The organism is Flavobacterium procerum (genome assembly GCF_042431625.1).
GTDB lineage: Bacteria > Bacteroidota > Bacteroidia > Flavobacteriales > Flavobacteriaceae > Flavobacterium > Flavobacterium procerum.
The window spans coordinates 223,588-338,008 of the sequence record NZ_JBHLYW010000009.1; the positions used below are offsets into that span (position 1 = coordinate 223,588).

Below are 114,421 nucleotides of genomic sequence, written 5' to 3' on the forward strand. Positions count from 1 at the left end.
AGTTCCACAAAAACATACACTATTCCGTCTCTTGACTGGGAATAGGTTTTTGACTTTTTTACTTCCTTATAAGTAAAAAGAAAGTTTTGAAGGGGTTTGGCAAGCTGCTGTTCAACCTCAGCTGATGTTGCTCCGGGATAAACCCCAACCACAACTCCCTGACGTATTGTAAATACAGGAAACTCCTGCTTAGGCATTTTATACAAGGCGAACATCCCAAATAAAACCAGGGTGACGATAAGCAGCAATACAATTTTATTGTATTTGATTGCCGCTGCTATAATTCCATTATTTTTATCCATTTGAACTTTTAATTAATTAGCCGCTTTTACGATGGTTCCCTCACTAATATTCTGATATCCGGCTGTAATTAAATTATCTCCATCTTGAAGACCATCTATTATCTCAACACCATTTTGGGAAAGACTTCCCAGCTTTACTTCCTTGTACACGGCCTTATTCTCTTTGCTCATAAGCCACACAAATCTTTTTCCTGAATAATCTACCTGCACGGCAGTGATAGGTACAATAATGCTGCTAGTTGAAGCGGTGCTCCCCAGATAGGTGCGGCACACCATTCCCGGAACAATTCTCCCTGAAGGATTCTTTACAAGAAGTTTTATATCATAGGTATGGGAAACCGGATTGGCCGTAACGCCTTTCTCAATCAGCATTCCTTCAAAAACTGCGTCTCCCAGAGCAGAAATAATCACTTTGGCTTTATTTCCTTCACGCATATCTGAAATTTCGCCCTCAGGTATCGCGGCCTTTATTTTGACATTTTCAATATTCATAATAGTGTAAACAGGACTGCCCGGCATCACATTGGCACCCGTTTCTAAATATTTTTTCCCAACAACACCACTCTGAGGAGCATAAATTGTGCATTGCTGCAGATTTTTTCTTGCGATTTCTTCACTCGCCCTCGCTTGTTCTAATTTGGTCTTCACATCTACAAATTGAATTTCGGGAAGGCTTTTATCCTCGTGCATAGAAGAAAGCCGTTTGTAAGCATCCTGGGCCTGCTTCAGTGCCGCTACCAATAAATCATGAGCATTTTTTTGACTCGTAATATTAAGCCTGGCCAGCAGCTGCCCCTTTTTCACTTTCTGTCCCTCAGCAGCATACATTTGTTCAATGGTTCCCGGCAGAATAAAACTGACATCTACTGTTTTTTCACTTTCGACAGTACCAATATATTCCCGGGGATATGAATCAGTGTCCGAACTGATGCTCTGAATCCTCACGGGGATGGCATCGGAGAGTTTCTGGCTGTCTTTAGAAGTACAGGAAAACAGGATCAAGAGCATTGACAATACTCCTATAAATGGGAATGGTATAAATTTTAACTTGTTCATTTTCTCTTTTATTAGGTTTAAGTATGCCGCAAAGATCTTGGATCAGCAAGCATTACCAGAAATCAAATTGTCCTCAATACTGTTCAAAATGTCGCTTTTTACTATCTTTACACCATAAAAAGATCAATACCTCATGGATAGAGAGCAGTATAGTAAAATCTCCATTGACCATTTTGCAAAGCAGCTTCATGTAGATGTGCTGACCGAAACTGAAGGGTTCATTATTGCAAGAAACTCAACCAAGGTCGAAGAACATGCCATTGATTTCAATCATCCTCATATAGTGGAAGGGATAGCTTTGGTTTTTTGTAAAAAAGGGAGCGGTAAAATTCGTATAAACCTCATTGAATATGATGTAGCTGAAAATACGCTGCTGCTGATAATGCCCCAGAGTATTGTCCAGATAAATGAACAAAGCAAAAACCTGAGGATAGAGTTTCTCTTATTCACATTCGACTTTATTTCAACTATTAGACTTCCCATGCCAGTGGGACATATTGTGAAAATAATACAAGAAAAAGCGTGCTGGCAGTTAGCACCCAGCCAGTTTAAAGAATTTCTTTTAGTCCACGAGCTGATCGTTAATCAGTATCAAAAACAAGTTTTGTACAGAGAACATATTATTAGAAGTTTTTTGTCTGCACTTCTCTATCAGATATTACAGCTGTACTCTTCGGAAAACAGCAATACAGTTTTAGAATATAAAAACCGTAAAGAAGAAATTCAGATGAATTTCGCCAGGCTTCTTTACGAGTATTACAAAACGGAAAGAAGCGTCCAGTTTTATGCCGAAAAACTGCACTTGACACCTAAATATTTTTCTAAAATAATAATGGAAGTAAATGGAAAATCAGCACTGGAACTGATCGACGAAATGGTAATCATGGCTGCAAAAGCACTTTTAAAAAGTTCTAACTTAACTGTATCTCAAATTGCCGATGAATTAAATTTTGCCAATCCGTCTTTTTTTGGAACTTACTTTAAAAAAAGAGCGGGATTTACTCCTTTACAGTATAGAGAGCATTAAGATGTAAATCTCATGAAAACGCCAAAACATCAGACTTTTAAAGCTATCAATACAGAATTGACAGAAATGTGCTGTAAGATATAGAAATACAATTCATTAAAAGATTTGAAGCTGAACATCATATCAGGCTTCTTTCAAATGAAATCTGTGGCGTTAGGACCATAGCAGTCAACGCTGCAAAATCTTCTAATGATTCAAAACTGCTGACAGCAACAAATAGTCCCGCAGTCCTGCCCTATATGCTGAACTTAAATCAAAGCAGAAGATTTTTTTCTTGAATTACCAAACAGAGCTGAATTTTTCAGGTAATTAAGAGATATAAATCGATTGCAGCATCATAATTCGTTTTTATGATATACCTATACTTTTGCAAAAAACCTCATTATAACCACATTAATATTGACTGCAAATTACTTTAGCCGCAGACTTGGCTAATTGAATTGGCAACGAACTTTCAGTCCCTTTGCTTCGCAGAATTGCGCCTTCAAACAACATGATAATCTGAATAGAGAGCACTTTACTTTCTTTAATTTCTGCCTCTAAAAAATACTTTTCAATTAGCTCTATTAATGAATTAGTATGGACATCGCAGGCTGATTCTATTTCTGCTGCCTTACGGGCATATTCCGTTTTTGCATTCATTGCAAAGCAGCCATGAAGATTGCCGGCATCCACCAGTCCTGCAAGAAAGTCAAAAATCATTAAAGCCTTATCAACTGGTTTGTCTACTGCAGATTTTTCTATATAATCAGCTATTGCTCCATACATGATTTGGTGGTAATAATTAACAGCTGCAATAATCAGACCTTCTTTTGATGTGAAGTGTTTGTAAAGTGTCCGCTTGGATATTCCAGTACTGTCAACAATGGCATCTACGCCAGTGGCATGAAATCCGTTTTTGTAAAAAATATCATAAGCACTTTTAATCATCTCGTCCCTTTTTTGGGATTTTGAAACTTGATTTATTTTTTTTTCCATGAATAAAAAAATTTATTGCAAATGTAAACTAAACGGTTTACATTTGCAACATGTAAACAGAACTGTTTACATTCGATAAACATAAATCCAGAAAACGTACAATAATTTAATAATTTTCAAAATGAAAGAAAAAAGTAAAATGGGCACTGCAGTGGTAACTGGTGCATCTTCAGGTTTAGGTGAGGTATTTGCCGAAAGATTGGCAGAACGCGGTTATGATCTAAAATTGGTAGCACGCCGCAAGCATAAATTGGATGTACTTTCAGAAAAACTGGAAAGCAAATACGGCATTAAGGCAACCAGCTTAGCGGCGGATTTAGGCTTGGATGCAGATTTAGAAAAAGTGGCAGAAGAGCTAAGAAATGACAAGAGCATAACACTGCTTATCAACAATGCAGGTACTTCGACACTTGCCTCAGTTACTAAGACTAGTGTTCAGAAACAAAAAGACATGGTCAATGTAAATATCACTGCACTAATGTTATTATCTAATGCTGTTCTTCCTCAGTTTTTAGAGAAAAACGAAGGAACTTTAATTAATATAGCTTCTGTTCTTGGATTTTATTCATTGCCTATAAGTGCCATCTACAGCGGTACAAAAGGTTTTGTTGTTCAGTATACCAAAGGGCTTCAGGAAGAAGTAAAAGGAACAAATATCCATATTCAGTTGGTAAATCCTGCAACTACTGCAACCGAAATATGGGAAGTTGGCGGCGTTCCGCTATCTGCATTGGAACAGTCGACAATTATGAAAACTGAAGATTGTGTTGATGCCATTCTTTCCGGACTAGATAAAGGCGAATTACTGACGCATCCTTCTGTAAACGACCAGAATCTAATTGATGCTTATGAAGATGCCCGTATAAAATTATTGCAGGGCTCACAAACCGGCCAGCCTGCAGAGCGATATAACATAAATTAGAAATTCAGCCCCTTACTTATGGGATTCTAGAAAAAATATTCTTAAACAAAAAAATAAATGAAAACAATAATTTTAAACGAACCGGGCAGTGTTGATAATCTGTTATATACAGAAAGCGCAAAACCAAGTATTACTGCCAATGAAGTTTTGGTAAAAACAATTTCATTAAGCGTAAACGTAATTGATTATAAAGTAAGAGCAAATGAAGGCGCATTGAATTGGATTCTCGGTGCGGATAGACCTGCGATTATTGGCTGGGATTTGTCAGGAACCGTAGTTGAAGTTGGTAATAACGTAACCGATTTCAAAATAGGCGATGAAGTTTTCGGAATGGCGAATTTCCCCGGAAAAGGAAATGCTTACGCTGAATTTGCAGCAGTCCCATCTGCCCATTTAACCTTAAAACCTGCAGCTGTTTCCCATCAGGAAGCTGCATCGGCTGCACTTGCCGCCCTTACGGCATGGCAGGCTTTGGCAGAAAAAGGGAATGTAAAGGAAGGAGACAAAGTCTTAATTCATGCAGCCTCTGGCGGTGTAGGCCATTACGCTACACAAATTGCTAAACATTTTGGGGCTAATGTAATAGGAACATCATCGGCAAAAAACAAAGATTTTGTTTTACAAAATGGAGCGGACCAGCATATCGATTATACAGCAGAAAATCTTCAAGAGATACTTTCGGATGTTGATTTTGTGCTGGATACCCTAGGAGGCGATACTATTTTAAAATCCTTGGATGTTGTAAAACAAGGCGCAATAATTATTTCAATTGCATCCAGCAGTTTTTCTGCCGAAGAACTTGAAAAAGCAAAAGCAAAAGAGGTCAATTTATCATTTTTGCTTGTACAGTCATCCGGTGAAAATATGCTGCAGCTTGCTCAGCTGTTGGAAAAAGGAATCATTAAATCGCACGTTTCTAAAATATTTGCTTTTGAGCAGATGAGAGAGGCACATTTATATTTAGAAAAAGGCCGAACCGTTGGCAAAATTGTGGTCAATCTTTAAGAGAAGATAAAAATAAATAATCATTATACTTTTTCGCATATATCTTTACAATGGCTTTAAAACAAATAAATAGAAGCCAAAATCCGGATATATGCGAAATTTTTAAAATTAAAAAATGAAACAGCTGATCAATATTTTAGTCGTACTGGCAATTCTCCCTTTATTGGTTTTAGGTGCAGTAAATGTATTTGCTCCCTTAAACACTTTTGAATTGTATGGCATTAAGCCATTAGGCATAATGACTTACAGCACCTTTAGAGGAGCCATTGGCGGTATGCTCATCGGAGGCGGGTTGATGATGCTTATGGGCCTAATTACCAAAAATAAAACCTGGTATCAAGCATCTTTATTGCTAATAAGTGTAATATTGATCTGCAGAATTATCAGCGTACTATTTGACGGTTACACAAATGATTTACTGCCGGCAGGCATAACCGAGCTTTACATTATCATAGTAATGTACTTTGCATCAAAACAATCAGGTCATTCTAAAAATTAGGTTCAATTAAATTGATCTCTTACAGTAAAAGCTGCCAAAAACAGGTATTTGCATAAAACTTAGGCGCTATTACCAAAATTAATAGCATAATTAATAAGAAATATAGAAGTATACAAAAACGCAGAGATAATAACTTGGAATGCTGTGCAAAGAAAAAGAGCATGCAAAATAGTGCACGCTCTTTCATTTCATATTTTACTCTGCCAAAATCCAGTTTAAAAACAATATTTACCTGCGGTATGCAGCAAACTAAATAGTAAAGTTTACTGCATTTTACCCGCTTATCAAACTACTTTACCTTAACAACAACTTTTCCTTTTGCCCTTCCGGTTTCAACGTAAGACAATGCTTCATTGGTCTGCTCAAATGGAAACACTTTATCAATAACAGGCTTAATAATTCCTGCTTCAATGAGCTTTGTGATTTCTCCTAATTGATTGCCTTCCGCCCTCATAAATAAGAATTTAAAAGACACATTTAATTTCTTGGCTTTTTTCTTAGCGCTGGAACTTAACAATTTTGTCACTAATCTTAAATACCAGGGCAAACCGATTTCTTCTGCAAATTCTGGTGTTGGCGGTCCTACTAAAGAAATTAACCGGCCTCCTTTTTTTAAGACTCCTAACGATTTTTCTAATACTATCTTTTCTCGGTTACTGTGCAATACAAGATCATAGTCCTTGAGCAGATTAGAAAACTCTTGCGCTTTATAATCAATCACCAAATCTGCTCCAAGACTTTTTACCAGATCAATATTTTTTGTACTTGTCGTTGTTGCCACATAAGCCTCCAAATGTTTTGCCAATTGAATTGCAAATGCTCCGACACCTCCCGAACCAGCTTGTATAAAAACCTTCTGCCCTTTTTTCACATTCGCGATTTCAACTAATGCCTGCCAGGCCGTTAAACCTACTAATGGAATAGAACCAGCCTCTTCCATTGATAGATTTTTTGGTTTCAAAGCTAAATCGTTTACATTAACAGCGATGTACTGCGCAAAAGTGCCTATTCTGTAATCGCCTACTCTTGAATAAACTTCATCACCAATTTTAAATTTCGTTACTCCCGGGCCTACCTTAACGACAGTTCCAGCCATATCGTGTCCATTTATGATTGGGGTTTTATAAGGGAGAAACAGCTTGAATTCACCCCATTTTATCATTGAATCCAAGAGATTGACCCCTGCTGCATGAATTTGGACCAGAACTTCATTTTCTTTTGCAATTGGTTCTGCTGCTTCGGTAAATTTCAGTTTTTCTTTTTTACTATATTTTTCTACTATAAATGCTTTCATTATTATTTGATTTTTATTTAGTCAAAAATGGTATTGCTTTTTTAAGAAATTCTTCGTGGTATTGAAAAATACCTCCATGCCCTGAATTTGGATAAATTATTACTTCTTCGGCATTAGGAAAACCCTTTGCCAAATCATAGGAATTAACCGTTGGCACCATTCTGTCATTATCACCGTTTACTACTAATACAGGCTGTTTAAAAACACTCAGATCAGCAGGCTTGTCATGCCCCCATGTCTCGATAGCTTTAAGCTGATTTTTCAATACACTTAATTTTACCTTATCATCACGGTTTTCTCTTCTTTCTTTAAGACGTTTTAGAAAATCACGGGCTGCTTGTTTACCTTCTTTGTTTTGATTGAAAAACAGATAAAATTTAGGGTCTCTGAATGTGACCAGCGCTTTGAAAATATCCTTGTAAGTCAAGCCAACCACATCACTGACTCCCTGCCCGCCTCTTGGCCCTGTGCCTGCAAGAATAATTTTACGGACCAGTGCCGGCTCTTGCAAGAGTAATTCCTGGGTAATAAAACCACCCATAGAAAATGCCACAATATCCACTTGTTGGTATCCCAGGGCATGAATAAAACCAACAGCGTCTTTTGCCATATCAGCAATACTTGTTCCCTGCTCGCCTGTGGTTGAACCAACTCCGCGATAATCAAAAGAAATGATATGACGATGCTGGGCAATAGAATCCATAATTCTTGGGTCGCAATTATCAAGGTTTGCTGTTAGGTGATTGAAATATACAACCGGTATGTCTCCCCGTTTTCCATAAGAGCGGTAAGCAAATTTTATTCCGTCAGCTTCAACAAACTGAGTGGGAACAGTAGCATGTGTGTAATTTACGCTTGGTGAATCTGATGCAGCCATGATTATATAATTACCTGATTGTAAAACATTTGACTGTGAAAATAAATTACTAATATAACCTATTAACAGCAAAATCGCAATGAAATACTTTTTCATTTTACTAATTAATAGTATTGTTAATGAAAGCAGTAATGTAAGCTGCAGCCAATTCAGGATATTGATAATGAGGCGCATGACCTGCAGCGTTAAAAATGATGTGCTGTAAAGTCGGCGCTTTTTTCAGTAATGCAAACCAGTTTTCTACCGCAAATGAAATGTCATTATCCCCTGAAATTGCCAGTACAGGAGTCTGCAATGTTTTGTAGGCTTCTCTAAAATTATCTTTGTCTTCTGTCAATTGCGGTGTAGCTGCAAAATAGCGCTGGAGTATTTCAGGCTTAACGGGCACCTTTGATTCATCATATCTTTGAGCAATACGCTCTAAAGATGCCATACCGGCTGCACTGCTTTTCTCTGACGCCGGCTCGAAAAACAATGTAATAATATCTTCCGGAGTATAGGCGGGCTGTAATGCTTTTTCTAAAAATAATGGAGAAAGAGGAGCATCATTTTTACCCAGTGGATTGCTGCCAATTACAATGGTGCCTAACACTCTTGCTGGATAAAGGAAAGTAGCGTATTGGGCTATCAAACCGCCATAAGACCAGCCTGCGACAAAATATTTATCGAATTTCAGGTAGTCTGCTATTTTTGTTACCTGAAATGCAACTTCGTGCAAATCAATTGGCAGCTCCCCTTCCGAATACCCGATGCCTGAATAATCAAAAGTAACCACTGTGTTATTTTTTGCTAGTAAATCAAGAAAAAGAGGATCCCAGGTATCTAAAGTCCCTCTAAAACGATTTGCAAGAATCAGCGGTGTTCCGGCACCAATTTTACGGTAAGCAATCTGTTTGCTGTCAATATCTGCATATTGCGTTTCTGTTGTTAATGCATTATTTTCCATTTTTTTATTATTTAAATCTTAACTTTTGATTTATTTGTTTAATTGCTTAAGAACACTTTTTTCCAGAACCCCATAAGCGAAATGCTGCAGGTTAATTAAGACAGAAGTGCCTTTGCCTACAATATTCCTAAATTTTGGCTTCGCTGTCTGAACTACTTTGAGCACTTTCTCTGCAACCATAGCAGGGTCTTCGGCTTTATCTACCAAATCATTTGTAAATTTTTCAATTTTATTTCTCAATGAATTGTAGTCATCAATTTTGTTGGCTGGTGATGAAGAATTATCCAGAATACTGGTTTTGAAAGCAGCTGGCTCAACCATTGCAACTTTAATATTAAAGCCATCTAATTCATATCGTAAAGCCTTAAAATATCCTTCAAGTGCATGTTTAGAAGCGGCATAATAAGCTGCATTTGGGAATGCTACCAAACCAATAATTGACCCCACAGTAATTATTTTACCCAATTTCTGTTTTCTAAAATAAGGCAGTACTGCATTGGTAACTTTGATTGTACCCCAAAAATTAGTCTCTAACTGCTGCCTTCCAAGCTCAATCGGTGTTTCTTCTGCAATACCAGACACTAAAAAACCAGCATTATTGATAAGAATATCCAACTGGCCTATTTCATTGAAAATTCTTTCCGGAAGAGTGTTTATTGATTGATCTGAATCAAGGTCTAGTGCTATTATTTTGAATGGTACCGACGACTGCATTTTTTCCGGATTTCGGCTTGTTCCAATTACATTGTAACCGTTTCTGTGAAGCTCGCTTGCGATAAGTAAACCAAAGCCCGAAGAAGCTCCTGTTATTAAAATATTCTTTCTCATTTTATTTGTTTTAAAATTTATGTTGTAATTTTGCTTGCAAATTGCAAGTGCAAATATACAAACAACTTTCAAAATGCAAGTTGATTTTTGAAATATTTTTATTTTTTATCATGGAAGCAAACAAAAAAAGGTCTGAATGCCCACTAAGCTGCTCATTGGATGTCTTTGGCGACAAATGGTCTTTACTGATTATAAGAGATTTATTATTTTATAAGAAAGGCACCTACAATGACTTTTTAAAATCAGAAGAAGGCATTGCCACCAACATTTTAGCATCAAGGTTAAAGGCATTGGAGGAAAATGGCATTATTGAGAAATCGGCACACCCGGAGAGCAAGGCAAAAAACTTATATAAACTGAGTAAAAAAGGAATAGATTTACTGCCTATAATCATGGAAATTTACATTTGGTCTGACAAATATTTCACAATGCCGCTAGAAATAAAGGAGATAATTAAAGAAGCAAAAAAAGACAAAGATAAATTTGTAAAACAAATCGTAAAAGAACTGAAAGATGAATGAGGGGAAAAAAGCAGCAGCGGATACACTGGACTTCAAATTAATTTGTGGCAAAAAAAATTAAAGACTTCAAGTTTTTATTAAATCAATTGTAATTATTTTTAAAATTTGCAGCAGAATCATGGCAAATAGATTTTGGAGTACATGCCTTTTTTGCAGCTAAACCATAAGGCTGTTATTTCGAAATATTTCACGGTAATGCCCATCACAATACAGGCTCTTGCAGGAACGGCAATATCTGCAATACATTTTTGCATCTTTTTTAAATCTTCAATAAATTAATAGAAATTTGCCCAATCTAGGCCGCAACGCCAAAATGGCGCCAATTGTCTTCAATCGGCGCCATTTTTTTCATATGCCTGCTAAATAAGTGAGTATTGGCTTGTTTCTGCATTATTTTCCTTTTTGCAATCATACTAAACTAAACCACTCCTGATTTCTAATCCAGCAAAGAGGTTCCAATACACAACTCCCTTAGCCCCGATGGCAGTGAAAATCCTTTTGCGCCGGGGTTCGGCGCAAAAGATTGCAGCAAACAGCGGGAAAAAGCTCCAAAAAGATATCTAACCTAAAAATACTATTATATCCAATTAATTCTTACCATCACAAAAACAAACAAAAATAAACTAATACTCCTTATGAGTCCCCGCGGGATATATTCTTCTCAGAAACAAAAAATAATTTTCTGACCGGCCCCAATAATCCCTTGGCCCAGTGCAGAAGGAATACTTTCTTTAGAATGAGCACAAAGCCCGAAAAAGAACTGGGTTTCTGCACATAAAGGTCCGCCCCTTTCTCAAAGGCATCTTCAACAGCCGAAGGATGGTCCCATGTGGAGAGCATAACGGCCGGGATGTCCCGAAGCCCTTCATCGGCCTTTATTTCTTCCAGCGCCTGAACGCCTCCTTTAACGGGCATGTTAAAATCAATAAAAATCATATCCGGATCAGGCTGGGTTTCATCCCTGAGATTATCCAGAAGCTCCTGCCCGTTCTCAACAATTGTTACCTCAGAGGGCACATCGGTTTGCTCCAGGGCATCGACAAATAATTCCTGGTCCTCGGCATCATCTTCGGCCAGTATAATTCTCAAGGGCTCCTTGTCATTTAACTCTTCAGGAGCCGGTGGGTTATTCTCAGAACTTATCATCGTAAAGGGGTTTTAAACTTACCAAATGTACAGCATAAATCCACACAAAGATTTCAATAACCCCATAATATTAAAAGCAGCAGCAAATCAAGCCTGTAAGCAGACGCCGCGAATAATAAACAGGCTGTAATTTTTCCATTTTTACCACAGATGGCATCAGATGCCTCAAAAAAACAAAAAAAAGCTTCCCAGAGATCGGATGCTCTGCCGTTCTGCTGGAAGGAAAACGGGTTTTAGCACCTTAGATGCCAAAAAAAGCCCGCCTGGGCACAGCAGGCAGGCATAGATAAAAAATCCTGATCAAATTAAGCCGGTTAATCTATTGTTATGGTCTCAGACAGGTTCTCACTGCTGATAAAGTCCGCTATATACTGCTGCACTTCATTTCTTTTATCGGGCAGGGTCTCAAAAGTATTGAGATGATACTGCTCGTCCTGGTCCATGATGTGGATAATCTCGGTATAGCCTTTTGAGATAAGGCTTCCTTTTAATTTAATTACCCTGAGCTGCTGGCGGGGCTCCAAATCTTTTCTCACCCTGAATCGTACTTGTTTGTGCATTGTAAAAAAACTTATGGCAATAAACTGCTGTGATTGTAAATCAAATATAATTATTTAAAAGACAGCCCCGTCATGTCTGAATGTTAAAAAACAGCCGGCACGTCCTAAAGTGTGCTGCTCTGCTGCTTTAAGGGCAGCCGGACCGTAAAGACAGCCCCCTTGTCCTTTTCCCCTGATGCGGTTATGGTTCCCCCGTGGCGCTCCACTATTTTTCTGCACAGCGACAGCCCAAGCCCGCTGCCTTCGTACTGGTCCTTGGAATGAAGGCGCTCAAAGGCCGTGAAGATCCGCTCGCTGTACGCCTTGTCAATTCCGATTCCGTTGTCCTGAATGCAGACCTGCAAAAGATCCCCATCACTGCCCTGAACCAGACTGCTGATGATAATGACCTTGGGGGGCGCTTCTGTTCTGGAAAACTTAAGGGCATTGTGCAACAGGTTGTAGAAAAGCTGCTGGATCAGGATCCTCGCCCCTTGAATCTCAGGGAGCTCGGAGCTGATAAAAACTGCATTTTTCTCCTGTATGACCAGTTCAAGGTCGGTCTTGATCCCTTCAATTACCCTGTTCAGGTCGATGCGCTCCACGGGCTGTTTTTTCTTATCTGCTGCGGAGTACGACAGTATTCCTTCAATCACATTCTGCATCCTGTGCGCGGAATGTTCGATCTTTCCCAAATACCATTCCAGCCTCTCGCTGAACTCTGACTGCATTTCATTGCGCATCCGGCTGATAAAGTTGACCTTGCGCACCGGCTCCCTGAGGTCATGGCTCACCAGATTGGCAAAATGCTGCAGATCGTCATTGGAACGCTGCAGCTCCTGGGTAGTTTCGAGGGCCTCTTTTCGGAGCTGCTGCTCCAGGGCTTTCCGGCGGTCTATATCCTCGATAATGCCCGTAATTTTAACCGGATGCCCGTTCTCATCCCTGATTATTTTACCGGTGATATTGGTCCAGCGCAGCGATTTGTCCTGATTTATGATCCTAGCCTGATAGAAAATCACACCGCTCTTCTGGGCATCAAGGTAGGCTTTCTCACGCACTGCTATATCATCGGGATGAAGCCTTGAGAGGATTTTTTCATTTGTAACGGCATCCTTTGCGTCCCAGATGGAACTGAAATTGCCCGAAGTCACTATGGACTGGCTGAGAAGGTCTATTTCGTAGGTGCCCATCCCCGATGCCTCAACGGCCATGCGAAGCTGCTCTTCGGAACTCTGCACTTTTTCCTTTGCCAGATGAAGGTCCGTGATATCTATTCCCGTATTCATTACCCCATAAACAATTCCCTGCGCATCAAAAAGGGGCATAAAGCAGTAGTTGAAATAAAAATTCTTCTGATGCCCGTCAATTACAATATCAACCTTTTTGTCTTTGGCATGAAATGCACTGCCAGTTTTATAGACCTCAAGGGCCTGTTCAAAAATACGCTGTTTCTCAAGCTCGGGAAGCACCTCAATACAGCTTCTGCCCAGCACCTTATCTCCTTTGCCCCAGGTTTTGATCATGGCCGCATTGGCCAGTTCTATCTTTAAATCACTGCCAGTATACACCCCGATGGGCAACGGGGCATTATCCACTATGTGTCTTAAAAGCTCTAAGGTTATTTCCATGGCCTGGGATCTGTTTTAAAAAACGAATCTATCCATTTTTAATGATCCGGACGTTACACGCAGATTTAAGATTGTTCTACAATTTCCACAGTACAGATCTGCCTGGCTCTATGATGCAGCTTTTTCCAGACAGAATAAAACAGATAAAAAAACAGCGGCAAAAAAAAGCCCCGCATCAAAATACAGCGGGGCTCCATAAAAAGATAAGGGCAGGGTGCTTTAAATCATCCCCGCAGGTCAAATGGGAACACGTCAGTTCAAAAGGAAATCACTGCCCGCGCGGGGATCCTCCCGTCCGATTTCCATTACCCTGCGTATCAGGAATTTTAAATCCCCGTATGAAACAGGCTTGAGGGCATAAAAATCTGCCCCCATACTAAAGACATGCTCCATAGTGCGGGGATTTCCCGAGGCGGAAAAAATGATGACCTTAATGTTTTTCATATCATCTCTGCCGCTGCGTATTTCTTTAAGGCATTCAAAACCGTCTTTTAAAGGCATCTGCAGATCTAGCAGGATAAGGTCGGGAAGCGGGTCGGACGGCACAGAGAGGGCTTCCATGAGCGCTTTGCCGCTTTCAAAAAGCCTGAGTCGCGCCAAAGGGAACATCTCATAAAAAAGCTCGGCAAAAATTTCCCTGTCATCGGGATCATCATCGGCAAAATAGATATTTTTCATAGCTTTACGGCACAATGCGCTCTATTTAATCGATAGGGCAGCTTAAGGAATCTTAAAATTAAAAAGTCATATCTAAATCTATATCGACTTAAAACTTTAAAATATACTATTATACAAAAGATTATTAATAACTAAATATAGGCAATTTTCCGGACCCTGAAGAAAAAACAGCACTATTGCTGCAGGTAGCGCTTTCTGTCATCGTTTTTTTTAGCCCTTCAGCCCAAGCCCAAGAGGGAACTTCTTGCCTGCTGCTGCCAGCCAAAGCAAAACCGTATTAAAGGCAGCCGAATTTATTTTTATAACGGTTGAGTTCCCTGTCGGTTTTCTCCAGGAGTTTCTCCAGAAGGGAAATCTTGTCATTGTAGAGCCTGCTTAAAGCACTGCCCTGCCCTGCGGCTTCACTGCTCTTAAAACCAGATTTCAGGTAATCGCTGATATCAAAGCTTATGATATTTCTCACATCCATTTCAAAGACTGCGGCAATTTCTTCCAGCTTTTCAAAACTCACCCTGCTTGAGCCTTTTTCAATCCTGCTGTAGACCGCCTGGGTCATATCAAGCCTTAAGGCCATATACTCCTGGGTGTAATTTTTTAGTTCTCTTATCGTTTTTATATTCTCATTTATTCTGCTGTGCATAATTTTGGATTTTACTGCGTTAGATTCACCTGCCGGATCCAGGATGCTGAATATGGAAGCAATGCAAATAAATAATCCGCAAGCTCTTGTGCAATAACAAATGTTAACGGTTTGGACTATTTTTTCTCCAGGGCATACTTCAATCGGCTCAGATGCACGGGACTGATATTGAGATAGGAAGCGATATAATACTGCGGCACACGCTGTATAAGCCCTGGAAACTGGAGATTCATTTTTTTATAGCTCTCCATGGGGGAATGCATGTAAAAAGCCTTTATCTTTTCGTTAAGCATGAAAAAATAATCTTCGGTAATGAGCCTTCCCAGTTTCTCCCCATGCCTCAAGGTTCGGTATAGACTCTGCAGCATTTCAAGGGTTATCACTATCACTACGCTGTCCTCAAGTGCCTGTATGGAAAAATTGGAAGGCATATTTTTTAAAAAACTCTCATAATCAGCAGCAAAGGTATGCTCCATGCAGAAATGGAAGGTCTTCTCTTCCCCACTCTCATCAGAGAAATAAATCCGCAGCAATCCCCCGGCAGTAAAGAAAATTTTATTGCACAGCTCATTGTGATCCAAAAGCACGGCCTTTTTAGGATAATAGGCGCTGCTGAACCTGCTCAGGCAGTACTTCCACTCATCATCACTGATCTCGACATAACTGGAAATCAAACGGTGCAGTGCATCTATCCCGTCATTTTTAAGTTTTTCTATTTCTTTGGCGCGCATCTTTTTTATTTTTTGGCTTATACAAATTAAAGCTGCAAAAGACCGTAAAAATTTCCTGAAAAACATCATTTCCCTTCAGGGTTCCCAAAAACATCATTTCCCAGACCGGACGAACCTAAAAACCTTCTTTATGCCGGCAGCTTTTTCCAAAAGCAGGCACTCTAATTCAATAAGGATTATCTGTTAAATACGCCGCCTTTTTTCCAGACAGCTACAATAGGTCAAGTGTTGATAACCTTTTGAAGTGCGGCAAATAAAAACATAAAAGCATGCAGTCCAGCAGTTAAGCCTGTAAAGTTCTTTCTAAAAGTTAATAAAAACACAATTTGCTCCTTATTTTCCCTTTAGTTAATTCCAATACACTATTTTTGAAGAAATTAAACAATTAAGATGCAGCAAGGTACAGTAAAATTCTTCAATGAAGAAAAAGGTTTCGGATTTATAACACCAAATGACGGAGGGAACGAAATTTTTGTCCATGTTTCAGGCCTATCGGAAAATATCCGTGAAAACGACCAGGTAAGGTACGAGGTAAAAGAGGGACAAAAAGGGCCAAATGCAGTAAATGTAGTGAAAGCTTAATAGACCATAAAAACCACTTTGATAAAGCACCTGTCCAAGACAGGTGCTTTTTTATCATAAACCAATTCGAGAGATTTTTTCAAGCCTTATTGATTTAATTTTTTAAACATTCACCCAAAATATAAAACCCTGAAAAGGAAGTTAGAAATAACGGTACAGCCTGCCCATAATTTCATTTTTATGAGCCTTCCCCACCAAGCCCCAAAACTCCAAAAATCTTGTCGAAAAATACACTAACGATTTACCAATGCACATTTAATCCATAGTCTTTAATTTGTCGAGTTTTTCTTTCAGCAAAGCTGCAGAAAACGGTTTTAAGATACAATCATCCATATAATCGCATCCAGGCTGCTGGCCGCTGCTAAAATCAACTGATGCCGTTAAGGCTATAATTGGAATGGATGCCTTTGCTTTATCAGAAAGATTTCTTATGCTTTTCGCCGCTTCAAAACCATCCATCAAGGGCATGTTTATATCCATCAGCACAACATCATAATCATTGGAAATTACAGCATCCAATGCTTCTTTCCCGTTACGGGCTATAACCGGCTGAATATTCCACTTGTTTAGAAGCTTTTTAATTACAATAATATTTACTTCATTGTCCTCTGCCGCTAAAACCCTTAGAGAACTTATATCTTTTTCACTGGGAAGGCTTTTAAAAGCACTGCCGTCCCCACTCTTGATGATTTTAAAAACCAGCTCAAAGCTCAATTCCGCTCCACGCCCTTCACTGCTTGAAATTTTCAAAACGCCCCCTTTAAGGCTGATCAGCCTGCTGGCAATAGTGAGTCCTAGACCTGTGCCGTAGAACTGTCTTTTTGATTTGCTGCTTTTCTGCACATAGGGGTAAAGAATCTGATGCTGCTCTTCAGGCGAAATTCCTATGCCGGTATCCTTAACGATAAACAAAACGGCCAGCTTCTGCTGATCCCTTTGAGAAATTACTGCCTCCATTTCAACACTGCCCTGAGTGGCGAATTTAATGGCATTGCCCACTATATTGAACAAAATCTGTGAAAGCCTGTCTTTGTCACCCAATAAATTAATATTCTCAAGACCCGGATCGTATTTAAAATTAAATTCAAGCTTTTTTGCCTGAGTTTCAGCGGCAAATGATCGATAAATATTTCCCAGCAGGAGATCCAGCCGAAACGGATTATTTTTAAGCACTGCCTTATCGGCATCTATTTTATTAAAATCCAAAATATCATTAATGATAAACATAAGGTTTTGGACAGAGAAACGCAGCACTTCTAGGTTTTCTTTCTCTGCGGGTTTCAAATCCGACATTGACAATATTTCAGCCATACCTGCAACGGCATTTAAAGGGGTCCGCAGCTCATGGGACATAGTGGAAAGAAAGTTGGTTTTGGCCGATGCAAGATCCTGGGCGTCTTTCAGCGACTGCTTCAGGCTAAGGCTGAGCTGGTGCTCCCTCTGGTTTGTTTTTTTAAAAGCATTAAAAAAGAAATAATGGACAAACAGCAGGCTGAAGAAATTGTAGACAAATAAGAATTTAAAAGCTTTCATGTTTAAATTCAGATCAGCCTTCATTAGATCAATGCCTGTATAATCAGCCAGAAAAACCATTGCCGTTACAGGCACTATATTGGCAAGGGAATAAATAAGCCCCCAGCGGGTGCCTAAAATATAATAGGCAACCGAGATGATAATCAAAATATACTGCAGGGTGACTAAATTCACCCCCTGCCTTAATGTTACAATGGCCGACCATATCAAAATACTGACAATCCATATGTATGCATGGCCAAGAAGTCTCCATGAAACCCCGCAGAGCAGAAGAATAAGTGATGCTGTTAAGAAAAAAAGCAGCAAGGCGCTGCGCCAGATATAAAAATTCTCAGCCTGGCCAATGAGCAGAAAAAGTGAAATAATACGCTGAAGAATGAATAAAATCAATATCAGAGTCAATAGTTTCATTCTTGCCTTATTGAGTATTCCCTGCTCGCCGGCCAGAGCCGATCTGTAATTCGAAATCAAATATTGGTACATTTTCCAGAATTAATACATCAATGCATTCAACTTACAGACTGATAACCAACCAATAAGCATACATAAGATAATTATTAGATTATTATGGCAAAAAATAGCAAGACTGCCTAAGCGGCAAAAAAACAAAAAAATACCTTTGCAATCTTGCTTTTAATTTACAAAAAACCTCAGCAATGCCTGTCCGATAAGATAACGGCTGTTTAAAATCCGGCAGCATCATTATACAGCTGTAAAAAAAAACGGGTCAAGCAGACATTGCAATATCTTATTTTATATTCTTATAAATTTCTATTTTCCCGATAACATCAAAATCAAGATTATAGTCAATTGTCGATTCATAATTATCACCGGTAAGCACAATCTCCTGCACCTGGGGAATCAAATTCTTCAGACGCGGCTTTGGATTTTTCGATAAAATAAGATAATACGGCAGAGCTCTTTCAGATACGGGATCGGCCGCAGGCAGATTAAGCACTTCTTCACCAGCCTGCCCGACAAAACACGAACCGGGAAAATTAAGTTTGTTCCGGTCAGCAAATCTCTTGAAATTCTCCAGCTCTGATCGGTTAAAACAAACTCCCTGCAATCTCAAATCAGCTGCTTTTTCAAGTTTAAACCATTTGATATGCACCAGCAGTCTTTTAAAATTAAAACTGTATTTAAAATAATCCAGCTGCGTATTTATGGTATACATGTATTGACCTTCTGAAATAAATTTAAAAATTAATCTGATCTGACCAGACCCCGCAATATCCCTGTTTCTTCATATTCTTACGGCATTAAAAATAAAATCAGTTAAAAAAAGACTGCATCTTAACTGCTAACTTACTTTAATTTAATGCATAAAAACAACAGATCCTGAAATTTAGAATCATTCTAATGGTGCTCTTTTAATAATAAAAGGGATTTTCAAGTAATTTTATGTGTACAAAAAACAGGCATATGAATGATATTGATAAAGAGAGCCTCTCGAATGCTCTTAAAAGCATAGATCAAAAAATTCACCGGTTAAACAATCAAAAAATTAAAGCCTTTTTTGAATCTCTGGGACTCGAGCTAAGAGATGATGGTGCTAAAGATTAACTGAATTGGGAAAACATACTTGTTGTGGTTCCCAGCCGCAGTATTTTAAATGAAATAAAAAGATACAGGGACTCCATATTGCGGATTTCTTTTACTGTAAACCCAAATGCAGAACAGATTCATATTTACGATTTTAATGACTGGAAAAACAGCACCCAGAATAAGACGCAGTTTCAGATTAGGGAACTGCTGAAAACCAATTTTGGAGGCGGTCCAAAAAGCTCCGAAAATCGGGACTGGGTTAAAGTAATGCAAAAAAAAATCATGAAAACTGAAAATCATTACATCACCAGAAGCGGCTGGCTCAGAGCGGCAGTACTGGGCGCCAATGACGGAATTTTATCCACCACCAGCCTGGCCATCGGCGTGGCTGCCGCAAGTGTGAGCAGAGAACCTATTCTGCTGGCTGCAACAGCAGGTTTAACGGCAGGGGCATTGTCTATGGCTGCAGGCGAATACGTATCGGTCAGCTCTCAGGCCGATGTTGAAACGGCTGATCTTACCCGTGAGAGAGAGGAACTTAAAAACAGTCCCGAATCAGAGCTTGAAGAACTTGCGCATATTTATATGCAGCGGGGGCTGAACAAAGAACTGGCCAAACAGGTGGCGATCGAATTAACGGCTCATAATGCACTTCAGACACATGCCCGGGATGAACTGGGAATCAATGAAATTACTCAGGCCAATCCCCTTATGGCCGCTTTTGCATCAGCTTTATCCTTTATTATCGGAGGCCTTCTGCCGCTGCTGGTGGCTGTTTTCGCTCCCATAAAAGAAATGGTATTGTATCAGTACGGTTTTTCAATACTATTTTTGGCATTATCCGGCTTATTGGCCGCTAAAGCAGGCGGGTCCCATACAATCAAAGCTATGCTGCGAATCTGCATATGGGGTACTTTTGCCATGGCGGCCTCTGCACTTGTCGGGTATATTTTTGGGGTTCAGACTGCTTAAAAAAAATGACTGCTGAAGATTAAAAATTAATCAAATCTTAAGCAGCTAAAAAAAATAAGATCCGCAGCAATGCGTTATTTCGTATATATACCCAAAAAGACTATAAAATGAAACTAATTGCAATGTTCCTCTTACTGACGGTGCTTCCCATCAACTGGGAGCCTGACTTTAATAATGCAAAAAAAACGGCAAAGGAAAAACACGGACTGATTCTGCTGAATTTCTCAGGATCGGACTGGTGCGGCCCCTGCATCGTTTTGCGCAGAGATTATCTTGAAAGCAAGATCTTCACTGATATGGCAAATGAAAACCTGGTGCTTGTCAATGCGGATTTTCCAAGAAAAAAGAAAAATATCGGCACACCGGACCAGGTCAAACGCAATGAAGATCTGGCAGAAATTTACAACAGGGAAGGAAGTTTCCCTCTAACTCTGCTTTTGGATGCTGAGGGAAAAGTAATTAAAACCTGGCATGGAAAACCAGAAACTTCACCCGAGCAGTGGACAGCCGAAATAAAAGCGATCTGTGAGAGCCGAAAATAACATCCTGGAGAACAAAAAATACTCGCAATGCCTGAAACTCATGGGAAACAGCTTTACTATTACCGTTGTTGCCGGAAATGAGAAAACAGCAAATGGGAATATTGAGCTTGCCGCCCAGGAGATCAGAAGAATTGAAAAACTTCTGACCACTTATAAAGAGGACAGCCAGACCAATCAGATCAATGATAATGCAGGAATAGGACCTGTCAAAGTAGACCTGGAAGTTTTCAGCCTCATTGAAAGAGCCATCGGCATTTCGAGTATTACGCAAGGAGCATTTGATATCTCCTACGGCAGCATTGACAAAAGTCTCTGGAATTTTGACAAAACCATGACCAGCTTGCCGGATGCCCAGACGGCACTCAAAATGGTGCACCTTATTGATTATAGAAATATTATCCTTGACAGGGAAAATACAACGGTATTTTTAAAAGAAAAAGGAATGAGGATCGGTTTTGGAGGAATCGGAAAAGGCTATGCCGCCGAAATGGCAAAACAGGTTCTGATCAAAAACAATGTCAAGAGCGGCATTATCAATGCCAGCGGAGACCTTTCGGCATGGGGACTGCAGCCCAATGGCCAAAAATGGACTATTGGGGTGGCTGATCCTGATGCCCCAAATAAAGCATTTTCATATATGGAAATATCCAATAAAGCGGTGGCGACCTCCGGAAATTATGAAAAATTCGTAACTATTAACGGTAAAAAATATTCGCATACCATTGACCCAAAAACAGGCCTTCCGATAACGGGGATAAAAAGTGTGACCATTATCGCGTCAAATGCAGAATTTGCCGACGCAATGGCCACCCCGATTGCTGTAATGGGAATCAAAGCCGGTTTGTTTCTAATAGACCAGATACCGGATCTGCACTGCATAATAATTGATGACAGCAATAAAATCTACACATCCAAAAACATCCGCTTGAAATGAAAAAACCAAAGCAAAAAATTCCCGCTCCCTTATGCAGTACTGCTCTTGCCTTACTGCTGCTTTCCTCATGCAGTTCTGTGAAGGAATACCAGAAAGGAAAACTCAACGATTCTGAAATGGTGCTTTCCAACAGGAAAATCGAAAAAACCGAACTCAGTTTCCAATCCTACCGCGAGGGAGCTTCCGGTGCAAATTCAGGAAAAAGCGGCGGAGGCTGCGGCTGCAACTAATTTTGATACGGTCAAAAAATGAAAAGAATATTCATAACAGGATTTGCCCTTTTGGCATTATTCCAGACAAAGGCGCAGAACGTGCCTTCAGATTCTACCAGCTATAAAAGCAAAAAATTAAAATTGGAAGAAGTTAATCTGGTTTCCAGCTACTATAAGCAGGACGGAAACAATTCTGCCGTTACAGGAGGAATTGGTTCGGAGCACCTTACCGATATTGCCAATACCATTGATGTAAAACTGGTAAAATACGGCCAGACGGGAATCAAGCACACCTTTGATATTGAAGCGGGAATTGACCACTACACTTCTGCTTCATCGGATATGATTGATTTAAGCGCCAATTCATCTGCTTCGTCCTCTGATAACCGATTTTATCCTTCATTGACGTATTTAAGGGAAAATGAAGAAAAAGGAAGAGCCTACGCTTTCGGGGTTTCTTCATCAACCGAATTTGACTATCAGTCTTTTGGAGGGAATATCGCCTTCTCACAGAAAACAAAAGACAAAAACGGAGAATTTACGGCCAAATTTCAGACCTTCATTGACCAGCTGAAACTCATTGAGCCCATTGAACTCCGTGCATCTGGAAGCGAAGGGTACGCAAGTGCCAATAGAAACACTTTCGCCGGAACGCTGAGCTATTCCCAGATCATCAATAAAAACCTGCAGGTACTGCTCGTTGGGGATGTTATAAGCCAGAACGGTTATTTAAGTCTGCCTTTTCACAGGGTATATTTTGCAGACGGGTCTGTTCATCAGGAAAAGATGCCCGATACCAGACTCAAAATCCCGCTGGGAATAAGGGCCAGTTATTTTTTTGGGGACAATATAATTATTCGTGCCTATTACAGATATTACAGCGATGACTGGAGCCTGAAAGCGCATACCGCAGATCTTGAAATCCCGGTGAAGCTAACACAGGCCTTTTCAGTGAGTCCCTTCTATAGATATTATTCACAGACAGGAACCAAATATTTCAAACCGTACGCAGAGCATACTGCCGCTGATCAATATTATACCAGCAACTATGATCTGTCGAAGTTTGACAGCAGTTTTTTTGGAATGGGAATGAAATTCACGCCTCTTAATGGAATTTTTGGGCTCAAACACTGGAATACCTTAGAGATTCGTTATGGCCACTATCCGAACTACTAATATGACTTCGGATATTATCAGTATCAATATTAAGTACAAATAAAATTTAACTTAAATAAAAAAAATGGAAAGCCCAATTTAGAATTGGACTCACTCAGCCAAACGGCGCCAATTGAAGACAATTGTCGCCATTTTTTTTTTAAACACTTATTCCTGTTCAAAGATTGGTAAATATTTTTATTCCCTCTTTATTCTAAAGACCGTTTTTCTAAATAATGCAAGTCCATTAGTTAATCTATTCTTTTTAGTAACGATTGGAATGCTCAAAATGGTGAGAAGCGATATGCCTGCAGCTGTACCCAGAGCGCCGCCATAACCAGTGAAGAACCTGCTTGCATTGAGAAAGATGATGCAGAAAACTACCCCTCCTGCTCCTATGGTCCAGTAATTCGACACCAATCGGCTTGAAACCATGCCGATAAATGATGATCCGATAAATACCAAAGGGATATTCTGGGCTAAATACACTTTAATATTTAGGGCATTAAAATGAAAAATGAGTGCAACGGCAAGCGATAAAACCGCAGAGGAGCGAACGGGTCCCTGCTTCCTGCCTTCACTTACATAAAAGGTCATAACTGCGCCGGTGAAACCGATTATGATTAATACTAAAACATCAGACATACTATAAAATAAGATAATAAATAAATGAAGTTATTGCCACCCCTGTGAATGCCAGGGTGCCTAATCTGCCGCCGACTCCCGAAAAAAGGCTTTTGGAAACCAGGATCAGTACAGCTGTAAAAAAGCTTGCCGCCAGAATAAAAAAGATATCCGGCGCCACGCGCGTGCTGGACATTCCAATGAATGCACCGCAGTACATTACTGCGGGCGCCTGCTTTAGATAATTGGAGCGCCTACTGATTTCAGGCACAAAAGACCCAAGAGTTCCAATTGCCGCCGCCGCAATTACAGGACCCAATCCCAGATAATGATTAACATAAAAGGAAGACACTGCCCCTATAGGAATCCAGGATACAACCAGTATATGCTCGTACTGATGATCATGATGATGAATCTGTCCCTTCAAATAAGTTAAAATGATTAAAGGACACATGACTATGATGGAAATCAAAACCCACAATGACTGGAAATTTTCCCTGAAAATAGCAGACAAAAAAGCAATCTGGATAATTAAAAGTATTAAAATAATCGTCTTCCTGACAAACCTGCTTGTTTTGGCATGCTTATAATTTTTATTGATTTCCTCCATTTAATATAATTTAATGAGTGAAACTGAATTTTGACGCTGCTTACAATTGCATTTTCAATTGCCTGCTGAAACTTTGCCCTATTAACAATAGTAAGGTTCAGAAAACAAAATGCATTGCCGATACGCTTTTTATCTGCCTAATTGATTAAACGATCGACAATCACTTTTGATTTTTCTATCAGCTCGTTAGACTTGAACATCTGGCTTTCTATTATAGAGCTTTCAAAGAGCATATAAATATGGTCTGACAAACCCTCTTGAGATATGAAATCTGAAAAAAAATGCCGCAGGTCTTTTTTATGATCCTGAATTACATTGAGTATCTTTAAATTATCGGCTGGAATTTCAGATAAAATATTCAAGAAGCTGCAGCCTCTGAAGTTTTCCTTAGCGTTCATATAAATTAAATAGTCGAATGATGAAAGAATCTTTGATTTGATGTCTTTTTTACCGCTTATAAAATTATTAAGCCCATTGAACCAATAGACATGCCTTTCATTTAGGAACGCAACGCATAAGTCCTCTTTAGATTTAAAATGCTGGTAAAAACTGGCCTTGGCTACATTTGCTTCGGAAATTATCTGGTTAATGCCCGTTGAATTATAACCTTGGCCGGCGAATAGGACCATGGTTACGTCCATAATTCTTTCTTTTGGAGATATCATAAATTAAATTTTAGAAAACAAATATACAGCTAACTTTAAAAACATACAAACCTGTCTGTCTGCAAACTCATGTAGAGTGCTCATTTCAAAACTTCTAAAACCAAGACTTTACCATAAGGGCTCTTTTGGTGACATATCAAAAGTAGAATTAGCCCTCACAAGAACACGACCAGTTCTACTTTCCAATAAAGTTTAGGTTATTTAAACTTTCGATCGCTCTCTTTGATTGGCAGATCATTGATACTGGCATACCTTTTCGCCATTAGGCCATTTTCATCAAATTCCCAATTTTCATTTCCGTATGCCCTGAACCAATTCCCCTTCTGGTCCATATACTCATATTCGAACCTCACAGCAATACGGTTGTCTGTGTGCGCCCAATATTCCTTTTTAAGCTTATAATTCAGCTCCTTCTTCCATTTATCAGAAAGAAATTTGACAATCTCTTCCCTGCCGTTGACAAATTTATCCCTATTTCTCCATTCGCTGTCAATGGTGTAAGCTTTGGAAATTTTCACTGGATCTTTAGAATTCCAGGCATCCTCAGCATATTGCACTTTCTGTAATGCACTTTCCAATGTAAAGGGCGGCACGGGATATTTTTTCTCTATTTGTGCATTCGAAGAACCTTGCGCACTTGCAAAACCTGCGGTTAGAAATCCAGCAGCTAAAATGATGTGTTTAAGCATTTTCATAAATCTTTTTTTTATTTTTAAATTAAGAGGTAATTATTTTTAAAAGCTCACTAATAAAGCTTTGCTGTTTCGATGCTGGAAATAGACAAAAGCGGAATCAGCACATTCAATAACCGCTAATTGCCGATCCCGCTCTTATAAAGTTTCGGTTATTTAAACTTTCGGTCTTCTTCATTGATTGCCAAATCATTAATGCTGGCATATCTCCTAGCCATCAGGCCATTTTCATCAAATTCCCAATTTTCATTTCCATATGCCCTGAACCAATTGCCGTCAAGGTCCATGTACTCATATTCAAATCTAACTGCGATGCGGTTCTCCGTGTGGGCCCAGTACTCTTTTTTAAGCTTATAATGCAGTTCCTTGGTCCATTTGTCGGCAAGGAATTCGACAATTTCGTCTCTCCCGTTCACAAATTTATCCCTGTTTCTCCATTCGCTGTCGATGGTGTAGGCTTTAGAAATTTTTACAGGGTCTTGAGAGTTCCATGCATCTTCTGCAGATTGAATTTTCTGAAGTGCGGACTCCAATGTAAAAGGCGGCAGTGGATGTTTCTGTTCCATTTTTTTATAAATTAAATTGTTAATAATCAGTGTAATCCTTTTGATCGATACGTGAAGTACTATTTTATGGGACAAAGTTATGACAAAACAATTACATAGACAAACCTGTCTGTCTATTTTTTTATATTTTTTTTATCTTTCCTGATATTTTGAGTTTTTCACTGCCTATTTTTGCAGCAATAACAAACTAAAATACCAGCAATTACGCATAAAAAAAGTCCCATTTATTTTCATAAATAATATTTTAAAAAAAAGCAGCTTATCAGAATCCATAGATAATATAACAAGATTAATCTTTCATATTATTTAACGAGCCATACAAGTTTGCTTTTGATGTATTATAGCAGCCAGTTGTTTCAAAATTCCCGCCATCAAGTTTCCAATACTGTTTCATTGAATATTTCTCGGCAGTTTTATGCGGCCTAATCTTAAAAATTGTAATCTTGCATAATAATAATTATCAAATGAGCAGTTCCATTCCGATTTTTGAATCGCACCATAAGAAATTAGGACTTATTCCTTTCAATTCTAATACTCTGGATGTGGTAAATGGTGAAATATTCCGGCATTACATCAAAGTCATATTTATACCAGCCGGTTATTCTTTGACAGTTGATTTCAATTTATATCATACTTCCAGTCCCGCACTTTTTTTTGTCAATAACAATCAGCATCTGGATATCCACACAGCAAATAATGAAGATGCATTTCTGATTCACTACAACAGAGATTTTTATTGCATTCAGATCCATGATCAAGAAGTAGCCTGCGACGGGCTGTTATTCAACAATATTTTTGAAATACCCAAAGTTGATCTTTTGGAAGAAGAATTAAATGCGGTTTCCCAGCTATTCGGCAATATTAATGATGAGCTGATTTTTCAGGATCTTTCATCGGAGGAAATGATCAGAACTTATTTGAAGCAGATCATTATTCGTGCGACAAGACAATGGAAAAAGCAGAATCTTAAAAACCAGTATTCCAATCTCATAACTGCCGAGCAGGATTTTTTTCGCAATTTCAGCCGATTAGTGGACATTCACTATAAACAAAAACACAGTGTTGCAGATTATGCCGGCCTTTTAAATATTGCTCCAAAAACAATTTCCAATAAATTTCATAAGCTTAATCTGGAAAATCCTAATGAAATGATTAAAAACAGGATTATACTGGAAGCCAAGAGATTAATGCTATACAGCGATTTGAGCATAAAAGAAATTGCTTATGAGTTAGGTTATGAAGACCCAGCGTATTTCAATCGCATCTTTACACAGAAAGCAGGCAAAACACCAGCCGTTTTTAAAAAAGAAATTAAAAAACAAATATAATATCTTTCAAAAAAGGAAAAAAGTACAATTTTTATCGACTTTTTCATCTTTATTTAGACTGTATAGATGACATACCTTTGTCTCATCAAAGTATAACAATCTAAAAGAAAGATTATGAAACGCAATGCAACCGCCGTTTGGAACGGCTCTATAAAAGAAGGAAGCGGACATCTGACTACTCAAAGTTCCGTTCTAAACCAGACTCAATATTCATTCAGCAGCCGTTTTGCCGATGGGATCGGAACTAATCCGGAAGAACTTCTGGCTGCGGCCCACGCCGGATGTTTTACAATGAAATTGAGTTTGGACTTAACCGAGGCAGGATATTATCCAGAGCATCTGGAAACAAAATCCATCATCACACTTGACAATGGAAAAATCATTCAGTCTAAATTGGCACTGAATGCGAAAATTCAGGGAATCTCAGCTCAAGAATTTGAAAAAATCTCAAAACAGGCAGAAAAGACCTGTCCTGTAAGTTCAGCATTTAACTTCGAAATTATCTTAGATCTTAACCTTCAAAATTAATTATCATGAAAACTATTTCTTTAAAAATATTCGCTTTAGCATCATTATTAAGTTTTAACTCAACCGCAACAGCACAATCTCTTCCCGCGTCCCAAGACCCAAACATTGGAAAACAGACCAGAGAATTTTTGCAGGCATTGAACATCGCTGGCGGCAAACCGCTGGAAACTTTATCTCCCAGTGATGCCAGACTAGTGCTGGCAGGCGCTCAAAAATCTGTAAACTATGATTATTCTGATATTGAGGAATCTGAAAAAACCATTACAGAAGATGGACAGACAGTTAAAATTCATATTATAAAACCAAAGGGCGCAAAAGCCGGTCTGCCGGTATTCATGTTTTTTCACGGCGGCGGCTGGGTTTTGGGAGATTATCCTACCCATAAGAGATTAGTTCGCGACTTGGTTGTCAACAGCGGAGCAGCTGCAGTTTTCCCGGATTACACCCCCTCGCCTGAAGCAAGGTTCCCTATCGCTGTCAACCAGTCATATGCGGCAACCAAATGGGTATCTGAACATGGAAAAGAAATTGGTGCAGACGGCACAAGACTTGCTGTTGCAGGCAATAGTGTCGGTGGAAATATGGCAGCTGTTGTGGCGTTGATGGCAAAAGATAAAAAAGGTCCTAAGCTGGTTCAGCAGGTGCTTTTATGGCCGGTTACTGATTCAGATTTCACCAGAGCTTCATACATTAAATTTGCTCAGGAAAGATTTTTAACTACCCCTTTAATGAAATGGATGTGGGATAATTATCTGCCTGATCCTAAAGATCGAAACAATAAATACGCTTCTCCCCTAAAAGCCTCATTAGAAGAGCTTAAAGATCTTCCTGCCGCTTTGGTACAGGTTGCTGAAAATGATATTTTACACGATGAAGGTGTCGCTTACGGCAGAAAACTCGATGATGCAGGGGTTCCCACTACACTTATAGAATATAAAGGATTTATCCACGATTATGGAATGCTAAACCCTTTAGCTCATATTCCAGCAGTTCAGCAATCTGTTTTGGATGCGGCAGCTGCTCTAAGAAAAGCATTATTTGAAAAATAACAGCTTATAAATTAACCTGATTTTTTATAAAAAACTTCATCTATTCCTTTTTATTGATTTGGAATTAAGCTGGAGTTCACAAAAAGCCAAATGGCGCCAATTGAAGACAATTGACGCCATTTTTTTCATATATTACCAACAAATAAGTACAGGATTAAAGCTATTAAAAAATGTAAAATTCAAAAGAAAAAATATCCTTTGAGATTTTAAAACTTTTCAAATATTATTGCAGCTTTTAATCAGTTTAAAGAACTTTCTCTGAATTCTTTGGGAGTGAGACCGACTTCTTTTTTAAATAATCTTGAAAAATAAGGAGGGTTTTCAAAACCCAACCGATATGCAGTTTCAGCAATAGTATTATCAGTACTTAATAATAAGTTTTTTGCTTCCATAACTAAAGAAATATGAATATGCTCTAATGCTGTTTTTCCTGTCTCCTGCTTTAATAAATCACTTAAATATCGGGCTGATAAAGACAATTCAGATGCCATATATTTTACGCTGGGCAATCCGTCTTTTTGAAGTTTTCCGCTTTCAAAATAATCTTTTAAGATCTCATTGAATTTAGAAACGGTAGTTCCCGAAATAGGAGCCCTGTTTATAAATTGCCGTCTGTAATAGCGTTGGGAATATTTCAAAATTGAATCAATATGGGTAAGGATAATATCCCTGCTGTACTCATCCTGATTGTTATAATACTCGCCTCTTATTTTATGAAACAAATCCCAAAGCGTTTCTTCTTCATTAGGAGATAAATGCAGTGCTTCATTGGCTTCGTAGTCAAAGAAAGCATATTTTTGAATCGCTGAATGCAGAGAATGGCTGAACAAAAAATCTTCATGAATGTAAATCATAAAACCTTTTTCTGTCAGCTCTATATCATTCATTTGAATAATTTGATTTGGCTTTAAAAAAAACATGGAACCATTATCGTGGTCATATTTTGTTTTTCCATAATTAACCGTGCCTGATTTTACTTTTTTTAGCGCAATTTTATAGAAGCCCAGCGTAAATTCCGTCTCTGCAAAACTGCAGTCTCTAATGTCGTCAAAAGTTACGAGTCCCAGCAATGCATTTTCAGGGGCAGGAAAACCGTTAGCGGTGTAAAGTTCCGTTATTGTTTTGTAATGTTTCATTCTTTTTGTTTTTCAAATTCATTAAAAACCAGCATCATAAACACTAGATTTTCAACAAGTTGCCTGTTGCAAATTTATTTAAATTTCAGCAAGATAAGTTGCTTTAGGCAATGCTTTTAATTTACCATCAAGAAAGATAAAAAAGCTTTTTACATACTCTTGTTCAAGATGCCACTCGTATAATTCTTTTGATGTATAAACAGCAAAAATTACAAGCGTATTTGGATCTTCTTTTTTTCTTGTTAGTTTAAAAATCTCAGTGCCTTGTTCAAGTAAAATTAAATCTTTAGTTTGAATAGCATTGGAAAGTACTGCATCAATTAATTCAGGATTTACAGTAAGTTCCACATGGGTAATTATTTTCTCGTTTGTCATAATAATTAATTTTGTGTTTGTGCAGGTGTATCAATATTCCAAATATCACGATACATCTTCCATTGATCATTTTGCTGCTTCCAGATTATTATAAATTTTCCTTTATAAACAGATATACCCTTATCAATCAATAATTCTACAGCTCCGGATTCAATAACAAATTCAGGTCCTCCCATAACTTCGCTTGAAGTTAATTTTATATTTCTGATGCCCATTTTATAAGCCCCGTCAAAGAATGCGTTAATTGCCTCGGTGCCAAACATCTTAGGATAGTTTGCTGGAAAAATACACGCATCAGTCGTGTAATGTTTTGCAAATTGAGAAGCATCACCTTTGGTGAAATTTTCATCATATGCCTGATGGTCTGTTTCAATAATTTGTCTTATTGCATCTAAATTAAAATTTTCCATTTTTTATTAATTTTTAAAAACAACAGTACTTTTACAGTGTTGCTTCTCTGTATATAATTATTTTTTCTGCTGAACTTACTTGTTTGCTTCTCCAAGATAAAAGCCCATATTCTGCTCTACCTTTTCTACGCCAATTTTACCATACATGGCTCCAAAAACAGGCATTCTCAATTGTAATCCAGGCCAGGACAATGAACTCAGAAATTCTGTATATGATGCCAGACGTTCAGTCTCTGTAGGAGCTCCTGCAAGATTAAGCTGTTCTTTGAGGGTGACTAAAGCTGTTTTCTCAATGCTGCTAAGCGATTTGCCAAATTATCCACAAAAGCATCCAATTCAGCATTTGGCAATGTTCTGGTGACCCATCCGTATTTTTCTGCTGTAAGGGCATCATAATCATTTCCTGCGGCGAATACTTCCAGAGTCCTGTCTTTGCCTATTAATCTTGGTAATATATTATTCCCCCTCCGCCAGGAAAAAGACCAACACCAACCTAAGGGTGTTAAAAAACGGCTGATTCTTTACTGGCATATCTCAGGTCAAATGCCATTGCCAATTCATCGCCGCCACCTGTTCTTTGAGCGAAACTGTTTGTACTGATTGCCAGCGCTGTAAAAAAATGCCATTGCCAATTCATCGCCGCCACCTGTTCTTTGAGCGAAACTGTTTGTACTGATTGCCAGCGCTGTAAAAAGATCTTTATTAATTTTAAATTTTTCATTTCAATTTTTTTTAACTATTCTTTTATCTGATTCATCATCTCAAATGCCTCAGATGGAGAAGACAAATAGAATTTTCTGAATTCTGCTGTCTGCCCAACCTGAATTTCATAAATATTATTTTCAATAGCATTGATTAACTCTTCGGCAACTTGGTATGCAGGTATTCCGTTTTCGCCGCCAATGTCCTTAGAAAATTCTGTATTGACCATAGGCGGCAGCAATTCAAATACCTTTACACCTGTGTTATTGGCCAGGGTATGACGAAGTGAAAGAGTGTAAGAATGAACAGCTGCTTTACTGTCTGAATATGTAGGCACTAAATATTGCGGCGAATAAGCAACAATTGAAGATACGTTTACAATCGCCGCTTCCTGCTGAGATTTTAATAAGTGTAAAAAACCTTCTGTCAATCTTATGAGTGAAAAATAATTTGTTTCAAACTCTTCTGCAGCTTTCTCAAAAGCCAAAGCTTCTTCGCTGTGTGTGTATGTGAATGCACGACCCGCATTATTGATAAGCACACTTAATTCAGGATAATTGGCAGAAACTTTTTGAATTAAATTCTTAACATCATCCGCGTCGTTAATATCGCAGCGAATTGCAGCTGCATTTGGCAATACTTCTAAGGCAGCTTCTAATTTACTTTCGGTTCTGCCTGCAATGATGACTTTATTTCCTTTTGCAGATAATAATTTTGCGGCTTCAAAACCTATGCCTGAACCGCCTCCTGTGATAAGGATTGTTTTATTTGTAATATTCATTTTAGTATAATTAAATTATTTAAGGCTTTTAAGCATAGAACTTTCAAGCATTTTAGGTGCAAAATTTTGAAGAAAAACAATCATACCCGATTGTTTTCCAACTGGATTACTGAATTTTGGTTCTTTAGCTGCGATGATTTTTGAAATAATTTCAACTACAGGTTCCGGTGTCTGCGCTTCATCTAAACCTTTTTGAGTAAGCGCATCCACTTTTTTTCTGTAATTGTTATAGTCGCTGATGGCATTTCCTTTAGAAACCAAGGCATTACTTCCTAAATTCGTTTTGAACCATACAGGCTCAACGACACTTACCTTAATATTGAATTGGTTTAGTTCCAATCGCAGCGCTTTAAAATAGCCTTCAACTGCGTGTTTTGATGCGGAATAGTAGGATAAATTTGGAGGTCCGATCAAACCAACAATAGAACTTACGGTAATTATCTGTCCCTGTTTTTGTTTTCTAAGCTGCGGCAGCAAAGCGTTTGTTACTTTAACAGTTCCCCAAAAGTTAGTTTCAAATTGTTTTCTGGCAGCTTCCATTGGCGTTTCTTCGGCAATTCCTGTGACCATAAATCCAGCATTGTTTACCAGAACATCCAGTTGTTTGATTTCAGTAGAGACTTGTGCCGCAAATGAATTAATAGAAGCATCATCATCTATATCCAGACGAAATAGTTTAAATGCTGCTTTACCTTTATATTTTTCAGGCTCTCTGCTGGTGCCTATTACATTAAAACCTTTTTTGTGAAGATCATTAGCCAGCAGCAATCCAAATCCCGATGATGCGCCTGTAATTAAAATTGTTTTGCTCATTTTGTTTCTTTATATGATTAATTATGAGGCAAAGTTAATGGCGCAGAACACCTTACTAGTTATACAAAAGTGGGAATACGTGATACATATTTACGTATGGTTTTTGCTTTAATTGCAATTACTGATCTATAACTTAAAAAAAACTGCTGTACCCTAGAAGTACAGCAGTTTTGGCAAGCTGAATAAATTTAAAAATATATTGTTACTGATTATTTTTCAACCATTCTAAACGTCTTTGGTCTGGAAGATGCGTAATTTTAAATTCTTCAAAAACAGCTGTAAAACCTTTTCCATCAGGACTTGCAGCCATCATACCAACTTGTACGGTTTTAAATTCCGGAAAATAAACTGTATTGGTCATTGTATAATTAACACCATCAACAGAATAAAAAATTTCCAGTGCATCTAGTCGGCGTACGGCTTTCATCCAGACATTTTTGGGTTTTTCCTTTAATCCCAGAACACTCCAAGAGCTTTTATCAATAGTGTGAACAGTGCTTATGTTGTAAATTCCGTCTACATATTCCACACCAGTTTTAACATAATTGTTTTCATCTATTCGCAGCATTAAACATACTTGGTCAAATCTGGTTTTGTACACTCCGCTCATCTTTACTGTAACTTCAAACTCGCCGCTTCTCTGCGTATAAAGAAAAGGACCATCATAAACTGTAAATCCATAATGGCTTTTATTCCAGTAATCAGACTGGGCGGTAACCTGCATTGTTAGTTTATTTTCTTTTATTTCCCACTCTGCCGGTTCATTAAGCCAGCTCATGGCATTTAATTTTTGAGCATTTCCTTTTACAGCCATAATGCATATACATATTAAAACTAAGTGAATTCTCTTCATGATTTCTTAAATTTGAATTTTTACTAATAATTTACAAAGAATGTAATTTGATGTTTTTTTGGCAATAGTGATATATAACCATATTTACCGGATGACTTACCACTGTTTTGAGAACTAAATTGCAGCATTTAAAATTGAAAAACATAAAAGAATTACTCTTATGAATCCTATTTCAAACTTAGAAAATCAATTTTCATTTGAATCTAAAGACATCCCCGAAAAGCGGCAGAAAGCATTAAATTATGCGATCAATACTTTAGAATATTACGTAAAATTAGATCATTCAGTAGCTGTATTGTCTGACTTGGCAGATAACAAAAGTTATATTTTTGCCGATAGTTTTGGAAGTTTTTTTGAAATGAATATTTCGGGTTATACCACAATTGATTCAATATGGGAAGAGGATATTTACAAGCGGATTCATCCGGATGATCTTTTTCAAAGGCATCTTTTAGAATTAGAATTTTTTAATTTTTTAAAATCCGTGCCTCCTGATGAAAGATTGAATTACAGCACTAAATGCCACATTAGGGCTCTGAATAGTAAAAATGAATATCAGTATATTTTACATCGCAGTTTTTATATGCTGAAAAGTTCCCAAGGAGGTTTATGGCTTGCAGTTTGTCTCTATAATTATTTATTCGAAAAAACAGCAGCTGTAAATAGTATAGAAGGAAAAATTATTAATACTAAAACGGGAGAAAGTTTTTATGCAGATACGTATGAAAACTGCCGTGAGCTTTTGACAATTCGCGAAAAAGAAATTTTAGTTTTAATCGGTAAGGGAGTAATCAGTAAAGAAATAGCTGTAATGCTAAATATAAGTATTAATACGGTTAACAGACACAGGCAGAATATTTTGGAAAAACTTAATGCTGCAAATTCTATTGAGGCAGTACGAACAGCAGAGGCTTTAAATCTGTTGTGACACCGAACTTCTCATTGCTTGATTCACGCCGATTAAAAACAAGAAAGAAAAACTAGAAAATCTTTCTTGCCATGAAAATTCCCATCGCAATAAGCAGCTAAAGCCGATGATTTATTAATTCATCAGCTAACCTAAATACGAAGCTTTACAAAGGCTAAACGGGCACACGCCACAGTCCTAGCCCCGATAGCAGTGGAAATCCTTTTGTGCCGGATTTCGGCGCAAAAGATTGGAACGTATAGCGGGAAGAGCTGCCAAAAATAATTATGAGTAACACAGCCTCCGGTGTTGATCTCATTTCAGCAGCAGGAAATTTTGCAAGGTTCCAATTCTTGATTATTAATTGCTGCTCGACTGATAAAGAAAACTGATTTATTGCTTTTCATAATTATTTTGGATTTCCTGCTCTTATTTCTTTAAATGCAGCCGCCACTCGACCCAATTAAAAAATGGATTTGTTTCAGGCAGAAGCAAACACTCTTAAATTATATAAATCCAAGCCGGAATTCTATAAATAATCGACTCATGATTTGTGTAATTTTGAAATCAGAAATAAAAACATAGACATTATATAAGAAAATCTATCATGAATTCATACGCAGCCGACTCTGCCATTTCCAGCTCAGCAGAACAATATAATATCCGATCCAATTCTAATTTTAGAGATGCAGAATTTTGTTCTGAAAAATATCATATTGCTGCATTAGCCGGCTTGTATGCTAAAGATGAAGATGAGCCCGATTTTGACTGCGAGTTTTTATTGGGCATCCATGGCAGCTTTGATGAAAAAGATAATTCAAATTAATTTAACTAACATTATAATCTGGCAGGCAGTGCTTTAGATTATCAATGGACTGCGCATCTGATGGCGCACATGCAGAGTAAAATCATTAATACATTACCTCATTGCCAAATGGATATAAATTTTAAAATATAAATCAGATATAAGCAGTAAAAGATGCACGATAATCTGCCTTTGGCAACCGGATATTAAAATTGTATCTTTGAGATTAGTGCTGTAATTCAGAATATTTCTATGGATCAAAAATTATTTAAACACGTCCTGCTGGCAGATGACGATTTGGATGACTGCGAATTTTTTTCAGATGTTTTTAAAACAAATTTTCCAGATGTGAAACTAACTGTTTCAAATGACGGCAAAGTATTGATGAACCTGCTTGAAGGCCCGCCTGCCGCAGAAGCCGATATGATTTTTCTGGATCTTAACATGCCTGTTTTATCAGGTCCGCAGTGTCTTGAAAAGATTAGAACATCACTGGAGCTTAACAAACACATTGTGGTTATTTTCAGCACCAGCGACAGTCCTTCCGATATCGAGAAAATGTATTTACTGGGGGCCAATTATTTTATCACAAAGCCTGCCGCATACAATGATTTGTCCAAACTGATCAGCAAAGCAATGTCTTTGGTGTCCCAGACTGATATCAGGCAGCCTTCATTTGAAAACTTTTATATTAAAATTTAATTATTATTATATTTTGCAGTCATGATGGAACTTCCAGACTCAGTAAGAGAAAACGTTTTACGCAGTGTCATCTATACGGCGCCTTTTCCGATCGGAGTATACACAGGAGAAAAGATGAAAATTGTTCTGGCCAATAAGTGCATGATTCAAACCTATGGCAAGGGACCTGATGTGATAGGTACCAACTACACGGAAATTCTTCCCGAGCTTGAAAACCAGCAGATATTTGATCAGCTCCGCGAGGTGCTGCATACCGGAAAACCTTATGAAGCAAAAAATGCAAGAGTTGACATCGTTGTGGACGGCGAACTCAAACCCCATTACTTCAATTACAACTTCACCCCCATTTACGGTACGAAGGGAGAAGTATACGGGGTAATGAATACAGCTGCTGAAGTGACCGAACTTAACGTAGCCAGACAGCAGACCATAGAGATTGAAAAAAAATTAAGGCTGGCTGTTGAATCCTCACAGCTCGGCCTATTCGAAATTGACATCAATAAGGGTATGATAGCAGGGTCAAAACGTTTTACAAACTTTTTCGAATTGGAAAAACGTGAGTTTCACCTAAGCGCTCTAGCCGCTTTTATCCATGAAGATGATGCAGCCCTATGGCATGATTCAATTAAGGGAGTCTCACAATCAGGAGACTTCAATTGTGAAATAAGGGTGATTATCAATGAGAAGCTTCACTGGATGAGATTTTCCGGAACCCTCTCTGAAAGCGATAATAAAGAAAATACTATAGTTGGAATAGCCCAGGATATCACCGAGCAGAAAAAGAATGCCCAAGAGCTTATGCAGCTGGTGGAAAAGCGCACCCTTGAACTTAAACGTTCCAACGATGACCTGAAACAGTTTGGGCATGTCATCAGCCATGATTTGAAAGAACCGGTACGCAAAGTGCTGTTATTCTCCAATATTCTAAAGGAAGATATAAGCAATGGGACAACGCCAAAAATAAGCCAATATGCCGATAAAATAAATAAAAGCGCCGCACGCCTGACAGAAATGATTGACTCCATATTAAACTATTCCTCTGCCGGGAGTCCGGATTTGGAAGAGGCGGTGGATCTAAACTATATAATAGAAAGCATAAAAGAGGATCTTGAAATAAAAATTCTGGAAAAACATGCAGTAATCGAATATTTAAAACTCCCGCTGATTCGCGGTTCTAAAATTTTATTTCATCAGCTGTTCTACAACCTGATTGCCAACTCGCTGAAATTCTCCCGCGACAAGGTCGATTCCTGCATCAAAATAGACCACAGCATTGACGCTGAAAGCTTAAAAATTAAAGTTACCGACAACGGCATCGGGATTGCTGCTGAGAATTCCCAAAAAATCTTTAATGTTTTTGAGCGCCTGCATTCCAAAGATGCCTATGAAGGGACAGGATTAGGACTTGCACTATGTAAAAAAATCGTAGAGAGGCACGGGGGAAAAATGATGAATATTGAAGCTGAAAGTACAGGCGCTGTTTTTGAAATTACCCTGCCGGCGGCTATTTTGCAGTAATGCCTTTTTACAATTCTGCCATATATGGGCAAAGCAGTTCAAATTGCATATTTGTACTATTTATTTTTCATGTATGCATCTAAAAACCATGTGCATTAATTTTAGATAAAGAACCTGTGCTCGAATATTGAAATGTGCAAAATTTTTCTATTCAGGTTATCTAAAAACGTATTGCTTATATAAGACGAAATTTCTTTCTGTTGTCCAGAAGATTCCAATCCATCTTCATAACCTCACTTAGAAACAGCCTCATAACCTGAAATGAATTTGGTTTTACAGCATAGAACGAAGCCCCAAGTTCTTGAGCCGATTCAATATCTGACGGGTCGCTGCTGGTAGAGAGCATAATAACTTTTACATTTTTTAAATTGCCATCCTGCATTTTGATTTCTCTCAGACACTCCAGGCCGCTTTTTCCCGGCATATTGATATCAAGGAAAATAAGATCCGGCAGCTCTTCTTTATTTCCCTGAAGATTCTCCATTAGATACATGCCATCCTCCAATTGCTTTACTGCAGCATCAGGATTAACCGCCAAAAGCGCATCGGCTAAAAAGTCTCTGTCATCCTGATCATCATCCACTATAAATATGCTGCGGGAAGTATTATTTGGAACAGCCATAATTTACTATCAGCAGTTAAAAGATAAAACAGGAATTTAAAAATCTGCAGATGCTTTGATCTGAAATATAAATTTATGAAAAATCGACAAAAGACAGAATTGCATCCGGAAAAATGCATTATTCAGGGCAAAGATAGTTAATAAATTTAGAATCGAACCCATCAGGACTTTCATCGAAGCTCTGCAATATTTAATTTCTTGCAGACTGTTGAAATAGATTTAAATTAGTGAATCCTCAGGATCACAGGGAAAATAAATGGTTATGCTCGCCCCTTGCCCCGCTTTCCCTTCGGCAGTAATTGTTCCGCCTAATGTCTGCATGATTTTTTTGCATAGTGCCAGCCCAATTCCTGATCCGCTGTACTCTTGCTGGGTATGGAGCCTTGTAAAAACTTTAAATAAAGAATCTGCATGAATCTGGTCAAAACCGATTCCATTATCAGAAAACTTGACCCAGCTGCAGTATACATGAAAGAGGTTCTTTATCATTACAGGTTCCTGTGAAGCAGTTATCTTTATGACAGGCGGCCGGTCCGGCGAAGCATATTTCAATGAATTCTGGATAATATTTAAAAACAGCTGCTTCATTAAAAAGCCTATTGCGTTCACTTGCGGGAGTTTCCCGCACTCAATAACCGCATCAGTTTCAGAAACCGCCTCGCTTATTTCCTCTATCACAGATTCAAAAATTAGATTCAAATCTATTTTTTCAGCAGCCTCTCTGGTGTTTTTAATCCTAGTGTATTTCAAGATATCCTGCAGCAGTTCGCGCATTCTTGAAGCGGATTTTGAAACGCGCTGCAGAGAATCAAAATCAGGATCTTCGGGGGTGTCTGCTTTTTCCGCAAGCAGCTTGGAAGTGATCATCTGTATTTTTCTAAGAGGCTCCTGCAGATCATGCGTACTGATCCAGTTGATATTTTCCAGTTCAGAATTGGTCTCCCTTAAAATTTCACTTTGAAGCCTGTATTTTTCTTCTTCCTCACTAAGGAGAATCATCATTAAATTGTGATGGAGGGAATGTGCATATTTGGCAGCTGAATTCACCTCGTACTGCCTCCAAATGCTGCTCTGTCCTTTCACAACCTGTTTCCATGTATTAAAGGAGTTTCTTGGATGCAGCCCTTTTTCATCCTTGACTATGCTTTTCTCCGGATCGCCAGCCCAGTTGATTTCCGAGACGGTTTCTGGACGGTACCAGATGATATGACTGGAATTGCCTAGAGGATGATAAATTACTCCGGCACAATTGGAACAGCTTTCCAAGCAAGGAAAATCATCGCTTATTTTTCTTGTAACGTAAAATTCAGCGGATCGTTTATGCTCTGCCAGCTCCACAAAAGCTTTTATCTGATCATCCTCAGGGGTTAGACCGTTCTTGTAAATTTTATTTCGAAAAGATATTGAAACTCCTGCAGAATTGCACAGAGCCAGCAGCTCCGGCATTCTGATAATGGCATTCAAAGAATCCTCAGCAAGGGGAAGATCATGAGCCGCTAAATGCTCTAGTGCTTCAAGAGATTTCTTGGCATTGATATTCTCGTCATTTGATTCCCGTATATCAATCTGCGAGGTAATAAACTGGCCCTGCAGTTTAGCAGCCAGCCGCACTGCCGGGGAGATATTCTTCTGCGAATAATGATGGCAGGCAATCAGGCCCCACAAACGGTCATGATGAATAAGGGAAATGGTCAGCGTTGCACCGACACCCATATTTTTGAGATACTGCACGTGAATGGGTGAAGTGCTTCTTAAAATAGAAAGGCTTAAATCAAGATTTTTATAATCCTTGTCATCTATGGTAAAAATGGGAACAGGCTGGTAATTGATATCTACAATTAACCTAAGCTGGTTCTTTATGTACAATTCCCTTGCCTGCACCGGAATATCGGTATGGGGATAATGCAGGCCCAAAAACGGCTCCAGATCTTTTTTGCAGCTTTCAGCATAAACCTCGCCATTATACTGCTCGTCAAAACGATAGATCATCACACGGTCATATCCTGTTATTTCCCTTGTACCCTCTGCCACCAGCGCGCAAAGATCTTTCAGCGACTTTGTATTGTTCATCTGCGTTACAAACTCAATAGTCTGCGTGTAGACATCTCCCAGAATCTGTTTATCAAACTGAGGCTCAGCCTCCAGTACATAAATACCATCACTTTGATGGATATTGACCTGAAATTTTTTTCCAAGCAGTTCTATTTCCAGCGGAAATACATTCTGCACCGTATCTGAATTTATATAATTAAAAATCAGCTGATGTGCACTGCCTCCAAAAACAGTTTCAAATTTATTTCCTAATGCCTGAGTATGGCTTATATCAATAAAAGATGAAATATTACCCGTGCAGTAGTCTATAGTCCAATCAGAAGTAAGTCCGATTAAAAAACCATGCGGCTGGATCTGTCCAGGGATATGTATGGGCTCTTGGTCACAATTGGTTAATGTAACAAGATCGCGGTTAACTATATCTTTAATATTCATTAAAATGATTGAATTTAGAAAGTATCAACGTATGCTTTAGAGCAGAAAACGTCACTTTTAGTGTCAGCAGCACAGCTGTAACATTAATATCCTGCAGATCAAAATTGATCTTTTTTATGCATCTATCTAAATGGATAAATATTTTCCGGCAAATTGGAGTGCATACTCTCCAGTGTACTTTTCAAATCCGCTTGAACCCCAGTGCAGAGCTGCTGGACTATCGATCGCAATTCACCAAAATCGGAAGGCTTGACAATATAAGCTGCCGCCCCTAAAGAATGCGCCTGGTCTATGCCTTTCAAAGCATTGGAAGTTGCAATCATTATAACCGGTATACTGCCAAACTTCAAATCCTGCTTAATAATCCTTAGCAGTTCCCAGCCGTTCATTTTCGGCATTCCGGCATCCAGTAATATCAAATCAGGCAGTGACTCCAATTCGGAGAGCAAACGGAGCGCCGCCTCGCCGCTGTCCACAAATTCAATTGCAAATGCTTCTTCTGTTCCCTTCATTGCCCACTTGAAAAATTCCGCATCGTCAAAATCATCATCTACCAGTAAAATTATTTTTCTATCCATTATATAAATATAGTATCACAGCAATTTCATTAGCTGCAATGATGTAAGTAAATTTAAGCATCCGTTCCATGCAATGCAAGAGAAAAAAGCAGTTTATTCTTAAAGCAGTGACACTGTCAAGAATAAATTTCTTTTTTAACGGATGTTTTTTTATTTTTTTTTAATTATTAACAATCTCCAAACAGCTGTACTAATTCGATTCATAGACCTCTTACAGATTACCATTCTATAAAAAAGCAATCTCTTTCAAGAAGCAGCTTCACCTAATAGCATTACAGAAACTAAAAATACATCATAAAAACTTTAGTTGTCTGCTATTCTAAAACTAATTCATTAATCATCCCGTTAAATATAAAACCATGAAAAGGCAGAACGGAATACCAGTAAAGCCTGCCTAAAATTCCTTTTGGCCTAAAGGTTGCCGCCTGATATAAGGTGTTATTGAAAATTTTAAATTCCAGCCATGCCTCTCCGGGAAGTTTCATCTCGGCATACAAAATTAATTTACCTTCTTTTTTATCTGCATAAACCACACGCCAAAAATCCAGTGCATCGCCGGCATGAATTTCATGCTTGCTTGTTCTGCCGCGTCTGGCGCCTACCCCTCCAAAAATCTTATCAATCAAGCCGCGCAGGCTCCAGAGCCAGTCTGCGTAATACCAGCCTGTTTCTCCCCCAATAGACCAAATTTTGGCAATGGTGGAATCACGGCTTATGATTTCTCTTTTTCTTCTGTCTATAAAACAATCCTTTTTGGGAACCTTGAGATAATAAACAACACTTCCTTTAAACTGTCCGCTGATCTGTGCATCTTTCCAGCTTGAAGCTACGGCATCTTGATCAATCTTTACAAGCGCCTTTTGCAACCCCTGATAGTAGCTCATTGGCTTGACATTCAATAAATCATTAATTCTATTATCACTGCAGACCACTTCGACTTTCATGCTGCTAACTAATGCCGAAGCGAGTTTGAAAGAGGTAGAAGTAATAAAATACAGCCAGTAAGATGATAACTTTGGTGTCATTACCGGAAGCGTATAAATATATCTTTTGAGTTTTTTAGCCTCGGCGAACTTTAAGAGCATTTCCTTATAGGTAAGAATATCAGGACCGCCGATATCAAAACTGCAGTTGTAAGTTTTAGTATTCAGCAGTGATTTTATTAAAAATTCTAAAACATCTGCAATCGCAATGGGCTGGCATTTGGTATTGAGCCACTTTGGAGTAATCATTACTGGCAGTTTATGAACCAGATCCCGAATAATTTCAAAGGAAGCGCTGCCAGATCCTACAATAATTCCAGCTCTAAGTGTGGTGGTCGGAGTTTTCCCCGTTTTTAGAATTTCCTCTACTGCTTTTCTCGAGGATAGATGCTTAGACAGCGATTTATCATTAACAATACCGCTTAAATAAATAATCTGTCTGGCATTTGTTTTGTTTATTTTTTCTTTGAAATTTTGAGCAGAAATACCTTCGAGTTCATCATAATTATCAGCACCGGACATGGAATGTATAAGGTAATAAGCAGCATCAATATCATTGGGAATATTTTCTAGGCTTTGCGATTCTAAAAAGTCAACTTCAATAAGCTGCAAATTTGCTGAAGTTTTTTCAGGAAAATAAAATCGGTTCTTATCCCGCACACAACAGATTACTTCATACCCCTGTTCCAGCAGTAAAGGCAGCAGCCTCTTGCCTACATATCCTGTTGCGCCTGTTAATAGAATTTTCATGCTTCTGTTGTTTATATTTTTTCCAAACAGCTTAAATAATGCTGAATTAAAGTTTAAAGGTAACAATTGTTTAACTTTTATCAAATAACATTAAACAAAATAATTTTAATTAAGTATTTTAGCACTGCTATTATTGTCATTTGACAGCCCTAAATACTTACTTTTATGAATGCAAAACATACTGGCTTTTCTGCTATTGAACTTGATCGTATAATTGAAATGGCATGGGAAGACCGAACCACTTTTGATGCTATAAAATTTCAGTTTAATTTATCTGAAGCTGATGTAAAGGCTTTAATGAAAAAAGAACTCAAATTCAGCAGTTACAAATTATGGCGCAAACGAGTTGAAAGCTGCAGCACCAAACATGCGGCAAAACGCCCGGCTGAAATTGATCGTTTTAAATGCAGCAGACAGCGCGGGATTTCAAACAATAAAATTTCAAAGAGAAGATAAAAAACTTCCTTTTCAGAAAGGCATTTTTTGAATCAATACTATAAAAATTGAGCAAAAATGAAGGTAAATATCGAATTGCCGCCATGTGGCACATCAAGAAAAGAAGAAATTAAAGTTCAATAATTGAAACAGCTTTCATTTTGCGAAAATTAAAAAAAGAAAATCTGCCCAGCAAAATCTGTCCCGTCTGCAGTCGCCCTTTTTCATGGCGAAAGAAATGGGAAAAAGTATGGGATGACGTTAAATACTGCAGTGATAAATGCAGAAAAAATAAAATATAATTTATTAATCATTTAAAATATCTCCAACTATGCGCATAGAAGCTGCTTCACAAAAATCCAAGCCGGAATAATCGGGATTTAATCCTCCAATGTAAGGCACAGCCATAATATATACGTTTTTGTTGTATGCGCCGTATTGATCGATAATTTGAAAATTGTCATTAATGGCTATTCCGGAAACATTCAAAAAATAATCTCCGTTTTCATCTTTCTCAACTTTCTCAGAATCTGCGGTAAACGCAGTCTGCCCCGCTTCTGCCGATTTAAATCTTAAACGCGCCGGACTAATCGCTTTCTGGTCCAGCAGATTCTTGAAAGGAAAATCATGGTAAGATAAATGAGGCTGTCCCACACAGTCTACAAATGTTTTATAATATACGGATTGCTCATTATTTTTGTTATCTCTGAAATTATATAGAATCCCTCCTTCGTTTTGCGGTTCAACGCTGCTCTCATCCCCAACAGGAACTAAATCGAGCACGCCGGCCTGATGCAGAGCCAGCAATTCTTCACATGATTTTTGGGGAACAAATGCAATTACAATTGAAATAAGCGGCATCAGAACTTTTTGAAGACGCTTCATGTCTTCCGCCGAAAAATATTTAGCGGGATGATTCATCGCAAAACTGAGCACCGCCAGCATTTCTTTCCAGTAAATTGATTCCTGTCTTTTGATCGATTTCTCCGCCTGCACGTATTCAGCTCTTAAAAGCTGGAAAGGATCAAGCCGTTCGCGCAGTTCCATCATATCGGCTACGAAATCTTCTATTGAAAAATCTTTAATCCGCTGATAAAATTCTGGATCTTTTGCGCGGAATATTTCTTTAAAATCCTTTTCAAATATAAAGTCAAGAGACAAGAATCCTTCATTATTATTTCTGTGCTGGTCTATCTCTTCGGCAGTCAGTAAAGAGTCATTGGAAAGATGCGAATCTTCCAAATGAAAACGAACCGCGGGAAGCATACCGCTTCTGGAATGCATCATTATTCTAAAATCTGCACTTTCTGGATTTAATTTGAAATTAAGGTTCCCTTCGTAATCCTTTTCAAAGGCACCGTTGTTCCGTGCCATGGTTCTTATGGCATCAATAGCCGTTAAAGAAGAGCCTTTTACAGCAACTGGATGATTAAAATGTTGCACTAATTTTCGGGGAGGATATGGTGCGTCATAATAGCCGGGAACTTTCCCTTCATGACGTATTGGCCAGTTGTGGCCTGTGCAGATAACAGCATAACCAAACTCTTGATTACTGCCATTTAAAGTTTCAACCGTTACCGTTTCATTTTTTATATCGTAGTTAATATCAGTAACTGTGCTTTCAAAATGCACAGTTGTAGCAATTCCCGCTTTCTTCCCTTCTTCAAGCAAAATTTCGAACTGAGCAGTAAGATAACTTCCAAAAAGCAGCCTCGGCACTACCTTATATTCGTTAAATTGATCCGGTTTAATATTAAATCTTTCCAGCAATTCAGCAGGTGCAGTGCAAATCCACTCTGACATCTCAGATACAATATGCGGCACTTCATTATCTGATACATTGGTGATATGCTCCATATTGGATCCTTCGGTGCTGTAAGGCATTCCGGACCCAAGCTCAGCTTTTCTCTCAAAAATAGTAATCTCAAAATCATTTGAACCGGATTCGACCAATCTCTTATAAACAAAAAGACCGCTTGGACCTCCGCCTAAAATTGCAATGCGTTTTTTTGTGCTTTCAGTTTTCATTGATTTTTTGATTTTAATACTTAATTATAAAAATTCAGCAGCTGTAGGACTTTTATAATTATAAAACACAAATATCAAAAACCAAACAAGCAGGCAGTTACATCATTCAAGGATGAAATTATATAATTACTCTGCTCTTTAAAAAACAATACCTTACTATCAGCTAAAAGCATAGTTGATGAAAACAGCTGTAATAAGCTAAGGGGAAATTTTTGCATCGCATTGGTAATAAATGCACTTTGTTCTGATTCCAAAATGCCTTTAACAATTAAATCTCAAAATATCTATAATATCAATCAGAAGCTGCTTATTGAACCAAATGAAATATTTTTTATAATCAAGTACACTAAAAATACTGTAATAGCACTAAATTCAGCGGTAATTTCTCTTGGGTGTGAATTACATAAAAACTGGAAGCCCTTCCATCTTATGAAGATGCAAAGACTGGGTATCTAATTATTAAGAAAGATTGAAGCTATTGAAGATTTAGAAAGATTGAAACTATTAAAGATTTGAAAGCTTTGGTCATTATTATTTGTTATTACTAAGAGACACTGGACGAAAAAAATATTTTTTTTATATAATTCCCATGTATAACATGGGAATTATATAACTTTTATGATTTTATTTTATAACATTTCAATTAACGATACTTCAATTATGAAAGAAAAATATTTAATATTATACATTTTGCAAACTGATAAACCCTACACACAAAGCACTATACGGCTTTTTTGCTCCTCCACGGAACTTGATTTTTATAGAATATAATATTTTTAAACCCATCAAAATAAAACGTCATACCAAAAACCACACTATTTTGCAGTTTTTGCCAAAAGATATTAGAATATTATCTTTGATAAAAAGGCCTTGCTGCGCCATAATATTATGAAACAAAAAATATTTAAACACATCCTATTAGCGGATGATGATCTTGATGACTGCGATTTTTTTTCCGAAGTTTTTACCGAGAAATTTCCTGAGGTAAAACTTTCAGTCTCAAATAATGGCGAAGCATTGATAACCCTTCTTGAAGGTCCGCCGAAACCCGAAGCAGATTTGATTTTTTTGGATCTGAACATGCCAATACTGTCAGGAGCGGAATGTCTGAGAAAAATCAGATCTTCACCTGAACTCAAAAGCCACATAATTATCATATTTACCACGAGCAGCAACCCTTCTGACATTCAAAAGATGTATGCCATGGGAGCCAATTACTTTATCACCAAACCGGTCAGCTACCAGGATTTGATACAGCTCATTGATAAGGCAATGCATTTAGTCTCTGATAATAATGCGGAGCAGCCTTCTTTTGAAAATTTTTACATTAAGATTTGATTTCTTGTGCTGGCATGATCTTAATTCTAATTAAGCCGGCATCTGTATAACTTTAAAATTATCAGCTCTTTAATACTCGACTATATCTAAAAATAGAGAATATAACAATAGCAGTTCCAATCACGGACAAAGTTTTTTCTATTTCCTAATCAATGCAATACTGGTCTTAGCATATTGGTTAATTGCAATTTGCGGCTCACTATCCAGAAAGCCTTTCTCTTTATCATATAATCCAAAAAAAAACTTTATCTTTCCCTATAAATAGTATTCAATTTTTGTATCCGATTTTATGCAGTATTTTTTGTTTGTGCTTTCCATTTTTCTTGTCATTGTTACTTTTATTCCATTAATTAAAAATGAATATTGGATATTTCGCATCTGTGATTATCCAAGACTTCAAAAACTGGTCACAAACACTTTCTGCATTGCATTTCTTGTATTTTACAGCAGTAAAAAAGGATATGATTTCAATGATGTTCTACTTCTGGCAATGATTATCAATGCAGTGTATCTTTTAAGGCAGATACTTCCTTTTACCTTTTTTGGAAAGAAACAGGTCAAGAAAATTACATCTGAAATACCAGAGAACGGATTCAGCGTAATGATCAGTAATGTTTACCAGTTCAATACAAATTATAAAGGATGTCTGAAAGAAGTCCGCAAAGCTAATCCTGATGTATTGCTTTTACTGGAAACCAATTCTGTCTGGCAAAGAGAAACAAAGTCACTTGAAGAGCATTATCCTTTCTTTAAAAAAGTGCCTTTGGAGAATACCTATGGCATGTTGTTATATTCCAAATTAGAACTTCGAAATACCCAGGTAAAACATCTTGTTGAAAAAGATATCCCCTCAATTCATACCCAGATTGTACTTCAGGGCGGACAGCTTATCCAAATGTTTGCAGTGCACCCCGAACCGCCTGTTCCTATGGAAAATCCAACATCTAAAGAACGAGACAAAGAACTTTTACTTATAGCTGATCTAGCCAAGGATTCAGACCTGCCCGTTATTGTCATTGGCGATTTAAATGATGTCGCATGGAGCTATACCACCGAACTTTTTCTAAAAATGAGCGGACTTCTTGATCCAAGAAGAGGAAGAGGTTTCTACAATTCTTTTCACGCCCATTATCCTTTCCTGAGATTCCCTCTTGATCATGCTTTTATTTCCACCGAATTAAAAATCAAGGAAATGAAACGTCTTCATAATTTTGGTTCGGATCATTTTCCTATTTTTATCAGTCTTCAATATGAAGCAGCAGCCAAACTGGAACAGGAAGAAATGCATCCCGACAAGGGAGATATTGCCGTTGCAGAAGAGAAGAAAACAGCAGAATAGGTATTATATTTTATCATTTATAAAAGGTTTAGGTCTGCTTCTAAAACAACAGTCAATTAACCTATATTAGAATTAAGACAATCATTCAATTGGAACAATTACTGGCCTGGATTTCATGTTTTTTTTTTTAGAAATTCATAGAGCCAAAGAAAGACAACCTTTCCTTAACTTAAAACATTCTTTTCAAATCCTCGATAATATTTGTAAAATTGTATATTAGTTTATTGCCATAAACTTTTTTAGTTTTTATATTTTTTTACGTCAATCCCCAACAGGACATCCAAACCAAATTTAAAAAGCCAATGGAATACAGACCCTACATGTAGTAAGCCAATTTCTTCAAATCATCCAAAAATGATGTTGTAATCTGTCCTGTCCCTCTCACTCAGCCAGATGGCGCCAATTGTCTTCAATTGGCGCCATTTTTTTATTTATACTCCTAAAATACGCTGACTTTGAATGATTTTTGCTTTTATTTTTCTTTCTTTAAAATAATAGCTAAACTGCTTGATTGTATATATTTATATAAAAAATAGCACAGATAGTTAATTTGTCATTCGATAACTTAACAGGATTCGAACCCCGTGAATGAAGAGAAACCGGGACTCATAATTTCTTTTTTTTTCTCTAATGATTGCTCAAAGTCAGAATTAGAATTATTGCTTTCATTCTTTCAAATATAATTGTCGCTCGACTAAAGCAAAAAATTGGTTTATTCCCAAATGGATATTCCTACTCAAATGAAGTCGAAAACGACAGCTCTTTCCATTTTTCAAGATCTGTTCGTACTATGTCCATTTTTTTTAAGGTGGCATTATACGTATCTCTTCCTAAGAATAAGTGTAAAGGAGGATTGCTGCTTCGAGAGATTTCGATTATCGCTTCTGCAAACTTCTCTGGGCTTCCTTGTTGATTGCCACTTAATTCATTCTGGTAAAACTCCTGGGATGTCCTTGCTTCCTTGTACTGGCCGATCAAATCTGATGGCGTTTTAAGTGATGTCTTGCTCAGGAAATCGGTCCTGAAGGCACCCGGATAAACCACAGTAGATTTTATCCCCATTGCATTGGTTTCTGCGTGCAGCGCTTCTGTAAGACCTGCAACAGCAAATTTGCCGGCACAATAAGCGCCCCAGCCGGCATATCCTCCTACATAACCGCCTATGGAAGAGATATTGAAAAAATGACCGGCTTTGTTTTCCCTGAAAACCGGCATGACGTATTAGGAATATTTCAGGAATTACAAACCAAAATTCTTAGCTGTATGGGGCAATAAAGATCCTTATTTTTTACCTCAGGGTGCAGAGGCATTTAAACGTGATATATCTGATGCAACTATAAAATTCTATGATACAGGTCATTTTGCATTGGAAACGCATGCAGTAGAAATCGGAAACGAAATCTTAAAGTTTTTAAACACTCTACCTAATTAAAACATTGCTAAATCAAATATATAATAGCACAATGCGTATTCTATCATGCAAATTATTTAGAAATACGCATTGATTATAATATTCAGAGTGTGATTTTTTTATTTACCACCTCAAAAAAAGTATAAATAAAATAGTAAAAATCGATATGATAAAAAGTACAGAAAAATCGACAGAAATAGAAATTACAGTTGAATTTACATTGAAACCAGGCAAAATAAAAGAATTTGAAGACATCCTTTTACCGCATTTAGAAAGAGTTGCCAATGAGGAAACATGTACGTTGATGGCCGCAAGTTATGATCAAAATGATGAAACAAAATATTTTCTTTACGAACGTTGGAAAGACGAAAGAGATTTTTGGGATGTTCAGATGAAGAGATCCTACCGAATTCCATATAATGAAAATATCGCTGCTTTCGAAGCTGCTGAACGTAAAATCAGTATGTATAAACCGCGATACTTTAAAGTAAAAAAATAGATAACAGTTTCTTTTATTGAATATGCAAAAATTCTATTCTCAAGAGCGAAACTTTTTATTTCTTTGCAAAACAACTGCCAATCTCAATATCTAAATTAACTTTCGATTATGCCTACCTTACACTACCTATTCCAAAATAAAATAAAATTTGGCTCATTACTGTTTTTATTCGTTCTGCATTTAAACCTGTACGCGCAGGATATTCCTTTATTGCAGACTGTGGCAAAAGCCAATCAAAAGAAAACTCGAAACACTATAGGCACTCCTGGTGAAAAGTATTGGCAGAATAGCGGTGATTACAATATAGATGTTCATTTCAATCCATTGACAAGAAAGCTGAGTGGAAAAGTGCGTATCGCATATACAAATAATAGTCCGGACACCTTGAAACTGCTTATGGTTAAATTATTTCCTAACTTTTACAAAACCAATTCAATGAGAAACATGCCTGTTGCCTCTGAAGACTTGGGAACGGGAATTAATATTGATTTTATAACTATTGACGGCGTCGAGTATAAAGATTTTAAGCGAAAAATAAGAGGAACTAATATGTACTTAACAGGCGTAAAAATTTTGCCTGGGAAAAATGTTGTCATTGAAATGGAGTATGATTATATCCTTAATAAAGGTTCTTTTGTGAGGACTGGACAAGTTGACCCTGACAGCTTTTTTATTGCCTACTTTTTTCCAAGAATAGCCGTTTATGATGATATTGACGGATGGGATGATTATAACTATTTAGGTAAAGAAGAATTCTATAATGATTATGGTAATTTTAATGTTTCGATAACAGTTCCAGACAATTATCAGGTCTGGGCAACGGGTGATCTTAAAAATCCGGAAGCTGTTTACAGACCACATATTCTGGATAGAATTAAACTAACAGAAACGGGAGATAAAATAATTGATATTATTACGACTGCAGATATAAAGAATGAGAATATCACGCTAAAAAACAAAGTCAATACCTGGAAATTTGAAGGGTCAAATATAACCGATTTTGCTTTTGGAATAAGCAATCATTTTGTGTGGCAGGCGTCAAGTGTTTTGGTGGATTCCGCCGCTAATCGTCGTACAAGAATAGACGCCGTATTTAATCCCGAACATATTAATTATAACAAAGTAGTAGGTTACACGGCTAAAACGGTAGATTTGATTAGTAATTATTTTCCAAAAATTCCCTATCCCTATTCTCATCAAACCGTTTTTGAAGGTTTAGATGCTATGGAATATCCTATGATGGTGAATATGCTTCCTTTTGAAGATCACAATGAGCTGCTGGCATTAACAGTACACGAAGTTTTTCACAGCATATTTCCTTTTTATGTAGGAACAAATGAAACCAAATACTCATTTATGGATGAAGGCTGGGCAACTTTTACAGAATTTTATCTTTCTCCGCTCATCGATTCTTCAGTACCACTAAATTATGACATCAGTGCTGTAAATAATAGCTCCGGAACAGCAGAAGACATGCCGATTATTACGCCAACTCCGCAGTTATACGGCAAGGCCCGTTTCTCTAATAAGGACTTAAAACCAGCATTAGCCCATCTTTATCTTCAAGAATTGCTGGGAAAAGAATTGTTTGATAAATGTGTTCAAAATTACATCAGGAACTGGGAAGGTAAACATCCTACACCCTATGATTTTTTTAATAGTTTACAAAATGACAGCAAAGTAGATTTAAAGTGGTTTTGGAATAACTGGTATTTTGAAAAGAATGTTCCTGATTTGGCTATTACTAAAGTCAAAAAAAATAAAAAAAACTATGCTATTACAATTTCAAGTCCTGGTAAATTGATAATGCCCATTCATTTAATATTAACCTTTTCGGACGGCAGCAAAGAAACAATTTCTAAAAAAATGGACTGCTGGAAAAAAGACTACAGCGACGTTACTATCATTTTTCCAACTCAAAAAACAATTACACAAATAAATCTTGGAAATTCTTTTGACGCAGACATTAATCCTGCTGACAATGTTTGGAACTAGGACATTGGAAAGGATTACTTTTGTGACACAAAACATAAATCGAATGAAGTAATTCATAGAGCCAAAGAAAGACAATCTTACCTTCGCTTAAAACATTCTTTTTAAAATCCTCTATAAATCTTGTAAATTTATATATTAGTTTAATGCGATGAATCATTTGAGTTTTTATAATTTTTGCATCAATCCCCAACAGGACATCTAAACCAAATTCACAACGCCAATGGAAGACAGACCTTACATGTAGTAAGCCAATTTCTTCAAATCATCCAAAAATGATGTTGAAATTTGTCCTGTCCCTGTCACTCAGCCAGATGGCGCCAATTGAAGACAATTGTCGCCATTTTTTTATTTACAGTACTAAACACGCTACCTTTGAGTCATTTTTGATTTTATTTTCTTTCTTTAAAAAAATGACTAAATTGCTTCAGTGTATATATTTACATAAAAAACAATACAAATAGTTAATTTGTCATTCGATAACTTAACAGGACTCGAACCCTTGAATGAAAAGAAACTATGACTAATAATTTCTTTTTTTAATTATTGCTCAAAGTCAGAATTAGTATTATTGTTTCATTCTTTCAAATATAATTGTCGCTCGACTAAAACAAAAAATTGATTTATTCCCCTATTTTACATTCTAAAAATATGAACTGCTAAAAGATAAAAAATGTACTTTAGCACTGATTCTAAAAAACACCGATTTATGAAATGGATCACAAGGGAAAGACCAAAAATAGACCGCATCGCCTGTCCATGGCTTATCAGAAAATTTGTGGACAAGGATGCCGAATTTATATATGTTCCTTATAGTCAAGTTCTAATTAAAGCAACTGAATTAGATGCCATTCCATTTGACATTCCTGATGTTGAATACACCCATTATCAGGATCAGTGTACATTTGATTACATTATTAGAAAATACAAAATCGATGATCCGGCCGTTTCGATAATAGCATTAATAGTGCGTGGTGCTGATACCGACAGGCATGATCTTGCAGCAGAAGCCGCTGGATTATGGGCTATTTCAGCAGGCTTAGCCCATAATATTACTGATGACCATAAACTCCTTGAAACAGGAATGGTGCTTTATGATGCTCTTTACAGCTGGGCTACTCATTTATATAAGCAGAAACACCTGCAGAACAGTCCTTTTGAAAACCTGCTACATGAGGTTTACAGCAAATTTCTGAAAGATAAAAAGACTGCAGGAAAAACACCTGCCTGGGTAAAAGATTTAAAAAACCTGATTCAGGATCAGATTGATGCTCAGTTCACCTTTGACCTGAAGAAAATATCAGGAGAGCTCGACTTGAACCCATCCTACCTCTCAAGGGAATTTTCTAAATATTTCGAGGACTTGAATTTTGGGGATTACGTACGGAAGCAACGAATTGAAAAAGCCATAAATCTTATCGAAAGCACCTCTTATACCCTGACTGAAATTGCGTATATGACAGGTTTTTCGGACCAGAGCCATTTCAACAGGATATTCAAAGCACAGACTGGGAAAAATCCGTCTTCTTACCGCAAAAAAATCCAAAAAAAGTAATCAATATACAAAATGTAAAAACCGTTCTATTTTTGAAAATATTGCCATGGTAACTTTGTTTCTATAACTAAAAGCAAAACCATGTCAATTAAATGCGTATTACTTTTTACGGCACTTCTAAGCTGTATAACAGTCTCATCTCAGACTACATATCCGAAAATTACCGGCTACTTTGGGATTATGCACCCTATAGTTACCTTTAATAGTGATGAAACTGCTGTAAACTTCAGAGACTATTATGCGGTAGGCTTTCCAACCGGCATTAACATCTGGAAAAGTGAAAAAATTGGTTTTTCCTTCGAGGTTGTCCCAAATATCAAAGATGATAATGGAAAGGACAAAGTAACTAATTTACTTTTTCATCCCGGAGTTCTTGTGGCTTTAGGAAATGGATTTACTTTTGTCGGCCGCGCCGCTTTTGAATCATCAGGCAGATATGGTTTTACTCCTGTACTGAACAAAACAATAATTAAAAGCAAAAATTGCAGCTACTTTGCCGCTGTGCCACTGCCTGTTCGCTTTGGAAATGATCGCCCTGCTTCTTTTACAGTAGGATTTCAATTCGGAATTGCATTTTAAATACCAAAGATGTCATGAACGAGAAACCCAAATATACGTTAAGAGAACTTACACTATATTTTTTGAAACTGGGCACAATTGGCTTTGGTGGCCCTGTTGCTTTAGTAGGTTATATGCATAAGGATCTGGTAGAGAATAGAAAATGGATTTCTGAGGATGAATACCGAGAAGGCCTTGCACTGGCGCAGCTGGCTCCCGGTCCTCTTGCCGCCCAGCTTGGTATTTATCTGGGTTTTGTACATTACCGCTTTCTTGGAGCTTCCCTGATCGGTTTTGCATTTATCCTGCCTTCATTTATAATGGTGATTTTACTTGGAATCGTTTATAAATTGTACGGCGGATTATCCTGGATTCAGGCAGTATTTTACGGAGTCGGCGCGGCAGTAATTGGAATAATTGCGCTGAGTTCCTATAAACTCACCATAAAATCTATTGGGAAGTTTAACCTCGAATCTTTCAAATCCAAGTGGATCTTATGGATGTTTTTTATTTGTGCGATCATGATCACATATATCACTGAGCAGGAACAGGTGCTGTTATTTGTAGCTGCCGGACTTTTATACATGATCATAAAAGCGCCTCCAAAATGGTGGAATTCCAAAACAGTAAATTCAAGCCTTTTTTTATTGGCAGGCTTTTGGAAATATGAAAGCACAACACTGACAAAAATTGCCCTATTCTTTGCCAAAGCAGGTACCTTTGTTTTTGGAAGCGGTCTAGCCATTGTTCCTTTTCTGCATTCAGGAGTTGTAGTTGAAAATCAATGGCTGACCGAACAGCAATTTTTGGATTCGGTTGCAGTAGCCATGATTACACCTGGACCTGTTGTAATTACAGTTGGATTTATTGGTTATCTGATCAATGGTTTTTTAGGGGCTTTGGTAGCGGCACTGGCTACTTTTCTTCCCTGCTATCTCTTTACCATTTTAATGGCGCCTTATTTTAAAAAAATAGCGCAAAACAAACCGGTCAAAGCTTTTGTTGATGGTATTACTGCTGCGGTAATAGGTGCACTGGTAGGATCAGTGATAGTAATTGCCAAAAGAAGCATAATTGATATTCCAACAGCATTTATAGCAATTGTGACTATACTTGCCTTACTCTATATAAAGAAAATTCAGGAGCCCTATATAATTTTGGTTGCAGCATTTGTAGGCATAATCATTAAAATGGCTATAAGATGAACAGAAAAAACTTTTTAAAATCCGGAACATTATTTGGAGAAATAAACCAATTTTTAACTCCGATTGGACAACAATCAATTAATTATTCATAGAGCCAAAGAAAGACAATCCTGCCTTAAGCATAACAATATTTTCAAATCCTTCATAATATTTGTAGAACTTTACATTAATGTTATTCCATATACCTATTGAATTTTTATATGTTTTGTATCAATCCCCAACAGGACATCCAAACCAAATTCATAACGCCAATGAAAGACAGACACTACAAGTAGTAAGCCAATTGCTTCAAATCATCCAAAAATGATGTTGTAATTTGTCCTGTCCTCGTCACAACGCCAAATGGCGCCAATTGAAGACAATTGGCGCCATTTTTTTATACCTCTATTAACAAACGAGTTTGACCTGTTTTTGCTTTAATTTTCCTTTTGGAATCAAACAAACTTGCCTCTTAAGATCTAAAAAAAAAGATTGTATATAATAGACAGTGTATGACTAGTCATAGAACTGTTTCAAAATAAATCATAATTTGCCGTAAATCTATAATTCTAATTATTCATTTTTTATGTAGTATTGTATAAATTTATTGGATCAAAAAGAAATAGCATGAGATTTGAAAAGCATTTTCCGACATAACAATTAAAGCCCTACATTAAATATTTTGTAGTATCGGAGAATGAATTGGAAAATGAATATAAAATTTTTCCTTCTCCAGAACTGGTCATCGGTTTTCAGTAAAAAGGGCATCTTAAAACAATAAAAGAAAATACGGAAACTAATCTAACTTCAGCAGGAATTACTGGAATTACAGACGGTTACAAGATCTTCAAAAATTCAACAGACATAGGTACTGTTTTAGTTTATTTTACTGAAATTGGTTTTACTCATTTCGCTTCCAATCCTGCATACGAACTCTTTAATTTAAGTCTTTCTCTGGATACTATTTTTAATAAAAATTCTACAGCTGAAGTTGAAGAAAAGCTAGCAATGGCAAACACAGACAAACTTCGGATAAAAATCATCGAACAATTTTTGTTGTCTGAGCTAAAAGATATTCAAACAGACAAATTAATTGTTGAAGCAATTAAACTCATTTACCAAAGTAATGGAACTATCCGCATAAAAGATTTAAATGAAAAACTATTCATCAGTCAAAGTCCATTTGAAAAACGTTTTAGAAAAGTAGTTGGAACAACTCCTAAGAAATTTTCTTCCATTGTTCGATTTAATTCAGTTCTTGAAAATTTGAACAAAACTAAAACGCTGACTGAAATCTGTTACGAAAATAACTTTTTCGACCAAGCTCATTTCATCAAAGATTTCAAACAATTTACTGGTGATACACCCGAAAACTTCAAACGATTCTTGTAGAAAAACGATTTTTTACAATTACAGGATATTTCACCATCGCATCTTTGCATTGTAATCTTAATGCAAATAAAAAATGGTAAAATTAATTTTAAGATCTACAGTCATATTATCTAGTGTGGCCATTATGATTGCATGTAATTCAACAAAACGTTTAACAATTAAAAAACAAGAAAAAATGTTTATAGTAGAACAAGTAAAAACAGCTCACAGTAAAGTAAAATCAGGCGCAGATTTTCCTGCGTATATTCAAGACATCAAAAAATTAGGAGTTACCTATTATGAAACCTTTGTAACTGATGGTCATACTGATTATTATGGCATAAATAACTATAAAACTTCATCAATAGCTAGTTATAATCCTTTAATTATTGCCCAAGTTTCAAATATGGAACAATTCAATACAGACATCAAAGCACACCAGCAAGGCAAAACAGACTACCCTACTTTTTGTAGAGATTGTGCTAAATCGGGTATTGAAAAATGGGCGGTATGCATGGAAAAAATGACCTGCACTTATTTCGATAAAGCAGGAAACGAAATTTTAATTGAACAAATTCCTAAATAAATTTAAGCAATAAGTATGATGAATAAATCAATTACAAAAGAATGGAACGATGATGCTGTCATCGTTCCACCATATAAAAGCGAACAGTTTCAAAGCCATGGAAATAAACTTAAAGTAATTGTCCCAACTACATTAACAAATAGTCAATTTGGATTATATGAAATAGAAATGCAAGCTAATACACGAGGTCCGAAATTGCACTATCATAAAGAAATGGATGAAACATTTATAATCCGAGAAGGAATCTTAACAGTTCTGACATCCCAAGGGGAATCAACTGCAGAAGCAGGAACCGTTATTCACATACCAAGATTTTCAGTTCACGGTTATAATAATAATTCGAACTCTATTGTGAAAATGACAATGATTTTTAATCCCGGATTAGGCAGAGAAAACTTTTTTAGAAAGATGTATAAAATGCTTGAAGAAAATCCTGATGATTTGTCGGCGTTTCAAAAATTATATCTCGAAAATGATAGTTACTCGATTGAGTAAAATAATATGATACCATTGCGCGAAGAAGAATAATTCTAAGACGAGATTTACAGAATATGAATTTTTAATAATAAAAAAAATAGAGCTCTAATTCGCTAATTTTTCCAACAATCAATAACAATGCATTAAATCCAAAATATTATAGATATTTAAAGATAGTCGCTACATTAACACCAATCTCTTCAATTCTTCAAAATGTATAGAAAAAAAATAAACCATTTTTTAACTCCAGTCTAACAACAATCAACAAGTATGGATTTAATACTTTTTCCCAACCAAAAAGCTAAGACGAATGCTGATTTTTTTTGCTATTTAACTATGAAATTTTTACTGTAAAAGTTAAGGAATACTTATTTGACCAAATAAATAAATAAATTAATCATTTTACTGAAAAAAGTTTTGAAAATCAAATAAATTTACTTTGAAATTCCAGATTGCAATTCATAGAGCCAAAGAAAAACAATTCTACCTTAACGAAAACAATCTTTTCAAATCTTCCATAATATTTGTAGAATTGTATATTAGTATAATGCCATAAATAAATTGAGTTTTTATATTTTTTTGCATCAATCCCCAACAAGACATCTAAACCAAATTTACGAAGCCAATGAAAGACAGACGTTACATATAGTAAGCCAATATCTTCAAATCATCCAAAAATGATGTAGAAATCTGTCTTGTCCTGTCCTGTCCTGTCACAAAGCCAAATGGCGCCAATTGAAGACAATTGGCGCCATTTTTGTTTACAAGTGATAATTTTTTACTCAAAGTATCTTATAATTAAGACTTTTTCTCGATGACAAATGCTTTAAGCTCTGCTATCTTCCCATCTTCGAACCGCCAGATATCACAATAATCAAAATGTTCATATTTTCCGGCCTTATTTTTTAATCGAATTTCACCCGTCACCATAACAAAATTGTCTTCTTCGATTGCCTTTTCCACACTGAACACTGGTGGCTCCAAGTAGAATTCTTTCATATAAGCACGGACTTCTTCTTTTCCATTAAGAATACGCTCACCAACAAAAAACCATTTGGTATTTGGGGTACAGTAAGCTAAAAAACTTTCGTAATTGCCATTTTTCACAAATTCATTGGCTTTGTGTAAGATTGTTGTATTTGTCATTTTTGTCTGTTCTTTTAAATGATTATTTTTTGTTTGGGCACTAACATTGGATGTGACAATAAATAGTGCGATAATAATTAATAATTTTTTCATTTCAATTGTAGTAAAACGTTAAGGAACATCGATATTCTCTTCAATAGTTTGAATTCCAAATTCTGCCAGACGGCTTATAATATTGTCCGATAAGACTATGGTTTCAGGAAGGTAAAGACCTCCTGTTTTCTGCGCAGTCTGTCCGCTAAGACCAAGAATTCTCTCTGCGATCATATAGACCCCTACCGCAGTTAGGTGAGAATTCCCTTTTGGGCCAGACACAATGGATCTGAATTTCTTGTGTTCGCCAGATGATGAAATCCCTTCTATCTCAACATACATGTCATGTGATGCTCTCAACCCTTTGCTGCTTCCTATTGATTCCCCAATAATAAAATCAAACCGAATATTGCGGGCATCCGTAAAAGCAGCTATGCTGGGAACGTCGAGGGTACTCATTGGATGGCCAATAGCCGATGATTCACCATAAAGATTAATTGATCTTGCATTGTTTTTTGAATCCACATATAGCCAATTCCCATCCTGACGGATGAGTGCCTTACCTACAAAACCGCTGACTTCTTCTGCAACCAATGGTCCTACCGGGTCTTTTTCATCGTATAGTCCGGCAGTTTCGATATGCGTGATGCTGCTGAATCCAGAAGCCATCTGCTTTACAACTAATGTCAAGAGTCCGGCCTGCCAATGCCCTGCGAAAACTATAGGAGCAGAAATTGTTTTATGAAGGCCAAGAAATGCTGTAGCAGCAATCTGATCAGCCAATTCGCTTACCGTAATACAGGCAATACCATTTAAAATAGCCGTTTCCCTTAAAATATTGCTATGGTCATCCAAAGCTGATATTATAAGAGCAATTTCTCGAAATTGAGCTAAATTGAAACCTTCTTCCAAATCGATATATGCTGTTTCAGCGTGGGTTAACTCTTTAGCAAGCAGTTCTCCTTTTTGGGGATTTCTCCCTGCAAGAATAAGTTTGACAGTCTCGTCAGCGTCTCTTATCAAACGTGCGATGTTGGTTCCTACCTGCCCGTAACCGCCAACAATCAGAATTCTTTTTTCTTGTAATTCCATATCATAATATTTTACAAATTAAATATAGGTCACTTGACCTATTACAAATATAGGTCAAGTGACCTATACAAAAAAATGTTTTTAATATTTTTTATTTAATTTTACAAAATGGACAAAAAAGAAGAGCGATTAAATCAGATCTTATCTACAACAATAGAGCTGCTAATAAAGGAAGGTGCAGAAAATCTCTCTATGAGGAAAATAGCAAAAAATGCAAATTTGTCTTTAAGTAATCTGCAATACTATTATAAAGATAAAGATCTTCTTTTGATTGCCACAGTGGAATTTTACTTTGAAAGCTGCAAGAAAGAACTGACTCAAGCTATCAAACTTTTGGCAGCTGACAGCACACCTGATAAAAATGTTTTTCTGAAAAAGGTTTTGAGTATGTTATTAATTGATGGAAGAGACAGTCATCAAACCTTGATGTTTCAGGAAATATGGACTTTAGCATCAAGGAAGAAGGAATTACAAAATGCTGTGGAAACCTACTATAAAACCTATTGTTTATGGATGATTGATCTGGTTTCTGCTTTTTGCAGCAAGCCTGAAGAAATCGTAAGTTTTCTGATTCCTTTTGTAGAAGGATATACCATTGTTAACAATGTTATTCCTCTGACTAAGGAAAAAGTAATCGAGATGATGATAAAACTGATCACAATTGTGGAAAAGTAAATTGTAGAGATAATTTATAATTTCATAATCAATCGATTAACGAGGATTTTTTAATAAACATTGCTTTTTTATTTCGGTTCTTATTTTTTTATACAACATTTATTTCCTTTAAACTTTGCCCCATCAATTGGAGTTGCCTCCAAAAGTGGCGCAAAAAGCTAAGGCGAATTCTGTTTAAGTTGGCTTAAAAAATCAAATGGAATTTTCCATCAATCACCAACAGTACATCTAAACCAAATTTACAAAGCCAATGAAAGACCTACACTACATATAGAAAGCCAATTTCTTACAATCATCCAAAAATGATATCGCAATTTGTCCTGTCCCTGTCACACAGCCAAATGGCGCCAATTGAAGACAATTGGCGCCATTATTTTTCATATGCCTACTAACAAGTAATTATCGGCTCATTTCTGCTTTATTTTCTTTTTGTAATAATAATTAACTAAACCACTGCTGATTTCCAATTCAATAAAGAGATTCCAATACGCAGCCGACCTAGCCCCGATAGAAGTGGAAATCCTTTTTATTTTGGGGTTCAAAATAAAAGATTGGAACCTATAGCGGGAAAAGCTCCAAAAAAATATTTTTAAACTTCAAAATTATACTATCCCCACGATGAGTTCCCTAAATTCAACTTCCATTTCGAAGATAAAAAAATTAATTACCAGAGAACTATCACAGGACTCTCTGCCCTTTAGGGGATCCAAAGGAAATCCAGCTGCTGCAAAAATAAAAAAATGGCCCGGACAGTATCACAAGGAAAAAATAAAGGGATAAACTATAAAAGTACGAAAGAATCTACATCTGTTATTACCCCTGCTCTAATTCCTGAAACATTTCCATAACAACCTTTTTAGCGCTGTATCCCAAGATAATGAATTGTATAACCATTTTATTTGCCTATATTCGCTTAATATAAAATTACCTGATTTACCATCAAGGTATACGTTCTAAATAATTATTAAAATATAGGTGCTTTTCCAGCAAATTAATGCCATTATTTTTCAGATAAAACATCGCTTACTATGAGCATTAAAGAAAAAAATGGTATTAGGGAAATAGCACTTTCTGATACATTACTTCCAGAAAAGGAAAACATTCCAAAGAATAGGAAACATTTCACTGAAGAAAAGTTACCGATTGACAATAGCAGTAAAGCAAAAAAAGCAATGCCGACTATTGTCAACAACGTCGAAACTGAATTTCATAATAAACAAATAGAAGCCGAAATCTTAAAGCTTAAAGATCAGCTTCATGCAAATGAACAATATTTGCTGAATCTCACAAATGCTATTAATACCACAAATACATCTCTAGAGTTCGATATGGATGGCCATATTTTAAATGCCAATAAAAATTTCCTCAAAATCATGGGCTACACTGCAAAAGATTTAATTGGAAAACATCACAGTGTTTTAGTGGATCCTGCCTATTCAAAATCAAATGCGTATCAGTTTTTTTGGAACAGCCTAAAAAAGGGCATCCATCAAAAGGACGAATTTGTCCTGAACGCGAAAAACGGCAAATTAATATGGCTATTGGGCAGTTACAATCCTATTTTTAATACAGAGGCGAAACCTTATAAGATCCTAAAGATAGCCACTGATATCACACTTGCCAAAACACAATTTTTACAGCTGGCTGTCCAGGCTCAGGAAAAGGAAAAAAGATCATCTGAATTAATTACAGCCAATAGAGAACTGGCCTTTAAAAATAAGGAAAAAGAAACTCTTGCCGCAGAATTAATCATTGCTAATAAAGAATTGAAATTTCAGAACGAGCAAAAAGAAAAACGGGCAGAAGAATTAATTATCGCCAATAAAGAACTGGCCGTTCAAAACAGAGAAAAAGAAAAACGCGCTGCCGAACTTGCAATTGCCAATAAGAAACTTGCTTCTGAGAAGATTCTTAAAGAAAAAAGAAAAGTAGAGAAAGTTAAACGTGCAGCAGAATTGATTGTTAAAAATAAGGAGCTTGCCTATCAGGAAAAAAGAAGCAGTGAATTGACTCTGGCTAATGAAGAGCTGAAAAAAGCACAGGAGGAACTGGGATCATTTTCCTATTCTGTTTCCCATGATCTGCGCGCTCCAATCCGGGCAATCAATGGTTATACACAAATATTGATAGAAGACCATGCAGATTCAATAGATAATGATGGAAAAAAAATCATACAAGCCATAATCAACAATTCCAATAAAATGGGAATATTGATAGATGACCTGCTTGCTTTCAGTAAATTAGGCCGTAAAGAGGTATCCTCTGTCAATATAAACATGACGACGCTGGTAAGTGGAGTCATAAACGATATAACATTTGAAAAAGGTGAAAATACACCCATTTTTGAAATTGAAGAACTTGCCCCATCAAATGGAGATCCCTCACTGATCAAACAGGTATGGATCAATCTAATCTCTAATGCTATAAAATATTCAAAATACAAACCGGAGATAAAAATCAAGATAACATCAAGTTCACAAGAAGATAAAATCATATATAGTGTAAAAGACTGGGGCGCAGGATTCGATATGGCCTATTACGATAAACTATTTGGTGTTTTCCAGCGTCTGCACTCGCAGGAGGAATTTACAGGAACAGGCATTGGACTGGCAATCGTGCAGAAAATAGTCAGCCGGCACTCGGGAGCGGTTTGGGCGGAATCAAAATTAGATCAAGGCGCTGAATTTTACTTCAGCCTGCCGAATATTAAACATTAAAAAAAACAAAAAAATGGATTACGAAGATATTGAAATTTTATTTGCCGAAGACAGCATGGAAGATGCCATGCTGACTGTGCGTGCCCTGAGTAAAAGCGGCTTTACAAACAAACTCCTGCATGTCAAAGATGGCGCCGAAGCGCTTGATTTTTTATACTGCAGGGGTATCTATTTAAAGAGAAATCCGAAATTACATCCCAAACTTCTTCTCTTGGATTTAAAAATGCCAAAGATGTCAGGAATGCAGGTGCTGGAAAAGGTCAAAAGCGACGATGCGCTTAAATCTATTCCAATAGTCATTCTTACCTCTTCCCAGGAAGATCCGGACATTGCAGAATGTTATAGTCTTGGTGCTAACAGCTACATTGTAAAACCCGTAGACAGCAACAACTTTTTTAATGCAATAAAAGAACTTGGAATGTACTGGATGATCCTGAGCCAGCCTGCTAATTAAGGATTTAAGTTATATTCCTCAAACTATGATTCTATAGTAAATGAAAAAAGATATTAGAGCATTGATATTAGAAGACAATACTTCTGATGCAGATTTATTAATCCGCCACCTGAGAAAATCAGGGCTGTCTTTTGTAACAAAAATAGTCGATTCAAGAAATATTTTTGAAGAATCTCTTGATACATTTTTGCCCGATATTATCCTATCAGATTATGCGCTGCCTTCATTTGATGCTGTTTCGGCCTTTAAAATAGTAAAAGACAGGAGCCTTAATATACCCTTTGTCATAATTTCAGGTACTATTGGGGAGGAAAATGCCGTAATGCTAATAAAAGAAGGCGTTACGGATTATGTTTCCAAAAACAATTTCTCATCCCTGATCCAAAAAATAAATCGTGCCCTGAAAGAAGCAGAAGAATTAGTTCAGAAAGAAGAGCTTATTGAAAAACTAAAAATACAGACTGCAGCACTGCTTAAGGCAAATCAGGAACTCGAACTCCAAAATGCGGAGAAGGAAAAAAGAGCAATTGAGCTATTGAATGCTAATAAAGAGCTGCTTGCTTTTAATTTTATCTCAAGCCATGACCTGCAGGAACCGCTGCGAAAAATTCAGACTTTCATCTCCATTATAATGGAAAAAGAGATCAATACGATGACTGAAGCGGGAAAAAACAATTTGAAACGCATACATGTCTCGGCAACAAGAATGAGACAGCTTATTGAAGATTTACTGGAATTTTCAAAAGTGAGTGTACTGGAACATCCCTATGAAGTGAGTGATCTGAGTGCTGTAATCGAAGATATTAAATCAGAATTTTCAGATGCAATTGATCGAAAAAAAGCTGTTTTTAAAATAAACGGATTAGTGCCTGCCTATATAAGGCCATTCCAATTTAGCCAGCTTATCTATAACCTGATATCAAACTCCTTAAAGTTCTGTATACCTGATATTGAACTTCATATTACCATACAATCTACTATACTTAAGTACAGTGAATTCAAGCTGCTTAATCTGCCAGGTAGTACGCAGGTTTGTGACTATTGGAATCTTACTTTTAAAGATAATGGAATTGGCTTTGAAGCTCAATACAACGAGACTGTCTTTATCATATTTCAAAGACTCCATCACATTGAGGAATATCCCGGAACGGGAATTGGTCTGGCTATTGTAAAGAAAATTGTAGAAAATCATAATGGAATTATAACCGCTGATAGTAATTTAAACAAGGGCGTTATATTCAACATTTATATCCCAGTAATTAAACAAAAATTTTAAATTTATATTTAATTTTAGCCTTAGAAATCTATTAGATAATAAGGAAAATGGCATCGAACGCTATTTGTTCAATTATCGTATTAGTGCATGTAAGAGCATTAAAAACATTTTTAAACTCATAGCAGGACCCCCATTTAAACGAGTTTTAAAATCACAAAACAGACATGTTATTATTTGTGTTTTTTAGATATTTCTTTTCTGCCTTTTCTTTTCCAAAGAATAAATCCCGTAATAGAAAGTATTGCAGGGCTGAATCCGGCAATTAAATAAATAATTTTAATCCAAAAACTGTCATAATCCCCCCTGTGAAGCTGTTTCATGATCCAATAAAACCGGTCGGAAAATGATTTTTCTTCAATGCGTATGGTTTTGATCCAATTGCCATTATCACTTTCATAATAAACGTCGCTGCCTTTACCAAAATACAATGGATTTTCAGTATCCGAAAACTCGCCGCTTACTATAATGTCTGTTTTTTTATCAGCAGCTATTTTTACTGCAATTGGCTTGAAATTCGGAATTTCCCAGGCCTCTTTTATTATTTGGTCAATATTTGCCTTTACCTGATAATTCTGTTCTTTCTTAGGAATTAATTCCCACTGAGCAGGTAAAAAAAGACTTTTATTCATCCAGAAACCAGTGAAAAAAAGAATGAAATTAAGCAACAGGGTCCAGACGCCAATAATCCTGTGCAGCGAAGAATAAAGAGTTCTGGAAGATTTACGATTTAACTTCTCTTTAAAAGTGAGTACACCAAATATCTTTTTACGATAAATGATTATACCTGTAATTAAGTTCAACAGTAAAGCAATGGCCGCAATGGCAGTTATGAGTCTGCCTGGTTTATCAATTAAAAGCGAATAATGCGCAGCATAAAGCCAGCGGAAAAAAGGGGATTGTAGAGAGCCAAAACTCCCCTCTCTTACAATTTTTCCAGAATAAGGGTCTACCATACAGTAATAGAGATAATTATCGCTTACCTTGTCCTGATAATTAAAAATCATAAATTCATAGGTGTCGCAGCTATTTCTGGGAAAAGTCTGCAGCATGATCTGCCGCGCCCGGGGATACCTCTCAGAGACTTTATGATACATCTGGTTTAATGAAATGGTTTTACTGCTTTTAACGCAATAATGCATTGGCGGATTATTGAAATACTCAATCTCTTTTTTAAAAACCAATAAAGCGCCCGAAATTCCAAAAAACAGATACAGCACCCCGAAAAATAATCCGAGGCAGCTGTGCAGTTTAAATGAGGTCTTTGTAATTTTTTTCAATGGAAGTTCTGAATTACAGCATTACAATTTTAATTTTAGAGATAAAATCACCTGGCGAAGGGTTCCCGGAGTAACCATACCACGGCCGCCATACCAATAATGCTCGTTGAGCAGGTTATTGGCAGAAAGCGAAAATACATAACGGGTTTTCTCAAAACTCAGCACCGAGTTGATTACCGTATAAGGATTCGTATAAAAAGAGCCATTGATATTATTAATCATCAGATCTTTACCATAATGACTGCCTCCTATACCTAATGAAAAGCCATTTAATGCTCTTGACTGCGGAGCGTAATTCACGTACCAGGTTCCGGAAAGTTTGGGCCCTGCATCTACAGGCCTTAACCCTTGAGTAAGCGCATCGGAAACAATAAGTTTACTGTCATTATAAGCAAAACCGGCATGCAGAAACAGTCCTTTCATCGGATTTGATTCTAAATCTGCTTCAAAGCCTTTACTGCGCTGCTCGCCATCCTGCAGATAAGAAGCCGTATCATTTGGGTTTTGTCTTACCACATTGGTTAGATCAATATGATAATAGTTCAAAACGGCATCCAACAGGTTCTTTTTCAGGGAAACTTTAACTCCCGATTCCCATTGGTTTCCATAAACGGGCTGGAAATTGGTCATCTGCCCGTTTACCGACTGCGGTGCCTGCGGCTGAAAACCATTCATATAATTAGCAAATAATGCTATTCTTTCAGGGATAATCTGGTAATTGATTCCCAATTTCGGAGAAACAGCCGTTTGTGTGTAATCCCCGGTAGTTGTCGCTGTTAATAAATCCTCAGTCCCTTTGTTATTGATGTAATTGATTCGGGCACTAAGCATTACACTTAAATTCTCCAAAGGGTTGATAACGTCTGAAATATATAGGGAATAATGATCCTGAATTGCCTTATAATTCTCTCCATAGGGTTTTAAGGCCAATTGACCGGAAATGTATTCATTATTAAAATTAGCATTCTCAGGATCTGTCCCAGCAGCTGAAACTTTAGTAAAATTCATAGATTTACTGGCAATCCCATAGAGATAATGATAGTATTCAACCCCCGCAATCAGCCGGTTTTTCACACTGCCAATTTTGAAATTCCCCACAAAATCCTGCTGGATCTGCTGGCTGGTAATGTTTTCCGGATACATTCTGTACACTCTTCGCGTCACATTCTTGCTGTTATCATCTAATCTTAATCGGATGTAATCGCCCGGAGTTTTATTATTGACTGAAATTAAATTGGTTTCCGATTTCCAATTCTCTGAAAGCCTGTAAATGACTTTTCCGTAAATATTTACTGCCTTGTTATTGAGTGTAAGTGAGTTGTCATTGAAAGAACGGTAATAATCCAAATGGAGTTCATCTGCTGATTTAGCAGTCCCCAAAGCCACCTGGTAAAGCGGATTGTTGGTAGCGGTTTTGTTTAAAATTTCGGCATCAAGCTGAATATTTAAATCATCGCTGATTTTATAAGAAATACTTGGAGCTAAAAAAAATGTTTTTGAAAAACCCTGATCCTGAAAAGTATCATTGTAGTTATAAGCGCCGGTTAAACGGGCAAGAACCTTTCCATCTTTGTCAAGAGGTGTATTGATATCAAGAGTTGCACGTTGCAGATCGTAAGATCCGCCCATTACAGTAATGTCAGCAAAAGTGGTCTGTTGTGGTTTTACGGTAACCCGATTAATTAGTCCTCCGAAAGTAATCATAGTAGCACCTCCTCCGCCAAAAATTACAGCGCTTGGTCCTTTGATTACTTCTAACTGGGCGATGTTAACCGGATCCATATCAGAGGCCACATAACCGTTTACGCCATTTCTGAAGCTCGATCGGGTACGAAATCCCCGGATGGAATAATAAGGTGAAATTCCTGCCCAGCTGGGCGCAACACCTGTGGCATTTTTGAGCATTTCGCCTTGAGTGAAAAAATTTCTGTTTTTAATAAGCTGCGGTGAGACCGAAGCGGTCACCTGAGGATTTTCCAGGTTCTTGAGTGGCAATTTAGAAGCCAGTTCACTGGAAACATCTTTGGACTTTCTGACTCCTTCAATAATCACCTCGTCCATTAAGGTATATTTGCCCGATATGCTGTCTTTTTTTTGCGCATAGATTTGTAGTGAAGCCGTCAAAGCTGCCGCAAAAAATAGTACTTTTTTCATTTTGTAATTTTTATATAATTGTAATTTTATTAAAGTGCAAGCAATCTTTCATTGTTATACAACAATGAAAAATTATTCCAATAGGAATTGCAATGGAAATTATAATTTATATAAAAAGAGAAGGGGGACGGAAAGTCTCTGTTAAAACAGAAACAGGCTTATTGTCGAATCTAGCCGAAAAGCCAGCTTTGATTTCAATAGGTTCTAATAATTTGAAAGTGTTATTTGAAGTGTTTAAAATGTAAACCAACTCTGTTTTTTCTTTAAGGTTGTTCTGCATTTTCTTTTCGTTGTCGTCGTATTTCTTTAGACTTTTTTGAAGTTCACAGCGTCCGTTACAGGCATTAAAAACCATTTTTCGCTGTACGCAGATTGTTTTTACAATTTCTTGCTGCTCTAGTTTAAAAGATACATAAACAAAAACACTGCCAAATGATGGCACTAAAATAATGCAGCTAAGCAATACGATTAGATACTTTTTCAAAGTTATTGTTTTGTTTATGGAGCGCAAAAGTACTCTTTTTTGTTTTTATCTTAAATAAAGTTCTTGTTTTCTTTACCAAAAAACACCACTTTGTCTATTTATAATACTTGGGATTAAAACGGTTCTCTCACACCTGTTTTTTTTAACATAATTAAGGTGTTAATATTAAAAAGTTAATCTAATAAAGAACAATTGCATAACCATAATAATGCGACCGTCAAGACATAATTGAAGATCAATTGTCGTGGCAATGTCACGACAATCTTACTCAATAAATAGGTTGTTTTTTTCATTTTACATCAATCCTTAACAGGATAACTAAACCAAATTTGTAAAGCCACTGAATTTCCCGCTCTCATTTTTTCAAATATAACTGTTGCTTCACTAAAGCAAAAAATTGGTTTATTTCCGAATTGTCTTTTTAACTTTTTAGCCCCGATAGCAGTAGAAATCCTTTTGCGGCGGGGTTCGGCGCAAAAGATTGGAACGTATAGCGGGAAGAGCTCCTAAAAATTCTTCAGTATAACCCCACGAAAATTGGCATTTTGAAAGTGATGCCCATTATTTCTGCTTTTGGGCCAGTTACGTAAAAAATAAATTACCTTTATTCGGCATTACCGCTTTATAAGTAATTAAAATTTATTTAAGCTTTAAATCCAATCCTATGAGCCAAGAAGAATTATTGGTATTAATCCGCAAAAAAGATGAAAGGGCTTTCACCCATCTCTATGATATGTATTCAAAAAGCTTGTTTTCAGTCATAAATGTTCTGGTAAAAAACCGCGAAGAAGCCGAAGATGTCCTGCAGGAAGTCTTTGTAAAAATCTGGAAGAACATCGATACATACAGCGAAAGCAAAGGCCGGTTCTACACCTGGATCCTTAATATTGCAAGGAACACATCGATTGACAAGCTGCGGTCCAAAAATTTCAACAACACCCAAAAAAACCTTTCTTCGGATAATTTCGTAAATATATTAGATGATAGCAACAAGCTCACAAACAGAATTGATTCTATAGGAATTCAGGAATTCGTAAAAAAACTGAAACCAAAATGTATCGAGATTATTGATCTGCTGTTCTTTAAGGGATATACCCAGCAAGAAGCATCGGAAGAGCTTGCCATGCCGCTGGGCACTATCAAAACACAAAACAGAAACTGTATCAACGATTTAAGAAATTATTTAAAGATATAATGGAAGATAAGCAATATATTGAATCAGGCATTTTAGAACTTTACGTTTACGGCCTGCTGACAGAAAAAGAGAACCTGGAAATTGCCGAACTGGCCAGAAAAAACCCTGAGGTTGAAAGTGAAATCATTGCTATAGAAAAAGCTGTTTCAGCCTTATCATCAAGCTTCTCACCTTTCCATTCGGTTGCCAATTTCGAGAAAATAAAAGCGCGTTTAGAGCTTAAACATACTAAAGTTGTCGATATAAAACCAGCATCAAACCTGCCGCACTACCTGGGCTGGGCGGCTGCAGTATTATTATTGCTAGGTTTTGGATATCAGACTTTAGAACTGGCAAAATCCAAACAGGCAGTATCTGAGGCCGGAGGGGAAAAAAATAAAATTGAAAGAGAATATGCTTTTTTAGACCAGCAGAATAAACAGACTGAGAAAAACCTGAGCATTGTGAGAGACATTAAAAATACAAGCGTTGCTCTGGGCGGACAATCCGTATCTCCTGCATCATTTGCAAAAGTGTACTGGAACAGAGAAACAAAAACGACTTATATCGACGCGGCAGGTCTGCCAAACCCTCCAAAAGGAATGGTTTACCAGGTTTGGTCTTTAAAACTAAGTCCGGTGCTTACCCCGACAAGTATTGGTCTGCTGAATAATTTTGAAGAAAACTCTCAAAAAATCTTCGCTGTAAGCCAAACCGATTCAGCTGAAGCTTTTGGCATCACGCTGGAACCTGCAGGGGGAAGCCTCACACCTACAATGGAACAGCTTTATACTTTAGGAAAAGTCTAATTCCATAAAAAGTCCTAACTAAAAAGCGCATATTGATCCTGTTCAATATGCGCTTTTTGGGATTCAATACTGCACTCTGGCGGAACTTTACCCAAATCCCTTAGCCATAATCATCTTCCAAATTCACTTTAAAAATAAGATAAACTGAAGCGCAGCCTAAGTTAAAAGCCAACAGGATTCGAACACCAAAAATGGAATAGCCTCATACTCCTTTTATTTAAATTTCTATTTAATTGAAATAATGAAAATCCATTATAAATGGTTAACTATTTCTAATTTATTGAATTTTCCGCTCTCACTCTCCGATTATCAATTATTGCTCAGCTGAGACAAAAAATTAGTTTTCTCCTGAAGCGTTTGGTGCGACGGCCCGCCTCTTTTATAACATGAATCAATGATGTGAAGTAATTTATAGTAGAAAAGCTAATTATAAAATTAATTAATAATTATGTAATTATCACCAAATCAATTGGTCTAACTTTACAAAATGAGGAATTGATTACTCCCATGCAGAATTAAGTAAACATTTTTTGGAAGATTATGTTTATGGACAAGCCCGTCGCAGCGTGCACCGCAGCTGACGGGTTCTATTTTTGCATGGCTTGTTTCAGTACTCTGGTAAGCTTTGAAACTGAAGCTGATTAAGCATTTATGACAGATTGATTTTGTACTTTTCTTCTATTGGCGAAGAAGCCTTATTCGGTGCAAGCTGTCCTATCTGAAATACTTTTTCAATAAATTCAATGCTTTGATCCACTGAAGTGTTTTCATTTTTTAAGTGGGCTGCAAAATGGTTTGTTAATTTTTGAATAATCCTTGAACTGATTAAATCCATCTGTGCATCATCAAAATGGGTTGTTTTCTTTTTTTGAAAAGCAAATTCTGCTGATACAATATCATTTAGCTTGGATTTTAAGGCATGAATAGTCGGAGCACATTTTCGACCGTTCACCCAGGTATTCAGTTCTAATTTCAGATCATCAATAATGGCTTCTGCAGCAGGAATATGCTGTTTTCTTTTTTCCAGCGTGTCATCCGTAATTTGAGACAGATCATCCAGATGTATCAAAGTTACACCGGGGATTTCTTCTACATTGGCATCTACATTGCGAGGGATGGATAAATCCAAGATCAATAAGGGTTTCTGTAAAGCAAGCGATGTTTTGTCAATAGTCGGATTTTGTGCTCCTGTAGCTACAACCAGCACATCGGCCTGCTGCAGTTCTTGTTTTAAATCAGCATAATCTTTTACAATAACATTCAGCTTGCCAGCCAGTAATTCGGCTTTGTTTTTTGTTCTGTTTATAAGGGCAATATGGCTGTTTTTAGTATGTTTTACTAAGTTTTCGCACGTATTTCTTCCTATTTTCCCCGTTCCGAATAACAAAATATTTTTATTCCCAATATCCGCCACATTTCGGATAATATACTGCACTGATGCAAAAGAAACCGATGTTGCGCCGGAAGAAATTTTCGTCTCCGTCTTAACTTTTTTGCTCGCCTGAATAACTGTATTTACCAACCGGTCCAGAAATGTATTGACCAAACCTTCCCGTTTACTATTGTTAAAGGCGGTTTTAATCTGGCTGATGATTTCAAAATCACCCAGAATCTGACTGTCTAAACCTGTTCCTACCCGGAACATGTGGCTGACAGCTTCTTCATTCTTATATATATAAGCAGCCTGCCGAAATTCTTCTACAGAGCCATTGCTGTTCTCGCAAAGCAGTTTGATGAGTTGATAAGGATGATGGGCAAAACCATAAATTTCAGTTCTATTGCAGGTAGAAGTAACAACCAGTGATTCTATCCCTTCTGCCTTGGCCTGCTGCAATAAATCAGATTGTGCTTTAGCATCTAGACTAAATTTTCCTCTGATAACTGCATCTGCTTTCTTGTAGCTTAACCCCAATGCATAAAAAGTGGAGGATCTGGACATATTAAAATTTTCCATATTTATGGTTTCCTTAAAAGGTTCAAAAATTATTGCCTGCAGAATTTATATAACAGCGCCGGAAGTGCTTTTTACATCACTATGGAATAAATGGATTTAAACTGCGGTTTTATATAATTTTCCAGGTATTATAAAGCTGACAGGTTTTGAAAAATATTTATATACTTCAAATAGTATTGAAATATAAAACGCTGCCTTTTTCAGGCAGCGTTTTGAGAAGAAATTTATTTTTGAACTATAGGAGTTCTCAATGATTCTAAAACAGCAACAATATCAGTATAAAGTTCTGTATTCGAAGCAACGCCATTCGCATTGGCCGCAGCTCCAACATATCCTTCAAATTTCGTATAATCTGCACTGCTTGATTTTGTTCCCATACGAGGATTTTTTGCAGGATCATGCGCAGCCGACATACTCAAACCAGAATATGTATTTACAGCATTTGTTCCTCCCGTATTAAACGAAAAGAAATCAGTAAGGTTATCTGATAATTTAGCAATATTGGTAGACTGGGTAGTTCCAGTTTCTGCTAATAAAGGGGCAAAATGTGCCTGCAGATTACCCGACGCGTTCGATTGGATATCAGCAACAATCAATCCGATAGTTGAATTTACCACTTTGCGGAAACTCAGACGTCCCTGCTCGATCATCTGTCCGGAATTATCAGGATCAGAAACCATTTTAGTTCCGCCTAATCTCTCGTAGATAGAAGCCTTAACCGGTGCTGGGGTTTCGTCGTCATTACTGCTGCAGGAAATCATAGCTGCCGATGCAGCAATTAGTACACTAAGTGTAAGTTTTGAGTAAACTTTCATAAATTTAAAGTATTAAAGGGTTAATTAAAAAAACGATTTATCTTTTGAGACAGTCTATAGCTCAAACTATTTTGATTCATTGGGCAGACTTCTTTGTCTGCTAAATTTGCCGGCAGTATATAACGCTGCGCATCGTAACGTCCTTTAGCCATCAGCTCGTTGAAAACTTTCTCAGAGTTTGTAATTTTATTATTGTGGAAGTACACCACAACATTTCTTTTAACGATGATAGAATCTGATGTCAGGCCTTTTATGCTTCTCAGGTCGGCACAGATTTTTTTTGCTTGCAGAGAATCGATATCTGATTTAAAATCAATTCGGCTTACTTGCAGATTTGGGGTGTCATAAACGGGCGGTTTGGCCGTTATAATGTGAAAAAGCAAAATCGCGGCAAACAGTACAAATATTCCGCTCAGAATTAAAAGTCCTTTTTTGATTATTTTATTAGTCTTCATAATTTTTATGGTTTTAAAATTATCTACGTGTACTTGATCAATGCGGTTTTAGAAATAGCAATAAATCGATCAATTTAGAATCATTTTAAATACAGAAATTACCTAATAATTTAATTATAAAGCAGATACTAGAAAACCCTGGCAAGATTGAATCCAAAAAATATATCTCCTTTTGTCCAGTCGCCAGTGGTTCTTCCCAGATACCCAGCCTCATCAATTGCCTGTGAACTGGTAAAATGCATCTGGAAAACATGACCGCCGGTTTCCAGATCAAAACCAATAGACAGCGGATTTTTATAAAGAGAATTTGACGCCCTGTTTAAATGCGCCGCATAATCCATATTTAAAGACCAGCGCTTTGCGAATTTATATCTACCTCCAAATCCTATCGCATATTGGGAATTGCTTTGGTCTACATCATCAACAAAGTTTTGATGAAAGAATGACGGCACAATTTCTAAAGACAGCTTTTCAGAAAATTTTCTGGAAATCAGCAGCTGTGCAACATAAGTAAGCCTGTCTTTAAATTGAAGTTTAGGATACAGGCTTTCTTTTAGCGTATTGTTGATAGACAAACTGTTAAACCCGGCAATAGTAACAGGAAAGCCGTCTTTTATTTGAGGAAACAGCATATATTTTGTTGCAAAGTCATAAGCAAATTCACTTCGGGCTGCACTTACATTAAGTCCATTTGTTACACCGTAAATGAATTTAATCTGCGTATTGGCATTATCGAGTCCATAAAAACCTTCAAAACCATCTTTAATAGAGCCGAATCGGTGTGCAACAACAAAATACAAATCGCCTTTTGCGGCCAATTTTGTAGATTCGAGATTAACGATTTTTAAGGCTTTAAATGCAGATGTCACTTTTTCTTTTGCAGAAGGAGTTTCTACCCCAGAAAGCAAATCGGTTTGAGAGAAGGTTAACAGTGGAAATAAAAAAAGTAGTAGAATAAAGTTTTTCATGAGGTTAGTTTTAAATTGTTATTTGTATTAGTGTACAACTGAAGATTGGTCTATTTTAAATTCCTGGAGCAGTTCGTCATATCCTAAAAAACGCCCTTTAATTTTTAGGGTTTTTCCAGATATAATATTTTGCGGCAAACGGTTTTTGAATGTCACAAATACTTTTTCGCCCATAACAATTCCATTACTGGCTTTATCAATACTTGTTACTCGTGCAGATAGTTCAATTGTTTTGTCCTGATATTTGATGTAAGCCAGACTGTAGTTTGAAGTAAACTCGCTTTCTAGTTCGTGAACGGTTACAACATAATCGGCAGTTTCTGATTCTATATTTCTATGCCCTTTGTAGAGGTAGAGGTACGCTGAAATTCCGATTATTATAAAAAGGAAAATTGTAATTAGTATTTTTTTTCTCATAACTGGTTTTTAGTATTTCAAATTATCTACGTTAAAAAATACCTATTGGATTTAAATCATTAAATATGCCTCTAGCCAAATCTGTATTATTCTTTTCAACGTATATAATTTTGAAATGCCTGATGATCCTTAAAAAAATCATGCATTTATTTATAACTAAAAACCAATCTTATGAATTTAAAAACCCTTTTCGCCATCTCATCATTAGCTTCAATTTTTGTAAGTTGTGCCAACGATGATCCAAGTACTTTAATTGACTCTACACCAATTAATGGTTTGGCAACATACAACCAAAATGTAAAATCTATTATTGATAATAACTGTGTTGTATGCCATGCGGCAGTTCCTAAAAATGGAGCGCCGATGTCTTTAGTTACTTATGAACAGGTTAAAAATGCAGTTTTAAACAGAGGATTGCTTACAAGAATTTCTTTAGAAAATGGGGATAGTTCCTTAATGCCGCAGGGTGGCCCAAGATTGCCTCAAGCGACTATTGACATTATAAATAAATGGAATCAGGATGGATTATTAGAAAAATAATCCATAACAGCAACATGAAGAAAATCATAATAATGCCAATGCTATTGGCTTCTTTTATTGTTTTTTCACAAGAAAAAATAGTAACTAAATCTGCAACAATAACTCTGGAAGCTTCAGTACCTTCTTTTCAGCCGGTTGCAGGAACTAACAGCAATGTAACTTTTGTTTTGAATCCCGCAACTGGAGAAGTAGCAAGTCTGGCTTTAATGAAAGGATTTGAATTTGAAATGGCATTAATGGAAGAACATTTTAATGAAAATTACATGGAAACCGATAAATATCCAAAAGCCATTTTTAGAGGACAAATTGAAGATTTCGACATTAAAAATCTAACTGAAGATTATAAAGATTACACCATAAAAGGAAAATTAGAAGTGCATGGAAAATCCAAGGATATAAGTGCCAGTGCAAAAATTACAAGATCGGGTTCCAGAGTCACCCTTATATCTGATTTTGAAATAAATGCAAGTGATTTTAATATTCCAATTCCAGCGCTTATTAAATATAAACTGGATAATAAAGTCAAGATTCAAATTATTGCAGTTTTAAAATAAGACTGCGCAAAACAGGATAATTTTATAAAAAAATAAAGGCGAAATAATGAAAAAAACAATACTTATTGCAATGCTGTGTCTTTGCGCCATTGGCGTATCACAAGAAAAAATGGTCAGTAAAACGGCAAAAGTCATTTTTGAAGCTTCCGTTCCTTCTTTTGAAGAAGTTAAAGCAGTAAATCGGAATGTTACTTTTGTTTTGAATCCAGCAACAGGAGAGATTGCAAGTTTAGCCCTGATGAAAGGTTTCCAGTTTAAGGTTGCTTTAATGGAAGAACACTTCAATGAAAATTACATCGAAAGTGACCAATATCCAAAAGCCGTATTTAAAGGAAAAATAGAAGGATTTGATCTTCAAAGCCTAAGCGCAGATGCTAAGGATTTTATCATTAAAGGCAAATTAGAACTTCACGGTAAATCCAGGGATATAAATACAGCTGCAAAGATAAGCAGATCACCATCAGGTGTCAGCATTTCATGTAATTTCAGCGTAAATGCCAGTGATTTTAATATTGAAATCCCAAATTTGGTTAAAAGCAAGCTTTCCAATAAAATAAATATCCAGGTTGTCGCAGTCTTAGGTACAAAAAGACAATAGCCTCCTAAACACTATCTTGAAAAGTCAGTAATTTTTATATCAAAAAATGGAGGAAGAAATACAAATTGAGGACGGCCTTACCCTTATTCGTTTCCAGAACGACAGTTCAGAATCTTTTTTTGCACAGCACGAAATAGGTGCCGGCCTGATACAGTTTCATTTCGGACTAAAAGGCAATGCATTTTTTTTGTCCAGTCAGAATCATTGCACTTTAGAATTGAAAAAGGAAAAATCACTGATTTTGTGCAATCTGCAGCAATCATTCCTTAAGTTAGAACTTTCTCCAAATTCATGGATGATTTCTGTTATTGTTTCGATTAATAAATTTCACTCGTTATTTTCCGTTCAAGCAGATTATATTTCTATTTTAAGCCCCGATAAGAAGAAAAAAAAGTATTATGCCGAAGGGACCATCTGTCCTTCTATGGCTGTTGTTTTGAGCCAGTTATTTCATTACAGCCTTCATCCTTCCCTAAAGAACCTTTATTATAAAGGAAAAGGATATGAATTATTGAGTTTGTATTTCAATAAAATGGAAGATCCAAACGCAGTGCAATGTCCATTTTTGATTGATGAAGATAACGTGCTGAAAATCAAAAAAGCCAGAGAAATACTTATCGCTAATATGGCCGAACCGCCAGGATTGCAGCAGCTGGCAGATGAAATTGGACTGAATATGAAAAAATTAAAAATAGGCTTCAAACAAATTTATGGTGATACGGTATACGGTTTTCTGTTTGACTACAAAATGGATTTCGCCTTAAAACTATTGGACAGCGGTTCTTACAATGTAAATGAAGTCGGGCTGAAAATAGGATACAGCACCGGAAGCCACTTTATTGCGGGATTCAAGAAAAAATTTTCCACAACCCCAAAAAGATATCTAATGTCCATTAACACCAATCATAAAAACAGTATCGCTTTCATAAATTAGAGCATAAATAAAATATATTGATTAATTTCTAAGAAACGGCAAGCACTGAGTTTGAGGAAAATTAAAACAAAGCTTAAAACAAAAACGATAATGAAAGGCGTATTATTAGTAAATTTGGGATCTCCCGAAAGTCCCGCACCAAAAGATGTAAAACCGTATTTAGATGAATTTCTAATGGATAAATACGTGATCGACGTTCCGTATTTATTGAGAGCATTATTAGTTCGCGGTATTATTTTAAGAAAAAGACCAGAAGAATCAGCGCACGCTTACGCAAAAATTTGGTGGGAAGAAGGTTCTCCATTAGTTGTTCTTTCAGAAAGAATGCAGAAAAAAGTGCAGCCTCTTGTAAACGTTCCAGTTTCTTTAGCAATGCGTTACGGAAGTATGACCATCGAAAAAGGACTTCAGGAATTAAGTGATAAAGGAGTTACAGATGTAATGCTTTTTCCTTTATATCCGCAATATGCAATGGCTTCAACTTTGACTATTTTAGTAAAAGCAGAAGAAATTCGCAAGAAGAAGTTTCCACACATGACTTTTACAGATGTTCCGGCATTTTACAATAAACCGGATTACATCAAGAATTTAGCAGATTCGATTCAAAAACATTTAGTTGGTTTTGAATATGATCATTTGTTGTTTTCTTATCACGGAATTCCAGAGCGTCACATTCGCAAAACCGACGTTACAAAATCACATTGTAAAATTGACGGTTCTTGTTGCAGCACGCCATCTCCGGCGCACGATTTCTGTTATCGTCACCAATGTTACGAAACAACAAGGCAAGTTGTAAAATTATTAGGGCTTCCCGAAGATAAATACAGTCTGACATTTCAATCGCGTTTGGCGGGAGATAAATGGTTAGAGCCTTATACTGATATTGAAATTGACAAAATGCCGGCAAAAGGAATTAAAAATCTGGCTGTTGTAACACCTGCTTTCGTTTCGGATTGTTTAGAAACGCTCGAAGAAATCGCCATGCGCGCCAAAGAAGATTTTGAGAAAAATGGAGGGGGAAATTTCCTGGCTATTCCCTGTTTGAATGACGACCAGAAGTGGTGCCAGACTGTTAGCAACTGGATTAATGAGTGGGCTGAATAATGCTAAAATAACAATAGGGAATATTGGAGCTTTCATTATCAATATATCAATTCGCCTCTTGTATTCATTTTAATTTATTTTTTCACCTCTTTTAAAACCAAAAAGAATATTAAAGCGTAAATGACTTTATAACTTAAAAAAAGTAATTATGAAAACTAGAAAATTTTTAGCAGCAGCAATCCTGGCATTAGGATTTGGATTGACATCATTTGCACAAAAAACAGTAATGGTTGGTGGAGCAGCTATGTATCCTAATAAAAATATTATAGAAAATGCGGTAAACTCAAAGGATCATACCACCTTGGTAGCAGCAGTAAAAGCAGCAGGATTAGTTGAAACTTTACAAGGTAAAGGGCCATTTACTGTTTTTGCACCAACAAATGAAGCATTTAGTAAATTGCCGGCTGGAACTGTTGAAACATTATTGAAACCTGAGAATATTAAATCATTACAAACTATATTGACATATCATGTAGTGGCCGGTAAAATGAATAGTTCTGATATTGCAAAAGCAATAAAAGCTGGTAAAGGAAAAGCTTCTTTAAAAACAGTTAGCGGCGGAACTCTAACTGCCTGGATGGATGGAAAAGATTTGTACATTAGTGACGAAAGTGGCAATAAAGCTAAAGTTACAATTTCAGATGTAAATCAATCTAATGGTGTCATACATGTAGTGGACACAGTACTGCTTCCAAAAATGTAGTTTGCTGAAAATAAATTACAATTAAGCCCTGAAATTTCAGGGCTTTTTATATAATTACTATGCGACAAAATAGTAATAGTAAATTGTATTAGAGATTTTGATTACCATTTTATTGCCAGCTCAAAACTTTAAATATAAGGAATTGATATCTTTTTTTTACAAAAGATTAAGGCTGTCTCTTTTTATTTTTGGTAAAATAATACATAAAACTAAATATATTTTTGCTTCAATCCCCAACAGGACATTTAAAGCAAATTTACAAAGCCAATGAAAGACAGACCTTACATGTAGTGCTGTGCCAATCTCTTCAAATCATCCAAAAATGATGTTGTAATTTGTCCCATCGAGGTCACTCAGCCAGATGGCGCCAATTGAAGACAATTGGCGCCATTTTTTATTTAATTCTATTAATACAATATTTCCTCAATTGTTTCATTTTCTGTTCAATACCTAATAAAAATGAGCTCCTAAAATAATGCTAAGTGCACATTGGTCCAATCTCCAATAATTATCTTTTGACCGACTAGAGCAAAAAAATAGTTAATTCACGCATCTTGCAACTATGCTAAACATAGTAAAAACTACTTTAATAATTGAAGAATATTGAATTTATATATTTTGCCAATAGGAATCTTATGGGTTGCAATAAATATAGTATTCCCTTCAATGCTGTTAATCTGTTTTACAGCTACAGCAAATGATTTGTGGGTCTGCACAAATTCATTTTTTGGCAGCAGCTCCAAAAATGCAGAAATCTTTTCACGAATTGTAATGGTCTGATCTGAAGTTATAATTTTGGTGTAGTTTCCTGTTGCTTCAATATAAAGTATGCTTTCTATCTCCAGCTGAATGTGTTTTTTATTGCTCTGAACAAATATTTGACTAGAAATAGTACTATTTTCAAAAGATATAGTCTTTTGATTAGGTAAACTAAACGCTTTATTTATTGCTTTTAGAAAACGTTCAAAACCAAAAGGTTTAAGCAAATAATCCGAAATAGGATATTCGTATCCTTCCAAAGCAAATTCACTATACGCAGTGGTTATAATTACTTTTGGCGGATTTTGCAGCGTTTTTAGAAAATCAAAACCTTTTAAAACGGGCATATTCAAATCCAAAAAAATCAAATCTACTTCATTCGTGTTAAGAAATTCGAAAGCATCCAAAGCATCATAACACTTTTTAATTAATTTCATATTGGGCACTAGATCGCAGTACCCTTTAATGATGTCGTGGGCGATAGGTTCATCGTCAATAATTAAATATCTAATCATAATTGCTTCAAAATTAGCCGTGCCTGATAGACACTTTCTGTTGTCGAAAAACTCAATCTATGCTGATTGGGATAAATTAATTCCAGCCTTCTTTTTAGATTTTTCAAACCTATTCCGGATGGAATATCCATTTTTTCATAGTTGTTTTCAATGTCAAAAATGATCTGGTTTTGTGAAGTGGTCAAATTCATTTTGATGTAAGCATTTTGCCTCAAATTTTCGACTCCGTGCTTGAAAGCGTTTTCCAAAAGTATGATAAACAATAATGGGACTACTTCTTGGCTTTGATCTACATCACAATTAAAATCAACCGTTATGTGTTTATGGTAGCGCATTGTGTGCAGCTCTATATAGTTTTTCAAAAAATCAATTTCTTCCTGAATTGCAACCAGCTCCTTATCTCCTTCATAAATGCTGTAACGCATCATATCCGAAAGCTTCAGTATTAATTCTTGTGCTTTTCGCGGATCTTTTGCAACCAAACCATATAAATTGTTAAGCATATTAAAAAAGAAATGCGGACTAACCTGGCTTTTCAAAAGCATCAATTCGGCTTTTACTTTTTCACTTTTCAGTTTGTTGATAAAAATAATCTGTCGAATAAGCCAAACAACCCCAAGTCCCCCAAGCAACGCATAATAACAAATTACAATCAGTACTATTTTCGGGTGGTAGTTTCCTAAGAAAACTACCGATTTGTTTTGCGAAAAAATGACTTCATAAACGGTAATCATTACAGGAACAAGCGCGGCTGCGAGAAGAGCTGCCACGATCCATTTCAAATTTCTTTTAAGGGTCATCATAATGCAATATTACAACTATAAATAAGCCTCTGCAAACCTGTTGACAAACAGCATTCAAAACGTTTTGAAATAACCAAAAGAAGTGACAAAAGTACTTTACACACTTCAAAATACTTCTTGTCGGGCAGATTAAAACATTGGTCACAATTATTTGAGCGGCAATCCAGAGGTCTTTATGTTTGCCGAAATTAATCGAAAACAAGATGAAAACAAGAATTTTAAGATATGTAAAACATATCAGCATCACATTTGCAATAATAATCGCAGTGGCTATTTCTTTCGGGTTGTATCACGGAGCTAGTTTCCGTTATGCAGAAAATCCTGAAATGATGAATTGGGATAAGGATGGTCCCTATATTTTTAATAAAAATGATAGTATTTTTACTGTAAATTACATCAGAGGCAATCAGGATGACGGATTTTATTTAGACCAAAAAGAATATGCTTCAAATTCCAAGATTCCGGCTTATTGTTATTTCCCATTAGATTCTACTGGGTTTGAATTCTCTATCGACAACACTATCACAATTCCTAAAAACACTTATAACGACAAGGCCAAAATTCTCGCCATATCTGATATTGAAAGCGGTTTCAAAACTTTTCGTGACTTTTTGATTGCCAATAAAGCCATTGACAAAAAGCTCCATTGGTCGTTTGGAAATGGACATCTTGTTTTGCTTGGTGATTTTGTTGACAGGGATTTTTCTACCACTCAGGTTCTTTGGCTTATTTACAAATTAGAACAAGAAGCAAAAAAGAAAGGCGGAACAGTCCATTTTATTTTAGGAAACCACGAATTGAAGAATATGCAGGGAAATTTTGAATCTACCTCCAAGAAATATTACCACGTTGCTTCGATCTTAAAGAAACAACAAACCGAGCTATATGGTACAAATTCTTTTCTTGGCAAATGGATGTCGAGCAAAAATACTATTGAAAAAATTAATGGCATCCTTTTTTCACACGGAGGAATCCATCCTGATTTGGCTGATTATAAAATAAATCTCGACGAAGCAAATCAAATAATTCGCAGAAATTATTACAAACCTTACTATCCTAATCCACAAAAAAATATAGAACAATTACTGATTTCTTCAAACAAAGGCATCGCTTGGTACCGAGGTTATTTCAAAGACGATTTGACTCAAAAGGATATAGAACGAGGTCTTGATAAATTCGATGCAAAAGCAATCGTGGTGGGCCATACGCTTCAACCGGAAATCAATAGTCAATTCAACAAAAAAATAATAGGAATTGATGTTAAACATCCCAAAGATTATTCCAAAAGCTTTCCCAATCAAAAATCAGAAGGCTTGCTCATTGAAGGGAACGACTATTACAGGGTTCTGCACAATGGAGAAATGAACAAAATTTAGAGTCAGTCAATGTGCGTCAAATCGAAAAAAAGTAAATTTATTCTTTTTACAACGTAAATAGCTAAATATGAGAAATCTAAACTTATACAACCCTTTAATTATAAAAATTTTTATTCAAATGATATAGACAAATGGCGCTAATTGAAGACTAATTGGCGCCATTTTTTTTATCCTATAAAATAAGGCTAGTTTCACTCTTTTTTACTTTTACTTTTTTTTTTTAGAATCTTATATTGATCATTTTTATCAGAATCAAAAACCAGATATTAAAAATATGAAATAAACCAATTTTTAACACCGGTGGAACAGCAATAAATAAGTATTGACTCCATATTTTTTATCACCCAAAAAACTAAAACGAATTTTAAAAAATTTTAGCATCAAATAGATTTATTTTAAATCTCAGACAGTAATTCATAGAGCCAAAGAAAGACAATTCTACCTTGAGATAACAATCTTTTCAAAACCTCCATAATATTTGTAGAATTTTATATCAGTCTAATGCCATAAACTTTATTGAGTTTTTATTTTTTTTGCATCAATCCCCAACAGGACATCTAAACCAAATTTGTAAAGCCAATGAAAGACAGCTTCTACTTCCAGTACGCCAATCTCTTTAAATCCTCCATAAAATGGTTTGTAATCTGTCCTTTAGGGTCACAAAGCCAAATGGCGCCAATTGAAGACAATTGGCGCCATTTTTTTTCATATATCCTCTAAATATAAGTTTTACTCGTTTTTACTAATTTGTTTTTTTAAGCGGCTACGAAGATATAAAGGGAAAATTTCACCAATAAAGGCGAAAACAATGCTTAAAAAAGAAAGTCTAAATGTTAGATTTGAGCAAGCAAACTAAACCAAATTTTCCAATCCAAAAGCAGCTATTTGATCTATAATTGGTAAAGTCTTCAAACCAAGTTCTGTTAGTGTATATTCTACTCTTGGAGGGATTTCAGGATAGGCCTTTTTACTGACCAGTTTGTTTTCTACCAGAGAATTCAATTCCTGAATCAGCATTTTTTCACTAATACCTACTACAGCTCTTTTAAGTTCTCCATATCTAATGGTTCTGCTATTAAGCTGATACAAAATCATCATTGTCCATTTTCCTCCCAATAAGCCTAGAGCTTTTTTTACCGGGCAATTTTCGTCACATGCATTAATTATTTTCAGATTTTTTTCCATTGATTTTCAATATTTCTAACTATTTGGTAAGTACCCAACTAAAACGTAAGTACTTGTACAAAAGTAAGTTATTAATTAGTTTTACCAAAAAATTAAAACAATTAAATAAAAAAATAAAATGAAAGTATTAGTATTTGGAGCCACAGGCTCACAGCAATTTCATGTAATTGGAGAAGCAAAAAATAAAGGCGCAATTGTTTATGCTGCTACAAGTTCAGAAAAAAACTTTTCAAAACTAGAAGACGCTGGTGCAATCCCTGTATTAGGCGATATGTCTAATGGATTAAAAATGAAAGAAATCACTAAGGAAATTGATGCTGTTGCTTTGCTGATTCCTGTTTCCTTGCCTAATCCGGCAGATGGATTTCAACTTGCCAAAAATGTAATTGATGCAGCTAAGGAAAATGGCGTAAAAATGATAGTTTGGAATACCAGCGGATTTCTGGCACCGCAAAAATTAGGAATTCCTATGGAAGATGTAAAGCTGGATACCAAGGAATATCTTCAAAATTGCGGAGTACCCTATGTAATTATTGAGCCATCTATTTATGCTGAAAATTTACTGGCTCCTTATACAACCGATTATGCAAAAAGTGAAAGAAAAGTAGCTTACCCAACTCCGGAAGATATGCCTATTGGTTATATTGCATCAAGAGATGTCAGCGCTTTTGTGGCAGAAGCTTTATACAAACCAGAACTATCTGGACAATCCTTTCTTGTGAGCGGTTTGGATAACCTGAAAGGAAATGGTCTTGCCGAAAAATTCTCTCTTGGTTTGGGCGAAAAAATTGATTTCTACGCAATGCCTCCGCAAGAATTCGGGGATAAATTAAGTATTCTTGTAGGAGAAGAAAGCGCCAGAGGTGTGCAAGGATATTATGAAATGTTGGCAAGTCTGCCGGTATATCCCACAAAATTTAATCCTAAATTGCAGGAGGTTTTAGAAAAACTGCCTGTAAGAATGACCCCAATAGAAGAATGGGTTAAAATTCATAAACATTTTTTTTTTAACTAAATTGTAAAAAAAAAGCAGCAAGAATAGACTCTTTTTGCTGCTTTTTTATGTCTTAAATTCTAAAAGGACTTTGTACTTTAATGATAGAATTTATAAATTATTTTTCCAAAACTTTATTTATTACATATCGAAATCTTAAATACAGTAAGGCAGATGATGTTAACAACCCCAGAGTCAAACCGTACCAGATTCCCTTTACTCCTGCATTGAAATAAATGCCTAAAATGTAGGCCACAGGCAGGCCAATAAGCCAATAAGCAACAAAGGTTATCAAAGTAGGAACGTTTACATCTCCCATTCCTCTTAGTGTTCCCAGTCCAACAACCTGAGTACCATCAAAGAGTTGGAATAGCGCGGCAATTATCAATAATTGTGCAGCCAGCGCTACTACACTTGTATCATTTGTTATCAAATAAGGTAAATATTGATTAAAGAGTGTAAAAATTAGAGCAAAGAACATCATAAAAATGATAACTAGATGATAAGACGCATAAGCAAATTTCTGAAGTCTTTTGTAGTTCTGATTTCCAAAACTATTTCCAACTTTAATAGTTGCCGCCGATGCAATTCCCCCTGCCATCATGTAGGTTATTGCTGTCTGATGAGCAGCCTGTTCCGTAGCGCCTATATTGCCAGCCATTAAAGCCGCAACTGCAAATACTCCAATTTCAAAAACATACTGCATCGCTACAGGTAATCCTATTTTTACCACTTTTATAATTTTTGAAAAATCAACAAACTTAACAGAGAAATGCTTTATATAAACCCTAAAATTCTCTGATCGAAGTACATACCACATCATAACCAGCATCATTAAAACCCGATCTATTAATGTTGCAATTCCTACCCCTTGAACGCCCATTGGCTCAATTCCAGAAATTCCCTTTACCAAAATCAATGCTATAATTACATTGAGCACATTTCCCCATATTGTGATCGACATTGCTTGTTTTGTAAAACCCAGCCTTTCTGCAAATTGTTTAAAGGTTTGAAATACCATTAAAGGCAGAATAGATAAACTCAAAATAAGTAAGTAAGGTTTTGCCGTTGCAACAACCTGAGGATCCTGATCTGCATGCTGCATGGCAAACATAGAACCATAATAAACTATTAAAAAAAGAAAAATTGCGGCTGCGACATTTAGCCATAAGCTGTTTGACAGAAGCTCAGCGCATTCCTTAAAATTTGATTTTCCATTTTCTTGCGCAATCAATGGTGTTAATCCGTACGCCACACCTAATCCTATGACTAAAACGACCATAAAAACAGAATGAACCAGTGAGACTGCCGCCAAAGAAATAGTTCATGCATAGTGTCCTATGATGATGGTATCAAAAGTCTGTACCAGTGTATGTCCCAACTGAGAAATTACCACAGGTCCTGCAAGTGTTATTGTACTTTGGTAATATATCTTGTCAGATTTATATTTTTTGAGCATATTAAAAAATTAACTGCCTCAAGGCAGATTGAATGGATTGAAAAAATATACTGTAAACTATCATTTTTAAAGTATAGCAATTCTTTTATTGCAAATTTATCTTATTCTATAAAAACTGCTATGAAAATATACCATTTTGATAATCTGACAGGAACTGCGTGCTGGTAATTCCTGTCTGGGTTTTAAAAAACCGCATCATATGTCCAGGTTCCGAAAAATGAAGATTATAGGCAATCTCAGCGACAGTCTTTCCAGAATGTATCAGATCATTTTTTATTTCGAAGAGCAGTCTTTGTTTTAAGAGTTCTACAGCGGTAACATTAAACTGTTTTTTCACGCAGGTATTAATTGAAATCCTGCTCACATTTAATAAATCTGCATACTGATCAATTCTCTGCTTCTCCCTGATATGAGTTTCGAGTAACTTTTTGAACTGGTAAGCATAATTATTTTCGGCCCTTTCAATTGAGAGATTATTTTTCTGGGCATATATCCTGTTGAACTTCAAAAGCAGGTAATAAGTAAGAGAGCAGATGATGTGAATACTGTCTGTCCTGCTCTCTACCAGCTCTGATTTGATTTCCATAAGCTGCTCAAGTGCTTTTTCCAGTTCTTCCTTTTCAATAGTTATATTTAAAGGAAAATTTAACTGATAAAAATAAAGAAGGCGATATGTAAAGAATTTATCTGAGAAAAAATCGTTTAGAAAATTTTCCTGAAAAACCAGAACAGTAAAATCCAATCCTTCTTTCTCCAAAGTCCATTTTCTTTTTTGAAAAGGAGAAATAAAAACCATCGTATTATCAGTTATATTGATTTTCTGCTGATTTAAAATCAGAGTTCCCTTCGCCTTTTTAAAAAGCAAAATTTCAAAAAAATCAGTGTTAAAAGTATCTCGCTCCAAATATCTTTCGCTTAGTACATCTCCATGCAATACATTAAGAAGCATCTCAACACCACATTCTGCTTTATGAAATTTTATTGTTTTCATTCCTTTCTCATTCCTTTTTAATCTCTTAAAATCGTTTTATTACTTTCAGCCTACTTTAGTAAATTTACAACTTCATTTGCAAATAACTGCCAAATGCAAAAATGAGCCATAATAAATTACAGCCCATTTTATAAAATTGAGTTATAAATTTATTTAAGAAAGCAGATATTGATCAGTTGTCTGAATTTTAGCGTAAAAGAATTCCAATGCTGCTAAAAATGCACTGTGTACATCGACAGATTTTACTTTTTGTCCGCTAATCTGAAGGTCCATCGTAGCACAGGCATCGCCAATTACAGTACATTCAAATCCAAAATCAACAGCTGCTCTTGTTCCTGCATCTATACACATATGAGTCATCATTCCTGCAATAACCAAATGCGTTATTTTCTTTGACTGTAAATATTCTAATAGATCGGTGCCTCTAAAACTATTAGGAAATTGTTTCGTGATTACTTTCTCGTTTTGCAGTGGTTTTACATTTTCATGGATTTCCACTCCTTGAGTTCCAGAAACAAAAAAGGGAATGCCTGCGCCGGATATATGCTGTACGTGAACAATAGTATCATTTTCTTTACGGAAATGTTCAAGTAATTTTTTTGCATTTTCACTTGCCGGAATTGGATTTACAAGTACTAATGCGCCATTTTCAAAATATTCTTTCTGTATATCTATTAGTAGTAATGCCTTTTTCATTTTAATTAATTTTTTAATTTTTATATATGTAAAATTAAAAACTCGTGCAGCGATATCTGCTGCCAAAACACTTTCAATACATACCATTTTGATAAGCAAAATTTTCTTTCTATGCTATTCTCAATTTCATAATCCTATTTTGCTCTTAAAACTTCAGTCCTATTTATAAACAAAAAAGAAGCCCTGTGTGTGTCAGCATCAACAGGGCTCCAAACTATCAAAATTTAAAAGAAACTTCTTTTGGTGGACAACCTTGGCTAATACAGTCCCTTAATAAATTGATAATTCTTTTCTAATGGATTTTCTTTGTTATTCACCTCTTTTGACTTAACAAGCTGCAGTGTAATTGATTTTATTCTTATCAGAAAAACAATGGCAAGAAGCACAAAAATTAAAATCATAATGGAAAAAACTTGTATCATACTATTTTATTTTTAAGTTAAAAATCGATTAAGACTGTCAATTATACGACAGTATCATTTAGTATTATTATTTTCTAAACATGGAGCGGAAACGCTATGCGATCTTTCTATTCTGCTCTTTGGTCTTTTTTTTATGATACTTTCAGGCTTATTTACCTTGTATAAAATGCCTGTAACACTCATAAAAATAATTATTGGAACCAGATAACAGAAACGAATCATAGAGAATTGTTTTTTACTTTATTTTATAGTCAGGATATATTCTGCCAGCTGATCGAGTTTCTGCTGATCCAGCTGCGATTCAAAACCGGGCATTTGTGGATAATCCGGGCGTTTTTTTCCGGGATTCTTTATCCATTTCTGTAAATCGGTCACATTACCTTTATAAATTTTTGCCATTTCCAAAACTGGCGGCCCCACTAATTTTTCATCTACTTTATGGCAGGATGCGCAATACTGGCTGAATACCTTCTGTCCTCTCTCTCCTTCTGACATATCTGCCGAAGCTGCTCCGGCTTCTACTTCTTTCATTTTGGTTGCAGCTTTCTTTTTCAGGATTTGAAATTCATCGGTTTTAATTTTTACCAGTTCTCTATTTTTTTCCAGCGAATTTGCCCTGTAGATCTGCCTTCCTGAGCCCATACACAAAACCGTAATTCCAAGGAGCATTGCTATTTTATAAAAGTCTTTTTGAATGTTTTCCTTTTCGCCTGTCAGCCTCTTCCAAATAAGCCACATGGCAGGAACTGCAAATGCAACCCCAGAGAAAATCACCAAAATCAGGTTCCACCCCATACCTTTAGACGGTAATGTCAGCAATACAAGAGGACCAATCATACACTGGCATAAAGAGGCAGTTAATGCCAAAGAGTAGCCTTTCTTTTGAATATCGTATCGGGTAAATTCTTGATATATCTCTTCAAAGGGGTAACTCTTGCGGCTGTTGTACCAAAATATAAACAATCCCGTAACTGCCAGTGAAGACAGGATAAAATGCAGGTATCTGGGGAAAACATTCGGAAGAAACAATGCGTCTACAAAGCCTTTTACTAAAGCCCATTTTTCAGGGAAAAGCATTAGATTGATATTAGTTAGAAAGATAAATGGAATAAACAGAAAGATAACAGTTGCCAAGGCCAGAATCGAAATATGAACCGCCTTGTGATTCTCCAAGCTTTCCCATGTATATTTATGCAAGTAAGTGAGCAGAAACGCCACTGTAACGAGCGGTATTACCGCAATCCACATTAAACCGGTAAGAGCATTTGCCGAATAAAAGTAAATCGTATATAATACATTAATGCTCAAAAGTGGCGCAATTCCTAATACAACGGCTATACTTTTGTTGACTGTTATGGTTTTGGCTATTTCATGTGCCATTATATCGTATTCTTTATTTTTAAGTCCTTTTATTTGGGCAATCAAAGCCAAAATAGAACCTCCAAGCATCAGATTTACAAAAAGGATATGCAGTAGAAATGACAGTACAAGGACAACTACAAAAAACCATTCAGGCATTGGCAGCGGCAAGGGAATATCTTTTGGAACCGGAACGTTGTTTTGCAACGCAATATATAAATTGATCATTTTTAAACTTTTGTTATTTTTTATTTGCTAAAACTGCTTTTGTATCTTGGAGTCCACTTACCTCTGTACCTTCTGACTGTGCCCCTTCGAGAACATCACCAGTATCCTGAATACTGCGGATATAGGCCGCCAAGGCTTCACTTTCTTCTTGGGTGCCTGGAAAAGGAGGCATATAGGTTCTTCCGTTGTGCATATTGGGTATATAAGATGCCATGGAGTTAATATCGAGGGGTTTTCCAACTCCGTACATGCGCTCAAAAACATCCACAACACTATTTACTCCCTGTGTGGTATGACAGCGGCTGCAGGCAATTGCAAAAACATTTCTGCCGGCTTCTACTTTATTTTCCGGTGTAATCTCGGTTACTGTGGTATAGGTGGCATTTTTAAGAAGTCCGTACTGCTGGTAAACAGGATAATCTTCTTCTAATAATAAGTTGGAATACATATAACCTCCAATTACATAAGGTTTTCGGACAAATTCACGCACCCTTTCAAAAAAACCAAGATATCCAAAAGCCATAACTACGGGAAACAATACCAAATAACTTCTAATCCATCTGGTTTTAAATAAACCTAAAACTGCCATTATCAGAGAAGACGAAATTCCAAATAGTATAAAATATTTCATTAAATCGTAATACTTATTGAAATCCATTGTACCCACAGCCGTGCTCATATTGGCAGTCATCGCCTCGGGAATTGAACGATAGTAAATTACTGCTCCCAAAAGCGAAATCGGAGCCCATAGAATAATCCACTTTGAGACATATTTCACCGCTTTGAGCCTTAATTCCGTACCTTTTTTAAAGAATAGAGTTACCAGCATCATTCCAAAACTTCCTGCTACCAGCATGGCTGTAGGAGTTCTAAACAATAACTGAGGCAGATAAATTGGATTAGTAAACCCATTGAGCAGACTCTTATGTGTATTCCAGTTTCCGGGATCCATCATAAAACTCAAAATAGAAACAATAATTGCCATAGTAATCCAAGAGAATAAACTTAAAAACCATCCAAACCGGATGTGCAATAATTTAGCCCTCAGTGAAGTATTACTGCTCTTCCATGTCAAAAAATAAATCATGATCAAAATTACCTCAGTAACAAATACCAGCCATTCAACAAACCATGCCCAGTAAAAAACACGTATTAAACTTCCAATCGATGTGGGACTTACAAGTGCAACGGAGAACCATATCCCCACTCCTGTCATTGCACCAAGTGTTGTAGTTATGATAAAAGCAACTTTCATCATATTATAGATTCTGTTGTCCCAGTCTAAATCTGTAATTTTTTCCCTGCCGCTATTCTTAACACCTTTCTGTTCCAGCCAGGTTATAAGAGGCATAAAACCCACAGCTAAACCATGATTAATCATCACGTGAATAATGGCAATGATGGCGATAAGCATCCTATTGTTGAGCCAGTCTAAATGAAAAATTGGAAAGTCCATAAATTATTCTGTTTTTTTTACTGCGAATTTCGGTCAGTAATCCAGAAATTGCTAAAAACAAAAAAGCAGGAAATTTTAATAAACGTTACTTTCAGATTCGTTAAAATCACTATTTACATTGCATTTTATGCTACTGAATTTAGCTTTTCAATACATTGTTTATACTGGTTACACCTCATTATCAGATTGCTGGGCTGTATATTATTTTCCGTTTTATTATTAAAATTATAAAACACTAATAAAGAATAACTTAAAATTCAAAATTCCCTTTTTAGTAATAGTTCCTCCTGTTTAGCCACCTCTGCTATTTTAATTAACGTAACTTGTTTGAATTCAGGTAATTTTGTATCTCTAAACTATCCTAATACAAGGATTAAAGGGGCTGCCTCTTTACACTTCAGGAAAAAAATTAAATTTACGGACAGCTTTCAGGTAGGGAAAAAACCTCTTTTACTGTTTTATATAACAGTATAAAAAATAATAAACGGACATGCTGAACACCGTTTTACAAAGTAGGCACACTTAATCTAAAACAAAGAAATGGACAATCAACTCAGATCATTAGTAATGCTTTGCACAGCAGTATTATTATTGGTTTCTTGCAACAATGGTACAAAAACAGAAAAATCAAATTCAACTTCTATTCCTGCAGAAGATTTAAAACCGGTAGTGTCTCATGTAATGACGAAGGAAGAGCAAACCCGACTTACACCTGATGCTATCTTAGAGGATTTTATAGCAGGAAACAAACGATTTCAAAGCGGTGTAACTACGGTTCGCGACCATAGTAAACAAGCCCGAAAATCGGCACCGGGCCAGTTCCCAAAAGCTGTTGTATTAAGTTGCGTGGACAGCCGAGTACCAGTAGAAGACGTATTTGATCAGGGATTGGGTGATATTTTTGTGGGACGAGTAGCCGGAAATTTTGTAAATGAAGATTTACTGGGCAGTATAGAATTTGCTTGTAAGGTATCAGGCGCAAAACTGGTTTTAGTGATGGGACACCAGCATTGCGGCGCTATAAAAGGTGCTATCGATGATGTAAAATTGGGAAATATAACTGCCATGCTTTCAAAAATAAAACCAGCTGTAGCAATGAGTCAGGATTTTAATGGTGAAAAAACATCTAAAAATGATAAATTTGTAAAACACGTTTCAGAAAACAACGTGCTTTATGCTATGGATCAAATTCGTAAAAAAAGTCCAATTCTTAAAGAAATGGAAGATGAAGGACAGATAAAAATTGTAGGTGTGTTTTACAATTTGACAGACGGAACCCTTGAATTCTTAAAATAATGAACAAGAAAAATTATGTACTAATACTCGTTTTTGTAATTGGCGGTATACAATACGTAATCGCGCAGAATAATCGTATTACTACCAATAACAGCATTGGATGGTATAATTTTTTTGGAACATTCAAAATCTCAGAAAAATTTGGAATACATACTGAATACCAATGGCGCAGAAATGAAACCATTACCGAATGGCAGCAAAGTTTATTAAGAGTGGGCCTAAATTATAATTTAAATTCAAGAATGCAGTTCCGGGTTGGTTATGGCTGGATCGAAACCTATCCTTATGGAGAAATACCCCTAAATGGCATGGGCAGAGATTTTACAGAACATAGGATTTTTGAAATGGTACAGCTAAGTCACAAAGAAGGAATTGTTGATTTATCCCATAGATTTATGTTAGAACAAAGATTTGTTGGCAGGTACAGTTCCATCAATGAGACAACAGAAGATGAATTTCCGCTCTTAAACCGAATTCGATATATGATTAGAGTTCAGGTGCCTTTAAAAGGAAATGAGATAAAAGACAAAACACCCTATTTAGCTTTTTATGACGAAATTTTTATTGGATTTGGGAAAAATGTTAATATGAACGTTTTTGATCAAAACAGAATTGGAATTTTATTAGGCTATAGGTTTAATAAAAACATTAGAATTGAAGGTGGTTATCTAAATCAAACTGTACAGTTAGGAAGGCAGATAGAGGGTCAAAATGTTTTTCAGAACAATAACGGAGTAATTTTGAATACTAATTTAAACTTTGACCTGACTAAAACCAATAAATAAAATCATAGCAAATAGTCAATAATAATTAAGAAGGCTGAAAAAATCAAATTTTTTCAGCCTTTTTTTCCTAAAATTATCAAGAAAAATTACTTCTGATTTTTTGCCAGATATTCATCTGGTTTTTTCATAAAGTCATCTTTACATACCGTTGAACAAAAACCGTATAATTTCCCTTTATATGTAACAGTATCACTAACGCCATACTTGCTGACATCCATATTACAGCTAAAGTCTATGTTGCTGGCATAGGTTAATTTATTGAGCGGATTTTTAGGATCTTTATACATTGTTTCAGATTCCATAGTATGAGGATGATCATGAGGATGTGCTTTTTCCTCTTTTTTATTACAGCTTAACACAGCAGTAATAGCGGCAATTAGAAGGATTTTTTTCATAATAGTATTAAAATTTTATTATTTCCTATTTTTTATTTTTTACTGGTTTGATAATCTGCGGAACTGCTCGGGTGTCTTGTTTGTCTGTCTTTTAAAAAAAGTAATAAAATAGGACGCATTTTCAAAACCGAGCTGATCAGCAATTTCATTTATAGAATAATTGGTAAAATGAATAAGTCGCTGTGCTTCTATTACGATACGCTTTCGTATCAAATCACCTGCTGTATAATTGGTTACTTCCTTGCATATCTTGTTCAGATAATTCGGAGTTACATTGAGCAGGTCCGCATAAGCGGCAGGCATTTTTTTAATTTTAAAATCTTTATCGATGAGTTTCTCAAATTCTTTTATTTTCTGCTGTTTAGGTGAATTGTTTACCACAAACCCTGAGGGATCATAAAGCCGTTCCAAATCGAAAAGCAGAATATTAAGATACGATCGAAGCACTTTTGCAGATTCTCTGCGATGCAGATTAAACTCTTTGAAAAATATTTCAAGCAGATATTCCCACTTGTCTGCTTCCTCTTCACTAAGCCTGACAAATAACTTAGAGGTATCATCAAGAAATGAAAACTGGTCTAAAATGTTATTGTTGTAACGCAGGGAGAAAAAATCTTCTGTGAAACAGATAATTTTTCCTTTGGCCTTTCTGTTAATGTCAATAGAACTAATGCAGCGGGGCTTTATAACGATGACCTTGGCACTATCGAGACGGATTTTCTGATTGTCAATACTAATTTCCCCTTCTGCATCATCAATAAAGAGAAGCATGAAGAAATCCTGCCTGTGAGGATATTCCAAAAAAGGAAAACGCTGCAGCAGGTTAGCCGTTTTATCCATCCAGAAATGACTCTCATCACCTGTGAATAGACTCAGGTTGCGGTCCGGTATTTCTGATATTTGCATTTTTTTGATTTTATGATTAATACTAAAACGAGAATATTAACCCCATCTGGGAGGATGGTAAATCGAAAAAATGTAATCTGAATTTTGACTTTTGCTCTGCAGTGCGGGATACTTTTTTTTAAAGACAAAGCGCACTGCTTTGAATGAAAACTGATCTGGATGCTGCAAAAACAGCTGTACTTCTTTATAGGTAACCGTTGGATATTTCTGTTCCTTGTTCTGCTCTATTTTTAATTTATTCTCCAGATAACATTTTCCATTGCAAACCGGAATGGTATCAAACCTGTTGATACACAAATTTTTGGCAATATAATCCTGATTGATATAAAAATCACCAATAATCCAAATACTGCCTGCATTTTGAAAGGCGAGCAGCATAAGAATAAATAAAGTGATGTATTTTTTCATCAGTAGACTGTTATTTGGCCTCACTTTCTTCTAAAAGAGTTTTCACATCAACAATTAGTCTTGTGGTTTCCTTTGGATTTGTGCCATCATAAACCCCACGAACGTGCCTGTCTTTATCTATAAGCAGAAATCCGCCGCTATGCACAAAACCTCCTGGCTCATTTTTATCCGGATATGCCGTTGCAAAGTAGCTTTCGGTTGCAATTTTATAAATACTGTCTCTGTTTCCCGTAACAAAATGCCAGTTCTTTTTTATGTCGTGATCCACCGTATAAGCTTTAAGGCGCGGTATTGTGTCATGATCAGGATCAATGGTATGCGAGAGAAACAATACCTCGTTATTAGTTTTGTAAACATCATACACTTTTTTAAGTTGTGTGTTCATTTTCGGGCAGATTGAAGGGCAGGAAAGAAAAATAAAATCGGCTATATAAATCTTGTCGTCAAAAGTATTATTGGTAATTTTCAGACTATCCTGATTCGTAAACGAAAAGTCTTTGATACGCGGATACTGCGTTTCATTTCCTTTTACTATTGGATTTCCTAATATTGGAAGTTTCTCCTGAGCTTTCTCACATGATATTACAAGTAGAGAATACAAAAGAATCAAAGCTATTTTTTTCATTTTTTTATTATTTAAATATTTAATCAAGCAGATTATGTTATAAACTGCTGACTTGTTTGCATGTATAATTTCAATGAAGATTCATCAATAAAGTCTATTGGGTTTTTCAAATAAGGATATTGCAAAGCCTATAACAAACAACGCTAAATAAAGTTGTTGTTGTAGGTTGATGAGGATATGACTTCATAAAGCCAACTGACCAAAACTTTTAAATTTTCTATGTTAATCTTTTATCTTATTAAGAATAAATGAATACATAAAAATCAACTTAGTTCATATCAATAGCCGTATTGTCAAGTTGCAAAAGGCAATGACAAATTTTTCTTAATGAATTTGAAAAGAAATTTAGATGTATAAATTAGTGGCGGGCGGGCGAAAAGTAGCAGAGGAAATTCCAATTGGTTTGCTGCTTAAAAAAGCAAAAACATTTTTGTGATATCCTACAGGAGGTAAAAAAGTAAAGTTTACTTCAGAGTTGCAGATATAGACAATCTCTACTTTTTCTTTAAGACTGTCCTGCATTTGTTTTTCGTTATCAGAATATTTTTTAAGACTTTTTTGCAGTTCACATCGACCATTACAAGAGTTAAAAATCTGTTTGCGCTGTACACAGATTGTTTTGGCAATTTCCTGCTGATTTAGTTTAAATGAAGCATATACAAACATGCTTCCCAAAGAGGGAAGAAAAATTAGACTACAAAGTACTATGATAATATACTTTTTCAAGGTTGCCAATTTGTTTATAAATGCAAAAATACACTAATTTTGTTTTTATTCTGAAGAAACTTCTTGTTTCCTTTCAACAAAAAATATTGATCAACATTATAGAAGTAAACCAATTTTTAACTCCGGTCAAACAACAATCAATAAGTATGGACTTCATACTTTTTCTCTCGCAAAAAGCTTAGACGAATGTGGAAAAATTTTTGCTATTTAATTATGAAATTTTTACTACAAAATTTGAGGAAGACTTATTTAACCAAATAAATAATCATTTTGTTCAAAAAGATTTCGAAAATCAAATAAATTTATTTTAAAATCCCAGACGGTAATTCATAGAGCCAATGAAAGACAATTCTGCCTTAAGTATAACAATATTTTCAAATACTTTATAATAATTGTAGGATTGTCTCCCAAATTAATACCGCAAACAAATTGAGTTTTTATATTTTTTTACACCAATCCCCAACAGGACATCTAAACCAAATTTACAAAGCCACTGGAAGACAGATAACTACATATAATAAGCCAATTTCTTCAAATCATCCAAAAAAAATGTTGAAATTTGTCCCGTTGGGGTCCCCCAACAGGACAAAATAAACCACTTCCTAAAACCACATAAACAATTGATTATCTTTACATTAATTTTAAAAAAAAAAAAAAAAAAAAATATAAAAAAGTAAAAAATGGAATTTAATCAAAATCATACTGGAAAAATCACACCTGAAAAAGCGCTAAAAATGTTAACTGACGAAGGAATGGATGTTAGTCTTACACAAGCAACCGAAATATTGTCATTTCTTAGTTTAATAGCTGGAATTAGCGTTAAAAAAATCTTAGAAGATCCGGAAACTAATAAAATTACAAAAGAAGAAGCTTTACATGAAAATCTCGAAATTAAAAACAAGAAAATAAAGCCAAAGAGTCCAACTAAAAAGATAACCTATTGTAAAACCTGCAATTTTTTGAATAATAATTTCTAAAAAATCTAAAAATCATTTAATAAAAAAAAATAAAAAACGCCTTACCTCTATTGGGGTAAAGCGTAAAAAAATTGCTAAAGAAAAAACTTTATTCTAAAGAAATTCTGCCTGCTGCGTCCCTTTTCTTCTGGTCAATTACCTTCGCATATATCTGCGTTGTCTTAACACTCTTATGACCAAGCATTTTAGATATGGTAAAAATATCAGTTCCAGCCGTCAGCTGTAATGTAGCATAAGTATGCCTGAAACAGTGAAAGGTAATATGCTTATTGATACCTGACAATGCCACCCATACAGGAAGCGTACGGTCAACATCCCACTTATTTAAATCTTTAAATACCTTCTCGTTTTCTCCCCGTCTCTTGCCAAGCAGTTCGAAAGCTTCATCGGAGATCGGTATGGATGCCGTACCTTCTGTTTTCTTCTGCCTGAAAATGATATAGTGGCCATCCCCCTTAATATAGTGCAGTTCTGACCAGGTCAGCTTGGCAATATCGGAATACCTTACGCCCGTAAGTACCGAAAACATCGAAATCCTTCGGACAATCAACTTCGGGCACGGTGTTGCAAACAGCCTTCGGGTTTCTTCCATAGTCATAAAATTCCGCTGTGATTCCATTTCCTTTATCGATCCTATCTTTGCATTAATATCTGTTTTCAGCTTATCATCTTTATAGGCTGCTTTTAAAGTAGTTTTAATCTTATTATAATAAGACAACGCTGTATTGCGTGAGAGCTGCTTCTTATTCTTTCTTAAACTTTTGGCTTTTAAAAGATAATCCCTGTAATCTTCAATTAAAGAAACCGTCACCTCTTTAAATGTTAAATCCCTGCCCTTTAAAAAGGCCTCAAAATGGATAATAGCACAAGACCATATTGATAAATTGTTGCCGATCTTTTTCTCGCCCAAATTTTTATAGTATTGGAGAAAAGATTCTCTTCCCACTGCAAGAACCTTCAACTGCTCTTTTTCAAATGAAGAATAAATTTCAGTCTTATTGATTTCATTCTGCCTCCTTGCACGTATTAGTTCGGCAGTATGCAGATTTTCGGTATTGGCCATTTTTTGGAACTGGTCGACTGGTTTTTGATATACGTAGATTTTTAAAAACTCGCGTCTGGTATAATCATTAGTTGCCGCATTCCATACAGGAGGATAAAAATCTAAATAAAGAGACATCCTCCCCTGAGAAATAGTTTTTTTTCTAAGTGTTACGATACTTTTACTCATGGCGCTCAATGTTAAATAATTCATCTAAATCTCTCTTGGCAGCATACACAAACTTACCTACATTGTATTTCAGGATTCCCTTTCTCTTCAGTATACCACATAAAGCAGAAGGGGAAACCTTAAATTTTATCTGCGCTTCGGACATTGTATAGCAGTTTTCAATTCCAGGAAATATCCTTTCGGCTCCTTCGTCTGTACAGCTTTGATGCATATTTTCTACAAACTGAGCGATATCTGACCGCTCGATAAAAGTTCTTGAACCAAACTTACCTGCCTTAAGTTCTTTTCTAGATATGGCTCTGTAAAGGGTCCTTCTGCTTATTCCTATAAAAATACTAGCTTCATCAATGCTGAGAAAGTCAAGTTCTCCAAGCCTTTGAATATCAGCATTATTAATCAATTCCCTTTGCAGTCTTTCTGCCTCTTTTTTATTTTCCCTGCTCCTTTTTTTGTAGTCCCTGCTCTCGCAGGCAAGGGAGCAGAATCTTGTTTTGATTGTTTTTGCCATAAATTCATTATTGCAGAACTGGCAGACTTTGGTAATCCTAATGTTTGAACTCATAATTTTAAAGTTTAGGTTTCCTACATTAATTCAAAGCTCTTTAAACTGCCGCAATTCATTTCCCAAACGCATTTTCTGTCTAAAATATTCTACAGAAATATCTTTGGACACATAACTAACGATGTGGTTGTTTAAAATATTTTTGCTAACTTCTTGACCAAAAATTCGCAATATAAAAAATGCGTATAAAGCATAAATTTATGTCTTATTTGTACCTTATTTGTACCTCGGAATTCCGAGGTACAAATAAGGTACAGATTTGAACCGAATAAGACCAAATATTCCAAAAAATAAACCATAAAAAAAATAGCCAAAATGTTAATTACCAACATTTTAGCTATTTTACTTGTTTTTACTTTGTGTTTCTTTGCGTCCTCTATTTGCCGATGCAGAAATTAGCAAAAATATTACCCAATAATTCATCATTTGAAACTTGACCTGTTATAAGCCCAAATTGATATAAAGCCTCTCGAATATCAAGTGCCATAAGATCGCTGGAAAGACCTGATTCTAATCCGAATTTGACTTTCTGAATTTCATCTAAAGCTTTTAATAACGAATCGTAATGTCTTGTATTGGTAACAATTGTTTCGTTATTTCGAAGCGCTCCCGTATTCACAAAAGACAACAATTCATTCTTTAAATCTTCTACTCCTATTTTTTCTTTAGCAGAAATCAAAAGAAGTTTGGCATTTAGATTTTCAAGTTTAGAACTAATATGCTGCACTTCATCAGTCGACAAAGCATCTTTTTTATTTACTACAATAACTAGCGGTTTAAGCGGATATTTATTCTTAATCTGTTCGATTTCATTCACAAATTCAGTACTTGAGGTTTGGAATTTTAATCCATCAAACAAATAAATTACAACCTGGGCCTGCTCTATTTTTTCAAAAGTCTTTTTGATTCCGATACTTTCTACCACATCTTTAGTATCACGTATTCCAGCAGTATCAATAAATCTAAAACCAATTCCACCAATTACCAGTTCATCTTCAATAGTATCACGTGTTGTTCCTGCAATATCAGAAACTATCGCTCTTTCCTCGTTTAAAAGCGCATTCAATAAAGTCGATTTACCAACATTCGGTTCACCAACAATTGCTACAGGAATTCCGTTCTTGATCACATTTCCAACAGCAAACGAATCAATTAAACGTTTTAAAACAAATTCAATGCGGTTTAGTAATTCGTGAAACTGTGTTCGGTCTGCAAATTCTACATCTTCTTCTGCAAAGTCTAATTCAAGTTCAATTAGTGATGCAAAATTTAAAAGCTCTTCTCGAAGTTTTGCTATTTCATTACTAAATCCGCCACGCATTTGCTGCATGGCAATTTGATGTGAAGCCTCATTGTCAGACGAAATCAAATCAGCGACCGCTTCTGCCTGCGATAAATCAAGTTTTCCATTTAAAAAAGCGCGAAGTGTAAATTCGCCTGCATCAGCCATTCTGCATCCTTTTCGAAGCAAAAGCTGAATAATCTGCTGTTGAATGTAAGTTGAACCGTGACAGGAAATTTCGATTGTATCCTCGCCCGTATAGGAATTTGGACCTTTAAATACCGAAACCAAAACTTCATCAAATGTCTTTGCTTGATCAACAATATGCCCTAAATGAAGTGTGTGAGTTTTCTGTTTGGTTAAATCTTTGTTTTTAATAGATTTAAAAACTGAATTACCAATTGTGATGGCATCGTTTCCTGAAATTCGAATTATTGCGATAGCTCCGGCTCCCGAAGGTGTAGCCAAAGCAACTATAGAATCTTGATTTATCATGCTACAAAGGTACAAAAAAAGCCTAAAAATTATTCTGACTCAAATAACTAGAAAACGAAAAATAAAATTGAAAAAAACACTGTATTAACAAATCATTAAGTGTTAAAATACTGATAATTATCAGGTTGTTTTAGGCCTATAATGAGTAAATTTGAGAGACAAACCTTAATTCTAATAACTATGAAAAAGATATTATTCCCCACCGATTTCTCAGATGCCGCCACAAATGCTTTTGTGCATGCGCTCGAATTTGCCAAAATTGTGAATGCCGAATTGATCTTGCTTCATACATTCGAAATTCCGGTTTACGACAGCCAGTTTTTTCCAGAAAATTACGCAGCGATTTACAGCTCTATAGAATTAGCTAAATTTGAAATGTTTAAAGATGAAATTCCAAAACTGAGAACAATTGCTGCAGAACGAAAACTTGACGATATCGTAATAAAACACCGTTTAATGGACGGCGACCTAATCTACAATCTTAAAAATGCAGTTGAAGAAGATCAAATTGATTTTGTCATCATGGGAACGACAGGAGCTTCTGATTGGACAAAATTCTTTACTGGATCTAATACAAACTCGGTTATTTCTGGAGTAGATGTGCCCGTTTTATGTGTTCCAGCCGAGGCAGCTTACAAAAAAATAAAGACAATAGGCTTTACAACCAAATACCGCGAAAAAGACAAAAAAGAATTAAAGAAAATTCTAAAAATCGCTAAAAAAACAAATGCCAAGGTAAAAAGCCTTTACGTTAAAACCTCAGGATCTGATGTTTTGGACACCACAATTAAAGAATGGGATAAAGAATTTGCAACTGAAAATGTGGAGTTCCTTGTGCTTCCTAGCGATGATGTCAAAGAAACGATTTTAGATTTTATTCTATACAAAGACATTGACATCTTAACCACAATTACACATAAACGTTCTTTTTTTGAGAGTCTTTTTGACAGCAGTTTTACAAAAAAAATCTCCAAAGAGGTTCCAATACCTGTATTAGTCATGCACGAAGACTAAAAAACTACCTGTATAAATTAATGAATTTGTTTGTTTCCGACTATATTTGTGCGTCATCAAATTAGTACAATGAAAATATATCAGGAAAAAACAGCACAGTATTTAGACCTTTATTCTAAAACCAACAAAAGATACAACAGCATAAGTTTATTGCGCATTTTAAGTATTTTTCTTTTTTTGTTTTTTGTTTTTAACTATATCAAAACAAGTGAAATATTATACGCCGCAAGTGCTCTTATCTCTTTTGTTGGTTTTATTTTTTTGATGAAAATCCATTCCAAGATTTCATTTAAAAAACTGTTCGCTTCTACTCTAGTAAAAATTAATGAAAACGAAATATCATTCCTAAAAAGAGAAAAAACAGTTTTTGAAAACGGAACCGAATTTATAGATTTTCATCATCCTTATGCTTACGATTTAGATGTTTTTGGTGAGCATTCTTTATTTCAAAGCCTAAACAGAACCGCTACTTTTACTGGAAAAAAAACACTTGCTGAACAACTTCTCAAGATACTTCCGGAAACTAAAATCCTAGAAAACCAAAAAGCTGTAAACGAGCTAAAAGAAAAATTTGACTGGCGTCAGGAGTTTTTGGCTTTAGCTATAATCAGTGATGACTCAAAACAATCATTTGAAGCCATAACTAATTGGATTTCTGCTAAGAACAGTACATTATCTAAAACAATACTTGTAATTTCTTTTGCTTTTCCGATTTTGTTTTTTGCAATTCTAATTACTTACTTTTTTACTTTAAATAATGCCTTGTTATCCTCTATTAGTTATGTCTTTATAGGGAATTTAATTATTATGGGAACCGCATTAAAGAAAATCCAGTCTGAAATTGCCAAAGCCGATAATATTGATAAAATTATCAAGCATTATGGTTTATTAATCGAAAAAATAGAAAGCGAGACTTTTACATCTAAAAAGCTTATTGATTTACAACACCAGTTAATTGATAATAAAACCAAAGCGAGCCAGCAGTTAAAGCAATTGTCTGAATTGTTTTCACGAATGGACACCATCAATAATTTTGTTACAGCAACATTATTCAATGGTACATTTTTATTCAATCTTCATGTTTTGAAAGCGCTTTTAAAATGGAAAGAAAAACATGCGCCACAACTTCTTGAATGGATTGCAGTAATTGGTGAAATAGAAATGCTTAATAGCCTTGCTAATCTGTCTTATAACAATAATGATTTTATCTTTCCTGAAATAAATTCTGAATACAAAATTGAATTTGAAAATCTAAGTCATCCGCTTCTAAATCCGAAAACAAGAATCGGAAACGATGCTTATTTCCATCCACAACAGTTTGTAATTTTAACGGGTTCAAATATGTCAGGAAAAAGCACCTTTTTACGAAGCTTGGGAATTAACATGGTATTAGGCGGAATAGGATCTGTTGTTTGTGCTTCAAAGGCTAAGATACATCCGCTTGAAGTATTAGTTTCAATGCGTTTATCTGATTCTCTATCGGATAGCGAATCGTATTTTTTCGCAGAAATCAAACGTTTAAAACAAATAATGAATGCCTTAGACCAAAAGCCGGCTTTTGTACTATTAGACGAGATTTTAAGAGGAACAAACTCAGATGACAAACGAAACGGAACAATTGAAGTCGTTAAGAAAATCATTTCTAAAAATGCCGTTGGCGCAATTGCAACTCACGATATCGAAGTTTGCCTTACTACTAACGAGTATCCTGAAAAATTAAAAAATCAATGTTTTGAAGTTGAAATTCAGAACAACGAACTTCACTTTGATTATAAACTAAGAGATGGAATCTGCAAAAATAAAAGCGCGACTTTCTTAATGCAAAAAATAGGAGTCATTTAATAATTAATAGATACGCTTTATAATTTCAATCTCTTGTCGAGCGAAGTCGAAAAACACATGCTCAATATGTTTAAATATTCTAGTTTAAGCTACTTTTCGACTTCGTTTAGAGGGATGTACATTCAAAATAAAAAATAATTTACAATTCTTCCTTCATCTTCTTCATTGTTTTCTCAATAAACTCACTCTTATTTTTTTTGGCCTTAGCAATGATAACTTCTCTTTCTTTAGGAATATCATAGTATTTCTCTGCCCATAAACTAATTTCTACCAAAACAGGAAACAACTCGATTCCTTTTTCGGTCAATTGATACAGAACTTTTGCTTTACTATCTGGATGTTCCAGCTTATCAATTATATTGTTTTCTTCCAAAACCAAAAGTCTGCTCGCCAGAATATTGGTTGCAATCTTCTCTTCTGATTTTAAAAAATCGCCATAAGTACATTGTTTATTAAACATCAAATCCCTGATAATGAGTAACGACCACTTATCTCCCCAAATTTCTAAAGATGTACTAATTGGACATTCTGATCTTTTTTTTGTACTAGCCATAAAAATAGTTTTAAAAAATCACTTGCATATTGCAAGTAATTAATATATTTGCACTTGCAATATGCAAGCAAATTTATTTAATAATAATAAACGAAACAAATTATAGACTTCTAAAATCGAAAAAAATGAACTTAAAAGGAAAAACAATACTAATAACTGGCGGTGCATCAGGTATTGGCTTAGAATCAGCAAAACAATTTTTGGAACAGGGAGCTAAAGTAATAGTGACGGGAAGAAACAAGGAAAAACTAGATCAAGCGAAAAAGTTTTATCCGCAAATAATTGCTGTTCAGAATGATGTTTCTAATCCAGATGACGCTCAGGAACTTTACAACTTTGTTGAATCTTTGGGCGGAATCGATATTCTTTACAACAACGCAGGTGTATCTAATCCTACTGCTAATCTGGCAAAAAAAAATGATAAAATAACCGAAATGGCAGCTTATGAAATGGATATTAATTACATCTCGATTGTAAGATTGAATAATTTATTTCTAAAAATGCTTCAAGGCAGACCAGAAGCGGCAATTATTAATACAACTTCAATCTTGAGTTATGTCCCTTCAAATCTTGCTCCGACTTATTCAGCTACAAAAGCTGCGCTTCGCTTTTACACCGCATCGCTGAGAAATCATTTGGAAGTAGCAAAAAGCAATGTGAAAGTCTTTGAATTGCTTCCGCCATTAGTGGCAACAGAAATGGCCAAAGGAATTGATTCTAAAACAATAAGTCCAGAAACACTTGTAAAAGCATTAGTCAGCAGTATCCATAAAAACAATTATACTATTCGGGTTGGAGATACCAAAGTAATTTATTTCTTAAGTCGATTTTTTCCAAAAACAGCTTACAAGCTAATTAATCCCTTAAAAAATAGTTTCAAACTAACCGCTTAATTGAGTACAAAAATGGAAAATAACAGACTAGATTTTTTAAAAAGTTATATTGGAAAACATTTCACAGAAAGTCCATCTCCTTTTGCACATTGGCTAAACGGAAAAGTAATTGCTGTTGAAAAAGAAAATGTTGAATTTGAATTTGAGGTTAGAAAAGAAATGACAAATCCAGTCGGTATGCTTCACGGAGGCGTTACAGCTGGAATGATCGATGATTGCATTGGCGTAAATTTTATGGTTTTAGGACTCGAAAAGTTTTATCCTACAATCAACTTATACATTGACTATTTTAATCCAGCATTTGAAGCGCAAACGGTTATTGTAAAAACTACTTTGGCAAAATTGGGAAAAACAATTATTAATATTAGAGCAGAAGTAATCAATAAAAACACTTCTAAAATAATGGCACAAGCAAGTGCAAACTTAGCTGTAAGCGAGATCAAAATTCCAGTTTAATTAAAAAGAAAAAAGCTTAGTCGAAGTTTAGAACTTTGACTAAGCAATATCTTGGAATTTGGAATTTGATTTATTGGAATTTTAAAATTTTACTCTTCATACATTTCCATCCACAAACGAGTTTCTTCAAGATCCAACTCTTTTTCTATCTTACGGAAGATTTCTTCGTTTACAGATCCTTTTTTATGCATACTTTCAAGATTACTTCTTTCAACATTCAATAGATCAATCTGTACTCTTGTAAACTCATTAAAAATCTGTCCTCCTAATACTTTTCCATTTCCAAAAAAGTTAGCCGGAAGCTCCGTTTTTTGTAGTCGGTTAAATTTTACTTCATATTTACTTTTAATATTGTGCAATAATTCGTCATCCAATAAAGAAAAATTATCTTCGATATGCGTAATCGTTTCTGAAACTATTTTATTTCGAATATCGTATTCTTCTGCTAAAATAGAATAGCGCTCAATTTTCAGCTTTTTAATCAACCACGGAAGCGTAAGTCCTTGAATAACCAAAGTCGAAAGAATGACGCAAAAAACCAAATAAATAATCAAATTACGGAGCGGAAACTCTTCTGTTTTATTCAACATTAGCGGAAGCGCCAAAGCCGCGGCCATCGAAACCACGCCACGCATTCCAGACCAGCCGAACACAATCATGTTTCGATAATCAAACTCTTCCTTTTCGCGTATTTTTTTACTTAACATTCTCGGAATAATAGTCGCTGGAATCACCCACAAAAAACGAACAACAATAACAACAATACTGATTACTGATCCCCAAATAAACAGCGAATTTCCAGAATAATTACTGATTCCCTCAATAATCTGACGCAGTTGAAGGCCGATTAAAATAAAAATCAATCCGTTAAGAATATTATTCAAAACATCCCATATCGTATTGGTCATGATTCGGCTTTCGTGAGAAAAAATAGCACCTGATCGAGCTGCTAAAAAAAGCCCAGTTGCAACTACTGCCAAAACTCCAGAACCATGAAAATGCTCAGCAATTAGGTAAGACGCAAAAGGCGTTAGCAATGTGAGCGTTACCTCAATAATATCATCACAAACAAATCTTTTATGAATATAATACATTACAAAACCAACAACAAGACCAACTCCGATACCAAGAATCGACATTAAGACAAAATTTAATCCAGCTTGCCATAAAATAAAATTTCCAGCTGTAATTGCTGTCAAAGCATATTTGTAGGCCACAAGACCACTGGCGTCATTTACCAAACTTTCGCCTTCAAGAATTGCTATTAATCTTGGATGCAATCCTAGACCTTTAGTGATTGCTGTCGCCGAAACCGCATCTGGAGGCGAAACAATAGCGCCTAGTAAAAAAGCTAACGGCCAAGAGATATCATCTATGAGCCAATGTGCCACAATAGCAACCAATCCTGTTGTGAAAAAAACTAAACCAACAGCAGCCAAAGTTATCGGACGAATCGTTTGTTTAAAATCTGACCAGCTTGTATGCCATGCAGCGTGATACAAAAGTGGCGGCAAGAAAACAATAAAAACAACTTCTGGACTCAATGCAATGACCGGAAGTCCTGGAACCACGCTAATAATAACACCGCACATTACCAAAACTATCGGAATCGGAAAATTGTATCTTTTACTAACAAGACTTAAAAATGCAACACCAAAGAGCAGCATTATGATTACGGTAATATTCTCCATTTAATAGGCGGTATTTATTGATTTTGGGAATTGAAATTTCGAGCACTAAATTAGTTTTTTTGACAACCAAATTAAAATATCATTAAAAAAAAGAGCAATTTATTGACTTACATCAAACTTTTTCATTGCGGACAAGTTTAGCTTTGTTTCAAATTTTATTTTAAAAATAATTTCAAATACAATACAATGATAAGTACAGAAATAAGTCCCTTAGTGCAATTCGGAATTACAAGCCAAAAACGAGTTGAAAATGCTTTAAACCAATTGAAAAAAGGGAAAGGAATTTTGCTAATTGACGACGAAAATCGAGAAAATGAAGGCGATTTAATTTTTTCTGCCCAATATATGAATATTCAGGATATGGCTCTTATGATTCGTGAATGCAGTGGCATTGTCTGTTTGTGCTTAACAAATGAAAAAGCCAATCAACTCGAACTTCCTTATATGGTCAAAGAAAATACAAGCAGTTTTCAAACACCTTTTACCGTAACAATTGAAGCCAAAAAAGGAGTTACGACAGGCGTTTCTGCAAAAGACAGAATCACTACTATCAAAACGGCTATTGATCCAAAGGCAAAACCAAGTGATTTGGCAAAGCCAGGACATATTTTTCCGCTAAGAGCAAACAATAACGGCGTTCTAGAACGAAATGGGCATACAGAAGGAAGTGTCGATTTAATGAAATTAGCTGGTTTACAACCTGAAGCCGTTTTGTGTGAATTAATGAACGAAGACGGCACAATGGCAAAACTACACGAGATCATCAGCTTTGCTCAACAGCACGATTTAATTGTTTTATCTATTGAAGATATTATCTATTACCGTAAATTCGTGCGAGATTACAACTAAAAAATGGTGTACGAAGAGCTTAGCAGTTACATAAAAAAAAGTATTGACGTTTCTGATGAAGATCTAAATACGATTCTGTCCTATTTCAAACCTTTGAAGAAAACTAAAAATGAATTACTGTTGGCGCAGGGACAAGTCAGTCAACACACTTTTTTTGTTGTAAAAGGCTGTGTGCGGATTTTTTTTATTAATGAAGAAGGAAAAGATGTTACTCGATATATTGCTTTTGAAAACCAATTTGCAACAGCTCTGGTTAGTTTTATAACCAAAAAACCTGCTCAGGAAAATATTCAGGTAATTGAAAAATCAGAGTTACTAGTGATTAGTCATGAAGATTTCAATTACCTAATGAAAATTATTCCGCAATGGCGAGAGTTTTACAGTAATTATTTAGAAAAAGCGTATGTGAATAATGCAAACCGATTAATGTCATTCACAACTATGGACGCTTTGGAAAGATACAATCAGCTTTTGAAAATTAATCCTGCCATTGTGAAAAGACTCCCTAATAAGATTGTCGCTTCTTATATTAATATTTCTCAGGAAACGTTGAGTCGGTTGAAGTCTAAAGTTTGATTTTTTTTAGCCACTAAGACACTAAGTTTTTTAGTGAAGAATTTAATTTCAAGCATAATTATAAAAAGGAAGTTAGTGGGAATTCGTGCAATTCGTAGCATAAACCTTTATTTGGACCTTTATGGAGATGTCTGTTTCGTCGACATGACAATACTTAAGAGTATATTTATTCTAAAAAAAATCTGCTAAATCTGTAAAATCTGCGAGAGAATTTCAAATAGGCTTTTGTTTTTGATTGCGGAGTTACTTGCGGAGATGTCTCCTTCGTCGACATGACAAAACAGTACGAATAAAAAAGCCGAATCAAAAAAATTAGAGATTCGGCTTTTGTTTATTTTATGATTCACAGCTGCTGCAAGAAACAAGACTTGTAACCAACTCTTTAGAAACACTTTGGCTTCTTTGGTAATACAAACTTTTAACTCCTTGCTGCCAAGCTTCGATCATTAGACGATTTACATCTTTAATAGCCAATTCTGCTGGAATATTAAGATTTAAACTTTGTCCCTGATCTACAAATTTCTGACGAATTCCTGCTTGCTGTACAATTTCTAATTGGCTGATTTCTTTGAATGTCTTGAAAACATCTTTTTCTTCCTGAGTCAATTGTTCCATATGCTGAACGCTTCCACCGTTTAGCATGATTCCTCTCCAAACTTCTTCGTTATCTAAACCTTTTTCTTCTAATAGTTTTTTAAGGTATTTGTTTTTACGCATGAAGTTACCTTTACTCAATCCAGCTTTATAATAATTACTGCTGAAAGGTTCGATTCCAGGCGAAGTTTGTCCTAAAATAGCAGAAGATGAAGTTGTAGGAGCAATTGCCATTGTTGTGGTATTTCGTCTTCCATAACCTTTTAGCAATTCTGGCTCTCCGTAAATTCTAGCTAATTCCTGACTTGCTTTATCGGCTTTGTCGCTGATATGTTTAAAAATCTCAGTAGTTTTCATTTTAGCTTCCATTCCTTCAAACGGAATCATATTTTTCTGCAAGTAAGAATGCCATCCTAAAACGCCTAAACCTAAAGCACGGTGTCTTTTTGCAAATTTATTTGCTGCAGTTAAATAATAATTTCCTTCTGTTTTTTCGATGAATTCCTGTAAAACAGCATCTAAGAAAAAGATAGCCAGTTTTACCGCTTCAGTATCTTTCCATTCTTCGTACAATTCCAAATTCATAGAAGAAAGACAGCAAATGAATGATTCGTCATGAGTTGACGGAAGCATAATTTCACTGCACAAATTACTAGCGTTGATTCTAAGATTCTGATCTTTGTAAACTTGAGGTTTGTTTTTGTTTACGTTGTCACTGAAGAAAATATAAGGAAGTCCTTTCTGCTGACGGCTTTCTAGAACTTTTGCCCAAACCTGTCTTTTATCAGTATCACCGTCAATCATTTCCTGCATCCAGTAATCTGGTACACAAATTCCTGTAAACAAATTCTGAATCGGGTTTCCGATACTTTTGATTTTCAAAAATTCTTCAATATCCGGATGGTCGATATCTAGATAAGCTGCAAAAGCACCACGACGAACACCACCTTGCGAAATAGTGTCCATTGCGGTATCAAAAAGCTTCATGAAGCTAACTGCTCCACTACTTTTTCCGTTGTCTGTTACGGCACTTCCGCGCTCACGCAATTCACCAAAATAACCAGAAGTTCCACCTCCAATTTTAGTCTGCATGATTACCTCTCCTAATTTATGTGTGATTCCTTCAATCTTATCCGGAACGTGTACGTTAAAACAAGAAATCGGAAGTCCGCGCTCGGTTCCCATATTTGCCCAAACTGGAGAACTGATACTCATCCACCCTCTTTCGATCATTTCAACAAAAGATTCTTTTAATTCTGGTTTATAAAGTCTCTTTGCGGCAGCAGTGCAAATTCTATCAATTGCACCTTCAACCGTTTCTCCTTTTAAAAGATAACCACGGTTTAAAATTTGCTCACTTTCAGAGTTTTTCCACCACATTTTTCCTTCTGTTTGCATTTCTAAATTCTCTGTTGGGTTTGTTTCTATAGTATTCATAATTCGTATGGGCTTGTATTAGAAAAGATCGTTTGCTGTTATACTTTTATCGTGTTTTGTATATTCTACCGGACGTTTTGCAAAGAAATCGTCTAAGCTGTTGGCAAAAACTTCTTCTTCAAACCAAGCCATAGCAGCATAATCTTGAGGCGAAACATTAAAGATTGTTTCAATATTGATTTGTCTTAAACTTTCATCAACTCTAAATTTCATAAAGTTTACCAAATCTTCTTTATTAATAGTTTCGATTGCACCATTTTCAAAAATCCAATCCAAAATGTCGGCTTCAACTTCTATTGACTCTTTTACTGTGTCTCGAACCAGCTGTAACGTTTCGGCGTCAAAATATTCTGGAAATTCTTGACGGATTTTATTAATAATATAGATTCCTCCATTTGCATGAATCTGTTCGTCAATTGAAGTCCAAGCAATGATATTGCTCACGTTTTTCATGTATCCTTTAAAACGTGTAAAAGATAATAAAATAGCAAACTGGCTAAACAATGAAACATTTTCAATAAGGATGCTAAACAAAATCAGCGAAACCATATATTTTCTGTTATCCTGAGATTTGGTATCTTTTAAAACATTCGATAAATAATCAACACGTCTGCGGATTACAGGAACATCTAATAATTTTTCGAATTCGTCATTATAACCCAAAACTTCAAGAAGACGTGAATAAGCTTCAGAATGTCTGAATTCACATTCTGCAAAAGTAGTTCCTAGCCCATTAAATTCTGGTTTCGGGAAATGTTCGTAAATATTTCCCCAAAAACTTTTTACAGCTACCTCAATCTGTGCAATTGCCAAAAGGCTGTTTTTGATTGCAGTCTTTTCGGCAAGGTTTAAATGAGCATGAAAATCTTGCGTGTCTGCGGTAAAATCTACTTCGGTATGCACCCAGTAAGCTTTGTTGATAGCTTCGGTAAATTGCAGAACCTCAGGATATTCAAAAGGTTTATAATTGATTCTTTTATCGAAAATTGACATATATATAGAGTTTTAAGTGACTTTTTAAGGCAGAAAAACGATTGCTTTACTTTGGGGAATGTTCAAGCTTGCTTTTCTATACATACAAATTTAGTTCGCAAAGTATCTTTCGCCCAGTTTTAGATGTTAAAAATCTGTCCAATTATCAACAGTCTAAAAACCTCAAAAAACCGGTTTAAAGCAAATTTTATCAACATGAAAACAATGTGCTGTAATTTACAATGAATAAGCAGTTTCCCGAAAATTAATATTAAGTTATCAACATGAAAAAGGAATCATTTTTAAGACAAAATCAAAAACAGTTATCAACAGTTGTTTTTTGAAAGTGAAAATTCTGAGGTGGTTTTTTAAATAAAAAAATACTCTTTATTAATAATAATTCTAAATAACATTCTAAGATTAAAACAGCATAATTAGCTATATTACAATAACATAAAATATATTACTAGCAACACTCAAAATTAAAACATTACACAAAAGACTTAAACAATCCGATTTAGACTGTCATAATCAGCTTTTACTTTTGTTTAACAATTCGCAACCTTTGAGAAAATAAAAATCGTCTGATCGGACAAAATAAGACTCAAAAAAACTCTTTTTTTCCCTTAAACTTTAAAAGCTAAAATTAAATTATAATTAAAATGAAATTAACCGTTTCTTAAAATTTGATAAAAGCGAAGCAAAAAAGGCTATTTACTGTAAATAATTGTTGGTTTAAAAAGATTAATCTCTACATTTGTCTTTATTTTTATTTATTCTAAATAGACGAAAATAATACCTAAACATAGATTATTCAAAACAACCATAATTAACATCACAAATATGAAAAAGAATCTACTTGTTTCTTTTGCATTAGCCGCGACTTTATTGGTAAGTGCCCAGCAAAAAAACACATTATTAGAAG

120 protein-coding genes and 1 pseudogene (2 of these 121 running past the window's edge) are annotated in these 114,421 nt (G+C 35.9%); 57 read left to right on the forward strand and 64 right to left on the reverse strand.

The genetic code is table 11. The annotated features are described in order from the left end of the window. Positions 1-302, reverse strand: the beginning of a protein-coding gene (locus ACFFLS_RS12335; protein ID WP_379686528.1) for an efflux RND transporter permease subunit. 2,791 nt of this gene lie to the left of the window's left edge; 302 of the gene's 3,093 nt are visible here — the first part of the coding sequence; the start codon lies at positions 300-302; its stop codon lies off the left edge, out of view. Between the two features lie 12 nt (positions 303-314). After that, positions 315-1,358: an efflux RND transporter periplasmic adaptor subunit gene (locus ACFFLS_RS12340; RefSeq protein ID WP_379686526.1), complete on the reverse strand. Its 1,044-nt coding sequence runs from the start codon at positions 1,356-1,358 to the stop codon at positions 315-317. 133 nt (positions 1,359-1,491) lie between these two features. Here ACFFLS_RS12340 and ACFFLS_RS12345 point away from each other — a divergent pair, with 133 nt between their 5' ends. Further along, on the forward strand, positions 1,492-2,385 hold the full coding sequence (locus tag ACFFLS_RS12345) for a helix-turn-helix domain-containing protein (protein WP_379686524.1): 894 nt from the start codon (positions 1,492-1,494) through the stop codon (positions 2,383-2,385). Positions 2,386-2,778: 393 nt separating this feature from the next. On the opposite strand, the gene ACFFLS_RS12350 is transcribed toward ACFFLS_RS12345, so the two are convergent. Further along, on the reverse strand, positions 2,779-3,363 hold the full coding sequence (locus ACFFLS_RS12350; RefSeq protein ID WP_379686523.1) for a TetR/AcrR family transcriptional regulator: 585 nt from the start codon (positions 3,361-3,363) through the stop codon (positions 2,779-2,781). Positions 3,364-3,484: 121 nt separating this feature from the next. On the opposite strand from ACFFLS_RS12350, the gene ACFFLS_RS12355 reads away from it, so the two are divergent. From ACFFLS_RS12355 to ACFFLS_RS12365, 3 genes are all read left to right on the forward strand, one after another. Continuing rightward, on the forward strand, positions 3,485-4,285 hold the full coding sequence (locus ACFFLS_RS12355) for an SDR family NAD(P)-dependent oxidoreductase (RefSeq protein ID WP_379686521.1): 801 nt from the start codon (positions 3,485-3,487) through the stop codon (positions 4,283-4,285). Between the two features lie 57 nt (positions 4,286-4,342). Continuing rightward, positions 4,343-5,290, forward strand: coding sequence for an NADP-dependent oxidoreductase (locus tag ACFFLS_RS12360; protein WP_379686520.1), 948 nt, complete (start codon positions 4,343-4,345; stop codon positions 5,288-5,290). 115 nt (positions 5,291-5,405) lie between these two features. Continuing rightward, positions 5,406-5,789: a DUF4345 family protein gene (locus tag ACFFLS_RS12365; RefSeq protein ID WP_379686519.1), complete on the forward strand. Its 384-nt coding sequence runs from the start codon at positions 5,406-5,408 to the stop codon at positions 5,787-5,789. A 289-nt stretch (positions 5,790-6,078) separates the two neighbouring features. On the opposite strand, the gene ACFFLS_RS12370 is transcribed toward ACFFLS_RS12365, so the two are convergent. The 4 genes from ACFFLS_RS12370 to ACFFLS_RS12385 are packed head-to-tail and all read right to left on the reverse strand — an operon-like array spanning position 6,079 to position 9,734. After that, on the reverse strand, positions 6,079-7,083 hold the full coding sequence (locus ACFFLS_RS12370; RefSeq protein WP_379686517.1) for an NADP-dependent oxidoreductase: 1,005 nt from the start codon (positions 7,081-7,083) through the stop codon (positions 6,079-6,081). A 13-nt stretch (positions 7,084-7,096) separates the two neighbouring features. Then, entirely contained in the window at positions 7,097-8,056 is a 960-nt protein-coding gene (locus ACFFLS_RS12375; RefSeq protein ID WP_379686515.1) for an alpha/beta fold hydrolase, read from the reverse strand. Between the two features lie 4 nt (positions 8,057-8,060). After that, positions 8,061-8,906: an alpha/beta fold hydrolase gene (locus ACFFLS_RS12380; protein WP_379686514.1), complete on the reverse strand. Its 846-nt coding sequence runs from the start codon at positions 8,904-8,906 to the stop codon at positions 8,061-8,063. A 30-nt stretch (positions 8,907-8,936) separates the two neighbouring features. Then, the gene (locus ACFFLS_RS12385) at positions 8,937-9,734 is read right to left on the reverse strand and encodes an SDR family oxidoreductase (protein ID WP_379686513.1); all 798 of its coding nucleotides are present in this window, start codon (positions 9,732-9,734) and stop codon (positions 8,937-8,939) included. 110 nt (positions 9,735-9,844) lie between these two features. Here ACFFLS_RS12385 and ACFFLS_RS12390 point away from each other — a divergent pair, with 110 nt between their 5' ends. Next, the gene (locus ACFFLS_RS12390; RefSeq protein ID WP_379686512.1) at positions 9,845-10,255 is read left to right on the forward strand and encodes a winged helix-turn-helix transcriptional regulator; all 411 of its coding nucleotides are present in this window, start codon (positions 9,845-9,847) and stop codon (positions 10,253-10,255) included. Positions 10,256-10,888: 633 nt separating this feature from the next. On the opposite strand, the gene ACFFLS_RS12395 is transcribed toward ACFFLS_RS12390, so the two are convergent. The 6 genes from ACFFLS_RS12395 to ACFFLS_RS12420 all read right to left on the reverse strand — a co-directional run bounded on the left by ACFFLS_RS12395 (position 10,889) and on the right by ACFFLS_RS12420 (position 15,620). Next, positions 10,889-11,401 carry a response regulator gene (locus ACFFLS_RS12395; protein ID WP_379686508.1) on the reverse strand — a complete coding sequence of 171 codons (513 nt, stop codon included), beginning with the start codon at positions 11,399-11,401 and terminating at the stop codon, positions 10,889-10,891. 314 nt (positions 11,402-11,715) lie between these two features. Beyond that, positions 11,716-11,961, reverse strand: a complete 246-nt coding sequence (locus ACFFLS_RS12400) for a hypothetical protein (RefSeq protein WP_379686507.1) — start codon at positions 11,959-11,961, stop codon at positions 11,716-11,718. Between the two features lie 104 nt (positions 11,962-12,065). Then, positions 12,066-13,571, reverse strand: a complete 1,506-nt coding sequence (locus ACFFLS_RS12405; protein WP_379686505.1) for a PAS domain-containing sensor histidine kinase — start codon at positions 13,569-13,571, stop codon at positions 12,066-12,068. Between the two features lie 252 nt (positions 13,572-13,823). Continuing rightward, a complete protein-coding gene (locus ACFFLS_RS12410; RefSeq protein WP_379686504.1) occupies positions 13,824-14,249 on the reverse strand; it encodes a response regulator in 426 nt (141 codons plus the stop codon). 277 nt (positions 14,250-14,526) lie between these two features. Further along, positions 14,527-14,889, reverse strand: coding sequence for a helix-turn-helix transcriptional regulator (locus tag ACFFLS_RS12415; RefSeq protein ID WP_379686503.1), 363 nt, complete (start codon positions 14,887-14,889; stop codon positions 14,527-14,529). 116 nt (positions 14,890-15,005) lie between these two features. Then, positions 15,006-15,620, reverse strand: a complete 615-nt coding sequence (locus ACFFLS_RS12420; protein ID WP_379686502.1) for a Crp/Fnr family transcriptional regulator — start codon at positions 15,618-15,620, stop codon at positions 15,006-15,008. Positions 15,621-16,010: 390 nt separating this feature from the next. Between ACFFLS_RS12420 and ACFFLS_RS12425 the strand changes: the two genes are divergently transcribed. Next, positions 16,011-16,202: a cold-shock protein gene (locus ACFFLS_RS12425; protein WP_379686501.1), complete on the forward strand. Its 192-nt coding sequence runs from the start codon at positions 16,011-16,013 to the stop codon at positions 16,200-16,202. 255 nt (positions 16,203-16,457) lie between these two features. Here the strand turns inward: ACFFLS_RS12425 and ACFFLS_RS12430 are convergent, their stop codons facing one another. Both ACFFLS_RS12430 and ACFFLS_RS12435 read right to left on the reverse strand, forming a co-directional pair. Next, positions 16,458-18,146, reverse strand: coding sequence for an ATP-binding protein (locus tag ACFFLS_RS12430; RefSeq protein ID WP_379689415.1), 1,689 nt, complete (start codon positions 18,144-18,146; stop codon positions 16,458-16,460). A gap of 337 nt (positions 18,147-18,483) precedes the next feature. Continuing rightward, the gene (locus ACFFLS_RS12435; RefSeq protein ID WP_379686498.1) at positions 18,484-18,912 is read right to left on the reverse strand and encodes a hypothetical protein; all 429 of its coding nucleotides are present in this window, start codon (positions 18,910-18,912) and stop codon (positions 18,484-18,486) included. Between the two features lie 248 nt (positions 18,913-19,160). On the opposite strand from ACFFLS_RS12435, the gene ACFFLS_RS12440 reads away from it, so the two are divergent. From ACFFLS_RS12440 to ACFFLS_RS12465, 6 genes are all read left to right on the forward strand, one after another. Further along, positions 19,161-19,301, forward strand: coding sequence for a hypothetical protein (locus ACFFLS_RS12440; RefSeq protein WP_379686497.1), 141 nt, complete (start codon positions 19,161-19,163; stop codon positions 19,299-19,301). 249 nt (positions 19,302-19,550) lie between these two features. Continuing rightward, entirely contained in the window at positions 19,551-20,255 is a 705-nt protein-coding gene (locus ACFFLS_RS12445) for a VIT1/CCC1 transporter family protein (protein WP_512699774.1), read from the forward strand. A gap of 107 nt (positions 20,256-20,362) precedes the next feature. After that, a complete protein-coding gene (locus tag ACFFLS_RS12450) occupies positions 20,363-20,797 on the forward strand; it encodes a thioredoxin family protein (RefSeq protein WP_379686495.1) in 435 nt (144 codons plus the stop codon). Next, positions 20,781-21,731 carry an FAD:protein FMN transferase gene (locus ACFFLS_RS12455; RefSeq protein WP_379686494.1) on the forward strand — a complete coding sequence of 317 codons (951 nt, stop codon included), beginning with the start codon at positions 20,781-20,783 and terminating at the stop codon, positions 21,729-21,731. The genes ACFFLS_RS12450 and ACFFLS_RS12455 overlap by 17 nt, the downstream gene beginning before the upstream one ends. After that, the gene (locus tag ACFFLS_RS12460) at positions 21,728-21,961 is read left to right on the forward strand and encodes a DUF4266 domain-containing protein (RefSeq protein ID WP_379686493.1); all 234 of its coding nucleotides are present in this window, start codon (positions 21,728-21,730) and stop codon (positions 21,959-21,961) included. Before ACFFLS_RS12455 ends, ACFFLS_RS12460 begins: the two co-directional genes overlap by 4 nt. Positions 21,962-21,979: 18 nt before the next feature. Then, positions 21,980-23,119 carry a DUF3570 domain-containing protein gene (locus ACFFLS_RS12465; RefSeq protein WP_379686491.1) on the forward strand — a complete coding sequence of 380 codons (1,140 nt, stop codon included), beginning with the start codon at positions 21,980-21,982 and terminating at the stop codon, positions 23,117-23,119. Between the two features lie 177 nt (positions 23,120-23,296). On the opposite strand, the gene ACFFLS_RS12470 is transcribed toward ACFFLS_RS12465, so the two are convergent. The 5 genes from ACFFLS_RS12470 to ACFFLS_RS12490 form a co-directional block, all read right to left on the reverse strand. Continuing rightward, complete coding sequence (locus ACFFLS_RS12470; protein ID WP_379686490.1) at positions 23,297-23,743, reverse strand: hypothetical protein; 447 nt, start codon at positions 23,741-23,743, stop codon at positions 23,297-23,299. A 1-nt stretch (position 23,744) separates the two neighbouring features. Beyond that, the gene (locus tag ACFFLS_RS12475; protein ID WP_379686488.1) at positions 23,745-24,332 is read right to left on the reverse strand and encodes a hypothetical protein; all 588 of its coding nucleotides are present in this window, start codon (positions 24,330-24,332) and stop codon (positions 23,745-23,747) included. A gap of 137 nt (positions 24,333-24,469) precedes the next feature. Continuing rightward, entirely contained in the window at positions 24,470-24,973 is a 504-nt protein-coding gene (locus ACFFLS_RS12480; RefSeq protein WP_379686487.1) for a TetR/AcrR family transcriptional regulator, read from the reverse strand. A gap of 221 nt (positions 24,974-25,194) precedes the next feature. Continuing rightward, positions 25,195-25,608: a nuclear transport factor 2 family protein gene (locus tag ACFFLS_RS12485; RefSeq protein ID WP_379687683.1), complete on the reverse strand. Its 414-nt coding sequence runs from the start codon at positions 25,606-25,608 to the stop codon at positions 25,195-25,197. A gap of 233 nt (positions 25,609-25,841) precedes the next feature. After that, a complete protein-coding gene (locus tag ACFFLS_RS12490; protein WP_379686485.1) occupies positions 25,842-26,255 on the reverse strand; it encodes a DUF1348 family protein in 414 nt (137 codons plus the stop codon). Positions 26,256-26,719: 464 nt separating this feature from the next. Here ACFFLS_RS12490 and ACFFLS_RS12495 point away from each other — a divergent pair, with 464 nt between their 5' ends. From ACFFLS_RS12495 to ACFFLS_RS12505, 3 genes are all read left to right on the forward strand, one after another. Beyond that, complete coding sequence (locus tag ACFFLS_RS12495; protein WP_379686484.1) at positions 26,720-27,583, forward strand: helix-turn-helix domain-containing protein; 864 nt, start codon at positions 26,720-26,722, stop codon at positions 27,581-27,583. 114 nt (positions 27,584-27,697) lie between these two features. Then, on the forward strand, positions 27,698-28,111 hold the full coding sequence (locus tag ACFFLS_RS12500) for an OsmC family protein (protein ID WP_379686482.1): 414 nt from the start codon (positions 27,698-27,700) through the stop codon (positions 28,109-28,111). Between the two features lie 5 nt (positions 28,112-28,116). Further along, complete coding sequence (locus ACFFLS_RS12505; protein ID WP_379686481.1) at positions 28,117-29,160, forward strand: alpha/beta hydrolase; 1,044 nt, start codon at positions 28,117-28,119, stop codon at positions 29,158-29,160. Between the two features lie 239 nt (positions 29,161-29,399). Here the strand turns inward: ACFFLS_RS12505 and ACFFLS_RS12510 are convergent, their stop codons facing one another. The 3 genes from ACFFLS_RS12510 to ACFFLS_RS12520 all read right to left on the reverse strand — a co-directional run bounded on the left by ACFFLS_RS12510 (position 29,400) and on the right by ACFFLS_RS12520 (position 31,081). Next, a complete protein-coding gene (locus ACFFLS_RS12510) occupies positions 29,400-30,296 on the reverse strand; it encodes a helix-turn-helix domain-containing protein (RefSeq protein ID WP_379686480.1) in 897 nt (298 codons plus the stop codon). Between the two features lie 78 nt (positions 30,297-30,374). Then, on the reverse strand, positions 30,375-30,671 hold the full coding sequence (locus ACFFLS_RS12515; protein WP_379686478.1) for a putative quinol monooxygenase: 297 nt from the start codon (positions 30,669-30,671) through the stop codon (positions 30,375-30,377). A 5-nt stretch (positions 30,672-30,676) separates the two neighbouring features. Next, positions 30,677-31,081: a YybH family protein gene (locus ACFFLS_RS12520; RefSeq protein ID WP_379686476.1), complete on the reverse strand. Its 405-nt coding sequence runs from the start codon at positions 31,079-31,081 to the stop codon at positions 30,677-30,679. 145 nt (positions 31,082-31,226) lie between these two features. Here ACFFLS_RS12520 and ACFFLS_RS12525 point away from each other — a divergent pair, with 145 nt between their 5' ends. After that, positions 31,227-31,442, forward strand: coding sequence for a hypothetical protein (locus ACFFLS_RS12525; RefSeq protein WP_379686474.1), 216 nt, complete (start codon positions 31,227-31,229; stop codon positions 31,440-31,442). A 141-nt stretch (positions 31,443-31,583) separates the two neighbouring features. Here ACFFLS_RS12525 and ACFFLS_RS12530 read toward each other — a convergent pair whose 3' ends face one another. The 4 genes from ACFFLS_RS12530 to ACFFLS_RS12545 all read right to left on the reverse strand — a co-directional run bounded on the left by ACFFLS_RS12530 (position 31,584) and on the right by ACFFLS_RS12545 (position 34,230). Continuing rightward, entirely contained in the window at positions 31,584-31,802 is a 219-nt protein-coding gene (locus ACFFLS_RS12530; RefSeq protein ID WP_379686473.1) for a hypothetical protein, read from the reverse strand. Positions 31,803-31,817: 15 nt separating this feature from the next. After that, on the reverse strand, positions 31,818-32,564 hold the full coding sequence (locus tag ACFFLS_RS12535; RefSeq protein WP_379686471.1) for an SDR family oxidoreductase: 747 nt from the start codon (positions 32,562-32,564) through the stop codon (positions 31,818-31,820). Between the two features lie 15 nt (positions 32,565-32,579). Next, positions 32,580-33,377, reverse strand: coding sequence for an SDR family oxidoreductase (locus tag ACFFLS_RS12540; protein ID WP_379686470.1), 798 nt, complete (start codon positions 33,375-33,377; stop codon positions 32,580-32,582). Between the two features lie 202 nt (positions 33,378-33,579). Beyond that, the gene (locus ACFFLS_RS12545; protein ID WP_379686469.1) at positions 33,580-34,230 is read right to left on the reverse strand and encodes a DUF1349 domain-containing protein; all 651 of its coding nucleotides are present in this window, start codon (positions 34,228-34,230) and stop codon (positions 33,580-33,582) included. 160 nt (positions 34,231-34,390) lie between these two features. Between ACFFLS_RS12545 and ACFFLS_RS12550 the strand changes: the two genes are divergently transcribed. The 4 genes from ACFFLS_RS12550 to ACFFLS_RS12565 all read left to right on the forward strand — a co-directional run bounded on the left by ACFFLS_RS12550 (position 34,391) and on the right by ACFFLS_RS12565 (position 38,162). Further along, positions 34,391-35,158: a helix-turn-helix transcriptional regulator gene (locus tag ACFFLS_RS12550; RefSeq protein WP_379686467.1), complete on the forward strand. Its 768-nt coding sequence runs from the start codon at positions 34,391-34,393 to the stop codon at positions 35,156-35,158. A gap of 586 nt (positions 35,159-35,744) precedes the next feature. Continuing rightward, positions 35,745-35,963 carry a hypothetical protein gene (locus tag ACFFLS_RS12555; protein WP_379686465.1) on the forward strand — a complete coding sequence of 73 codons (219 nt, stop codon included), beginning with the start codon at positions 35,745-35,747 and terminating at the stop codon, positions 35,961-35,963. Positions 35,964-36,194: 231 nt separating this feature from the next. Then, the gene (locus ACFFLS_RS12560; protein WP_379686464.1) at positions 36,195-36,644 is read left to right on the forward strand and encodes a response regulator; all 450 of its coding nucleotides are present in this window, start codon (positions 36,195-36,197) and stop codon (positions 36,642-36,644) included. A gap of 21 nt (positions 36,645-36,665) precedes the next feature. Next, the gene (locus ACFFLS_RS12565; RefSeq protein WP_379686462.1) at positions 36,666-38,162 is read left to right on the forward strand and encodes a PAS domain-containing sensor histidine kinase; all 1,497 of its coding nucleotides are present in this window, start codon (positions 36,666-36,668) and stop codon (positions 38,160-38,162) included. Between the two features lie 175 nt (positions 38,163-38,337). Here ACFFLS_RS12565 and ACFFLS_RS12570 read toward each other — a convergent pair whose 3' ends face one another. From ACFFLS_RS12570 to ACFFLS_RS12585, 4 genes are all read right to left on the reverse strand, one after another. Further along, the gene (locus ACFFLS_RS12570) at positions 38,338-38,745 is read right to left on the reverse strand and encodes a response regulator (RefSeq protein WP_379686461.1); all 408 of its coding nucleotides are present in this window, start codon (positions 38,743-38,745) and stop codon (positions 38,338-38,340) included. Between the two features lie 258 nt (positions 38,746-39,003). Then, complete coding sequence (locus ACFFLS_RS12575) at positions 39,004-41,271, reverse strand: ATP-binding protein (RefSeq protein ID WP_379686459.1); 2,268 nt, start codon at positions 41,269-41,271, stop codon at positions 39,004-39,006. Between the two features lie 122 nt (positions 41,272-41,393). Continuing rightward, positions 41,394-41,849 (reverse strand): response regulator, encoded by a 456-nt coding sequence (locus ACFFLS_RS12580; RefSeq protein ID WP_379686458.1) that lies wholly within the window; start codon positions 41,847-41,849, stop codon positions 41,394-41,396. Positions 41,850-42,163: 314 nt separating this feature from the next. Continuing rightward, positions 42,164-43,582 (reverse strand): SDR family oxidoreductase, encoded by a 1,419-nt coding sequence (locus ACFFLS_RS12585; RefSeq protein ID WP_379689417.1) that lies wholly within the window; start codon positions 43,580-43,582, stop codon positions 42,164-42,166. A gap of 165 nt (positions 43,583-43,747) precedes the next feature. Between ACFFLS_RS12585 and ACFFLS_RS12590 the strand changes: the two genes are divergently transcribed. Both ACFFLS_RS12590 and ACFFLS_RS12595 read left to right on the forward strand, forming a co-directional pair. Beyond that, positions 43,748-44,038 (forward strand): TIGR03643 family protein, encoded by a 291-nt coding sequence (locus ACFFLS_RS12590; protein ID WP_379686456.1) that lies wholly within the window; start codon positions 43,748-43,750, stop codon positions 44,036-44,038. 140 nt (positions 44,039-44,178) lie between these two features. Continuing rightward, on the forward strand, positions 44,179-44,319 hold the full coding sequence (locus ACFFLS_RS12595) for a DUF2256 domain-containing protein (RefSeq protein ID WP_379686454.1): 141 nt from the start codon (positions 44,179-44,181) through the stop codon (positions 44,317-44,319). A 4-nt stretch (positions 44,320-44,323) separates the two neighbouring features. On the opposite strand, the gene ACFFLS_RS12600 is transcribed toward ACFFLS_RS12595, so the two are convergent. Further along, positions 44,324-46,045 (reverse strand): FAD/NAD(P)-binding protein, encoded by a 1,722-nt coding sequence (locus tag ACFFLS_RS12600; RefSeq protein ID WP_379686452.1) that lies wholly within the window; start codon positions 46,043-46,045, stop codon positions 44,324-44,326. Positions 46,046-46,933: 888 nt separating this feature from the next. Here ACFFLS_RS12600 and ACFFLS_RS12605 point away from each other — a divergent pair. Then, positions 46,934-47,383 (forward strand): response regulator, encoded by a 450-nt coding sequence (locus ACFFLS_RS12605; protein ID WP_379686451.1) that lies wholly within the window; start codon positions 46,934-46,936, stop codon positions 47,381-47,383. A gap of 289 nt (positions 47,384-47,672) precedes the next feature. Continuing rightward, positions 47,673-48,722: an endonuclease/exonuclease/phosphatase family protein gene (locus ACFFLS_RS12610; protein WP_379686449.1), complete on the forward strand. Its 1,050-nt coding sequence runs from the start codon at positions 47,673-47,675 to the stop codon at positions 48,720-48,722. A gap of 732 nt (positions 48,723-49,454) precedes the next feature. On the opposite strand, the gene ACFFLS_RS12615 is transcribed toward ACFFLS_RS12610, so the two are convergent. Beyond that, entirely contained in the window at positions 49,455-49,937 is a 483-nt protein-coding gene (locus tag ACFFLS_RS12615; protein ID WP_379686448.1) for an SDR family NAD(P)-dependent oxidoreductase, read from the reverse strand. Positions 49,938-49,962: 25 nt separating this feature from the next. On the opposite strand from ACFFLS_RS12615, the pseudogene ACFFLS_RS12620 reads away from it, so the two are divergent. The 9 genes and pseudogenes from ACFFLS_RS12620 to ACFFLS_RS12660 all read left to right on the forward strand — a co-directional run. Further along, a pseudogene (locus ACFFLS_RS12620) lies at positions 49,963-50,154 on the forward strand (alpha/beta fold hydrolase); the annotation flags it as partial. Positions 50,155-50,299: 145 nt separating this feature from the next. Next, positions 50,300-50,632: a putative quinol monooxygenase gene (locus ACFFLS_RS12625; RefSeq protein WP_379686446.1), complete on the forward strand. Its 333-nt coding sequence runs from the start codon at positions 50,300-50,302 to the stop codon at positions 50,630-50,632. Positions 50,633-50,740: 108 nt separating this feature from the next. Next, positions 50,741-52,627: a M1 family metallopeptidase gene (locus ACFFLS_RS12630; protein WP_379686444.1), complete on the forward strand. Its 1,887-nt coding sequence runs from the start codon at positions 50,741-50,743 to the stop codon at positions 52,625-52,627. 706 nt (positions 52,628-53,333) lie between these two features. Then, positions 53,334-54,179, forward strand: a complete 846-nt coding sequence (locus ACFFLS_RS12635; protein ID WP_379686442.1) for a chromate resistance protein ChrB domain-containing protein — start codon at positions 53,334-53,336, stop codon at positions 54,177-54,179. Positions 54,180-54,260: 81 nt separating this feature from the next. Further along, positions 54,261-54,758 carry a hypothetical protein gene (locus tag ACFFLS_RS12640; RefSeq protein ID WP_379686440.1) on the forward strand — a complete coding sequence of 166 codons (498 nt, stop codon included), beginning with the start codon at positions 54,261-54,263 and terminating at the stop codon, positions 54,756-54,758. 14 nt (positions 54,759-54,772) lie between these two features. Further along, positions 54,773-55,942 (forward strand): chromate transporter, encoded by a 1,170-nt coding sequence (locus tag ACFFLS_RS12645; protein ID WP_379686439.1) that lies wholly within the window; start codon positions 54,773-54,775, stop codon positions 55,940-55,942. Between the two features lie 987 nt (positions 55,943-56,929). Further along, positions 56,930-57,313 carry a helix-turn-helix domain-containing protein gene (locus tag ACFFLS_RS12650; protein ID WP_379686437.1) on the forward strand — a complete coding sequence of 128 codons (384 nt, stop codon included), beginning with the start codon at positions 56,930-56,932 and terminating at the stop codon, positions 57,311-57,313. Between the two features lie 73 nt (positions 57,314-57,386). Next, positions 57,387-57,878, forward strand: coding sequence for a DUF1398 domain-containing protein (locus tag ACFFLS_RS12655; protein WP_379686436.1), 492 nt, complete (start codon positions 57,387-57,389; stop codon positions 57,876-57,878). Positions 57,879-57,893: 15 nt separating this feature from the next. Beyond that, positions 57,894-58,373: a cupin domain-containing protein gene (locus ACFFLS_RS12660; protein ID WP_379686435.1), complete on the forward strand. Its 480-nt coding sequence runs from the start codon at positions 57,894-57,896 to the stop codon at positions 58,371-58,373. A 621-nt stretch (positions 58,374-58,994) separates the two neighbouring features. Here ACFFLS_RS12660 and ACFFLS_RS12665 read toward each other — a convergent pair. From ACFFLS_RS12665 to ACFFLS_RS12675, 3 genes are read right to left on the reverse strand one after another with little or no spacing between them, the layout of a single operon-like run. Further along, positions 58,995-59,141 (reverse strand): hypothetical protein, encoded by a 147-nt coding sequence (locus tag ACFFLS_RS12665; protein ID WP_379686433.1) that lies wholly within the window; start codon positions 59,139-59,141, stop codon positions 58,995-58,997. A 12-nt stretch (positions 59,142-59,153) separates the two neighbouring features. Further along, entirely contained in the window at positions 59,154-59,594 is a 441-nt protein-coding gene (locus tag ACFFLS_RS12670) for a nuclear transport factor 2 family protein (protein WP_379686432.1), read from the reverse strand. A gap of 18 nt (positions 59,595-59,612) precedes the next feature. Beyond that, positions 59,613-60,626, reverse strand: coding sequence for a hypothetical protein (locus tag ACFFLS_RS12675; protein WP_379686430.1), 1,014 nt, complete (start codon positions 60,624-60,626; stop codon positions 59,613-59,615). A gap of 108 nt (positions 60,627-60,734) precedes the next feature. Between ACFFLS_RS12675 and ACFFLS_RS12680 the strand changes: the two genes are divergently transcribed. The 4 genes from ACFFLS_RS12680 (at position 60,735) to ACFFLS_RS12695 (ending at position 65,748) form a co-directional block, all read left to right on the forward strand. Beyond that, on the forward strand, positions 60,735-61,301 hold the full coding sequence (locus ACFFLS_RS12680) for a TetR/AcrR family transcriptional regulator (RefSeq protein WP_379686428.1): 567 nt from the start codon (positions 60,735-60,737) through the stop codon (positions 61,299-61,301). 1,028 nt (positions 61,302-62,329) lie between these two features. After that, a complete protein-coding gene (locus ACFFLS_RS12685) occupies positions 62,330-64,018 on the forward strand; it encodes a PAS domain-containing sensor histidine kinase (protein WP_379686427.1) in 1,689 nt (562 codons plus the stop codon). A gap of 13 nt (positions 64,019-64,031) precedes the next feature. Continuing rightward, a complete protein-coding gene (locus tag ACFFLS_RS12690; RefSeq protein WP_379686426.1) occupies positions 64,032-64,472 on the forward strand; it encodes a response regulator in 441 nt (146 codons plus the stop codon). Between the two features lie 40 nt (positions 64,473-64,512). Beyond that, a complete protein-coding gene (locus tag ACFFLS_RS12695) occupies positions 64,513-65,748 on the forward strand; it encodes a sensor histidine kinase (RefSeq protein ID WP_379689419.1) in 1,236 nt (411 codons plus the stop codon). 170 nt (positions 65,749-65,918) lie between these two features. Here the strand turns inward: ACFFLS_RS12695 and ACFFLS_RS12700 are convergent, their stop codons facing one another. The 3 genes from ACFFLS_RS12700 to ACFFLS_RS12710 form a co-directional block, all read right to left on the reverse strand. Continuing rightward, complete coding sequence (locus ACFFLS_RS12700; protein ID WP_379686422.1) at positions 65,919-67,025, reverse strand: PepSY-associated TM helix domain-containing protein; 1,107 nt, start codon at positions 67,023-67,025, stop codon at positions 65,919-65,921. 21 nt (positions 67,026-67,046) lie between these two features. After that, the gene (locus tag ACFFLS_RS12705) at positions 67,047-69,179 is read right to left on the reverse strand and encodes a TonB-dependent siderophore receptor (RefSeq protein ID WP_379686420.1); all 2,133 of its coding nucleotides are present in this window, start codon (positions 69,177-69,179) and stop codon (positions 67,047-67,049) included. A gap of 106 nt (positions 69,180-69,285) precedes the next feature. After that, entirely contained in the window at positions 69,286-69,663 is a 378-nt protein-coding gene (locus ACFFLS_RS12710) for a hypothetical protein (RefSeq protein ID WP_379686418.1), read from the reverse strand. A gap of 664 nt (positions 69,664-70,327) precedes the next feature. Between ACFFLS_RS12710 and ACFFLS_RS12715 the strand changes: the two genes are divergently transcribed. Then, a complete protein-coding gene (locus ACFFLS_RS12715) occupies positions 70,328-70,858 on the forward strand; it encodes an RNA polymerase sigma factor (RefSeq protein ID WP_379686416.1) in 531 nt (176 codons plus the stop codon). Continuing rightward, positions 70,858-71,646, forward strand: a complete 789-nt coding sequence (locus ACFFLS_RS12720; RefSeq protein ID WP_379686414.1) for an anti-sigma factor — start codon at positions 70,858-70,860, stop codon at positions 71,644-71,646. Before ACFFLS_RS12715 ends, ACFFLS_RS12720 begins: the two co-directional genes overlap by 1 nt. Before the next feature lie 649 nt (positions 71,647-72,295). On the opposite strand, the gene hemA is transcribed toward ACFFLS_RS12720, so the two are convergent. The 5 genes from hemA to ACFFLS_RS12745 form a co-directional block, all read right to left on the reverse strand. Beyond that, on the reverse strand, positions 72,296-73,600 hold the full coding sequence (gene hemA, locus ACFFLS_RS12725; protein WP_379689422.1) for a glutamyl-tRNA reductase: 1,305 nt from the start codon (positions 73,598-73,600) through the stop codon (positions 72,296-72,298). 224 nt (positions 73,601-73,824) lie between these two features. After that, a complete protein-coding gene (locus ACFFLS_RS12730) occupies positions 73,825-74,415 on the reverse strand; it encodes a globin family protein (RefSeq protein ID WP_095955078.1) in 591 nt (196 codons plus the stop codon). A gap of 20 nt (positions 74,416-74,435) precedes the next feature. After that, entirely contained in the window at positions 74,436-74,870 is a 435-nt protein-coding gene (locus ACFFLS_RS12735) for a hypothetical protein (RefSeq protein ID WP_379689424.1), read from the reverse strand. A 128-nt stretch (positions 74,871-74,998) separates the two neighbouring features. Then, positions 74,999-75,838: a DUF5777 family beta-barrel protein gene (locus ACFFLS_RS12740; protein WP_379689426.1), complete on the reverse strand. Its 840-nt coding sequence runs from the start codon at positions 75,836-75,838 to the stop codon at positions 74,999-75,001. A 27-nt stretch (positions 75,839-75,865) separates the two neighbouring features. After that, positions 75,866-76,255 carry an OB-fold protein gene (locus ACFFLS_RS12745; protein WP_379689429.1) on the reverse strand — a complete coding sequence of 130 codons (390 nt, stop codon included), beginning with the start codon at positions 76,253-76,255 and terminating at the stop codon, positions 75,866-75,868. Positions 76,256-76,426: 171 nt separating this feature from the next. On the opposite strand from ACFFLS_RS12745, the gene ACFFLS_RS12750 reads away from it, so the two are divergent. From ACFFLS_RS12750 to ACFFLS_RS12775, 6 genes are all read left to right on the forward strand, one after another. Then, positions 76,427-76,795, forward strand: a complete 369-nt coding sequence (locus ACFFLS_RS12750; RefSeq protein WP_053471238.1) for a hypothetical protein — start codon at positions 76,427-76,429, stop codon at positions 76,793-76,795. A gap of 14 nt (positions 76,796-76,809) precedes the next feature. Next, on the forward strand, positions 76,810-77,349 hold the full coding sequence (locus ACFFLS_RS12755) for a YceI family protein (protein WP_379689431.1): 540 nt from the start codon (positions 76,810-76,812) through the stop codon (positions 77,347-77,349). 46 nt (positions 77,350-77,395) lie between these two features. Then, on the forward strand, positions 77,396-77,947 hold the full coding sequence (locus tag ACFFLS_RS12760; protein ID WP_379681965.1) for a YceI family protein: 552 nt from the start codon (positions 77,396-77,398) through the stop codon (positions 77,945-77,947). Positions 77,948-77,993: 46 nt separating this feature from the next. Continuing rightward, positions 77,994-78,881, forward strand: a complete 888-nt coding sequence (locus tag ACFFLS_RS12765; protein WP_379681966.1) for an AraC family transcriptional regulator — start codon at positions 77,994-77,996, stop codon at positions 78,879-78,881. 90 nt (positions 78,882-78,971) lie between these two features. Next, positions 78,972-79,985 carry a ferrochelatase gene (hemH, locus tag ACFFLS_RS12770; protein ID WP_379681967.1) on the forward strand — a complete coding sequence of 338 codons (1,014 nt, stop codon included), beginning with the start codon at positions 78,972-78,974 and terminating at the stop codon, positions 79,983-79,985. Positions 79,986-80,133: 148 nt separating this feature from the next. Next, positions 80,134-80,688, forward strand: coding sequence for a fasciclin domain-containing protein (locus ACFFLS_RS12775; protein WP_095955070.1), 555 nt, complete (start codon positions 80,134-80,136; stop codon positions 80,686-80,688). 581 nt (positions 80,689-81,269) lie between these two features. Here ACFFLS_RS12775 and ACFFLS_RS12780 read toward each other — a convergent pair. Next, entirely contained in the window at positions 81,270-81,962 is a 693-nt protein-coding gene (locus ACFFLS_RS12780; protein WP_379681968.1) for a LytR/AlgR family response regulator transcription factor, read from the reverse strand. Then, positions 81,959-82,765 (reverse strand): sensor histidine kinase, encoded by an 807-nt coding sequence (locus ACFFLS_RS12785; RefSeq protein ID WP_379681969.1) that lies wholly within the window; start codon positions 82,763-82,765, stop codon positions 81,959-81,961. Before ACFFLS_RS12785 ends, ACFFLS_RS12780 begins: the two co-directional genes overlap by 4 nt. 203 nt (positions 82,766-82,968) lie before the next feature. On the opposite strand from ACFFLS_RS12785, the gene ACFFLS_RS12790 reads away from it, so the two are divergent. Next, a complete protein-coding gene (locus tag ACFFLS_RS12790; RefSeq protein WP_379681970.1) occupies positions 82,969-84,141 on the forward strand; it encodes a metallophosphoesterase in 1,173 nt (390 codons plus the stop codon). Positions 84,142-84,993: 852 nt separating this feature from the next. Here ACFFLS_RS12790 and ACFFLS_RS12795 read toward each other — a convergent pair. Continuing rightward, complete coding sequence (locus ACFFLS_RS12795) at positions 84,994-85,326, reverse strand: winged helix-turn-helix transcriptional regulator (RefSeq protein WP_095955068.1); 333 nt, start codon at positions 85,324-85,326, stop codon at positions 84,994-84,996. Between the two features lie 118 nt (positions 85,327-85,444). Here ACFFLS_RS12795 and ACFFLS_RS12800 point away from each other — a divergent pair, with 118 nt between their 5' ends. Further along, on the forward strand, positions 85,445-86,341 hold the full coding sequence (locus ACFFLS_RS12800; RefSeq protein WP_379681971.1) for an SDR family oxidoreductase: 897 nt from the start codon (positions 85,445-85,447) through the stop codon (positions 86,339-86,341). 97 nt (positions 86,342-86,438) lie between these two features. On the opposite strand, the gene ACFFLS_RS12805 is transcribed toward ACFFLS_RS12800, so the two are convergent. The 5 genes from ACFFLS_RS12805 to ACFFLS_RS12825 all read right to left on the reverse strand — a co-directional run bounded on the left by ACFFLS_RS12805 (position 86,439) and on the right by ACFFLS_RS12825 (position 92,931). Next, positions 86,439-87,635, reverse strand: a complete 1,197-nt coding sequence (locus ACFFLS_RS12805; RefSeq protein ID WP_379681972.1) for an MATE family efflux transporter — start codon at positions 87,633-87,635, stop codon at positions 86,439-86,441. A 262-nt stretch (positions 87,636-87,897) separates the two neighbouring features. After that, positions 87,898-88,770: a helix-turn-helix domain-containing protein gene (locus tag ACFFLS_RS12810; RefSeq protein ID WP_379681973.1), complete on the reverse strand. Its 873-nt coding sequence runs from the start codon at positions 88,768-88,770 to the stop codon at positions 87,898-87,900. Between the two features lie 153 nt (positions 88,771-88,923). Then, a complete protein-coding gene (locus ACFFLS_RS12815) occupies positions 88,924-89,466 on the reverse strand; it encodes a cysteine hydrolase family protein (RefSeq protein ID WP_379681974.1) in 543 nt (180 codons plus the stop codon). A 662-nt stretch (positions 89,467-90,128) separates the two neighbouring features. Then, on the reverse strand, positions 90,129-91,475 hold the full coding sequence (locus tag ACFFLS_RS12820) for a c-type cytochrome (protein WP_379681975.1): 1,347 nt from the start codon (positions 91,473-91,475) through the stop codon (positions 90,129-90,131). Between the two features lie 13 nt (positions 91,476-91,488). Next, the gene (locus ACFFLS_RS12825; RefSeq protein WP_379681976.1) at positions 91,489-92,931 is read right to left on the reverse strand and encodes a c-type cytochrome; all 1,443 of its coding nucleotides are present in this window, start codon (positions 92,929-92,931) and stop codon (positions 91,489-91,491) included. Between the two features lie 540 nt (positions 92,932-93,471). Between ACFFLS_RS12825 and ACFFLS_RS12830 the strand changes: the two genes are divergently transcribed. Next, positions 93,472-94,227 (forward strand): carbonic anhydrase family protein, encoded by a 756-nt coding sequence (locus ACFFLS_RS12830; protein ID WP_379681977.1) that lies wholly within the window; start codon positions 93,472-93,474, stop codon positions 94,225-94,227. Next, positions 94,227-95,012 (forward strand): DUF2490 domain-containing protein, encoded by a 786-nt coding sequence (locus ACFFLS_RS12835; RefSeq protein ID WP_379681978.1) that lies wholly within the window; start codon positions 94,227-94,229, stop codon positions 95,010-95,012. Before ACFFLS_RS12830 ends, ACFFLS_RS12835 begins: the two co-directional genes overlap by 1 nt. 86 nt (positions 95,013-95,098) lie before the next feature. Here the strand turns inward: ACFFLS_RS12835 and ACFFLS_RS12840 are convergent, their stop codons facing one another. The 5 genes from ACFFLS_RS12840 to ACFFLS_RS12860 form a co-directional block, all read right to left on the reverse strand. Continuing rightward, positions 95,099-95,407: a YHS domain-containing protein gene (locus ACFFLS_RS12840; protein ID WP_253784787.1), complete on the reverse strand. Its 309-nt coding sequence runs from the start codon at positions 95,405-95,407 to the stop codon at positions 95,099-95,101. Positions 95,408-95,446: 39 nt separating this feature from the next. Further along, complete coding sequence (locus tag ACFFLS_RS12845) at positions 95,447-96,313, reverse strand: AraC family transcriptional regulator (protein WP_379681979.1); 867 nt, start codon at positions 96,311-96,313, stop codon at positions 95,447-95,449. A gap of 36 nt (positions 96,314-96,349) precedes the next feature. Then, positions 96,350-96,721 (reverse strand): hypothetical protein, encoded by a 372-nt coding sequence (locus tag ACFFLS_RS12850; RefSeq protein ID WP_379681980.1) that lies wholly within the window; start codon positions 96,719-96,721, stop codon positions 96,350-96,352. A 10-nt stretch (positions 96,722-96,731) separates the two neighbouring features. Further along, complete coding sequence (locus tag ACFFLS_RS12855) at positions 96,732-97,346, reverse strand: SCO family protein (protein ID WP_379681981.1); 615 nt, start codon at positions 97,344-97,346, stop codon at positions 96,732-96,734. A gap of 345 nt (positions 97,347-97,691) precedes the next feature. Further along, positions 97,692-98,072, reverse strand: a complete 381-nt coding sequence (locus tag ACFFLS_RS12860) for a hypothetical protein (protein ID WP_379681982.1) — start codon at positions 98,070-98,072, stop codon at positions 97,692-97,694. Positions 98,073-98,752: 680 nt separating this feature from the next. On the opposite strand from ACFFLS_RS12860, the gene ACFFLS_RS12865 reads away from it, so the two are divergent. Then, positions 98,753-99,049, forward strand: a complete 297-nt coding sequence (locus ACFFLS_RS12865) for a hypothetical protein (protein WP_379681983.1) — start codon at positions 98,753-98,755, stop codon at positions 99,047-99,049. Positions 99,050-99,137: 88 nt separating this feature from the next. Here the strand turns inward: ACFFLS_RS12865 and ACFFLS_RS12870 are convergent, their stop codons facing one another. From ACFFLS_RS12870 to mnmE, 3 genes are all read right to left on the reverse strand, one after another. Next, positions 99,138-100,280, reverse strand: coding sequence for a site-specific integrase (locus ACFFLS_RS12870; RefSeq protein ID WP_379681984.1), 1,143 nt, complete (start codon positions 100,278-100,280; stop codon positions 99,138-99,140). Continuing rightward, positions 100,273-100,842: a helix-turn-helix domain-containing protein gene (locus ACFFLS_RS12875; RefSeq protein ID WP_379681985.1), complete on the reverse strand. Its 570-nt coding sequence runs from the start codon at positions 100,840-100,842 to the stop codon at positions 100,273-100,275. The genes ACFFLS_RS12870 and ACFFLS_RS12875 overlap by 8 nt, the downstream gene beginning before the upstream one ends. 376 nt (positions 100,843-101,218) lie before the next feature. Continuing rightward, complete coding sequence (gene mnmE / locus ACFFLS_RS12880; RefSeq protein ID WP_379681986.1) at positions 101,219-102,619, reverse strand: tRNA uridine-5-carboxymethylaminomethyl(34) synthesis GTPase MnmE; 1,401 nt, start codon at positions 102,617-102,619, stop codon at positions 101,219-101,221. 180 nt (positions 102,620-102,799) lie between these two features. On the opposite strand from mnmE, the gene ACFFLS_RS12885 reads away from it, so the two are divergent. Further along, positions 102,800-103,633: a universal stress protein gene (locus ACFFLS_RS12885; protein WP_379681987.1), complete on the forward strand. Its 834-nt coding sequence runs from the start codon at positions 102,800-102,802 to the stop codon at positions 103,631-103,633. A gap of 69 nt (positions 103,634-103,702) precedes the next feature. Continuing rightward, positions 103,703-105,475, forward strand: coding sequence for a MutS-related protein (locus tag ACFFLS_RS12890; RefSeq protein WP_379681988.1), 1,773 nt, complete (start codon positions 103,703-103,705; stop codon positions 105,473-105,475). A gap of 139 nt (positions 105,476-105,614) precedes the next feature. On the opposite strand, the gene ACFFLS_RS12895 is transcribed toward ACFFLS_RS12890, so the two are convergent. Beyond that, positions 105,615-106,028 (reverse strand): winged helix-turn-helix transcriptional regulator, encoded by a 414-nt coding sequence (locus ACFFLS_RS12895; protein WP_379681989.1) that lies wholly within the window; start codon positions 106,026-106,028, stop codon positions 105,615-105,617. Positions 106,029-106,153: 125 nt separating this feature from the next. On the opposite strand from ACFFLS_RS12895, the gene ACFFLS_RS12900 reads away from it, so the two are divergent. Together ACFFLS_RS12900 and ACFFLS_RS12905 are read left to right on the forward strand one after the other, a co-directional pair. Next, positions 106,154-106,921, forward strand: a complete 768-nt coding sequence (locus tag ACFFLS_RS12900; RefSeq protein WP_379681990.1) for an SDR family oxidoreductase — start codon at positions 106,154-106,156, stop codon at positions 106,919-106,921. Between the two features lie 12 nt (positions 106,922-106,933). Continuing rightward, positions 106,934-107,377 (forward strand): PaaI family thioesterase, encoded by a 444-nt coding sequence (locus tag ACFFLS_RS12905; RefSeq protein WP_379681991.1) that lies wholly within the window; start codon positions 106,934-106,936, stop codon positions 107,375-107,377. A gap of 89 nt (positions 107,378-107,466) precedes the next feature. On the opposite strand, the gene ACFFLS_RS12910 is transcribed toward ACFFLS_RS12905, so the two are convergent. Further along, a complete protein-coding gene (locus tag ACFFLS_RS12910) occupies positions 107,467-109,068 on the reverse strand; it encodes a Na+/H+ antiporter (RefSeq protein WP_379681992.1) in 1,602 nt (533 codons plus the stop codon). Positions 109,069-109,254: 186 nt separating this feature from the next. On the opposite strand from ACFFLS_RS12910, the gene ribB reads away from it, so the two are divergent. After that, on the forward strand, positions 109,255-109,917 hold the full coding sequence (gene ribB / locus ACFFLS_RS12915; protein ID WP_379681993.1) for a 3,4-dihydroxy-2-butanone-4-phosphate synthase: 663 nt from the start codon (positions 109,255-109,257) through the stop codon (positions 109,915-109,917). Between the two features lie 3 nt (positions 109,918-109,920). After that, the gene (locus ACFFLS_RS12920; protein ID WP_379681994.1) at positions 109,921-110,493 is read left to right on the forward strand and encodes a Crp/Fnr family transcriptional regulator; all 573 of its coding nucleotides are present in this window, start codon (positions 109,921-109,923) and stop codon (positions 110,491-110,493) included. Positions 110,494-110,829: 336 nt separating this feature from the next. Here ACFFLS_RS12920 and ACFFLS_RS12925 read toward each other — a convergent pair whose 3' ends face one another. Both ACFFLS_RS12925 and ACFFLS_RS12930 read right to left on the reverse strand, forming a co-directional pair. Further along, positions 110,830-112,524 (reverse strand): ribonucleoside-diphosphate reductase subunit alpha, encoded by a 1,695-nt coding sequence (locus tag ACFFLS_RS12925; protein WP_379681995.1) that lies wholly within the window; start codon positions 112,522-112,524, stop codon positions 110,830-110,832. Between the two features lie 18 nt (positions 112,525-112,542). Further along, positions 112,543-113,517 (reverse strand): ribonucleotide-diphosphate reductase subunit beta, encoded by a 975-nt coding sequence (locus ACFFLS_RS12930; protein WP_379681996.1) that lies wholly within the window; start codon positions 113,515-113,517, stop codon positions 112,543-112,545. An 822-nt stretch (positions 113,518-114,339) separates the two neighbouring features. Between ACFFLS_RS12930 and ACFFLS_RS12935 the strand changes: the two genes are divergently transcribed. Then, positions 114,340-114,421: the 5' end (the start) of an ankyrin repeat domain-containing protein gene (locus tag ACFFLS_RS12935; protein ID WP_379681997.1), read on the forward strand. Its footprint extends 1,415 nt past the window's final position; only the first 82 of its 1,497 coding nucleotides appear in the window; the start codon lies at positions 114,340-114,342; its stop codon lies off the right edge, out of view.

What these genes read in the sequence shown, in the direction of transcription:
- ACFFLS_RS12340 (WP_379686526.1), bottom strand. Translation starts at nt 1,358, where the DNA reads ATGAACAAGTTAAAATTTATACCATTCCCATTTATAGGAGTATTGTCA.
- ACFFLS_RS12345 (WP_379686524.1), top strand. Translation starts at nt 1,492, where the DNA reads ATGGATAGAGAGCAGTATAGTAAAATCTCCATTGACCATTTTGCAAAG.
- ACFFLS_RS12350 (WP_379686523.1), bottom strand. Translation starts at nt 3,363, where the DNA reads ATGGAAAAAAAAATAAATCAAGTTTCAAAATCCCAAAAAAGGGACGAG.
- ACFFLS_RS12355 (WP_379686521.1), top strand. Translation starts at nt 3,485, where the DNA reads ATGAAAGAAAAAAGTAAAATGGGCACTGCAGTGGTAACTGGTGCATCT.
- ACFFLS_RS12360 (WP_379686520.1), top strand. Translation starts at nt 4,343, where the DNA reads ATGAAAACAATAATTTTAAACGAACCGGGCAGTGTTGATAATCTGTTA.
- ACFFLS_RS12365 (WP_379686519.1), top strand. Translation starts at nt 5,406, where the DNA reads ATGAAACAGCTGATCAATATTTTAGTCGTACTGGCAATTCTCCCTTTA.
- ACFFLS_RS12370 (WP_379686517.1), bottom strand. Translation starts at nt 7,083, where the DNA reads ATGAAAGCATTTATAGTAGAAAAATATAGTAAAAAAGAAAAACTGAAA.
- ACFFLS_RS12375 (WP_379686515.1), bottom strand. Translation starts at nt 8,056, where the DNA reads ATGAAAAAGTATTTCATTGCGATTTTGCTGTTAATAGGTTATATTAGT.
- ACFFLS_RS12380 (WP_379686514.1), bottom strand. Translation starts at nt 8,906, where the DNA reads ATGGAAAATAATGCATTAACAACAGAAACGCAATATGCAGATATTGAC.
- ACFFLS_RS12385 (WP_379686513.1), bottom strand. Translation starts at nt 9,734, where the DNA reads ATGAGAAAGAATATTTTAATAACAGGAGCTTCTTCGGGCTTTGGTTTA.
- ACFFLS_RS12390 (WP_379686512.1), top strand. Translation starts at nt 9,845, where the DNA reads ATGGAAGCAAACAAAAAAAGGTCTGAATGCCCACTAAGCTGCTCATTG.
- ACFFLS_RS12395 (WP_379686508.1), bottom strand. Translation starts at nt 11,401, where the DNA reads ATGATAAGTTCTGAGAATAACCCACCGGCTCCTGAAGAGTTAAATGAC.
- ACFFLS_RS12400 (WP_379686507.1), bottom strand. Translation starts at nt 11,961, where the DNA reads ATGCACAAACAAGTACGATTCAGGGTGAGAAAAGATTTGGAGCCCCGC.
- ACFFLS_RS12405 (WP_379686505.1), bottom strand. Translation starts at nt 13,571, where the DNA reads ATGGAAATAACCTTAGAGCTTTTAAGACACATAGTGGATAATGCCCCG.
- ACFFLS_RS12410 (WP_379686504.1), bottom strand. Translation starts at nt 14,249, where the DNA reads ATGAAAAATATCTATTTTGCCGATGATGATCCCGATGACAGGGAAATT.
- ACFFLS_RS12415 (WP_379686503.1), bottom strand. Translation starts at nt 14,889, where the DNA reads ATGCACAGCAGAATAAATGAGAATATAAAAACGATAAGAGAACTAAAA.
- ACFFLS_RS12420 (WP_379686502.1), bottom strand. Translation starts at nt 15,620, where the DNA reads ATGCGCGCCAAAGAAATAGAAAAACTTAAAAATGACGGGATAGATGCA.
- ACFFLS_RS12425 (WP_379686501.1), top strand. Translation starts at nt 16,011, where the DNA reads ATGCAGCAAGGTACAGTAAAATTCTTCAATGAAGAAAAAGGTTTCGGA.
- ACFFLS_RS12430 (WP_379689415.1), bottom strand. Translation starts at nt 18,146, where the DNA reads ATGAAACTATTGACTCTGATATTGATTTTATTCATTCTTCAGCGTATT.
- ACFFLS_RS12435 (WP_379686498.1), bottom strand. Translation starts at nt 18,912, where the DNA reads ATGTATACCATAAATACGCAGCTGGATTATTTTAAATACAGTTTTAAT.
- ACFFLS_RS12440 (WP_379686497.1), top strand. Translation starts at nt 19,161, where the DNA reads ATGAATGATATTGATAAAGAGAGCCTCTCGAATGCTCTTAAAAGCATA.
- ACFFLS_RS12445 (WP_512699774.1), top strand. Translation starts at nt 19,551, where the DNA reads ATGCAAAAAAAAATCATGAAAACTGAAAATCATTACATCACCAGAAGC.
- ACFFLS_RS12450 (WP_379686495.1), top strand. Translation starts at nt 20,363, where the DNA reads ATGAAACTAATTGCAATGTTCCTCTTACTGACGGTGCTTCCCATCAAC.
- ACFFLS_RS12460 (WP_379686493.1), top strand. Translation starts at nt 21,728, where the DNA reads ATGAAAAAACCAAAGCAAAAAATTCCCGCTCCCTTATGCAGTACTGCT.
- ACFFLS_RS12465 (WP_379686491.1), top strand. Translation starts at nt 21,980, where the DNA reads ATGAAAAGAATATTCATAACAGGATTTGCCCTTTTGGCATTATTCCAG.
- ACFFLS_RS12470 (WP_379686490.1), bottom strand. Translation starts at nt 23,743, where the DNA reads ATGTCTGATGTTTTAGTATTAATCATAATCGGTTTCACCGGCGCAGTT.
- ACFFLS_RS12475 (WP_379686488.1), bottom strand. Translation starts at nt 24,332, where the DNA reads ATGGAGGAAATCAATAAAAATTATAAGCATGCCAAAACAAGCAGGTTT.
- ACFFLS_RS12480 (WP_379686487.1), bottom strand. Translation starts at nt 24,973, where the DNA reads ATGGACGTAACCATGGTCCTATTCGCCGGCCAAGGTTATAATTCAACG.
- ACFFLS_RS12490 (WP_379686485.1), bottom strand. Translation starts at nt 26,255, where the DNA reads ATGGAACAGAAACATCCACTGCCGCCTTTTACATTGGAGTCCGCACTT.
- ACFFLS_RS12495 (WP_379686484.1), top strand. Translation starts at nt 26,720, where the DNA reads ATGAGCAGTTCCATTCCGATTTTTGAATCGCACCATAAGAAATTAGGA.
- ACFFLS_RS12500 (WP_379686482.1), top strand. Translation starts at nt 27,698, where the DNA reads ATGAAACGCAATGCAACCGCCGTTTGGAACGGCTCTATAAAAGAAGGA.
- ACFFLS_RS12505 (WP_379686481.1), top strand. Translation starts at nt 28,117, where the DNA reads ATGAAAACTATTTCTTTAAAAATATTCGCTTTAGCATCATTATTAAGT.
- ACFFLS_RS12510 (WP_379686480.1), bottom strand. Translation starts at nt 30,296, where the DNA reads ATGAAACATTACAAAACAATAACGGAACTTTACACCGCTAACGGTTTT.
- ACFFLS_RS12515 (WP_379686478.1), bottom strand. Translation starts at nt 30,671, where the DNA reads ATGACAAACGAGAAAATAATTACCCATGTGGAACTTACTGTAAATCCT.
- ACFFLS_RS12520 (WP_379686476.1), bottom strand. Translation starts at nt 31,081, where the DNA reads ATGGAAAATTTTAATTTAGATGCAATAAGACAAATTATTGAAACAGAC.
- ACFFLS_RS12525 (WP_379686474.1), top strand. Translation starts at nt 31,227, where the DNA reads ATGGCTCCAAAAACAGGCATTCTCAATTGTAATCCAGGCCAGGACAAT.
- ACFFLS_RS12530 (WP_379686473.1), bottom strand. Translation starts at nt 31,802, where the DNA reads ATGAAAAATTTAAAATTAATAAAGATCTTTTTACAGCGCTGGCAATCA.
- ACFFLS_RS12535 (WP_379686471.1), bottom strand. Translation starts at nt 32,564, where the DNA reads ATGAATATTACAAATAAAACAATCCTTATCACAGGAGGCGGTTCAGGC.
- ACFFLS_RS12540 (WP_379686470.1), bottom strand. Translation starts at nt 33,377, where the DNA reads ATGAGCAAAACAATTTTAATTACAGGCGCATCATCGGGATTTGGATTG.
- ACFFLS_RS12545 (WP_379686469.1), bottom strand. Translation starts at nt 34,230, where the DNA reads ATGAAGAGAATTCACTTAGTTTTAATATGTATATGCATTATGGCTGTA.
- ACFFLS_RS12550 (WP_379686467.1), top strand. Translation starts at nt 34,391, where the DNA reads ATGAATCCTATTTCAAACTTAGAAAATCAATTTTCATTTGAATCTAAA.
- ACFFLS_RS12555 (WP_379686465.1), top strand. Translation starts at nt 35,745, where the DNA reads ATGAATTCATACGCAGCCGACTCTGCCATTTCCAGCTCAGCAGAACAA.
- ACFFLS_RS12560 (WP_379686464.1), top strand. Translation starts at nt 36,195, where the DNA reads ATGGATCAAAAATTATTTAAACACGTCCTGCTGGCAGATGACGATTTG.
- ACFFLS_RS12565 (WP_379686462.1), top strand. Translation starts at nt 36,666, where the DNA reads ATGATGGAACTTCCAGACTCAGTAAGAGAAAACGTTTTACGCAGTGTC.
- ACFFLS_RS12575 (WP_379686459.1), bottom strand. Translation starts at nt 41,271, where the DNA reads ATGAATATTAAAGATATAGTTAACCGCGATCTTGTTACATTAACCAAT.
- ACFFLS_RS12580 (WP_379686458.1), bottom strand. Translation starts at nt 41,849, where the DNA reads ATGGATAGAAAAATAATTTTACTGGTAGATGATGATTTTGACGATGCG.
- ACFFLS_RS12585 (WP_379689417.1), bottom strand. Translation starts at nt 43,582, where the DNA reads ATGAAAATTCTATTAACAGGCGCAACAGGATATGTAGGCAAGAGGCTG.
- ACFFLS_RS12590 (WP_379686456.1), top strand. Translation starts at nt 43,748, where the DNA reads ATGAATGCAAAACATACTGGCTTTTCTGCTATTGAACTTGATCGTATA.
- ACFFLS_RS12600 (WP_379686452.1), bottom strand. Translation starts at nt 46,045, where the DNA reads ATGAAAACTGAAAGCACAAAAAAACGCATTGCAATTTTAGGCGGAGGT.
- ACFFLS_RS12605 (WP_379686451.1), top strand. Translation starts at nt 46,934, where the DNA reads ATGAAACAAAAAATATTTAAACACATCCTATTAGCGGATGATGATCTT.
- ACFFLS_RS12610 (WP_379686449.1), top strand. Translation starts at nt 47,673, where the DNA reads ATGCAGTATTTTTTGTTTGTGCTTTCCATTTTTCTTGTCATTGTTACT.
- ACFFLS_RS12615 (WP_379686448.1), bottom strand. Translation starts at nt 49,937, where the DNA reads ATGCCGGTTTTCAGGGAAAACAAAGCCGGTCATTTTTTCAATATCTCT.
- ACFFLS_RS12625 (WP_379686446.1), top strand. Translation starts at nt 50,300, where the DNA reads ATGATAAAAAGTACAGAAAAATCGACAGAAATAGAAATTACAGTTGAA.
- ACFFLS_RS12630 (WP_379686444.1), top strand. Translation starts at nt 50,741, where the DNA reads ATGCCTACCTTACACTACCTATTCCAAAATAAAATAAAATTTGGCTCA.
- ACFFLS_RS12635 (WP_379686442.1), top strand. Translation starts at nt 53,334, where the DNA reads ATGAAATGGATCACAAGGGAAAGACCAAAAATAGACCGCATCGCCTGT.
- ACFFLS_RS12640 (WP_379686440.1), top strand. Translation starts at nt 54,261, where the DNA reads ATGTCAATTAAATGCGTATTACTTTTTACGGCACTTCTAAGCTGTATA.
- ACFFLS_RS12645 (WP_379686439.1), top strand. Translation starts at nt 54,773, where the DNA reads ATGAACGAGAAACCCAAATATACGTTAAGAGAACTTACACTATATTTT.
- ACFFLS_RS12650 (WP_379686437.1), top strand. Translation starts at nt 56,930, where the DNA reads ATGGCAAACACAGACAAACTTCGGATAAAAATCATCGAACAATTTTTG.
- ACFFLS_RS12655 (WP_379686436.1), top strand. Translation starts at nt 57,387, where the DNA reads ATGGTAAAATTAATTTTAAGATCTACAGTCATATTATCTAGTGTGGCC.
- ACFFLS_RS12660 (WP_379686435.1), top strand. Translation starts at nt 57,894, where the DNA reads ATGATGAATAAATCAATTACAAAAGAATGGAACGATGATGCTGTCATC.
- ACFFLS_RS12670 (WP_379686432.1), bottom strand. Translation starts at nt 59,594, where the DNA reads ATGAAAAAATTATTAATTATTATCGCACTATTTATTGTCACATCCAAT.
- ACFFLS_RS12675 (WP_379686430.1), bottom strand. Translation starts at nt 60,626, where the DNA reads ATGGAATTACAAGAAAAAAGAATTCTGATTGTTGGCGGTTACGGGCAG.
- ACFFLS_RS12680 (WP_379686428.1), top strand. Translation starts at nt 60,735, where the DNA reads ATGGACAAAAAAGAAGAGCGATTAAATCAGATCTTATCTACAACAATA.
- ACFFLS_RS12685 (WP_379686427.1), top strand. Translation starts at nt 62,330, where the DNA reads ATGAGCATTAAAGAAAAAAATGGTATTAGGGAAATAGCACTTTCTGAT.
- ACFFLS_RS12690 (WP_379686426.1), top strand. Translation starts at nt 64,032, where the DNA reads ATGGATTACGAAGATATTGAAATTTTATTTGCCGAAGACAGCATGGAA.
- ACFFLS_RS12695 (WP_379689419.1), top strand. Translation starts at nt 64,513, where the DNA reads ATGAAAAAAGATATTAGAGCATTGATATTAGAAGACAATACTTCTGAT.
- ACFFLS_RS12705 (WP_379686420.1), bottom strand. Translation starts at nt 69,179, where the DNA reads ATGAAAAAAGTACTATTTTTTGCGGCAGCTTTGACGGCTTCACTACAA.
- ACFFLS_RS12715 (WP_379686416.1), top strand. Translation starts at nt 70,328, where the DNA reads ATGAGCCAAGAAGAATTATTGGTATTAATCCGCAAAAAAGATGAAAGG.
- ACFFLS_RS12720 (WP_379686414.1), top strand. Translation starts at nt 70,858, where the DNA reads ATGGAAGATAAGCAATATATTGAATCAGGCATTTTAGAACTTTACGTT.
- hemA (WP_379689422.1), bottom strand. Translation starts at nt 73,600, where the DNA reads ATGGAAAATTTTAATATGTCCAGATCCTCCACTTTTTATGCATTGGGG.
- ACFFLS_RS12730 (WP_095955078.1), bottom strand. Translation starts at nt 74,415, where the DNA reads ATGAAAGTTTACTCAAAACTTACACTTAGTGTACTAATTGCTGCATCG.
- ACFFLS_RS12735 (WP_379689424.1), bottom strand. Translation starts at nt 74,870, where the DNA reads ATGAAGACTAATAAAATAATCAAAAAAGGACTTTTAATTCTGAGCGGA.
- ACFFLS_RS12740 (WP_379689426.1), bottom strand. Translation starts at nt 75,838, where the DNA reads ATGAAAAACTTTATTCTACTACTTTTTTTATTTCCACTGTTAACCTTC.
- ACFFLS_RS12745 (WP_379689429.1), bottom strand. Translation starts at nt 76,255, where the DNA reads ATGAGAAAAAAAATACTAATTACAATTTTCCTTTTTATAATAATCGGA.
- ACFFLS_RS12750 (WP_053471238.1), top strand. Translation starts at nt 76,427, where the DNA reads ATGAATTTAAAAACCCTTTTCGCCATCTCATCATTAGCTTCAATTTTT.
- ACFFLS_RS12755 (WP_379689431.1), top strand. Translation starts at nt 76,810, where the DNA reads ATGAAGAAAATCATAATAATGCCAATGCTATTGGCTTCTTTTATTGTT.
- ACFFLS_RS12760 (WP_379681965.1), top strand. Translation starts at nt 77,396, where the DNA reads ATGAAAAAAACAATACTTATTGCAATGCTGTGTCTTTGCGCCATTGGC.
- ACFFLS_RS12765 (WP_379681966.1), top strand. Translation starts at nt 77,994, where the DNA reads ATGGAGGAAGAAATACAAATTGAGGACGGCCTTACCCTTATTCGTTTC.
- hemH (WP_379681967.1), top strand. Translation starts at nt 78,972, where the DNA reads ATGAAAGGCGTATTATTAGTAAATTTGGGATCTCCCGAAAGTCCCGCA.
- ACFFLS_RS12775 (WP_095955070.1), top strand. Translation starts at nt 80,134, where the DNA reads ATGAAAACTAGAAAATTTTTAGCAGCAGCAATCCTGGCATTAGGATTT.
- ACFFLS_RS12780 (WP_379681968.1), bottom strand. Translation starts at nt 81,962, where the DNA reads ATGATTAGATATTTAATTATTGACGATGAACCTATCGCCCACGACATC.
- ACFFLS_RS12785 (WP_379681969.1), bottom strand. Translation starts at nt 82,765, where the DNA reads ATGATGACCCTTAAAAGAAATTTGAAATGGATCGTGGCAGCTCTTCTC.
- ACFFLS_RS12790 (WP_379681970.1), top strand. Translation starts at nt 82,969, where the DNA reads ATGAAAACAAGAATTTTAAGATATGTAAAACATATCAGCATCACATTT.
- ACFFLS_RS12795 (WP_095955068.1), bottom strand. Translation starts at nt 85,326, where the DNA reads ATGGAAAAAAATCTGAAAATAATTAATGCATGTGACGAAAATTGCCCG.
- ACFFLS_RS12800 (WP_379681971.1), top strand. Translation starts at nt 85,445, where the DNA reads ATGAAAGTATTAGTATTTGGAGCCACAGGCTCACAGCAATTTCATGTA.
- ACFFLS_RS12810 (WP_379681973.1), bottom strand. Translation starts at nt 88,770, where the DNA reads ATGAAAACAATAAAATTTCATAAAGCAGAATGTGGTGTTGAGATGCTT.
- ACFFLS_RS12815 (WP_379681974.1), bottom strand. Translation starts at nt 89,466, where the DNA reads ATGAAAAAGGCATTACTACTAATAGATATACAGAAAGAATATTTTGAA.
- ACFFLS_RS12820 (WP_379681975.1), bottom strand. Translation starts at nt 91,475, where the DNA reads ATGATCAATTTATATATTGCGTTGCAAAACAACGTTCCGGTTCCAAAA.
- ACFFLS_RS12825 (WP_379681976.1), bottom strand. Translation starts at nt 92,931, where the DNA reads ATGGACTTTCCAATTTTTCATTTAGACTGGCTCAACAATAGGATGCTT.
- ACFFLS_RS12830 (WP_379681977.1), top strand. Translation starts at nt 93,472, where the DNA reads ATGGACAATCAACTCAGATCATTAGTAATGCTTTGCACAGCAGTATTA.
- ACFFLS_RS12835 (WP_379681978.1), top strand. Translation starts at nt 94,227, where the DNA reads ATGAACAAGAAAAATTATGTACTAATACTCGTTTTTGTAATTGGCGGT.
- ACFFLS_RS12840 (WP_253784787.1), bottom strand. Translation starts at nt 95,407, where the DNA reads ATGAAAAAAATCCTTCTAATTGCCGCTATTACTGCTGTGTTAAGCTGT.
- ACFFLS_RS12845 (WP_379681979.1), bottom strand. Translation starts at nt 96,313, where the DNA reads ATGCAAATATCAGAAATACCGGACCGCAACCTGAGTCTATTCACAGGT.
- ACFFLS_RS12850 (WP_379681980.1), bottom strand. Translation starts at nt 96,721, where the DNA reads ATGAAAAAATACATCACTTTATTTATTCTTATGCTGCTCGCCTTTCAA.
- ACFFLS_RS12855 (WP_379681981.1), bottom strand. Translation starts at nt 97,346, where the DNA reads ATGAAAAAAATAGCTTTGATTCTTTTGTATTCTCTACTTGTAATATCA.
- ACFFLS_RS12865 (WP_379681983.1), top strand. Translation starts at nt 98,753, where the DNA reads ATGGAATTTAATCAAAATCATACTGGAAAAATCACACCTGAAAAAGCG.
- ACFFLS_RS12870 (WP_379681984.1), bottom strand. Translation starts at nt 100,280, where the DNA reads ATGAGTAAAAGTATCGTAACACTTAGAAAAAAAACTATTTCTCAGGGG.
- ACFFLS_RS12875 (WP_379681985.1), bottom strand. Translation starts at nt 100,842, where the DNA reads ATGAGTTCAAACATTAGGATTACCAAAGTCTGCCAGTTCTGCAATAAT.
- mnmE (WP_379681986.1), bottom strand. Translation starts at nt 102,619, where the DNA reads ATGATAAATCAAGATTCTATAGTTGCTTTGGCTACACCTTCGGGAGCC.
- ACFFLS_RS12885 (WP_379681987.1), top strand. Translation starts at nt 102,800, where the DNA reads ATGAAAAAGATATTATTCCCCACCGATTTCTCAGATGCCGCCACAAAT.
- ACFFLS_RS12890 (WP_379681988.1), top strand. Translation starts at nt 103,703, where the DNA reads ATGAAAATATATCAGGAAAAAACAGCACAGTATTTAGACCTTTATTCT.
- ACFFLS_RS12895 (WP_379681989.1), bottom strand. Translation starts at nt 106,028, where the DNA reads ATGGCTAGTACAAAAAAAAGATCAGAATGTCCAATTAGTACATCTTTA.
- ACFFLS_RS12900 (WP_379681990.1), top strand. Translation starts at nt 106,154, where the DNA reads ATGAACTTAAAAGGAAAAACAATACTAATAACTGGCGGTGCATCAGGT.
- ACFFLS_RS12905 (WP_379681991.1), top strand. Translation starts at nt 106,934, where the DNA reads ATGGAAAATAACAGACTAGATTTTTTAAAAAGTTATATTGGAAAACAT.
- ACFFLS_RS12910 (WP_379681992.1), bottom strand. Translation starts at nt 109,068, where the DNA reads ATGGAGAATATTACCGTAATCATAATGCTGCTCTTTGGTGTTGCATTT.
- ribB (WP_379681993.1), top strand. Translation starts at nt 109,255, where the DNA reads ATGATAAGTACAGAAATAAGTCCCTTAGTGCAATTCGGAATTACAAGC.
- ACFFLS_RS12920 (WP_379681994.1), top strand. Translation starts at nt 109,921, where the DNA reads ATGGTGTACGAAGAGCTTAGCAGTTACATAAAAAAAAGTATTGACGTT.
- ACFFLS_RS12925 (WP_379681995.1), bottom strand. Translation starts at nt 112,524, where the DNA reads ATGAATACTATAGAAACAAACCCAACAGAGAATTTAGAAATGCAAACA.
- ACFFLS_RS12930 (WP_379681996.1), bottom strand. Translation starts at nt 113,517, where the DNA reads ATGTCAATTTTCGATAAAAGAATCAATTATAAACCTTTTGAATATCCT.